Source organism: Paenibacillus sabinae T27, from assembly GCF_000612505.1.
Lineage (GTDB): Bacteria > Bacillota > Bacilli > Paenibacillales > Paenibacillaceae > Paenibacillus_AQ > Paenibacillus_AQ sabinae.
The window spans coordinates 779,616-894,958 of the sequence record NZ_CP004078.1 but is presented as its reverse complement, the minus strand read 5'-3'; the positions used below and the strand labels follow the sequence as shown (position 1 = coordinate 894,958).

The 115,343-nt window shown below is 52.3% G+C and carries 93 protein-coding genes and 1 pseudogene (1 of these 94 only partly in view); 25 read left to right on the top strand and 69 right to left on the bottom strand.

What is annotated here, in order from left to right; translation table 11 throughout:
• Nucleotides 1–13 precede the first annotated feature (13 nt).
• From PSAB_RS04000 to PSAB_RS03990, 3 genes are read right to left on the bottom strand one after another with little or no spacing between them, the layout of a single operon-like run.
• Nucleotides 14–883, bottom strand: coding sequence for a carbohydrate ABC transporter permease (locus tag PSAB_RS04000; protein ID WP_025333307.1), 870 nt, complete (start codon nucleotides 881–883; stop codon nucleotides 14–16).
• 10 nt (nucleotides 884–893) lie between these two features.
• The gene (locus PSAB_RS03995) at nucleotides 894–1,640 is read right to left on the bottom strand and encodes an ABC transporter permease (protein ID WP_025333306.1); all 747 of its coding nucleotides are present in this window, start codon (nucleotides 1,638–1,640) and stop codon (nucleotides 894–896) included.
• Between the two features lie 37 nt (nucleotides 1,641–1,677).
• Nucleotides 1,678–2,070 (bottom strand): YkvA family protein, encoded by a 393-nt coding sequence (locus PSAB_RS03990; RefSeq protein ID WP_025333305.1) that lies wholly within the window; start codon nucleotides 2,068–2,070, stop codon nucleotides 1,678–1,680.
• A gap of 152 nt (nucleotides 2,071–2,222) precedes the next feature.
• Between PSAB_RS03990 and PSAB_RS03985 the strand changes: the two genes are divergently transcribed.
• From PSAB_RS03985 to PSAB_RS03980, 3 genes are all read left to right on the top strand, one after another.
• Nucleotides 2,223–2,858 carry a cupin domain-containing protein gene (locus PSAB_RS03985; protein WP_025333304.1) on the top strand — a complete coding sequence of 212 codons (636 nt, stop codon included), beginning with the start codon at nucleotides 2,223–2,225 and terminating at the stop codon, nucleotides 2,856–2,858.
• A 651-nt stretch (nucleotides 2,859–3,509) separates the two neighbouring features.
• Nucleotides 3,510–4,118 (top strand): transglutaminase-like domain-containing protein, encoded by a 609-nt coding sequence (locus PSAB_RS24940; RefSeq protein WP_084266425.1) that lies wholly within the window; start codon nucleotides 3,510–3,512, stop codon nucleotides 4,116–4,118.
• A 458-nt stretch (nucleotides 4,119–4,576) separates the two neighbouring features.
• Nucleotides 4,577–6,001, top strand: a complete 1,425-nt coding sequence (locus tag PSAB_RS03980; RefSeq protein WP_025333303.1) for a PQQ-dependent sugar dehydrogenase — start codon at nucleotides 4,577–4,579, stop codon at nucleotides 5,999–6,001.
• Between the two features lie 200 nt (nucleotides 6,002–6,201).
• Here PSAB_RS03980 and PSAB_RS03975 read toward each other — a convergent pair whose 3' ends face one another.
• The 3 genes and pseudogenes from PSAB_RS03975 to PSAB_RS24930 all read right to left on the bottom strand — a co-directional run bounded on the left by PSAB_RS03975 (nucleotide 6,202) and on the right by PSAB_RS24930 (nucleotide 7,680).
• On the bottom strand, nucleotides 6,202–6,711 hold the full coding sequence (locus PSAB_RS03975) for a tetratricopeptide repeat protein (RefSeq protein WP_025333302.1): 510 nt from the start codon (nucleotides 6,709–6,711) through the stop codon (nucleotides 6,202–6,204).
• A gap of 170 nt (nucleotides 6,712–6,881) precedes the next feature.
• Nucleotides 6,882–7,239: pseudogene (locus PSAB_RS03970) on the bottom strand (YkvA family protein).
• Nucleotides 7,240–7,506: 267 nt separating this feature from the next.
• The gene (locus PSAB_RS24930) at nucleotides 7,507–7,680 is read right to left on the bottom strand and encodes an ATP-binding domain-containing protein (protein WP_338045069.1); all 174 of its coding nucleotides are present in this window, start codon (nucleotides 7,678–7,680) and stop codon (nucleotides 7,507–7,509) included.
• Between the two features lie 207 nt (nucleotides 7,681–7,887).
• On the opposite strand from PSAB_RS24930, the gene PSAB_RS03965 reads away from it, so the two are divergent.
• Entirely contained in the window at nucleotides 7,888–8,637 is a 750-nt protein-coding gene (locus PSAB_RS03965) for a WecB/TagA/CpsF family glycosyltransferase (protein WP_038595533.1), read from the top strand.
• 277 nt (nucleotides 8,638–8,914) lie between these two features.
• Here the strand turns inward: PSAB_RS03965 and PSAB_RS24430 are convergent, their stop codons facing one another.
• From PSAB_RS24430 to PSAB_RS03915, 10 genes are all read right to left on the bottom strand, one after another.
• Nucleotides 8,915–10,552: a M56 family metallopeptidase gene (locus PSAB_RS24430; RefSeq protein ID WP_025333301.1), complete on the bottom strand. Its 1,638-nt coding sequence runs from the start codon at nucleotides 10,550–10,552 to the stop codon at nucleotides 8,915–8,917.
• A gap of 9 nt (nucleotides 10,553–10,561) precedes the next feature.
• Nucleotides 10,562–10,915, bottom strand: coding sequence for a BlaI/MecI/CopY family transcriptional regulator (locus PSAB_RS03955; protein WP_226991804.1), 354 nt, complete (start codon nucleotides 10,913–10,915; stop codon nucleotides 10,562–10,564).
• Between the two features lie 184 nt (nucleotides 10,916–11,099).
• Entirely contained in the window at nucleotides 11,100–11,237 is a 138-nt protein-coding gene (locus tag PSAB_RS25675; protein ID WP_158442552.1) for a hypothetical protein, read from the bottom strand.
• A gap of 268 nt (nucleotides 11,238–11,505) precedes the next feature.
• Complete coding sequence (gene rlmD, locus PSAB_RS03945) at nucleotides 11,506–13,107, bottom strand: 23S rRNA (uracil(1939)-C(5))-methyltransferase RlmD (protein WP_025333298.1); 1,602 nt, start codon at nucleotides 13,105–13,107, stop codon at nucleotides 11,506–11,508.
• 155 nt (nucleotides 13,108–13,262) lie between these two features.
• Nucleotides 13,263–13,799 (bottom strand): YkvA family protein, encoded by a 537-nt coding sequence (locus tag PSAB_RS24925; RefSeq protein WP_025333297.1) that lies wholly within the window; start codon nucleotides 13,797–13,799, stop codon nucleotides 13,263–13,265.
• Nucleotides 13,800–13,915: 116 nt separating this feature from the next.
• The gene (locus PSAB_RS03935; protein WP_051529836.1) at nucleotides 13,916–14,932 is read right to left on the bottom strand and encodes an HD-GYP domain-containing protein; all 1,017 of its coding nucleotides are present in this window, start codon (nucleotides 14,930–14,932) and stop codon (nucleotides 13,916–13,918) included.
• 206 nt (nucleotides 14,933–15,138) lie between these two features.
• The gene (locus PSAB_RS03930) at nucleotides 15,139–15,738 is read right to left on the bottom strand and encodes a class I SAM-dependent methyltransferase (RefSeq protein WP_051529712.1); all 600 of its coding nucleotides are present in this window, start codon (nucleotides 15,736–15,738) and stop codon (nucleotides 15,139–15,141) included.
• A gap of 31 nt (nucleotides 15,739–15,769) precedes the next feature.
• Nucleotides 15,770–16,234, bottom strand: a complete 465-nt coding sequence (locus tag PSAB_RS24920) for a nuclease-related domain-containing protein (RefSeq protein WP_226991803.1) — start codon at nucleotides 16,232–16,234, stop codon at nucleotides 15,770–15,772.
• Between the two features lie 302 nt (nucleotides 16,235–16,536).
• The gene (locus PSAB_RS24420) at nucleotides 16,537–17,148 is read right to left on the bottom strand and encodes a class I SAM-dependent methyltransferase (protein ID WP_025333294.1); all 612 of its coding nucleotides are present in this window, start codon (nucleotides 17,146–17,148) and stop codon (nucleotides 16,537–16,539) included.
• 151 nt (nucleotides 17,149–17,299) lie between these two features.
• A complete protein-coding gene (locus PSAB_RS03915; RefSeq protein WP_025333293.1) occupies nucleotides 17,300–22,546 on the bottom strand; it encodes an S-layer homology domain-containing protein in 5,247 nt (1,748 codons plus the stop codon).
• A 285-nt stretch (nucleotides 22,547–22,831) separates the two neighbouring features.
• On the opposite strand from PSAB_RS03915, the gene PSAB_RS03910 reads away from it, so the two are divergent.
• The 3 genes from PSAB_RS03910 to PSAB_RS03900 are packed head-to-tail and all read left to right on the top strand — an operon-like array spanning nucleotide 22,832 to nucleotide 26,688.
• Complete coding sequence (locus tag PSAB_RS03910) at nucleotides 22,832–23,869, top strand: ABC transporter substrate-binding protein (RefSeq protein WP_025333292.1); 1,038 nt, start codon at nucleotides 22,832–22,834, stop codon at nucleotides 23,867–23,869.
• A 19-nt stretch (nucleotides 23,870–23,888) separates the two neighbouring features.
• The gene (locus PSAB_RS03905) at nucleotides 23,889–25,658 is read left to right on the top strand and encodes an ABC transporter permease (protein ID WP_025333291.1); all 1,770 of its coding nucleotides are present in this window, start codon (nucleotides 23,889–23,891) and stop codon (nucleotides 25,656–25,658) included.
• Nucleotides 25,648–26,688, top strand: coding sequence for an ABC transporter ATP-binding protein (locus PSAB_RS03900; RefSeq protein ID WP_038595528.1), 1,041 nt, complete (start codon nucleotides 25,648–25,650; stop codon nucleotides 26,686–26,688). Before PSAB_RS03905 ends, PSAB_RS03900 begins: the two co-directional genes overlap by 11 nt.
• A gap of 130 nt (nucleotides 26,689–26,818) precedes the next feature.
• Here the strand turns inward: PSAB_RS03900 and PSAB_RS03895 are convergent, their stop codons facing one another.
• From PSAB_RS03895 to PSAB_RS03870, 6 genes are all read right to left on the bottom strand, one after another.
• Nucleotides 26,819–28,060 (bottom strand): MFS transporter, encoded by a 1,242-nt coding sequence (locus PSAB_RS03895; RefSeq protein WP_025333290.1) that lies wholly within the window; start codon nucleotides 28,058–28,060, stop codon nucleotides 26,819–26,821.
• Nucleotides 28,061–28,373: 313 nt separating this feature from the next.
• Nucleotides 28,374–30,569 (bottom strand): alpha-galactosidase, encoded by a 2,196-nt coding sequence (locus PSAB_RS03890; protein WP_025333289.1) that lies wholly within the window; start codon nucleotides 30,567–30,569, stop codon nucleotides 28,374–28,376.
• A 31-nt stretch (nucleotides 30,570–30,600) separates the two neighbouring features.
• Entirely contained in the window at nucleotides 30,601–31,626 is a 1,026-nt protein-coding gene (locus PSAB_RS03885; RefSeq protein WP_025333288.1) for a LacI family DNA-binding transcriptional regulator, read from the bottom strand.
• A gap of 207 nt (nucleotides 31,627–31,833) precedes the next feature.
• Nucleotides 31,834–32,691: a shikimate dehydrogenase gene (gene aroE / locus PSAB_RS03880; protein ID WP_025333287.1), complete on the bottom strand. Its 858-nt coding sequence runs from the start codon at nucleotides 32,689–32,691 to the stop codon at nucleotides 31,834–31,836.
• A 21-nt stretch (nucleotides 32,692–32,712) separates the two neighbouring features.
• Nucleotides 32,713–33,399 carry a DUF2271 domain-containing protein gene (locus PSAB_RS24415; protein WP_025333286.1) on the bottom strand — a complete coding sequence of 229 codons (687 nt, stop codon included), beginning with the start codon at nucleotides 33,397–33,399 and terminating at the stop codon, nucleotides 32,713–32,715.
• 59 nt (nucleotides 33,400–33,458) lie between these two features.
• Entirely contained in the window at nucleotides 33,459–34,205 is a 747-nt protein-coding gene (locus tag PSAB_RS03870) for a FadR/GntR family transcriptional regulator (protein WP_025333285.1), read from the bottom strand.
• A gap of 291 nt (nucleotides 34,206–34,496) precedes the next feature.
• Between PSAB_RS03870 and PSAB_RS03865 the strand changes: the two genes are divergently transcribed.
• The 3 genes from PSAB_RS03865 (at nucleotide 34,497) to PSAB_RS03855 (ending at nucleotide 37,539) form a co-directional block, all read left to right on the top strand.
• Nucleotides 34,497–35,618 (top strand): ABC transporter substrate-binding protein, encoded by a 1,122-nt coding sequence (locus tag PSAB_RS03865; protein WP_025333284.1) that lies wholly within the window; start codon nucleotides 34,497–34,499, stop codon nucleotides 35,616–35,618.
• Nucleotides 35,619–35,720: 102 nt separating this feature from the next.
• Complete coding sequence (locus PSAB_RS03860) at nucleotides 35,721–36,458, top strand: class I SAM-dependent methyltransferase (RefSeq protein WP_025333283.1); 738 nt, start codon at nucleotides 35,721–35,723, stop codon at nucleotides 36,456–36,458.
• Nucleotides 36,459–36,702: 244 nt separating this feature from the next.
• Nucleotides 36,703–37,539, top strand: coding sequence for a nitroreductase family protein (locus tag PSAB_RS03855; protein WP_226991763.1), 837 nt, complete (start codon nucleotides 36,703–36,705; stop codon nucleotides 37,537–37,539).
• Nucleotides 37,540–37,763: 224 nt separating this feature from the next.
• Here the strand turns inward: PSAB_RS03855 and PSAB_RS03850 are convergent, their stop codons facing one another.
• Nucleotides 37,764–38,645: an AraC family transcriptional regulator gene (locus tag PSAB_RS03850; protein WP_025333281.1), complete on the bottom strand. Its 882-nt coding sequence runs from the start codon at nucleotides 38,643–38,645 to the stop codon at nucleotides 37,764–37,766.
• Between the two features lie 145 nt (nucleotides 38,646–38,790).
• Between PSAB_RS03850 and PSAB_RS03845 the strand changes: the two genes are divergently transcribed.
• Nucleotides 38,791–39,864: a Gfo/Idh/MocA family protein gene (locus PSAB_RS03845; protein WP_025333280.1), complete on the top strand. Its 1,074-nt coding sequence runs from the start codon at nucleotides 38,791–38,793 to the stop codon at nucleotides 39,862–39,864.
• On the top strand, nucleotides 39,851–40,597 hold the full coding sequence (locus PSAB_RS03840) for a ThuA domain-containing protein (RefSeq protein ID WP_025333279.1): 747 nt from the start codon (nucleotides 39,851–39,853) through the stop codon (nucleotides 40,595–40,597). The genes PSAB_RS03845 and PSAB_RS03840 overlap by 14 nt, the downstream gene beginning before the upstream one ends.
• 104 nt (nucleotides 40,598–40,701) lie before the next feature.
• Here the strand turns inward: PSAB_RS03840 and PSAB_RS03835 are convergent, their stop codons facing one another.
• From PSAB_RS03835 to PSAB_RS03730, 22 genes are all read right to left on the bottom strand, one after another.
• Nucleotides 40,702–42,063: an MATE family efflux transporter gene (locus PSAB_RS03835; RefSeq protein ID WP_025333278.1), complete on the bottom strand. Its 1,362-nt coding sequence runs from the start codon at nucleotides 42,061–42,063 to the stop codon at nucleotides 40,702–40,704.
• 17 nt (nucleotides 42,064–42,080) lie between these two features.
• Nucleotides 42,081–42,905, bottom strand: coding sequence for a sugar phosphate isomerase/epimerase family protein (locus PSAB_RS03830; RefSeq protein WP_025333277.1), 825 nt, complete (start codon nucleotides 42,903–42,905; stop codon nucleotides 42,081–42,083).
• A 252-nt stretch (nucleotides 42,906–43,157) separates the two neighbouring features.
• Nucleotides 43,158–44,735, bottom strand: a complete 1,578-nt coding sequence (locus PSAB_RS03825; protein ID WP_025333276.1) for an ABC transporter substrate-binding protein — start codon at nucleotides 44,733–44,735, stop codon at nucleotides 43,158–43,160.
• A 58-nt stretch (nucleotides 44,736–44,793) separates the two neighbouring features.
• Entirely contained in the window at nucleotides 44,794–45,675 is an 882-nt protein-coding gene (locus tag PSAB_RS03820) for a carbohydrate ABC transporter permease (RefSeq protein ID WP_025333275.1), read from the bottom strand.
• Between the two features lie 9 nt (nucleotides 45,676–45,684).
• Nucleotides 45,685–46,647, bottom strand: a complete 963-nt coding sequence (locus PSAB_RS03815; RefSeq protein ID WP_038595524.1) for an ABC transporter permease — start codon at nucleotides 46,645–46,647, stop codon at nucleotides 45,685–45,687.
• Between the two features lie 74 nt (nucleotides 46,648–46,721).
• The gene (locus tag PSAB_RS03810; protein ID WP_226991762.1) at nucleotides 46,722–48,353 is read right to left on the bottom strand and encodes a helix-turn-helix domain-containing protein; all 1,632 of its coding nucleotides are present in this window, start codon (nucleotides 48,351–48,353) and stop codon (nucleotides 46,722–46,724) included.
• A 15-nt stretch (nucleotides 48,354–48,368) separates the two neighbouring features.
• Nucleotides 48,369–50,108 carry a sensor histidine kinase gene (locus PSAB_RS03805; protein ID WP_025333272.1) on the bottom strand — a complete coding sequence of 580 codons (1,740 nt, stop codon included), beginning with the start codon at nucleotides 50,106–50,108 and terminating at the stop codon, nucleotides 48,369–48,371.
• Between the two features lie 316 nt (nucleotides 50,109–50,424).
• Entirely contained in the window at nucleotides 50,425–50,850 is a 426-nt protein-coding gene (locus tag PSAB_RS03800) for a DUF1284 domain-containing protein (protein WP_025333271.1), read from the bottom strand.
• Nucleotides 50,851–50,924: 74 nt separating this feature from the next.
• Complete coding sequence (locus tag PSAB_RS03795) at nucleotides 50,925–52,034, bottom strand: PepSY-associated TM helix domain-containing protein (protein WP_025333270.1); 1,110 nt, start codon at nucleotides 52,032–52,034, stop codon at nucleotides 50,925–50,927.
• A gap of 16 nt (nucleotides 52,035–52,050) precedes the next feature.
• Nucleotides 52,051–52,890 (bottom strand): alpha/beta hydrolase family protein, encoded by an 840-nt coding sequence (locus PSAB_RS03790; RefSeq protein ID WP_025333269.1) that lies wholly within the window; start codon nucleotides 52,888–52,890, stop codon nucleotides 52,051–52,053.
• A 77-nt stretch (nucleotides 52,891–52,967) separates the two neighbouring features.
• Nucleotides 52,968–53,933 carry an ABC transporter ATP-binding protein gene (locus tag PSAB_RS03785; protein WP_025333268.1) on the bottom strand — a complete coding sequence of 322 codons (966 nt, stop codon included), beginning with the start codon at nucleotides 53,931–53,933 and terminating at the stop codon, nucleotides 52,968–52,970.
• Nucleotides 53,930–54,913: an ABC transporter ATP-binding protein gene (locus tag PSAB_RS03780; RefSeq protein WP_025333267.1), complete on the bottom strand. Its 984-nt coding sequence runs from the start codon at nucleotides 54,911–54,913 to the stop codon at nucleotides 53,930–53,932. The genes PSAB_RS03785 and PSAB_RS03780 overlap by 4 nt, the downstream gene beginning before the upstream one ends.
• Before the next feature lie 28 nt (nucleotides 54,914–54,941).
• Nucleotides 54,942–55,841 carry a nickel transporter permease gene (gene nikC / locus PSAB_RS03775; protein WP_193373913.1) on the bottom strand — a complete coding sequence of 300 codons (900 nt, stop codon included), beginning with the start codon at nucleotides 55,839–55,841 and terminating at the stop codon, nucleotides 54,942–54,944.
• Between the two features lie 15 nt (nucleotides 55,842–55,856).
• Entirely contained in the window at nucleotides 55,857–56,777 is a 921-nt protein-coding gene (gene nikB / locus PSAB_RS03770; protein ID WP_025333265.1) for a nickel ABC transporter permease, read from the bottom strand.
• Nucleotides 56,778–56,805: 28 nt separating this feature from the next.
• Complete coding sequence (locus PSAB_RS03765) at nucleotides 56,806–58,374, bottom strand: ABC transporter substrate-binding protein (RefSeq protein WP_025333264.1); 1,569 nt, start codon at nucleotides 58,372–58,374, stop codon at nucleotides 56,806–56,808.
• Between the two features lie 51 nt (nucleotides 58,375–58,425).
• Nucleotides 58,426–59,208, bottom strand: coding sequence for an HpcH/HpaI aldolase family protein (locus PSAB_RS03760; RefSeq protein WP_051529710.1), 783 nt, complete (start codon nucleotides 59,206–59,208; stop codon nucleotides 58,426–58,428).
• A 22-nt stretch (nucleotides 59,209–59,230) separates the two neighbouring features.
• A complete protein-coding gene (locus PSAB_RS03755) occupies nucleotides 59,231–60,049 on the bottom strand; it encodes a carbon-nitrogen hydrolase family protein (RefSeq protein ID WP_025333262.1) in 819 nt (272 codons plus the stop codon).
• A gap of 29 nt (nucleotides 60,050–60,078) precedes the next feature.
• Nucleotides 60,079–60,705 carry a GntR family transcriptional regulator gene (locus tag PSAB_RS03750; RefSeq protein WP_025333261.1) on the bottom strand — a complete coding sequence of 209 codons (627 nt, stop codon included), beginning with the start codon at nucleotides 60,703–60,705 and terminating at the stop codon, nucleotides 60,079–60,081.
• A gap of 115 nt (nucleotides 60,706–60,820) precedes the next feature.
• Nucleotides 60,821–61,723, bottom strand: coding sequence for an acetamidase/formamidase family protein (locus PSAB_RS03745; protein WP_025333260.1), 903 nt, complete (start codon nucleotides 61,721–61,723; stop codon nucleotides 60,821–60,823).
• A gap of 19 nt (nucleotides 61,724–61,742) precedes the next feature.
• Nucleotides 61,743–62,444: an ethanolamine ammonia-lyase subunit EutC gene (gene eutC / locus PSAB_RS03740; protein ID WP_025333259.1), complete on the bottom strand. Its 702-nt coding sequence runs from the start codon at nucleotides 62,442–62,444 to the stop codon at nucleotides 61,743–61,745.
• A 22-nt stretch (nucleotides 62,445–62,466) separates the two neighbouring features.
• Nucleotides 62,467–63,831 (bottom strand): ethanolamine ammonia-lyase subunit EutB, encoded by a 1,365-nt coding sequence (locus PSAB_RS03735; RefSeq protein WP_025333258.1) that lies wholly within the window; start codon nucleotides 63,829–63,831, stop codon nucleotides 62,467–62,469.
• Nucleotides 63,832–63,862: 31 nt separating this feature from the next.
• The gene (locus PSAB_RS03730) at nucleotides 63,863–65,320 is read right to left on the bottom strand and encodes an ethanolamine ammonia-lyase reactivating factor EutA (protein ID WP_226991761.1); all 1,458 of its coding nucleotides are present in this window, start codon (nucleotides 65,318–65,320) and stop codon (nucleotides 63,863–63,865) included.
• Between the two features lie 243 nt (nucleotides 65,321–65,563).
• Here PSAB_RS03730 and PSAB_RS03725 point away from each other — a divergent pair, with 243 nt between their 5' ends.
• Entirely contained in the window at nucleotides 65,564–66,217 is a 654-nt protein-coding gene (locus PSAB_RS03725; protein WP_025333256.1) for an MtnX-like HAD-IB family phosphatase, read from the top strand.
• Nucleotides 66,214–67,278 (top strand): iron-containing alcohol dehydrogenase family protein, encoded by a 1,065-nt coding sequence (locus PSAB_RS03720; protein WP_025333255.1) that lies wholly within the window; start codon nucleotides 66,214–66,216, stop codon nucleotides 67,276–67,278. The genes PSAB_RS03725 and PSAB_RS03720 overlap by 4 nt, the downstream gene beginning before the upstream one ends.
• A gap of 175 nt (nucleotides 67,279–67,453) precedes the next feature.
• Here the strand turns inward: PSAB_RS03720 and PSAB_RS03715 are convergent, their stop codons facing one another.
• Complete coding sequence (locus tag PSAB_RS03715) at nucleotides 67,454–67,855, bottom strand: hypothetical protein (RefSeq protein WP_226991760.1); 402 nt, start codon at nucleotides 67,853–67,855, stop codon at nucleotides 67,454–67,456.
• Nucleotides 67,856–68,515: 660 nt separating this feature from the next.
• Here PSAB_RS03715 and PSAB_RS03710 point away from each other — a divergent pair.
• Nucleotides 68,516–70,060 carry a flavocytochrome c gene (locus tag PSAB_RS03710; RefSeq protein WP_025333253.1) on the top strand — a complete coding sequence of 515 codons (1,545 nt, stop codon included), beginning with the start codon at nucleotides 68,516–68,518 and terminating at the stop codon, nucleotides 70,058–70,060.
• A gap of 163 nt (nucleotides 70,061–70,223) precedes the next feature.
• On the opposite strand, the gene PSAB_RS03705 is transcribed toward PSAB_RS03710, so the two are convergent.
• Nucleotides 70,224–71,162 carry a ketopantoate reductase family protein gene (locus tag PSAB_RS03705; RefSeq protein ID WP_025333252.1) on the bottom strand — a complete coding sequence of 313 codons (939 nt, stop codon included), beginning with the start codon at nucleotides 71,160–71,162 and terminating at the stop codon, nucleotides 70,224–70,226.
• A gap of 371 nt (nucleotides 71,163–71,533) precedes the next feature.
• Between PSAB_RS03705 and PSAB_RS03700 the strand changes: the two genes are divergently transcribed.
• From PSAB_RS03700 to PSAB_RS03675, 6 genes are all read left to right on the top strand, one after another.
• Nucleotides 71,534–72,847, top strand: a complete 1,314-nt coding sequence (locus PSAB_RS03700) for a Rieske 2Fe-2S domain-containing protein (RefSeq protein WP_025333251.1) — start codon at nucleotides 71,534–71,536, stop codon at nucleotides 72,845–72,847.
• The gene (locus PSAB_RS03695) at nucleotides 72,834–74,027 is read left to right on the top strand and encodes a dipeptidase (RefSeq protein ID WP_038595518.1); all 1,194 of its coding nucleotides are present in this window, start codon (nucleotides 72,834–72,836) and stop codon (nucleotides 74,025–74,027) included. Before PSAB_RS03700 ends, PSAB_RS03695 begins: the two co-directional genes overlap by 14 nt.
• Nucleotides 74,028–74,060: 33 nt before the next feature.
• Nucleotides 74,061–74,807, top strand: a complete 747-nt coding sequence (locus PSAB_RS03690) for an SDR family NAD(P)-dependent oxidoreductase (RefSeq protein ID WP_025333249.1) — start codon at nucleotides 74,061–74,063, stop codon at nucleotides 74,805–74,807.
• 58 nt (nucleotides 74,808–74,865) lie between these two features.
• Nucleotides 74,866–75,225 (top strand): hypothetical protein, encoded by a 360-nt coding sequence (locus PSAB_RS03685; protein ID WP_025333248.1) that lies wholly within the window; start codon nucleotides 74,866–74,868, stop codon nucleotides 75,223–75,225.
• Between the two features lie 27 nt (nucleotides 75,226–75,252).
• Nucleotides 75,253–76,332, top strand: coding sequence for an LLM class flavin-dependent oxidoreductase (locus PSAB_RS03680; RefSeq protein ID WP_025333247.1), 1,080 nt, complete (start codon nucleotides 75,253–75,255; stop codon nucleotides 76,330–76,332).
• A gap of 138 nt (nucleotides 76,333–76,470) precedes the next feature.
• Nucleotides 76,471–77,883: an amidase gene (locus PSAB_RS03675; protein WP_025333246.1), complete on the top strand. Its 1,413-nt coding sequence runs from the start codon at nucleotides 76,471–76,473 to the stop codon at nucleotides 77,881–77,883.
• A gap of 62 nt (nucleotides 77,884–77,945) precedes the next feature.
• Here PSAB_RS03675 and PSAB_RS03670 read toward each other — a convergent pair whose 3' ends face one another.
• The 3 genes from PSAB_RS03670 to PSAB_RS03660 are packed head-to-tail and all read right to left on the bottom strand — an operon-like array spanning nucleotide 77,946 to nucleotide 80,320.
• The gene (locus PSAB_RS03670) at nucleotides 77,946–78,329 is read right to left on the bottom strand and encodes a PaaI family thioesterase (protein WP_025333245.1); all 384 of its coding nucleotides are present in this window, start codon (nucleotides 78,327–78,329) and stop codon (nucleotides 77,946–77,948) included.
• Nucleotides 78,319–79,122: an enoyl-CoA hydratase/isomerase family protein gene (locus tag PSAB_RS03665; protein ID WP_025333244.1), complete on the bottom strand. Its 804-nt coding sequence runs from the start codon at nucleotides 79,120–79,122 to the stop codon at nucleotides 78,319–78,321. The genes PSAB_RS03670 and PSAB_RS03665 overlap by 11 nt, the downstream gene beginning before the upstream one ends.
• Nucleotides 79,123–79,132: 10 nt before the next feature.
• Entirely contained in the window at nucleotides 79,133–80,320 is a 1,188-nt protein-coding gene (locus tag PSAB_RS03660) for a CaiB/BaiF CoA transferase family protein (protein ID WP_025333243.1), read from the bottom strand.
• 150 nt (nucleotides 80,321–80,470) lie between these two features.
• Between PSAB_RS03660 and PSAB_RS03655 the strand changes: the two genes are divergently transcribed.
• Nucleotides 80,471–81,451: a LysR family transcriptional regulator gene (locus PSAB_RS03655; protein WP_025333242.1), complete on the top strand. Its 981-nt coding sequence runs from the start codon at nucleotides 80,471–80,473 to the stop codon at nucleotides 81,449–81,451.
• Nucleotides 81,452–82,194: 743 nt separating this feature from the next.
• On the opposite strand, the gene PSAB_RS03650 is transcribed toward PSAB_RS03655, so the two are convergent.
• The 12 genes from PSAB_RS03650 to PSAB_RS03595 form a co-directional block, all read right to left on the bottom strand.
• Entirely contained in the window at nucleotides 82,195–84,117 is a 1,923-nt protein-coding gene (locus tag PSAB_RS03650) for a XylR N-terminal domain-containing protein (RefSeq protein ID WP_025333241.1), read from the bottom strand.
• A 196-nt stretch (nucleotides 84,118–84,313) separates the two neighbouring features.
• On the bottom strand, nucleotides 84,314–85,378 hold the full coding sequence (locus PSAB_RS03645; protein ID WP_025333240.1) for a TRAP transporter substrate-binding protein: 1,065 nt from the start codon (nucleotides 85,376–85,378) through the stop codon (nucleotides 84,314–84,316).
• Between the two features lie 21 nt (nucleotides 85,379–85,399).
• Nucleotides 85,400–86,422 carry a 3-hydroxybutyryl-CoA dehydrogenase gene (locus PSAB_RS03640; RefSeq protein WP_025333239.1) on the bottom strand — a complete coding sequence of 341 codons (1,023 nt, stop codon included), beginning with the start codon at nucleotides 86,420–86,422 and terminating at the stop codon, nucleotides 85,400–85,402.
• Entirely contained in the window at nucleotides 86,413–87,507 is a 1,095-nt protein-coding gene (locus tag PSAB_RS03635; RefSeq protein ID WP_025333238.1) for an NAD/NADP-dependent octopine/nopaline dehydrogenase family protein, read from the bottom strand. The genes PSAB_RS03640 and PSAB_RS03635 overlap by 10 nt, the downstream gene beginning before the upstream one ends.
• Nucleotides 87,508–87,539: 32 nt before the next feature.
• Complete coding sequence (locus PSAB_RS03630) at nucleotides 87,540–88,331, bottom strand: class II aldolase/adducin family protein (protein ID WP_025333237.1); 792 nt, start codon at nucleotides 88,329–88,331, stop codon at nucleotides 87,540–87,542.
• A gap of 34 nt (nucleotides 88,332–88,365) precedes the next feature.
• Nucleotides 88,366–89,349 carry a 2-hydroxyacid dehydrogenase gene (locus tag PSAB_RS03625; protein WP_025333236.1) on the bottom strand — a complete coding sequence of 328 codons (984 nt, stop codon included), beginning with the start codon at nucleotides 89,347–89,349 and terminating at the stop codon, nucleotides 88,366–88,368.
• A gap of 51 nt (nucleotides 89,350–89,400) precedes the next feature.
• Complete coding sequence (locus PSAB_RS03620; protein WP_025333235.1) at nucleotides 89,401–90,690, bottom strand: TRAP transporter large permease; 1,290 nt, start codon at nucleotides 90,688–90,690, stop codon at nucleotides 89,401–89,403.
• Nucleotides 90,687–91,241 (bottom strand): TRAP transporter small permease, encoded by a 555-nt coding sequence (locus tag PSAB_RS03615; protein ID WP_144240467.1) that lies wholly within the window; start codon nucleotides 91,239–91,241, stop codon nucleotides 90,687–90,689. The genes PSAB_RS03620 and PSAB_RS03615 overlap by 4 nt, the downstream gene beginning before the upstream one ends.
• 91 nt (nucleotides 91,242–91,332) lie before the next feature.
• Nucleotides 91,333–92,403, bottom strand: coding sequence for a TRAP transporter substrate-binding protein (locus PSAB_RS03610; RefSeq protein ID WP_025333233.1), 1,071 nt, complete (start codon nucleotides 92,401–92,403; stop codon nucleotides 91,333–91,335).
• Nucleotides 92,404–93,213: 810 nt separating this feature from the next.
• Nucleotides 93,214–94,440 (bottom strand): RtcB family protein, encoded by a 1,227-nt coding sequence (locus PSAB_RS03605; RefSeq protein ID WP_025333232.1) that lies wholly within the window; start codon nucleotides 94,438–94,440, stop codon nucleotides 93,214–93,216.
• A gap of 40 nt (nucleotides 94,441–94,480) precedes the next feature.
• Nucleotides 94,481–95,275: a nucleotidyltransferase domain-containing protein gene (locus PSAB_RS03600; protein ID WP_025333231.1), complete on the bottom strand. Its 795-nt coding sequence runs from the start codon at nucleotides 95,273–95,275 to the stop codon at nucleotides 94,481–94,483.
• A gap of 27 nt (nucleotides 95,276–95,302) precedes the next feature.
• A complete protein-coding gene (locus tag PSAB_RS03595) occupies nucleotides 95,303–96,418 on the bottom strand; it encodes a slipin family protein (protein ID WP_025333230.1) in 1,116 nt (371 codons plus the stop codon).
• Between the two features lie 594 nt (nucleotides 96,419–97,012).
• On the opposite strand from PSAB_RS03595, the gene PSAB_RS03590 reads away from it, so the two are divergent.
• Together PSAB_RS03590 and PSAB_RS03585 are read left to right on the top strand one after the other, a co-directional pair.
• Nucleotides 97,013–98,323 (top strand): helix-turn-helix transcriptional regulator, encoded by a 1,311-nt coding sequence (locus PSAB_RS03590; protein WP_025333229.1) that lies wholly within the window; start codon nucleotides 97,013–97,015, stop codon nucleotides 98,321–98,323.
• Nucleotides 98,310–99,137, top strand: a complete 828-nt coding sequence (locus tag PSAB_RS03585; RefSeq protein ID WP_025333228.1) for a WYL domain-containing protein — start codon at nucleotides 98,310–98,312, stop codon at nucleotides 99,135–99,137. Before PSAB_RS03590 ends, PSAB_RS03585 begins: the two co-directional genes overlap by 14 nt.
• Nucleotides 99,138–99,234: 97 nt before the next feature.
• Here the strand turns inward: PSAB_RS03585 and PSAB_RS03580 are convergent, their stop codons facing one another.
• Nucleotides 99,235–100,119, bottom strand: coding sequence for an ADP-ribosylglycohydrolase family protein (locus tag PSAB_RS03580; protein ID WP_025333227.1), 885 nt, complete (start codon nucleotides 100,117–100,119; stop codon nucleotides 99,235–99,237).
• Between the two features lie 314 nt (nucleotides 100,120–100,433).
• Between PSAB_RS03580 and PSAB_RS03575 the strand changes: the two genes are divergently transcribed.
• Nucleotides 100,434–100,721: a hypothetical protein gene (locus PSAB_RS03575; protein WP_226991759.1), complete on the top strand. Its 288-nt coding sequence runs from the start codon at nucleotides 100,434–100,436 to the stop codon at nucleotides 100,719–100,721.
• A gap of 299 nt (nucleotides 100,722–101,020) precedes the next feature.
• Here PSAB_RS03575 and PSAB_RS03570 read toward each other — a convergent pair whose 3' ends face one another.
• From PSAB_RS03570 to PSAB_RS03545, 6 genes are all read right to left on the bottom strand, one after another.
• Nucleotides 101,021–101,224: a hypothetical protein gene (locus tag PSAB_RS03570; protein ID WP_025333226.1), complete on the bottom strand. Its 204-nt coding sequence runs from the start codon at nucleotides 101,222–101,224 to the stop codon at nucleotides 101,021–101,023.
• 646 nt (nucleotides 101,225–101,870) lie between these two features.
• Nucleotides 101,871–103,340, bottom strand: coding sequence for a TIGR02710 family CRISPR-associated CARF protein (locus PSAB_RS03565; protein WP_025333225.1), 1,470 nt, complete (start codon nucleotides 103,338–103,340; stop codon nucleotides 101,871–101,873).
• Between the two features lie 8 nt (nucleotides 103,341–103,348).
• Nucleotides 103,349–107,368 carry a DUF2357 domain-containing protein gene (locus PSAB_RS03560; RefSeq protein ID WP_025333224.1) on the bottom strand — a complete coding sequence of 1,340 codons (4,020 nt, stop codon included), beginning with the start codon at nucleotides 107,366–107,368 and terminating at the stop codon, nucleotides 103,349–103,351.
• Between the two features lie 23 nt (nucleotides 107,369–107,391).
• Complete coding sequence (locus PSAB_RS03555) at nucleotides 107,392–110,019, bottom strand: hypothetical protein (protein WP_025333223.1); 2,628 nt, start codon at nucleotides 110,017–110,019, stop codon at nucleotides 107,392–107,394.
• A gap of 1 nt (nucleotide 110,020) precedes the next feature.
• Complete coding sequence (locus PSAB_RS03550) at nucleotides 110,021–112,189, bottom strand: hypothetical protein (RefSeq protein WP_025333222.1); 2,169 nt, start codon at nucleotides 112,187–112,189, stop codon at nucleotides 110,021–110,023.
• Nucleotides 112,186–115,343, bottom strand: the 3' portion of a protein-coding gene (locus tag PSAB_RS03545) for a DEAD/DEAH box helicase (RefSeq protein WP_025333221.1). 178 nt of this gene lie beyond the right edge of the window; only the last 3,158 of its 3,336 coding nucleotides appear in the window; its start codon lies off the right edge, out of view; the stop codon is at nucleotides 112,186–112,188. Before PSAB_RS03545 ends, PSAB_RS03550 begins: the two co-directional genes overlap by 4 nt.

The window sequence follows — 115,343 nt, the reverse complement described above, 5'->3', positions numbered from 1 at the left end:
TTCATGCGTTTCATTACCCTTTGATAGATCCGACCAGAGCACCTTTGACGAAAAAGCGTTGAAGGAACGGATACACGAACAGCACAGGCACGGTGGCGATGATGATCGTCGCGTATTTGATCGTTTCGCCGATTTTCAGCGCTTCCCCCACGCCGGTGCCGGAGGAGATCGTATCCGTCTGGTTGTTAATGAGAATTTCGCGGAGCATGAGCTGGAGCGGATACAGCGTGCGATCCTGGATGAACATCGACGGGAAAAACCACATGTTCCATTTGTCGACAGCTGTATATAGCAGGATGACCGCAATCACAGGCATGGAGAGTGGCACGACAATCCTCGTCAACATCGTAAGGTGGCCGGCACCGTCGATCTGGGCAGCTTCCTCCAAGCTGGGAGGCAGTGATAGAAAGGCCGTTCTCATAATGATGAGGTGGAACGTCTTCACTGCGAACGGAAGAAGAAGCGCCCATAACGTGTTCATCAGGCCAAGCTGCTTGACGACCAGATAGAACGGAATCATGCCTCCGCTGAAGAACATCGTCACGACCACGAAAATCATCAGAACCTTATTCCACAGCACGTTGCTCCTTGACAGGACGTAAGCCCCCAAAATGGTCAGTATCAAATTTAGGACGACCCCGCCGGCGACCAGCCGGATTGTGTTCCAGTAACCCGTCCAGACGGCCGGGTTGGATAAAGCGCGCTCGTACGCAAATGTGACGAATCCGAGAGGCTTCAAGAGAAGCCCCCGGTGGGCAAGCAGCCGATCCCCGTCGCTGAGTGAAGCGAAGAGCACATAGAGAAGCGGATATAACGTGACCGCGATAAGTACCGCCAGCAGCGTATAGACGACGACGTCCAACAAACGATCGGATAAGCGCATAGGTTCCTCCTTACCATAAACTGTTTCGGCTCAGTCTGCGGCTCAAGGCATTCGCAAACAGTAGTACGGCCAAATTAATCACGGAATTAAAGAGACCAACCGCGGAGCTGAAGCTCCAGTCGAAGTCGATCAGCCCTTTTCGATATACGAAGGTGGATATCACATCCGCCGTCTCGTAGGTAACGGGGTTGTAGAGCAGGATGATTTTCTCGTAACCGACCTCCAGCATATACCCGAGCCGCAGAATCAGCATGATAATAATCGTCGGTGCAAGACCGGGCAGCGTGATGCTCCACATCTGACGCAGCCGGCTTGCGCCGTCGATGCGGGCGGCCTCGTATTGCTTCGGATCAATCGCGGTCAGCGCCGCCATGTAAATAATCGATTCCCACCCTGCCCGCTGCCAAATTTCTGACAGTACATAGACGCCCCGGAAAAGGCCGGGCTGCTGAAGCATATCCTGGCCGTCTGTTCCGCTTATAAACGTGTAGACCAGATTCACTAGCCCGTCACTTCTGGTCAGATCCTTCACAATGCCGCAGACGACGATCAATGAAACAAAATAGGGCATGTACGAGACGGTCTGGACAACATTCCTGAAAAAGCGGCTGCGCACCTCATTGATGAGCAAGGCCAGTACGATCGGTGTCGTAAACTCGAACAACAGAGAGTAAGCGCTCAGCAGCAGCGTATTTCGCAGCAACCGCCAGAAATAATGACCATTGACGAACGCGTAAAAGTGGTCCAGGCCGACCAATTCGCTGTCCCATAACTTTAATTCATTGTGCCCACCTTTAAAAGAATCTCATATAGATAAACATTGAAACCCAAATGGCAAGAAGTACCCAAACAGCGATGAACAATGTTGCCGTAAACCAGTTCTTGGGCTTGCTTTTTATTTCCTGAGCCTTTGCTCTGTTTTCTTCAATTACATCTTTGGGAAGCATTTTAAGGGCAAGAAATATTCCTAAGGGGACGATGATTAAATCGTCTAAATATCCCAAAATTGGGATGAAGTCAGGAATTAGGTCGATGGGGCTAAACGCATAAGCTACAACGCACAATGTAAACAGTTTTGCATACCATTTGACCCTAGGGTCGCTGTAAGACAGATATAGAATGATTAAATTAGACTTTAATTGCCTTGCTCGAAATTTCATTTTGTCTAGAACGGATTGCTGTTCCATGTGTTTGTATACTTTCCTTTCAGATAGATTAAAACAATGTACGCACATTGATTCAATACCCGTTTTGGACGTGTTCGTGAGTTATAAACACCGAACAAACTGAAATTGCATATAAATGCCTATAAAGTTCCTAATGTAAAGAGGCGAATATTATGGCTTCAAATATTGATTACACCTCTCCATCAACTCAATACGCATTTGACGTAAATACCAGCCCTTTGTTTAAAAAAGATAACAACAATTACATTAACGTTTTAGGTATTCAACAATTAAACACTTTGGAAAATGTGTCTTTGTTGGATATTTTCCTAAGCGCCAATAATGTTGTAGAACCGCATTATCACCAAAATGCTGCCGAGTTAGTCTACTGTATTTCTGGTGCTGCAACGGTATCCATACTGAACCCCTTTACAAAGCAAATTCTGAATTACTCTATTACCCCCGGTCAAGTGGCAAATGTTCCACAAGGGTGGTGGCATTATGAAATAGCTAATGCTGATAACTCTCATCTATTGGCTATTTTTGATGCACCAACTCCAGAGGTGATTTTAGGTTCGGACATTTTGAAATTTACTCCCGCGAATATTATGGCATACACTTACTGTATGGATGAAAATAAATGGAGGGAAGCCATTGAACCCGTTCAACCAACAACTTATATAGGTCCTTATACAAACTGCAGCAGTTATCTTTCCCAGATGTGTTTACAGTATCAACAACAATTCAATCAACAATATTATCAAACGTACCAACAAACTCCGCATATGCCTCAGTACCGGCATGGCTAAACCATGCGAGCCATCCGCTTGAACTTCAATCTTTTCAACTAAACGATATGTAGGATAATGTCAGGGTGCATAGTATACATCGCTCAGACGTTCATATTTAGCTTCTGAGCAATGTATTGTGTACCCCTCCCATTGCCTAGCCATCGACAAATACAGGCTACAACAGAGTTTATGGCTGTTTGACACGCCTGAAATTTTTTGAATATTCGATAGATGTAAGATAAGCGCCTTGAAGAGGGCAAGAAATCCTAGATTTATGACACTTATGACCGTACGTTAAACCAAAATTTATATTGAATAAATATCCATTATGTTGCATAATTATTAATGCTGTTTCAAATAGTTTCCATTTTAGTAGAGGGGGTTTATAGATGCTGATAAGAAAGGCAGTACTGAGTGATTCAGAGGCGATATATGAATTAATAGAACAGTCCGAGTTCCGGGACAACTATTACAATGCTTCTATGTGGCAGTTGAACTAAAATAGTCGGAGTGACCAGTTTACATACATTAGATTTTGACTTAGCAGAAATACGTTTTTGTAGATAAAGACAAATTGCCACAAAAATATGGAAGGATTATATTAATTGTTCAAAATTCAAGTCATGTGATGAAATTGCAATGCAAATAAACGTTTGAGGGAGAGGAATAATGGAACTTACATGTGAATCCAGTAACCTGGATGATTATTTAGAAGAAACTGAAGAAGTTGATTATGGTCATTTCTCGATAAAAGATATAACAACAGAATTATATAGCCAATCGTTAAATGAAATTGAATTTGTTAAATCCGCGTTTGAATTTGTTCGTGATAACATATCTCATTCGTGGGATATTCAAAGTTCACGCATTACATGCAGAGCATCTGAAGTCCTTTTCTTCAAAGAAGGAATTTGTTATGCAAAATCGAATCTATTGTGTGCTTTATTAAGGTGCCAAGGAATACCAACTGGTTTCTGTTACCAACGTCTAACTTTAGGAGATACTCCTGATACAGGTTACGTTATCCATGCGTTAAATGCCGTTTATCTGAGGTCAATTGGAAAATGGATTCGTTTAGATGCACGTGGAAATAAATTGGGGGTGGATGCTCAGTTCTCACTAGAAGAAGAGAAATTGGCTTTTCCTATTCGTGAATTATACGATGAAATGGATTATCCTGTGATTTACACGACACCAAACATAAAAACAACCACCGTATTACTTCAAAATTCAGATTGTACTTCGATGTATCTTTATGGTTTGCCTTCAGATTTGTAATCTTAAATTTTTATTGAACTAATAAAATATTAGAGTAATAATCTCATGACCGCCTATACCTAAATGGCGGTCATATTTTTGTTCATGACTTGACATATTATGATAGCAGACCCAACAAAAAGAGGGGTTCAACGCCCCTCTTTACTATTTCCGCTAATACATCTCAACTATTAATCTTTCCTGACTAACAGTGAGCAACACTCAACATGTGTTGTGTGGCTATCACAGATGGAGTTATGAATCTATCATGCTGCCGTATGCCGCGGCTTGCGCAAAAAAGCTCCGCCATGAAAGCGGAAGACACAAAAATCTGCCTTATGCAATAGTTTTTGCCTTTATCCGTGAGGACGATATAGCCACCTCCTCGGGTCTGTTAGGCATGCAACTGATTTGGTACTAATAGAACAGTCCTAATCATATTTTTATAAAAGAAAACCATGAGAAGGAGGTTAAGTTAGTTGATAAAAGTTAAAGTTGGTTTACGACCCATTGTTAGTAAGATAAATTTACCCACTGTCTTGAAGACAGCCATACTTCCGGGCGACACAATCGAAAAATTATTTATTGCAACCCAGGTAGGAGAGATCTTTTGCATAGGAAACGGAATGATCGGGACTTTTTTGGATATTCGCCCGCGAATCCTAAAACTAGGTGTTTCTGGTGGTGGATATGATGAACGGGGACTATTAGGACTAGCGTTTCATCCCCAATTTTATTATAACGGCCTGTTTTATCTTCATTATTCAGTAGCTGGAACACAAGGACCAGGTGCTCTTCCAGGTGCTTTTGAGTCATTTAAGCCTAACCCGTGTGACCCCAATACCTTAAACCTAAAGTGGATAAATAGGGAAATTCAATATGATCATATTGATACAGTTGAAGAATGGATTTTACAATCGAATGGTCAGCCTCAAAAACGACGGACACTACTTCATTTAAGAAGACCATTTTTAAATCATAATGGTGTCAATAGCTTAAACTTTTCACCTGAAACAGGAAAGCTTGTTTTAACAACCGGTGATGGAGGATCAGGCTATGATCCATTTAATTTAAGCCCGGATGATATGGAAATCGCCGGCAAAATAATTGAAATTGATGTAGCTAAGAATACATATATCGATAATCCACCCGTAGTTACACGTTTTAATGAACTTCCCGTACCCATTCAGGAAACGCTTACGGTGATTGCTAAAGGGGTTCGCAATATACCAGGCATTTCATATCAAAGGTTTTATAATCAGTATATCAAATATGTGGGAAATGTCGGACAGGATCTGGTAGAGTCCATTTTTTCATTCATTCATTATAAACCAATACCGGTTACCCGGCTTGTTCAGGGTACTTTAATAAACTCTGAACCTGACCAGGAAGGATTTATTAACTTTGGCTGGCGAGGGTGGGAAGGTGCTTTTCCTACATCGATAATAAGAGGCTGCTCTGCAAATTCGACTTTGGATGAGAAAACCATTGCTTATTATGATGAAGCAGTAAAAACTTCAGTACAGCGTCTTCAGCCTCTAATTAGTTATTTTCATAACGATCCCAGGCCTGATAAGTTTGGAGCAACTGCACTTACAGGAGTCCAGCCATATATGGGGAATAGAATCCCCGAATTATCGGGAAGCGTCGTGTTTACCGATCTGGCTCGGAATGAAGAATCTCAACCTCCGGCTAGAGGAGTTTTAGCTTATACCAGGGTACGAACAGATGGTAAACTAAATGATTTTAGCGTTATAGAAACCGATTATAATTTTGGGTCTCAATCCGCTTATTATGTCAGTTTGGGAACGAATCTAGATCAAACCAGACTATATTTAGGGGTTTATGGATCTATGAAAGTGGCTGATTTTAACCAAGGTACTGTTTTTGAAATTGTTCCATGATTTATAGGCTCAAAACTGCTTGAAAGAGTCGGATAGATATGAAGCATATCGATGAACTGCTCGTCTTCGCTGGTGGTAAAGCTAAAAAGTCTCGAAACCATTGTAAATACTGCGATTTCGTGTATCACGGCGCTTGTAGTCTTACTACACACTCCACATGTGACGAGGTGACAGGGAGTACAAGTTGCAAACTTATCCGCTCAACTCGAGGTTTCATCAAGATGAGTCGCGTAGTACATAAGACCTCGTTTGAAATACTGAAGCTTCTCATCAGTAGTTGTCTCCAGCAAATGGGTCAAAACGATTTCCATCGCTTCCTTATAATACTGCGTGTTATACAGAGACATCGCATGCAAGACCTGGATAGCCCGGTTATGAGGAAACTCTTTCACACCTCGACGCAGTACTTCCTCCGCTTGCTGGTAATATCCCAAATAACGATAAGTGCTTCCCAGGCCTAGCAGGCATCTCTCAAGATCCGGTCCGGAGAGCCCCAATTCGAGGGAACGCACATAATATGGTATAGCCTCTGATCCTAATCCGGAATTGTCATGGGCCACTCCTGTCTGAAAGACAATCTCCGCGTCATCGGGGTAAACAGCGGCCAAGTCTAAAAGCAGCGTTCTGGCTTCCTTTAGGATCGCCTGGTCTTGCTTGGCCCGTCCCTCTTCTCGCAAACGAATAGCTTCTGCTAAACGATCTCTCGTCATCGCTTCCTACTCCCTTTCTAATTCTTTCCCGCTATCTATCCTCAAAAATAGAGGACTCTTTGAATCTCTTACTAACTAAATCATTGAAGCTTTACAATATCCTTCCGCACTAACAGTGAGCAACACTCCACTGTATTGAGTAGTAGTGAAAACAACTTTAATTCATTGTATCAAAAGAATCTCGTATAGATAAACATAGAAACCCAAATGGCAAGAAGCACCCAAACAGCGATGAACAATGTTGCCGTAAACCAGTTCTTGGGCTTGCTTTTTATTTCCTGCTCTGTTTTCTTCAATTACATCTTTGGGAAGCATTTTAAGGGCAAGAAATATTCCTAAGGGGACGATGATTAAATCGTCTAAATATCCCAAAATAGGGATGAAGTCAGGAATTAGGTCGATGGGGCTAAACGCATAAGCTACAACGCACAGTGTAAACAGTTTTGCATACCATTTGACCCTAGGGTCGCTGTAAGACAGATTCAGAATGATTAAATTAGACTTTAATTGCCTTGCTCGAAATTTCATTTTGTCTAAGACGGATTACTGTTCCATGTGTTTGCATACTTTCCTTTAAGATAGATTAAAACAATGTACGCACATTGATTCATTACCCGTTTTGGACGTGTTCGTGAGCTATGAATACCGACCATAAACTTCCCTCGTATTTCAGGAGGATAAATATCTCCAACAATCGCAAAGGTAATCGGCATTAAAGCTCCTGCGCCCAAGCCCTGTATACCTCGAAATAGAATCGAGATCAAGCCTATATTCGGTTTAGTCATTGACATTTCTTCACGCTCCGATATTCGAAATAAACGAGGATTGTTCTCCATGGAAGGTTAGCGTCAATGCGTGCATGGCTCTCGTGCACGCAATATACAGCAGGCTTCTGTCTATATCCGTCTTATAATTCGATACGTCAACAAACGGCACGATCACATGGTCGAACTCCAAGCCTTTTGCCATATGGCACGAAGTTCCATAATCCCCTTATGAAATTGGTCGCTGCTAAAACTGAGCAAACAGATAAAAGAGTTTATGGCTGTTTGACACGCCTAAAATTTTTTTGATTACTCGTTTGCTGTAAATTGACGCTGACAGTGGAATAAATTTCAAAAAGCCTCACCATGTGTGTTAAAATTGCTCTATATTCTGCATGCTGAAAGGGAGTATATGACAGCCTCAATAAATATATTAGGAGTTCCCTTTTCCAAATTAACGCTTAATGAAACGGTGCATCTACTGGGCGAACATATCCAAAAAGAACAGTCGAAGTTGTTTCATTTAATCACAGCGAACCCTGAGATTACAATAGCCCACCAAACAGATAAGATGCTTCAAACAATCATACAAGAGGCAGATTTGATTACACCGGATGGGGTAGGCATTGTAATTGCTTCTAAAAGAAAAGGTGAACCAATTTCAGAACGTGTCACAGGTTTTGACTTACTTCTTAGACTATTAGAAAGAGGAAACGAGCAAGGTTGGAGTTTCTATTTTCTTGGAACAGATGAAAAGACGAACCTTAAAGCTGTTGAAGAGGTACGCAGTCGCTATCCAAATGTAGTGGTCGCAGGTCGGCATAACGGTTTCTTCTCCGAAGACAAAGAAAAACATATACTTAATGAAATTCAGCAGTCCAAACCCAATGTACTAATAATTGCAATGGGAGCACCCTACACTGATAAGTGGATTTATAAGAACAAACATAAACTTGATGGTGTAAAGGTTGTTTTTGGCGTTGGGGGGAGCCTTGACGTAATCGCAGGCAAGGTAAAGCCTACACCACCTGTTTGGAAGACATTGAATTTAGAATGGCTTCATCGGTTACTTACTGTTCCTGTTGCTAAGGGACAAAAATCACGGTGGCGGCGCCAATCCGCACTACCTAAATTTTTTTATCGGGCAATCATTAAGAGGTAAGGGCTTGAAATGTTTATGTATTGAATCAAGATGACATGAAAAAAGAGGGGTTTATCGCCCAAAACGATAAGTTAAGTATAGCCAGGCATGTCACAATATGGAACACGACATTTCGAAAAATTGCGCGTAAATTAAGTACGCCTTTTGTGGCGCCGACATACACCCGTTCCCCCGATGTACCCCTTTGCGATTATGTTTGAATTTCAGTTTCAAAAACGAATAGACGTCGATCATTTAGACTGACGCCGATTAGTTCTTAAAAAACGGCAACCCACCTTTATTTCGTCACGATAAAGTTAGGGAGATTTTTTTCAAGATACTTAATTCTTTCCGAATAATCTTGTTTTGCATGAGTTTCCGAAAGTATATTGTTCGACACTAACAAGTCATAAAATGATTTCAGCATCTCGGCTGATATAGCGGAAGTGATCATCATTCTTTGACCGTCGATCAGAACAGAAGATATTTTTTCAGGCTGTACAAGTTCAATCTGTACGCCGTTCCTGTCGATTATGAAATACATCTCCTTCACATTTTCAAACACTAAATGTTTTACTTCTGCCCCGTTTGCCAAGCGACTCTGAACTTCTTTCATTGAATAGCCCGGAATCGGATCATTTATCAGCAGCCATTTTGCAAAATCTTTTGCATCGATTTCATCTGTATCATATTTTTTCCAAACCGCGCCATTATCTTTACTTATCTGTATTGTGTTATCCATCATGACACGAAGATATATTTCGTTGTCCATATAAACTGCACGATACTTTGAAGCCATAAGGCTGTCTATCAACTTCGGTACATCATATTTCTTGTTGAATGTTAAATCGTGCGGCATTAAATCTGTAGTGGTAGCACCTTGATATAATGCGGGCACAATTTCGGCTATAGGCTCGGAATTAGGATTGTCGACACCCGAAGCAGATTCCGTTTTGTCCAATGCAGAAGTCGCAAAGATGACAACAACACAGACTACAAGCCCAATAGCGAGCAGCGTCGTGGTAATAGTGATTCTCTTGGTTTTCATGATCGATATAATCCTTTCTTCGGTCGAGTTTTTGGAAAAGCTACTGATCATCGGCGACAAACCGATTTTCTTTTCTTCCAAACGTACAAGTGCCCTAGCATAAGTAGGTTTCATGTTTTCCCCAAATTTCCGTATGACCGTTTCATCACAGAATAACTCAATATCACGATTAGCAAAGATATACATAATCCATACAAAAGGGTTGAACCAATGGACGCATACGCTAGTGGCAAGAATCCATTTTTTTAGTGTGTCGAATCGCTTGATGTGCGTAAATTCGTGGGTCAGGATGAGCGCAAGTTGTTTCTCTTCGTCATAGTCTAAATTTTTCGGCAAGAGTACAACAGGCCGAAAAATACCGTATGTAAGCGGAGTTGAAATATTATCTAGTTGCCTGATTTGAACATCTCGCCATAACAAATTTGAATGCTGCCATTTTCTTATAAAATCGTTTCTAATAGGCACAGCCATTTTGTAGATTTTGCGATACCTTAAATGCGGAATGATTAAAAATAAAGCACATAACGTAAAACCAACTAACCACACCCATACAATAGGCGATATTTGTGAAGCCGTCTTCAATGGCATAATCGGCGCGGTCACATGTTCTGTAATTGGTGGCATGATTACCGTAGTTCCATTAATAAATGTTGAACTTTCTGGCGTGGGAATCAATTTTGCCACTGTAAACATTCTGCTTAAATGTTCCACTGCCGTAAAAATGCTAAATTGCGATTGAACTGAAACAGGTACAAGCAATTGAATTAGTGCAACACCCCAAAGAAACATAAAGGTCATTTTGGGCAGCTTGTGAATAAGCAAGGAACGTAAGAAAATAACTGTAAGAATAAAGACAGAAGCCGAGATACTTATTTGAAGTAACGACATTCCCCCACCTCATTCCAAACTATCGATTAGACGTTTTAAGCGGTTAATTTCTTCCGTCGATAGCCGTTTCTGCCCCAATAATGACGCAATCAGTCTATCGGGGGCGCCATCATACATTTTATTTATTAATTCTGTTGTTTCGTGTTCTTGCGCTTGCTCTCGTGTAACAAGCGCATGGCAAACGAAGTTAGGTTCCTGCCGCTCGATCGCCCCTTTATCAAGGCATCTCTTGATGATGGTATACGTTGTCGTTTTACTCCAACCTACTTTTTCTTTTGCAATTTCTGCAATTCTCTTTGCTGGGATATCGCCTTCTTTCCACAAGATTTCCATAATATTAAGCTCGCTATCGAATAACTTCATAACCAAATGAAAACACCTCGTCCATATATATTCTACTGCTGTAGAATCACATATTAACATTCTACTGTAGTAGAATCTTTTTGTCGATAGAGTCCTGGAATTTTCTTACACCAGTTCCCTCTTCCACATGCAGCCCTTCTTGATTGTCTTTGAATATTAATATTCAAACCAAAAAAGACGCCGATTATTCGACGTCAATCCATCGTTTCATATCGTTCATGCACGCCCATTCTTCGGCGTTGTCGTCCGTCCATACGATAAGGGCTTCGTCTATCCTTACGTCGATCTCGACGACGTAAAAGGCGGTTTTCTTGCAATTCAATACGGCGGAGTACGACCCAACAGCAAGAAGACCTTGCAAACAAAAAGGCAGAGCTAATATTGGCGTTGGAATCAAAACAGAATTTCGATCAACAGTTACATGCATTCAAAAAAGAAGTAGGACGTTTCATTACGCTTGACTTCGACGACGAGCAAGTAATGAAACAAGTCTTACAACGGTTAATCCACAAAATCGAAGTGTTTGAAGGCGAAAGAATTAAGATTCACTATAACCTTTCTAATCCTTACGCCATCAACTAAGGTACAGTCTATCGGGCTGTATCTTTTCTTTCAAGTCTTACTGTAACCTCCACATGACTCGTCTGCGGGAACATATCGACGGGCTGGACCCACTCGATGGCATAGCCGCCGTCCAGCAGCACCTTGCAGTCCTTCGCCAGGGTCGAAGGGTTGCAGGAGACATAGACGAACCGGTTCGGCTTGGTGCGGAGCACCGCCTCCAGGAACCGGGGGTCAAGCCCCGTCCGGGGCGGGTCGGCGACGATGACGTCCGGGGTCAGGCCAGCCTTGGCCCAGCGCGGCAGCAGCTCCTCTGCAGCTCCGGTGTGGAAGCTGACGTTGCTGCGGCCGTTACGCGCCGCGTTCTGCTTCGCATCCTCGACCGCCTCCGGGATCGTCTCGATGCCGCGCACTTCCTTGGCATACGGCGCCAGCCACAACCCAATCGTGCCTGTGCCGCAGTAGGCATCGACCACCGTCTCTCTGCCGGTCAAACCGGCAGCCGCGCGCACCGATTCATACAGTTTGACCGTCTGCTGCGGGTTGAGCTGAAAGAAGGCGCGCGGCGACAGCGAAAATTGCAAATCGCCCAGCGATTCCTCCATCGTGCCTTCGCCCCATAGCGTCATCGTCCGCTCCCCGAAGATGAGCGGGGTCTTCTTCGGATTGACGTTCAGGGCGATTCCGGTCACTTCCGGCAGCGTCAACCGGAGCATACGGACCAGGTCGTCCTGGCGGGGCAGTCTCGCGCTGGCCGCGACAAGCGTCACCTGCAGATGGCCGGACTGGAAGCCGTGCCGGACCACGATCGTCCGCACGCCGTCTTTGGCGCCATTCTCCTTGTGAAGCGGAATCCGCAGCTCTTCCAGCACGGATTTTACTTTTTCCACTGCGCTGTTGACCTTGGGATGCTGAATCGGACAGCCGCTGATGTCGACAATCTCGTGGCTGCCCGCCTCATACAGACCGGCCACAATCTCATTCCCCTTCCGCTTCAATTGAAGCTGAGCCTTGTTGCGGTAGTTCCAGGGATGCTCCATGCCGAGCATCGGCTTGATCTTGACTTGCTCCAGACCCGCATAACGGGAGAACGCCTCGCGCACCAGCTCCGTCTTGGCCCGAAGCTGGCCCTCATACGAGATATGCTGTATCTGGCAGCCGCCGCAAATGCCGAATACCGGGCAGGGAGGCTCGATCCGGTCGGGTGATCTCTTCTCCACCTCCAGCAGCTGCGCCTTGATGAACTTCGGCTGAAGCTCTGTTACCTCGGCTTTCACGACTTCTTCCGGCAGCGCCCCGTCAATAAACACGGCCTTGCGCCGGTAATATCCGATGCCCTCGCCATTAATGCCGATCCGTTTGACCGTTACCACAATACGGTCGCCGGTGCGAAGCTCTTCGGCGTGCTCCCGGCCTGCAGGATTAGAAGCCTTGCCGCCTCTTCCCGGCTTGCCGCCCGCCAAGGGCTTGTCCGGACGCGGACGACGGCTCCGCTCTCCCGGTACCTTCCCTGTTTCGGAAGTATGGCCCTTCGTATTTTTCAACCGGTCTTTACCAGCTCCGGCTCGCAAGGCCCCCGTTCGTTCCTTATATATTGATGTTCCCTTTGAGGAACGTTTGTGTTCGTTCATGAAGGTTCTCCATTCTCTTTGCTTTTTTCGTGTCCACTATACCATGATGCAGGAAGGAAAGCCATCGCCGGTCAGGCACCGTTTACAAAAAAGAAACGGCTGCGTCTCTTTCTAAAGAACGGCAGCCGTTTCCCTATCCATGATTCCATATTTTTTTACTGTTCAAACCATTCTCTTGCCTTCTCGCGGTGTTCGTCTTTCACATGCATGCTGATGCTCTTATATGCCGCCCAGAACGCGGCCGCGTCGTCCGTGAATCCAAGCAGGGGGATAAGGTCCGGAATCGCGTCAACCGGAAGAACAATGTAGGCCAGCGCTCCGATGGCCGTAAGCTTAGCTGTAATCGGCGTCTGCCGGTCCATCGCGCAATAATACATGGCCACCGCCTCGCTTGCAAAGGGGATTTTCGCCGCATTCTTCTTGATCTTCTGCAAAAAGCCTTGCTTCACATACTCCTCTTGCTTGTCCTCGCCGCCAATCCTGGAGATCCAGCCGCGAATGTCCGGCGCCTCCTTCCCGGAAGGCTCCGAAACGGTTTCCGCGCCGGAAGCAAGCTCCGCTATGGATGCTGCCTGCGGCAGAGCCGCGCTGCTGAAGCTTCGCTTGCACGAGCCGCACCGGGCTTCCCCGAACCGATCCGTCTCCACATGATTCAACTGCCCGCAGTAAGGGCATTCCAGTGTCTTGATCATGGCGCAACAGATGCTCCTTTCCCAAAAGGTTGAGCCGCGCGCTTGTCCGCAGCCTTAAGGCACCTGCGTATTTACGCGCTCATTATCTATCACCCATATATCGGCCCGCTGATTCCTTATCCCAGGATTTGCACGATTTGAATGTCCCGGTTCCGGCTTAGATCAAGCAGGGAATCTTCTATTTTAACCAAGGGGTGCAAGTCGTCAAAAGAGTTAATATGAATCACTTCCGCCACCCGGCCGTCCGACAGCAGCACTTGTCTTCCCAGCATGGCATAGATGAATTTATCCAGTAGAAGGGATACAATTTCCGGATTCAGCTCTCCAAACGAGCCTTGGCGCATCAAGGTGACAACCTTGTAAAAAGGCATTGGATCATGATACGGCCGCCTGGACGAAATCGCGTGGAACACATCCGCAACCGCGACGATCTGGCTGAAAAAATCGATCTCCCCTTTTTTCAGATGCAAAGGATACCCGGAACCGTCGAGCCGTTCATGATGCTGCAGAGCGACAAGCATTACCCGCGGACTTAACCCGATCGTGCCTTTGAGTATTTCGTATCCGTAGATCGTATGCCGCTTCATTTCCTCGAATTCTTCTTTGGTCAGCTTTCCCGGCCGTAGCAGAAGCTCTTGCGGAATCCTGACCTTGCCAATATCGTGAAGGGTGGCCGCCAGCGACAGCAGCGCCAGTTCCGATTCCTCCAGATTCAGCCACTGCCCGATCATAGTAGATAGCACGCCTACGCCGATGTTATGCTGATGCGTGTATTCATCCTTGGCTTTGACGGACTCGAACAGTTCGAATAGATCGGGGTGCCTGGAGATTTGGCGCACCACGGGGATAAACTGGTTCTTGATTTCGATCAGGGGCACCTTCCGGTCGTAATTCAGCCGGTCAAACAAATGTTTGGAATATTGAGCAGCCTCTTGGATCAACTTCGAAGGAGATTCATGGGCAGGAGCCTCTTTTTCAGCATGTACAACAACGTCGAAAGGGTTGACCTCATGCTGCTGAAGCAAACGGAGCGTATCCGAGTTAAGGACCGAATCTGCGGGCACCAGCACCGCGCCATTTTTGTTCACAATGTCGAATTTCACTTTTTTACCCGATAAATGTTCGAAAGACATCTTCATTCACTCCGTTTTCTGCCAAACGCGCACCTGTAACTTGATACCAAAGGCCTGCAAATTGCTGGGCAGTAGATTCTTGGAACGATTGATACATTCACATATTAAATCCAAGTTCAGGAAAAAGGCCTCTTCCTTTACCATACAGGTAATTCTTGCGTCTGCCAATACTTTATAGCAAAAGTGAGACGTTCGGCCTGCCTCATCTACCTGCGGGGGCTTTTTCGAAAAACAATCGAATAGTACGTATCCGCCCAAATGTCCTCATGGACCACCTCAGCCTCGCATGCCTCTAGATAAAGCTTCATTGTCTCCAAAGGAACGCGGTGGCCCGGCTTGCCGTCCTCCCGGGGATGCAGCCACTCTACAACCAGTCCTCTGCCTTCAGGCTTTAAGATCCGGCACATTTCCTTCAAGCCCTCTTCGGGAGAGGGCAAAATATGCAGAAGCAGCGACGCAATAGCCACATCTACCGAGCCATCCTCCAACGGGAGCCGCTCCGCCGAGCCTTTGGCCGGTATAACATTGGCTTTGCCCAGATCAAGCGCCCGGCCGCGCAGCACTTCAAGCATCACAGGCGAAGCCTCCACCGCATACACGCGTCCCTTCGTCCGCTCCGCCGCGGGAAATGTAAAATAGCCTCCACCCGCGCCGATATCCAGCACAACGTCCTCGTTCCCTACCCCGGCAAGGTCAAGCAGCCGCTCGGGAGCCATTGCGCTCAACCGTTCCTGCGATTCGAGCCGCTCAAGGCCCGCAAGCTCCTTATTGTGATCGTTCATGGCGCTCCTTTCCTTGCTGCCCATTATTTTTCCTCCATTGAAGCTTCCGGACATGCTATGCTCTGGTGTGGGGATCAGTGATGTTCAAGACATTTACTTTTGAGTGGATGGCGTTCATTTGTTCAGGTGTAAAGATCGGAGCGGGAAGCTCCGCCTTTAATCGGGTTGTTTTTCGCTGAATGAACTCGGATAACTCCACATCATAGACGATCAGCTCATCCGAACCGATCTTACGGAGCGCTGGATCAATGCTGAAGCGGCATCTCATTGTAAAAGAAATCATCGAAATATACTTGGCCGCTTTAGACTCACCTAAATAAGAGGCAAGCGCCTTGATGTGTCCTTCATTTTGCAAAAGAGGATTATACATTTTATAACGGCTGTTGACGCTCCAGTATTTATCTTTTCTTCCACCTTTGATCTCGCCGTTATAATTTTTGGTTTCGATGACAAATAGTCCGTACGGCGAAATGACAAAGTGATCGATTTGGGAGTAACCTGTCCGGGATTTGGGGTTCAGTATCAGGAGATGTCTATGACTCTCCTTTAATGAAAAACCTCCAATATTCTAGTGCGGGGTACCTTTCCGCCGTTTTTGATTATCTGGGGAATTTTATCTCTATATAAGCTGAACTTAAGATTTTCCTATCAGATACCATTCGCAACTACGAGGAACGTTTGGACTTCCGGCCGCTGCCCGTCTCCAGATTTCTCGATTAACCGCTCTTCGCGGTAGAAATCCGGAGACAAAGGCGATCGCTATCGCTCCTACAGTTCCAAACTTCCCCTTCGTTACTCCTTAACTGATTACATTTTTCAAGTTCATCTTATATAACAAACTAGCTCGAACATTCCTTCAATTATTACTTTCGGTCTTCCATGGTAATCTTCGGTAACTTCGTGCAGACTCCTTTCATTCCAATCCGTAAACAATTCTCTACAGGATTCCAGACTGTAATAATAACGTTCAATCGGTTGCTGCTTCGTCGCTTCGGCATCGTTTACCGAATTCAGGCGAACGAAAAACAAACCTCCAGGCTTCAGCATGCGTCCGATTTCTCCGATGATCCGGGTCATGGCATCCTTTTCAAAATAGTGCAAGGACAGACTCGATATAACCGCATCAAAGGACTTGTCCGCAAAAGGAAACGGATACCGTGTGTCATGCAAGACAAGGTTCGCTTCCGGCAGCCTATCCCTGACAAGGGCAAATGCCGCTTCCGAGAAGTCGGTGGCGGTCACTTGATAACCATGTTCCACAAGAACCCGCGTATCGCTACCGCCTCCGCAGCCGATTTCGAGAATTAGCTTACCATGCATCTTATTAAGATACGGTTCGTACCTCCGCAGCCAGGATGAAGCATTCTCAAATCCTTCTCCTTGTATCCGATTAAACACTTGATTCCAGTAAGCTTGCGGAGTTAAAGATTGCAATTCGGACGTCCTCCCCTGTTCTGTATATAAATAACATTACTGAAAGACAGTGATATTTTCAATGAGCATGAATGAAAACAGCCGTTCCCCAAAGCGGGAAACGGCTGCGAATTATTGCTTTCTTGTGCTATTTGCCGAAAAGCTCAATATGTTAATTCACCTTATTGTATACCCGGTAGAGGATCTGAGCGGTTTCCGCTCTTGTTGCCGTACCGGTCGGGTTCAAGCCCGAACCGCTCCCTTGTACAATACCGGCGTTAACCATGGCCGCTACGGCCTCCTTCGCATATGAGGCGATCTTGGATTGATCCCGGAACCCGTTAAGATCGGCTGCTGTACCCGAAAGTTTCAGGCTGCCCGTTGCCTCCAAGGCACGCATTAACAGCACCATCATATCCTGTCTGGATAAAGTCTCTTTCGGATTGAACTTCCCTTCCCCCGCTCCATTTGCGATGCCTAGCTGCTTGACAATGCCTAAAGCCTCATAGTAATAATCGGTGGCGCGGACATCGCTGAAGTTGGAATTGAAATCGGCTTTCAGATCGAGCATCCGAACCAGCAGCACCATGAAATCGGCTCTCGTCACAGGCTTCGCCGGTTCAAACGAGATGTCCGAGGAACCCTGGATGATTCCTTTTTCGGTAAGAACTCCGATGGCCTCCTTCGCCCAATCGTACTTCACGCCCACATCTTTGAACGGAACCTCAGCCGAAGCAGCTGGTGACGGTGCAGCAGGCTTCGCTGTTAGCGTTGGTGTCGGCGTAGGCGTTGGTGTTGGCGTTGCTGTTGGTGTCGGTGCTTCACTCGGTGTCGGTGCTTCGCTCGGCGTCGGTTCCGGTGATACGCTCGGCGTTGGTGTCGGCGTCGGTGTTGGTGTCTCACTCGGCGTCGGTGTCGGCGTCGGCGTCGGTGTCGGTACCTCCGCGACTCCCCCCGCTGTGAAGCCCCAAATGTCGGAACGGGCCGAGCCGCTGTACGCGTCTTGGGCCACGGCGTACCATTGATAGTAGCCGCCCGTCTTCAAGCCGTCCCAATGAATGCTCGCATTGCTTCCGCTGGCGATATCACTCTGTTCGCCAAGCTTCTCCCCAGTGTACACCTTTACTCCGAAATAGTCGGTGGCTACCCGTTTCTTCATCGGCTGAAGGTCGATATCGAGATCAAATTCATCCTTGCCCGGATACGAAGCTGGATCATAGTAGTTATAATCGTCCAGATATGGCGAGTAGGTCTTCACATGTATCTTGTTATTCTTGAGATCGAACTGCAGGAGACGAATGTAGCCGAGGCCGCCTTTTTCAGCTCCTTGATAGTCGGCCAGCATTTGGTATACCTGGCGGTCCGGCACTCCGTCGCCGTTATCGTCAATCGGGTCGATCAGTTCTTCGGCGTCGTGATAATGCCCACTCAGCACGGCAATGACATTCGGGTTAGGCACAACGACGCGTTCATAAATTTTGTCCGCAATCGGAGCGCGGTTCCCGGATACAAGCAAATACTCATGGAAATTGAGGATCGCCTTGCGGTCCGGGTACATTTTTACCACATCGTTCACCCACTGGATGTCTTCGTCGCGAATATCCCAGCCCATATAGACAACGACAAAATCATTGCCGCCTGCGGAAATCAGATCGTAATGCCCTCTGTTATTAAGATAGGAACCGCCAAACGTCGGCTGGCTCTTGAAGCGCTGTTCGCCAAAATATTGATAGAACTTGGTATAGTCGGAGCTCTGGTGCGACACGTCATGGTTGCCCGCAAGCACGCCATAAGGAATTTGGGCATCCTCCAACGCCTTCATGTCCTTGTCGGCTTCCTGCCATTGGTATTCCTTATCGGCCTCGTCCACGACATCGCCGGTATGAATGACATATTTGATGTTCATGTCATCCTTATGATCCACAATCCACTTCACGTTGCCTTCATATATTTCCGGATAGCTTTCCGAATAATACTGCGTATCCGACATCCAGACGAAGCTGAAATCGTAAGGGTCCTGGTTAACCGGAATCTGGTCCTGCACAATGACATGAATGGTTCCGTCAACGGCATAGTCCCCGGCCTGCACCTCAGCGGTCAAGGCAAAATCCTCTTTTCCCGCAACCCGGCCGTCCAGCTTCTTCCACGCATCCAATGACGGGCTCCAGGCGTACATGCTGACCTGCCGTCCCTCCAGCGATTTACCCTGCCAATCGATCTCCACCGAATCCGCCTGTTTGACCGAAGGATCAAGCTTGACTTCAAACCGGTGATACGGGAATTTCTCGTCCGAATCATTGTTCAGATATTGCCCGTCGGCGGTGCCGATCAGGCTGTACTCTTCCTGCGTAAAGGCCTGCTCGCCTTCCGGCTTCAGCTGTCCCGGAGGCTCCACGTCCGATGCGTTCTTGTAAGCGGCGAATCCCTTACGATGCGCGCCATCGAAGAGATAGCCTTTATAGAAGCTCACCTTCAGCGAATCGTTCGTCGGGTCCTGCACCTTCACCGTCAGGTCGCCTGTGGCGCCAGACTGCTCACTCACGGGAGATACAAGCTCCGGCTTCAGCGGATTTTCATTCGGCACATTGAAGGTGATGGTCTTGTCCGCAGCATTGCCGATTTTGTCTGCCGCCTTGATGGTCAAGGTGTGATTGCCCGGCTTCAGCTTAGACGAAGAGGTGGCATAGGGCAGTTCGATCTTCTCACCGTCCAGAACCGCTTCCGTGGATTCGACGCCCGCAAGGGCATCCGTGATTTCTGCGTTCAGCGCTAACTCGCCGCGATACGTTTTGCCGTCCTCGACGCTCGGAACAATGGCTGGAGCGGTGTTGTCTACCGTAAAATGGACCGTCTTATGCCCATATACCGCGCTCTGCACGGTGACTTGGTGCGGGCCATCCGCTAGCTTGGTCGTATCCAGGTCATACGCCTTGGATTTCAGCTGCCCGTCCGGCAGATTGAAATGAAAATCAACCGCCGGGAATCTGCCCGCGCTGTCTCCCATTTTGATCTCTTTAGCCGGATTCGCGTAGACCGGATCATAAACAAAGGTGCCGTCCGCAAACACAAGCCGGATATTTTTCACCGTAAAATCGTCTTTATTCTCTTCCGGACGATCGTCGAACGGCGAGGATTTCGTTCCCGCGCGGACCGAGATCACGTTGTCGCCCGCCTTCAGACGGGTGGCGGCAATCGGCACGGAGAGTGTCATATAGGTGTTGATCGGGTCCATAAACGTATATAAAATTTCATCGCCGATCGTTACGCCGTTCTTGAAATAATAGTTGACCGAATTGGCGTCAAAGGCGAAGAACGCGTCCTGCTCAACTGCGTGATACGTTCCGCTGGTCAGCGGTTTGCCGTCGATGTTAAGCTGCAGGGTATCCGGCCCGGCCTGCTCCGCCGTTCCTTTGACCGTCCTTGTTCCGCGAATCAAATCGCCGTCCTTGATATTGAGGCGAAGCTCGCTGCGATCCGGGCCGCCGGTAATCTGGACGGTGTAAATATCCGAAGTGACCTCATGCGTTCCGTCCGATACTACGTAGTAGTATTGCACGGAGGATTTGCCGATCAGATCCGGTGAATAGAGAGTAAAATGATACATTGTGTCATTGTAATCCACGTACAAATAGCGGTTGAAATACTCGCTCTGCTGATCGGTCTTATAATACAGCTTCACCGATTTGACGCTTTGATCGTCCTGTGCGTCGCCCACGATCGCCAGGTTCTGCGATTGGTCGATGCTGCTCTTGCCCGTCATATCCGCAATCGTTGGCGGCTCGGCGTCATCCGCTGCCGATACGGGCACTTCAGGCACCTGAGCCGGACTGACGCTACCCGGCGACGCGTTCTCAACACCGGAACTCAGCTTAATCATCGTGTTGCTGCCGTTGGCCGGGTACTTATATTGAATGCCCTTATTTTCGGCCGTTTCATTGGTCAAAGCTCCGTCGTAGTACGCGGCGGAAATGTCCGCATGCGTGTTGGTGCCAATCGCTACGCCGCGCTTGGAGCCATTGGCCATACCGTCGGAATAGATTTTGAAGATATCCTGATTTTCCACCAGATTGGTATGGAAATTCGCGTTGAAGTCGGCAACCGCCTTGCTGCCATTGCCGTTATTAATGACCCAGAAGACAAGCGTCTTGCCGGGGCCAATCATCATGTCCTCCCGGTCGGTCGGCCAGACTAGATCCGCATCCGGTCCGGAGTCCGTGTACCGGTAATAGATTTTATAATCCTTCAGATTAATGATCTTGTCCGTATTGTTGTAAATTTCAATAAATTCGTATCCATCCGCTCCATTGACATTGGTTGTATTGGGAGCAAGCTCGGTTACCAGCAGCGGCGGAACCTTGGACGGATCGAAATCGGGCAGGTTCACCTGGACTGTGTAGACATCCGTATCCTTCGTGGCCCATCCGTCATTAGCCTCTATGTAATACTGCAGCTTGTCCTCCGTCAGCCGTTCCTTCGGAATTGCAGACTCAAAAGCAACATTGTCGTCTGCCGATCTCCCTGCGTTGATGCTCATCGGCAGCCGGGTAAACGCAGCTTCGGAGTCCAGCTTGTAGTATACGGCTGCGGTTACGTTCCCCGAGTCGCCGTAAACATTCGCCGTAACGTCAGCCGCCAGCTGCAAATCGCTGTCGTCGGTCGCATCCGTAACGGGGACGTGCTGAATGGCCAGCGTTGTGCCGGTTTCGTCGGATGCTTGTCCAGGTATAAATTGGCTTTCAACCGTTCCCGGCGTTGCCGCGTGCAGACCGGCCGCATAATCGCCTGTCGTCACCATCTGCATGGCCGTGCTTCCGTCCGCCGGATAGGCATAAAAGATGCCTTTGTCTTTCTGGGTCTGGTCATCGTTCTGGTAGGAAGCCGATACGACAACATTTCCGCCGCCGTCTTTAAAGATCAAATCCCGCGGAGCGCTGTTGCTCATGCCTCCTCCGCCCGAAACACGGAACAGGTTCACGCCTTCGGTTAGCGAGGTGAGGTAATTGCCGTTGAAATCGGCGGCCGTCAATGTCGTATTGTCGTTATTCATAATCCATAGCACAACCGATTGTTGGGGTCCGATTATCGGATTATCCGCCGAAGAAGCCAACGGCCAGACCGTATCCGAATCTCCGCCGGAGTTAACATAGTGGTAATGCAGACTGAAATCTTTTAACGAAACCGATTGGCTTGAATTGTTATAGACCTCAATGAATTCATAGGCGTCTACGGATTTCCCAGATACATTCGAACTGTCCGGCACTAGTTCCGTGATCAACAGCTTGGGAATGTTCGTGGAATCGATTCCGTCAACAATCGCGTTGGCACTCGCCATGCCCGCACCGTATGGCGCCAGCAAGCCGGACAGCAAGCCGGCAATTGAAGCATGTAACGCCAGCTTTTTAAGCATTCTTCTTTTCAATGGCTCTGCATCTCCGTTCCCAGTAATAGTTTCTTAATTTCCTTAAATATCTAAATATTAAATTAGCAATAAAATGTAAGAAGTCTGTTATCCCCGCATCATCCCGCTGTTAATTATTTTTTACATAATCTTCCGTTTCTTTATTTCATATGCTTTTAACATTATCCCAACACCCAAATAACATAGCCTGTTCAGAATAGTAACTGTTCGGATTCATGATCAGCAGCCCCTGCAATCTCCAGACCTCATAAGCTGAACATCATTACACTAAGGGAGAGATGAGTTTTGAGAACGGTAAAAAGTGGTTTGATCTTATCCGCTCTGGCGGCCATGCTCGTATTCAGCGGATGCTCCGATAAAGGACAGGCTTCGCAGGCGCAAAGCGGCAGCGGGAACGGGGCCAGCATTTCCGGTAAACTTTCCTTCTATACTTCACAGCCTGAGGAAGATGCAACCAAGCTCGCGGCAGCCTTCAATCAAAAATATCCGGGTGTCGACGTCGCGATCTTTCGTTCGGGAACCGAGGAAGTAACGGCCAAGCTTCAAGCGGAGAAGCAGGCCGGCCAGATTCAGGCGGATGTGCTGCTGCTCGCCGATTCAGTAACCTTTGAGAGCTTGAAAAAACAGGATCTCCTGCAGGCCTACAAATCCCCGGAGCTTGGGGAAATTCCTGCCGAACTGGCCGACCCGGACGGGATGTACACTGGAACGAAGGTCATGGCGACCGTGCTTGCGACCAACACCCAGAAGGTAAAGACCGCTCCGACGTCTTGGAAAGTACTGACGGAGGCGGCTGCCAAGGATACCGGCATTATGCCCAGTCCGCTGTATTCGGGAGCGGCGGCCTACAACATCGGCGTATTGAGCCGTACGGACGGCTTCGGATGGGAATTCCTGCAGGCTGTGAAGGATAACGGGATGGCGGTTATCAAGGGGAACGGAGCCGTGATGAAGGCGGTGGCCAGCGGGGAAAAATCCTACGGCATGGTCGTCGACTTCATGGTTGCCCGCGAAAAAGCGAAAGGCTCACCTGTGGAACTGACCTATCCTGAGGAGGGCGTGCCGATTATTACCGAGCCGATTGGCATCATGAAGGATGCGAAAAATACGGCGGCAGCACAGGCGTTTGTCGATTTCGTCCTCTCCGAGGACGGACAGAAGCTTGCCGCAGAGATTGGCTATTCGCCGATCCGCAAGGGGATTTCGGCGCCTCAAGGGCTGAAAAGCATCTCGGAAATGAAGATACTTTCCGGAGATCTTGCCAAGCTGACCGATGAGCGCGAAAGTGATAAACAGAAATTTATTGACATGTTCGGCCAATAGAGGAATGGAGTCTGCTGATATGAGCGAAATACACCCACATTCCGTATCCGTACAGTACAAAGGGAAGGATCATTCGATCCTTCCCCAGTTTGTTCGCAGGTTCCGGGGCGGCTGGGCAGCCAGACTTCTGGGGGTACCTGCCGTTCTGCTGCTTTTTGTATTCCCTGTCGCCAAATTAGTATGGCTAAGCTTTCAGAGCGATGCGGGCATTACGCTTGCGCATTACCGCGAACTGATCCACCAGGAGCGGTTTTGGATCACGCTGCAGAGTACCGTTACCGTCGTTCTCGGCTCCACCGCGCTTTCTCTGCTGCTCGGAACCGTGTTCGCGTGGTTCGTCGCCTATACCGATATCGGTCGAAAAAGGATGCTGCATCCGGCCATTCTACTTTGTTTTATTTTGCCTTCATATGTACTAACCCTCTCGTGGTCCTCTTTCATAGGGCCGCAGGGCTGGGTTTCCCAGCTTCTGCAGTGGATTAACCCCGGACTTACTCCTTGGAGCATGTACAGTATGGGCGGGATTATTTTCGTGATGGGAATTCATCATTTCCCGCTGGTCTATATGTTAACGCTGGACGTGTTCCGAAAAATCCCGCGTGATCTCGAATGGGCCGCCCGAGCGGGAGGCTTGGGTAAATTCAAAACATTCTGCCGGATTACGCTGCCTTTGGCGCTTCCGGGTTTAACCGCCGGGGGGCTTCTGGTGTTTCTGGCATCGCTGGACAATTTCGGCATTCCGGCCTTTCTGGGAACTCCGGTGAATATCTCCGTCCTCAGTACGCTGATTTATGAAGAAATCGTCGGGTTTGGACCATCGGCCTTCGCCAGAGGCGCTTCCCTGTCCGTTCTGCTCGGGACTGCCGCCGTGCTGGGAAGCTTGCTTCAATGGATGCTGCTCCGCAAAAGCCATGCGCCGGATGCGGTTCAGCCGGACTCCGTTCCGCGCTATTCCTTGGGAAAGTTCAGGAAGCCGGTGTCAGCCGCGTTATGGGCGTTTTTGCTGCTGATTACGGCAGTTCCTGTGTCCTCCATGATATCCCTGTCGTTAAAGAGAGCCTACGGCCTCGGCCTGACGGCTTCGAATCTGACTTTCGATAACTACCGTTACATTCTGTTTGAGAATCCGCGGGTGTGGACATCCATCCAAAATAGTCTCATACTCTCGCTTGTTACCATGCTGGTCTGTCTCGCGGCCGGTTCCCTGTTCGCCTATCTTCGCGTCCGCAAGCCGTCTCCCTGGACAAAAGCCGCCGAAATTGCCGCATCCGTTCCCTACACGCTGCCGGGCATCGTGTTCGCCCTGTCAATGATTCTCGTCTGGATGGAGCCCATCCCCGGTTGGAATCCCGGCATCTACGGAACGATGTCGATCTTGTTCATCGCTTATATCTGCAGATTCCTCATTCTTCAAATTCGTACGGGCGTGACCGCGTTTATGCAGATTGATGCTTCCATAGAGGAGGCGGCGCGGGTATCCGGTGCAGGCATCCGGCGAAGATGGACAGCGGTTCTGCTGCCGCTCGTCCTGCCGGGACTACTGACCGGAGGAATTCTGGTCTTTCTCATGTCGCTAACGGAGCTGACGGTATCGGCGCTGCTGTACGCGTCCGGTTCCCAAACGATCGGCGTCACGATTTTCAGCTTCGAGCAGGCAGGGGATACCCTCTATTCTACCGCGCTGTCCAGTCTGATCGTCGCCCTCATCGGGGCGGGAGGAGCGGTGCTGCTGCTCATCCGCAAATGGAATTCACGCCAAGGAGAAGGAGGTCACAGTCATGAGTATTGAAATGCATGCCGTCTGCAAATCGTTTGGCCGCTTCGACGCGCTCCGTTCCATCGATCTGATGATTGGCGGCGGCGAGTTCGTGGCGATTCTCGGACCCTCCGGCTGCGGAAAAACAACCCTTCTGCGCATGCTGGCCGGATTTGAGCAGCCCACGTCCGGGCGAATCCTCATCGACGGCCGGGTTGTCGCCGGCAGCGGCGTTCTGGTGCCCCCGGAGAAAAGAAGAATCGGCATGGTGTTCCAATCCTTCGCCTTATGGCCTCATATGAACGTAGCGGAGCATATCCGCTTTCCGATTCGCGCGCATAAAGAAACGCCCGCGCATATCAAGCGGAAGGAGCGGGAGCGCATAGAGCAGGTGCTTGACCTTGTCGGTCTGGCCCCGTTCGCTTCCCGCATGCCGCATGAGCTGTCGGGCGGACAGAAGCAGCGGGTATCCATCGCACGCGCCATCGCTTCGGAGCCTTCACTTCTGCTCATGGACGAACCGCTCAGCAGCCTGGATGCCATGCTCCGCATGGACTTGCGCCGCGAAATCCAGAAGGTTCACCGGGAGACCTCCTCATCGGTCGTGTATGTCACCCATGATCAGGGCGAGGCCTTGGCGATGGCGGACCGTATCGTTGTCATGAAGGACGGCAAGATCGAGCAGGTTGGCACCCCGTCTGAGGTGTATTTGCATCCGCAGACTATTTTTGTCGCCCAATTCGTATCGAAAGCCAATCTCGTCAAAGGCCGCTGGATCAACAACCGGTTTATTCCGGAGAACAGCATCGATACCTCCTGGCCTTGTGAGAGTACGAGCAGCAGCTTTAAGCTGAACCGGATTTATCCGGTACGGCCCGATCAATTTCAGATATCATCGGAAGGTCAAGCCGGAATAAGCGGAGAAATCGTCAACGTCCAGTTCCAGGGCCGTGAGTACCACTATCATATCCGCAGCGGCTCCGATCATCTGGAGGCCGTCTCCTCCCGGCCGTTCCGGCTGCACGATAAGGTGACGTTAAGCCTCAAACCGCACGCCCTGTAAGGCGGAAAAGCAGCATTGCCCCTAGCCGGGGATCTAAGGATATCCTCGCCCGCCGAAGCCATCCCCGGTCAATTACGGCAAAGAACCCGGACACGATCTGTCCGGGTTCTTCTATTTTTCACAGCTTCCTTCAACTCGCCTTTTGAGCGCTTACATTCTTCACAAGAAGCAGCTTGCTGCCGGACAAGGTAAAGATTGAAATCAGGGTGAAGATCAGCGCAATGGAACCAAGCAGCAAGTATGCGCTTTTAAATCCAACCGTATCGTACATATTGCCCGCGATGGTCGACAGGAAGATCGCTCCGACCTGCTTTGAAAACTGGAAGCCGATCAGATAGATCGTCGCGGACAATCTCATATCGAAGTTCGCCGAGATGTACTTGAAGATGGCCACCAGCAGAATCGGAACTTCAATGGCATGCATTAATTTCACCAGGCTGATAGCGACCGCTCCGTCCGCCAGACTTGATCCCACCATCCGTAAGGACATAATGAAGCCGGCGTAGAGCAGCGCGTTCTTCGCTCCGATTTTGTTGATAATAAACGGTGCCAGTACCATTACAATCGCTTCCAAGAAGATTTGGAAGGTGACGAGATTGCCAAAGACCTGCGTTCCCTTCTCCGGCGTGGAGAAGAAATGGGTAAAGTAAACGGCAAACTGCTGATCGTAAACATCGTAAATGCACCCAACTCCAAGAACATACAGCATGAGCATCCAGAACTTTCGATTCTTAAAAAGGGCTATCGTTGAGCCTTTAGGAAGAGCCTCCGCTTTCTCCGTATGAACGGCTTGGGTGTCGGCTGTCCCCGTCTTGGCGAAGGAGAACACAACAGCCAGCAGCAGCGCCATGCCAGTGCCGATCCAGAAGACGAGATCCGGGTTGGTATTGAACAAATGCCCTGTTACAAAGGTGCTTGCCGCGGCGCCAATGTTCCCGAATACCCGGACCCGGCCGTATTCAAATCCGTTCAGATGACTGATTCTTTCGATATAAGCTTCGATTGCGCCGACGCCACCATTGAAAATAGCTCCCAGGTAAGCGCCGCCAATTACAGCCGCCAGAATGATATTCGTCTTCAGCAAAGCCGGAAACAAGTAAACAAAGAACGGTCCGATGAACACCAGCAGTCCAATAAACAGCCAGAGCAAGCTCTTCTTGAGTCCCAGTTTGTCCGATATAACTCCGAAAAAAGGCTGAAAGCACATCGCCGCGATCGATATGACGGAAAAGATAATTCCCGTCTTGGTGGAATTAAGTCCGCCCTCCTGGGTCAGCCATAAAGACAAGAACATGGTGCAAGCAGCCCAAATGAAGAAGTAAAGCATAAAGAAAACTCCAAAAATCCAATAATTTCTGTTAAGCGTTCTCAATTCATTCTCCTCCTTAAATTCTTTCTTTTAAGCACCGAGTAAACCGCTTTCTAAAAGTTAACTAGTTAATTAGAAGATTAATTTACTAAACCGAGTATAACAAAGATAACGCATACATTCAATAGAGTAATTGTATTTTTCCCATTTTCTATAAAATAACAATGGTATTATTGACAATAAAGCGAATAATCACGAAAACAAGCAGTTAAACCATAATGTTTACTAGTTTATTAACTAAATAACCCGGTTCGATGGCAGTGAAACAGCCTCTCCCGGAAAAAGGAAAGGCTGCAGAATGATTGCGTTATGCGATTTAAGCTTCAGTAAAATGCCAAACGTAACTGTGGAAATCCCGCTCCGCCTCCGCCGGAACACTCAACCCGACATACGCAAGCTCGTCCCCGCCGTATACCTCATCCGTACCGGACAGCCGATACTTCTTGGTCACGTCAATTCCGTGCAGCTTCAGGTGTTTTAACGGGGCCGCCGGTTCAGCCACCACATTGAAGAAGAAGGCCATGACTTCTTTCTTCTCCTTGTCCGCGAACAGCCATGCGGTTTCGTTGCCCTCAAACGGGCTGAGCAGGCGGTAGAAATCGCCGAATTGAATGAGGCTTCGGATCTCCTTGTACTTGGCTACCTGCTGTTTGACCGTCTCTTTTTCCTCATTCGTCAGCTTGGTCAAATCGAGCTCATAGCCCAGATTACCGGACATGGCCACATCGCCCCGCATCTCCATTGAAGTAATCCGGTGAACCTGGTGATTCGGAACCGCGGATACATGGGAGCCCATCGTAATAATCGGGTAGACGAGGCTTGTGCCGTACTGGATTTTTAATCGGGACACGGCGTCTGTGTTATCGCTTGTCCACGTCTGCGGCATGTAATACAGGATACCCGGATCGAATCTTCCCCCGCCGCCCGAGCAGCTCTCGAACAGCACTTCCGGAAAAGAAGAGGTGATCGCATCCATCACTTTATACAGGCCAAGCATGTAACGGTGCGCCGTTTCCCGCTGTCTGTCCGCCGGCAGGATTGCTGAGCCGATCTCGGTCATATGGCGGTTCATATCCCACTTCACGTAAGATACCGGAACCGTCTCCAGAATCGCGCTGACCCTCTTGGTAATTTCTTCACATACGTCTTCCCTCGAAAAATCAAGGACGAGCTGATTGCGGCTCTCCGACCTTGAACGATTCGGCACATGCAGGCACCAGTCCGGATGCTCGCGGTACAAATCGCTGTCCACCGAGATCATTTCCGGCTCGAACCAGAGTCCGAACTGCAGCCCCATTTCATTGACCCGTTCGGCCAAATGGTCCAGCCCGTCCGGCAGCTTCTCGCGGTCCACGAACCAGTCGCCGAGTGAGGACTTGTCGCCGTTTCTTTTCTCAAACCAGCCGTCGTCAAGGACAAACAGCTCAATCCCGAGCTCCTTCCCGACGCTTGCAATATCGAGTATTTTCTCCGCGTTGAAATCGAAATAGGTCGCTTCCCAGTTGTTGACCAATATCGGCCGCTCCTTGTCGCGGTAGCTTCCTCTTGTCAGCCGGGTGCGGTATAAATCATGGAAGGTTCTCGACATCTCCCCAAGGCCCTCCGAAGAGTAGACCATAACCGCCTCGGGCGCCTGGAATTCTTCGCCGGGATCAAGCTTCCAGCTAAAGTCGAAGGGATTGATCCCCATCGTCACTCTGGTATTGCGGAATTGATCCACCTCAGCCTGAGCCAGGAAATTTCCGCTGTATACAAAGTTAAAAGCATAGACCTCGCCGTACGCTTCAGTTGTTCCGGGTCTCAGCAGGGCGATGAACGGGTTGTGCTGGTGGCTGCTGGCGCCTCGTGCGCTTTCGACGGACTGGATTCCGTGTCTGAGCGGCTGTCTGGCGATATGTCTTTCTTTGACATGGGCTCCGTACAAATGAAGGAAATCGAAGTCAGCATCCTGAAAATCGACGCTCAGGCTCAAGGCTCTCAGCAGCTTCAGGGACTCGGACCCTTTATTCGCGAACCGGACCGACCGGGTAATGACATTGAACTGTTCAAACACGGTATAGCTTAGCAGCACCTCTAGTCCGGTGACTTGATCTTCCATGACGATCTCAAGCGTTTCCGCTTCCCGTTCATCCTCTACATAAACCGCCGGAAGGCCTGTTAGGCCCGGTTTGCCTTTCACAATGGTATGCGACCGGTAGCGCAAATCAGAGACCGTCGATCCGTTCTCCAGCTGAACCTGATAGGCGGGCTTGTGGTAATCGGTATTTCCGTACTGGGGGTATTCCTGCGGAAGCGTATCGAGCGAGAAAGCGCGGTCCTCTTTGTGGTTGTAGGGATTTCCGGAAAATCCCCGGTCCAGCAGCTGAATCTTGTTGGTATGATGGTATGCGGCGATTCGTCTTCCCCAATACAGGTGCAGCAGGTATTCATCCCGGACAATGCCGATGACATAGCTCGTATCTTTGGCTTGCAAATGAAAGAGTCGGTTCACTGCATCAAAATGTACTCCCATTGAGAAAAGATCACTCCTACTTTGATTTTTATTATAATAAAGGCCCGCTGCTTTCTCTCACGACGAGTTCCGTCGGCAAAATGACTTTGAGCGGCAGTTCCCTGCCGTTCTTCATCCGGTCAACCAGCAGCTTGACTGCGGTCCTCCCCATCTCTTCCGTGTGGACTTTCACTGTAGACAGTGTCGGATTCAAAAAGGCGGAAGCTTCAATATCGTCAAAGCTAAAAATGGAAATATCGCCGGGAACCTTCAGGCCCGCCTCATGCAGCGCCTTCATCGCTCCGATTGCCATCGGGTCGCTGGCCACCACAACCGCGCTCGGAAAGGACGGCTTGCCAATCAGCTGTTTCATCAGCATATATCCGCTCAGCGGGCCGAATTCCCCTACCAGAACGTTGTCCGCTTCAAAAAGCCCTTTCTCCTTCATCCTTCTCTCAAAGGTGCTCAGCCGGACATCTTCTTTCTCAATCTCTCTTTCGTTATGAATGCTCCGGATTAAGCCTTTGCCACCGATGTACGCAATCCGGCTGTGGCCTTTACTGAACAGGTGATCCAAAATCTTGAGAGTAGCGGTTTCAAAATCGGAAATCACCACATCCACATTGACTTCCTCGGGCACAAAATCCACAAATACAATATTGGGGTTGTGGCTATACACCCCCTTCAGTTCCTCGCTGTTGACATCCCCCAGAACGATAAGGCCGTCAAGCTCATTCATGCTGCCCGATGAAAACTGGCTTTTACCGATATGGAAGACGGTAGCGATCTTAACCGAATACTGATCGCATAAGCTCTCCACACCCTGTCTGATGGACATGAAGTAAGGATCGATGGCTTCATCATTCGTCAACACGAGGCCGATGCTGAAGGAGCCTTGTTCCTGAAACGCTTTGGTCTTCTTTCTTCTTCCGGGCTTGTAGTTCAATTCATTGACCACTTCCAGAACCCTTCTCCTCGTTTCGCCCGAAACCGAAAGGGAGGGATCATTGTTCAATATCCGGGATACCGTGGCCGTTGAGACATTGGCTGACTCGGCAACGTCCTTAATTCTTACCATCTGCTCATCACTCCCACTGATTTAACTAATATTTTTACTTAACAACTAGTAAACTTTATGGTAACAATATACCAAAGAAATCGTTTTCAATCAATATATTTATCGCAGAAAAAAAACCGAGTCCGCCCGGTTAAGGCTTACTCGGATTGTCGTGCCGTTCCCCTTATCCCATTCACGAATAGGCAGGAAGGATATCTATGAATGATTTCATTTGAGTCCAAATTCATTTTTCAGTGTCTGCGTCATGACATCAACAGGAGCCTCGACGCCGGTCCACAAGGTAAAATTAAGCGCCCCCTGATTAACCAGCATGCCCAGTCCGTTAATCGTCTTCGCCCCGCGCCGCGCCGCCTCCCACAAGAACAAGGTGTGGGGGTCGTTAAAGATCACGTCACTGACCGTCATTTCAGGTTTGATCGTATCGTAGTCCACATCGGGCTTATAATTGACGTTCGGATACAGCCCCACCGAAGTGGCGTTGATCAAGATATCGGTGTCCGCCGGCACTTTAAGCTTCGTATCCCATGGGAGAAACGAAGCGTCCGCGTCGGTGCGCTCATTGATGAGCCCCGCCAGCTCTGTTCCGCGCTCGGCGTCGCGATTGGCGATGTTCACCTTGGCCGCGCCGGCCAGCGCACATTCCACGCTGATCGCCCGCGCCGCGCCTCCCGCCCCGAGCACCGTGGCCGCCTTCCCCTCAACCGTAATTCCTTCTTCCCGAAGAGAGGTCAGGAAGCCCTTGCCGTCGGTATTCTCTCCCCACAGCTTGCCGTCCTGGTTCACAACCATATTGACGGCGCCAATCAATTCCGCCGCTTCCGACAGCTCATCCAGATAGCGAAGCACCTCGACCTTGTGGGGAATGGTCAGGTTGATTCCGCGCATGTTAAAGGCGCGCACCGCCTTCATGGCATCCTCCAGGTCGCCCTCGTTTACCTTGATCGTCAAATACCGGTAGTCAAGACCTTTCGCCTGAAAAGCCGCTTCCTCCATGACTCCGGTAGGATTCTCGTCAATCGGGCAGCCGAAGGCCCCGACAAGCTCCGAACGGTAACTCTTTCCCATCTGTACATCTTCCTCCTTCATTTAAGGCGTAAATACGGCGGTCACCTTTCCAATCATGCCGCTCTGCGTCGCTTCATCGGTCGTATACTTCACAGCGGCTTTCGCCGTTGCCCGTTTTTTGCCGACCGCAATCGTTCCTTCGTACAAGATCCGGTTCTCCCAGCGCGTCGTTCCCTCCACGTAGAACCGGTAATTCCCTGCGGGAACAGGATTTCCTTTCCGGTCCTTACAGTCCCAGGCGAACTTCAGCTGGCCGCTGGAAAGCGTCGCTCCCGAGAATGCGTCCACCTCTTCCGGCGAAGCCTTCGAAAGCCCCGAATGCTTCACCCAGGTCAGAATGGCCTCCGGCCGCAGCTTGTACCCGCCGGTAGAGATAAACCGGGTGGCGTATAGCGTCGTGACATATCGGCCTTTGCCGTCCTCAATCCATACGGCGAACTGATTGGTCGCGATTCCGTCCTGACGGACGAAAGGAAAGAAGATTTCCAGCTTCCGTGCCGATCCTCCTGCCTTAGCTGACCCGGCAGCCTGCTGCCCGGCAGCCGAGCGGCTGCCCGTGGATGCAGCCAGCGATGAGCCAGCCGCCGTCCCCGTCTGTGCATTTGCCTCCCGGCTGCCTGATGCCAGACCGCTCCCGCCGCAAGCCGTCTCCAGCAGCACAAGAAGAAGCGCCGGCACAAGCAGCCCGGCACCCTGTATTCTTTTCATGACCAAGAGACTCCTTTCCGCATAAGATAGCCCCACAAAGGGAGGCTGATGCTCGATGCTTATTCCCTTTTGCCGTCGAAATCCTCTTTCAGCTTGTCCACGTCGAGGGCTTCCCGAATGTGCAGAATATGCTCTCTCATCGCCCGGTAGGCGGCCTCGCTGTCCCGCTGCTCGATGGCACGGACAATGCTGTCGTGATAAGCGACCGATTCCTCGAAGTGGAGCGGGTTCACCGTATATTTCCCGTCAAAAATACGGCGGCTCTGCCCCGCATGGCGAACGGTATCGATGATCTGCAGAAAGAAATTGTTATGAGCGGCGGCGGCGATCCCCAAATGAACCCCGTTGTCGCATTCCAGAACGGCTGCGATATCGGCCTTGTCCTCCGCGTACAGGCGGACCGTATCTTCGTGCCTGCGAATGGCCTCTTTGATTGTGCTTAAATCCTCATCGGTGCGGTTTATGGCGGCCAGGCTGGCCGCGTCGGCCTCCAGCAGTACCCTCGCTTCGAAAATCTCCTCGATCAGCGAACGATCGAACAAACGGTACGTCCGGATGATTTTGCCAATCACTCCGGGGTTATACTCGCTAACGAACGTGCCTCCGCCCTGACGGGCTTCCAGAATTCCCAGCGTCGACAACGCGGAAATCGCTTCGCGCAGCGGCACCCGGCTGACGCCCAGCCGTTCCGACAGCTCGCGCTCATTGGTCAGCTTATCGCCGGATTTCAATTCGTCGTTCTCAATTCTTTCCAGAATATGCTGAATCACGTATTCTCTGATGTTCTGTTTCTCCGCCGGCGGCATAGGGTCTGCTCCTCTGCATACAAAATGGTTATACCAATACTGGTAGAACCATTTTAACGCCGCTTTATGGGAGAGGTCAAGGAAGGAGTGGATCTTCCGGCATACCTGAATAATCATCGGAAGCTTGTATATATCTTTAAATTATATTTAGTATATATAAGATTTAATTGATATATTTTAGACATAATTAATTCATTGATTTATAGATATTGCTCTTATATAATGATCGCTAATATTAACTAAAACAAATCAAACAATGTTTCAAACACATTTGGAATCAGGGGGAACTGAATGAAAAACAGGCGAGTCTTATTCACACTGATGCTGTGTATGCTTCTGCTGGCGCTGCCGCTCTACGGCTGCGGGAAGGCAGCGGACACGGCGGCGAGCAATACCCAGGCCACGGAACAGCCGTCCGCTCTACCCGCCGAACCGGCGACCTATACCATTGTCGACCAATTGGGACGCACGGTGGAAATACCCAAGAAAGTGGAACGAATCGTTGCCCTTCAGCATCACACGCTCGATATTATGCTTGAGCTTCATGCCCAGGACAAGCTTGTTGGCGTATTAAGCGATTGGGAGAGTCTGCTCGGAGGCTATGTGGCCGATGTGTATCCGGGAATCAAAGATCTGCCGACTCCGGGAAAAATCTCCGAATTGAACGTGGAGGCTGTCGCGAGCCTCAAGCCGGATGTTGTGTTCGTATCCAACCAGGTTCCGAAGCAGTCGCTGACGCAGCTTGAACAGCTTGGTATCCCTGTTGTGGGAATTACTTTGTACGTGGCGGATAAAGAGCAGGCATCAACCATTCACCCCGATCTTGTCAATCCGGACGAGGCTTATACCGAGGGGCTCAAGCAGGCGATCCAACTGATCGGCCAAATTACGGGAACTGAGGATAAAGCCGCGGAATTATGGGATTATGTCGTCAGCAACCGGGCCATCGTATCCAAGCATCTAAGCGAAGTGCCGGAGCAGGACCGGATCAAGGTCTATATGGCCAACGAAAACATGTACACTTACGGCACAGGCAAATATGTCGGTGTAGCCATGGCCAAGGCGGGCGCCCGCAACGTCGCGGAGACGATTAAAGGGTACAAGCAGGTCAACTTGGAACAGGTAGCGAAGTGGAATCCGGAAGTCATCTTTGTGCAGAGCCGCTACGCATCGGTACTGGATGAAATACGCGGCGACAAAGCCTGGTCCGAAATCGATGCCGTCAAGAATAATAAGCTGATCATCGCACCGGATTATACGAAGCCCTGGGGCAATCCTACGCCGGAATCCATGGCTCTTGGCGAAATTTGGCTGGCCAAAACCTTATACCCCGATGCGTTTAAAGATGTGGATCTGAATGCAATGGTTCAGCATTTCTACCAAACCTTCTACGGCATTGATTTTAAAGAATAGTCATTTAAGGTCACTGTACCCGAAATGTTAGCGCATCTCGCGGCAGTGATTTTATTTTTCGCAAGGTTAATTAGAGTGGACTAATAATAGGAGTTGAGTATAGTGCGGGAACGAATTAACAACTATTGGACGAATCGGGCCGAGGATTTTAGCGAGCTGCGTCTGCATGACTTTCACAGCGGTCTGCGCGCGAGATATACCGAGATCATCAAGGATCATCTGCCGAAACTGGATTCGCCGAGAGTATTGGATCTGGGGACGGGGGCCGGGTTCTTCTCCTTTATCATGAAGGATCTGGGTTGTACAGTGACCGGTATTGATTATTCAAGCGCGATGCTGGCCAAGGCCGAGGCCAACGCCGCCGATCTGGGGTATTCCGGGATTGTATACCGGCAAATGGACGCCCAGGAACTGCTCTTCCCGGATGAGAGCTTTGATTTCATCATCACCCGCAATGTCACCTGGACGCTCCCCGATCCTTATAAAGCGTACAGCGAGATGTGCCGCGTGCTTGCTCCCGGTGGCGGGATATTAAATTTTGACGCCAACTATGGTCAATCTTTTAAGGAGGCCGATGAAAAAGGAGAGCAGCTATGCCATCCCACCCAAACCGCCGAACAGCTCAGGGAACGCAATGCCATTGCCAAGTCCTTATACATCTGTGATAAGGCACGCCCGCAGTGGGACGCGGAAGTGCTGATCTCGCTCGGCATGAAATATATCGAGATGGATCTGGATATCATCCGGCGGATCAGAGACGAGGCCAACACCGATGCGAGATACTCCACCATTTCCCGGAGTGTGACCTCCTCGCTGTTCATGGTATATGCGCGAAAATAGCATGTAACTTCACGGTTCTGTTGATCGGCCGCCAGCGGCTCGACGAGCTGTCTGCTTACCTTTTTCTCATCTGCCAAAGTCTCCAGATAAGCATTTAACATACCGATTTTGATATGAAACATATAACAAATATTCATTTTATTTATGTCATGTTTTATTGTATCATCGGAACCAGACATCAAACGACAATGCTTACTCCACCCGGATAGGGTGACTCGGAATGCGATTTCCTGAAGGAGGAAGAATGATGAGTTTGATCATGGTAGATGAAGACAAATGTGCGAAGTGCGGAATTTGCGTAAACGAGTGTCCGGAACAGGCATTGAAGCTTGGAGCGAATGGTCCGGAAGAAGTTTATCCGCAGAACTGTATTGCCTGCGGCCATTGTGTGGCCGTCTGTCCCAGAGAAGCTATCGATAACGAGAAAACACCGCTTGCCAATCAAGAAAGTTCAAAAAAGCTGCCTAAATTAAGCCCCGAGGAAGCGGAAAACTTCCTTCGCTCCAGACGGTCCATCCGGTCCTATAAAGCCGCTCCCGTTCCAAGAGAAAAGCTGATACAGCTTGTTAATATCGCTCACTATGCCCCTTCGGGAAGCAATCTGCAGGGCGTCTCCTACATAATAATTGACAATAAGGATGTCATTAACCGTGCTGTCGCTATGACCGTCGAAGAATTGGAAAAAGATACCCAGCTCAGTAAGGGACGGGATAACTTTTTCAAGCCTTATCATGAGCAAGGGATCGACACGATTTTACGGGGAGCCCCCGCTCTTGTTCTGGCCATTGCTGATGAGAATTTCCCAAGAGGCAGAGAAAACTCGATTCTTTCCCTGACCTATTTGGAGCTGTATGCGCCAACGCTCGGATTAGGTTCATGCTGGGCCGGAATATTTGAGAGGATTGCGCTCAAGGATCATTCCCCCATGCTGAAATTATTCAATATTCCTGTAGGAAAGAAAATAACAGGCGCCGTTATGGTAGGCAGCCCGAAGTATCGCTATCCAAGATTTGTGGATAGAAACCCGTTGGAATTCAGTTTTTATGAATCCGAAGCGGAGACCATCCACTATATAAGATGAACTTAAGATTTTTCATCAGATATTAGTCGTAACTACGAGGAATGTTTGGACTTCCGGCCGCTGTTGTCTCCAGATTTCTTGATTATACCGCTCTTCACGGATGAAATCCGGAGACAAAGGCGATCGCTATCGCTCCTACAGTTCCAAACTTCCCCTTCGTTCCTTCTTTCGCTGATATCATTTTTTCAAGTTCATCTTATATAGATCAGCTGCCGGGAGATAAGCTACTCCTCTTCCCGTATCTTCTTGTAGTAAGCGGCGGGCGATAGCCCTGCATATTTTTTGAATACTTTACTGAAATAATAGATGTCCCCGAAGCCGACAAGGTAGGCGATTTCACCGATGCTTAGGTGCGTCGCCTGCAGCAGCTCCTGAGCCTGGTCGATTCTTACCTTGTTGATATAATGGGTGATCGAGTGGCCGGTCAGTTTGTTGAAGGTCCGGTTCAGGTAGTCGAAATTGCATTCGAACAGGGCTTCGATATCCCGGCTCGTGATTTTGCTCTGATAGTGCGTATGAATGTAGTCCAGCAGTCCGTGAGCCTTGACAATTGCTTTTGTCGTCCTTTTCCGGCTGTTCTGAAGCTCCTCCAGAAGACTCTCTCGCGAGAGCAGGATGAACAGCTCGGACAGCTTCAGCGCGGTCAGGCTCCGGTTGTAATTTTTGCGCCGGTACAGCTGCAGCATTTCATTCAGGCTGTTGTAAATCTGGGACAGAACCGATTTGTCGGTAATGGTGAAGTGCTTCGGAAAGCAGCATTTGACGTCCTCTTCGGCGCCCTGATCCTCAAAAATAAACCTTTTGGCAAAGGACTCCGGGTCCTCCACATTAACAGGGGCCATATCCGGGTGCTTAAAATGAATGTAATAGTAGTCGCACGTATGCTTCTCCAGCCCCTCATGATCCAAATTGGGTTCAAGTAACAGCACATCCCCTTTTTTCAAAATATATTCCTTCCCGTCCTCCACCATATGGAGCTCGCCGCTCTTGATCAGATACATAATGTACTCGTTCACATTGCGCTTGAAATGAACCCACGGACTCTTATAGGAAACGAACCCCATCCATGTAATACGGGGAACGAGATCGATATTTACAGCCAGCAAGCGAAAGCACCCCCATCAGCTTAAATCATTCCAAAAGTCGCTATTGTACAAAAAGAGTCTAGATTCGCCATCCTCATTCATTCTATCACAGACTATACTGACAAAGGAGTCTCCACCAATCTTAACCGTTAGGATGATGATGACAATGGGGAAATTAAAAATCGGTATGATCGGACTAGGTGGAATCGCAGATTTCCACGGAAAAGGGATTCTGGAGAGCGAAGACGCGGAAATCTGGTCCATTTGCGACTGCAATGAAGAACGGCTGGCGGCCCGAAGCAAGGAGTGGAATATTCCGGATTCACGCACCTATTTGAACTACACCGATCTGCTGAAGGACCCGGAAATTGATGCCGTAACGATCGGCACGCCGAACTACAATCATTTTGCCATTGCACTAGCTGCAATCGAGCACCGCAAGCCCTTCGCCCTCGAAAAACCAGTCACCCTCACGGCCAAAGAGGCGGCGGTTCTCAAGGAAACGCTGGAGCGCGATCCGCTCCCGCATATGATCTGTTTCTCTTATCGCTACAAAACGGCCGCGCGGTACGCCAAATGGCTGATCGAAGAAGGAAAGCTTGGAACCATCCATCATGTATACAGCCAGTATCTTCAGAGCTGGGGCATTAACGAGGACGTACCGCTGGTGTGGAGATTCCAGAAGGAGCTGACGGGCTCCGGGGCCATGGGCGATCTCGGCTGCCACATTCTCGATCTGACCCGCTTTCTGGTCGGCGATACGGAGCGCGTCCTGGCCGATGCTGGAACGATCATTCATGAGCGGAAGCTTCTGGAGGGACCCGGCACAGGAGAAGTTGACGTCGATGATTACTGCCACGTCCTCTCCCGAATGGAAGGCGGAATCTCCTCCACCATGACCATCTCGAGATTTGCTTATGGCCGCGGGAATTACCAGCGGATTGAGATTTACGGCACCAAGGGCGCTCTTGTGTACAGTCTGGATGAAGAAGATACGCTCCAGGTCAAATTCGCCGATGAAGGCGATACAGAGTTCCGTGAGGTGCAGACTCCCGATTCGTTCAAGCTGGGCCAAATGCAGGCCTTTTTCAATCTGCTGAACGGACGAGGTGACGGCAAGAACGCCACAATGGCGGACGGATATATCAACCAGCTCGCTGTAGACGCTATCGTCGAATCTTTTACCGAACAAAAATGGGTATCCATCAAACAGGAGGTTCTCACAAATGAGTACGCTTAAAGTAACCGTATGGAATGAATATCGTCACGAAAAAAGCAACCCGCAGGTGGCGGCCATCTACCCTGAAGGTATCCATAACGCTATTGCAGGCTATCTGAAAACCGATGACGTATTGGAAGTAACGACCGCAACACTCGATGAACCGGAGCACGGGCTGACGGAGGAAGTACTGGACAATACCGACGTGCTCATCTGGTGGGGCCACATGGCGCATCATGAAGTGCGGGATGATATCGCGGATAAGGTAAGAGACCGCGTACTTCAAGGCATGGGCCTCATCGTTCTTCATTCGGGACACGGCTCCAAGGTGTTCGAGCGGCTGCTGGGTACCAAGACGGGCGCACTCAAATGGCGGGACGACGGCGAAAAGGAGCGGCTGTGGGTCATCGAGCACGGCCACCCCATCACCGACGGACTGGGAGAGTATATCGAAATTCCGAAGGAGGAAATGTACGGGGAGCGTTTTGAAATTCCGGCGCCGGACGAATTGATTTTCATCTCCTGGTTCGAGGGCGGCGAAGTATTCCGCAGCGGCTGCTGCTACCGCAGGGGCAAAGGCAAGCTCTTCTATTTCCGGCCGGGGCATGAGACCTTCCCGATCTATCATCAGCCGGAGGTGCTGCGAGTGATCAAGAATGCCGTACACTGGGCCGCTCCGACGCAAGGAGCGAAGGTAGCGTACGGCCGCGTAGCCCCCATTGAACCTTTGCGGGAGAACATCGTCCTCAGCTAACCGCGATTATATATATTGAAAAAGGGTGCCCGGACAGCCATTGTCCCGGCACCCTATTTTTAAGCCCATTTACCGAAAGAAATGCTTCCGCGAATGTCATTTCGTCAGACCGAAACCTCCTCCGCGCAGGGCATCAGCGCCTTGCGTTCCCACGCTCTGCTTCTCCAGCGCGTATAGAGAACCAGCCCCCGCACCCACTCGTCAATAATAAATCCGGCCCATATGCCGTACAGGCCATAGCCCAAATGAATCCCGAGCAAATACATCAGCGGCATGCTGAACAGCCACATAATGAGGATGGCCGATTTCATCGCGAACCGTGCATCGCCCGCCGCCTGCAGGGAGCGCTCGAAGATGATGTTGAAGTTCCTCCCCGGCTCGAGCAGGAAGCCCAGCAGCAGTAGAGCCGACCCCATCCGGATAATCTCCTTCGACTCGGTGAACATTTCAAGCATCGGAGTGCGGAAGAAGATGATGACGGTGACGGCCGTAAGCGTAATCAGCATACTGCGGAACACATTGCGGAGCACCTGCTTGAAGGCTTCCTCCCGCTCTCCCGCCCCTATCAGATGCCCTACGATGATTTGGATGCCCCTTCCGATCGATATGGCGATGATCATGACGATGAACGAGATGTTCTGTGTGTAAATCTTGGTGGTCAGCATCATGGGGCCAAGCGATGTAATAAAGGAGGTGATCACGATCTGGCTTACGTTGTACGACAAATTGACCGCTGAAGAGGGGATGCCGACCTGCAGCACCTTGGACACAAGCTCGCGGTCCCAGTGAATCAGATTGAACCACCGAACGGGTACCCGGACCACCCGCACGAGAATAAACAGATTGATGGCTAAGCCGATCAGTTGGCTGACATTCGTCGAGATCGCGACACCCGTCACGCCAAGCTTGGGAAACCCCATCGGACCGAAAATGAACAGGTAGTTGCCGAAGACGTGCAGCAGATTCATCCCGACAGCTACCATCATCGTGTGCCGGGTTAGCCCGTGGGATTGAATAATCGCGACCGTCACCGTGTTTAAAGCCTGGATCACCAGCGCTCCGCCGGTTATCAGCAAGTACGTGCGGGCCATGTCGAACAGACCCGGCCCCAGATTGAATATATGCAGAAGCTTTCCGCCAAGCAGCACGACAACCACACTCATCAAGAGGCCAAATATAAAATTGACTCCAAGCGATGAGGCGACGATCTTCTCGATTTCTCCCGTCCGGCGGGAGCCGAGATACTGGGTGACGACGACGGTTGAGCCCAGCGCGATAAAATTGAAGGTCAGCAGGGCGAACATGATAATCTGGTTCGACACGCCGACAGAGGCAACCGCTTCGTCCGAAACCTTGCTCAGCATCAGCGTATCCGTCGTCCGAAGGAGCACCTGTAAGGCGGATTCGATAAATATCGGCCAGGAAATGGCCCACAGGGACAAGCTCCCTGCCTGGTTCCTGTTCATGTCACACGCCTTCTTCCTTATACCCCGTAGGCCTTCTTGATTTTCTTGATTCCGTGTGAAGCCACCTCCACGGCAGACATATCGCCATAATCTTGGGTAAAAAGCTCCAGCGACAAATAGCCGGTATACCCGATTTGCCGCAGCAATTCGCTGAGCCGGGAGGATGGTGCGGCACCGTCACCCGGGAACAAACGCTCCTCATCGGTAACGAGCAGCGGATCGGACGACGCCGGATAGTCGTTCACATGGACAATGCCGATTCGGTTTCCGTTCAGGCAGGACAGACCCTCCAGCCGGCTTCCTCCGGTGTGCATATGGAACGGGTCGAGCAAAATCCGGGTGTCCGCCCGCCCGCTTTCCGCTGCGACATAGATCGCTTCGCTGAGCCTCGCCAGCTTCTTCGCCCTTCCCCAAAACTCCAGGTAAGGCACGACCCCGGTTTGATCGCCGAGTTCTGCCAGCCGTGCATAGTTCACGGCCATTTCATCCAGCGTGACCTGCCCCACCTCGCCGAAAGGCGGCGCCGCAACGGCAGGACAACCCAGCTCGGCAAGCATGCTCATCTCGCGCTCGGCCTGCCTTAATCCTTCTTCCCTGACCTCCGGCGATTGATCGGACCATTTAAAGAAAGCGATTGCATTCACAACCACGATTCCGGTGTCGGCGATATACCGCTTCAGCTCCCGAATGGAACCGCCGTTCGTCACATGGGCTTCCAGGTCGCGAATCCAGATTTCGAAGCCTTCATATCCCGCTTCGGCAGCAATGCGAAGCTGTTCCTTAATGCCTAACCCGAATGGAAACAGGGTCGATGCGTTTAAAGATAGTTTAAACGGAAACATAGATCAACTGCCCTTCTTTTAGCGTTAATTCTTTAACCAGTATAGGGTCTGAAAGGATGAATGAGAATGTCGGATACAGACTCTATTTGTACAATAACGACTTTTATAACAGGGCGAAAACCCTTCAGGCCGTATCCGACCGGCAGCTTTTAAACAGCCCCGACCCTCCCTATTTGTCCATTTCGCAATACACGAAAAAAGAGCATAATCCCTAGAGATTATGCCCTTTCCGATCCTCATATGTTTCTCTTCTTACTTGCCGTTTGCCGCGCGCCATGCGTCAAGCTGCTTTTGCGCTTCGGCGATGACTTTATCCGCGCCCGCCGCTTTTTGCTTCTCAAGCAGCTTCGGAAGATTTTCTTCCGGATCGAGCTGGCCGGACTTGATACCGTCTACGAATGCTTTGTTGGCATTGTCGATGGTGATCATTTCATTCTTTACCGGTTCCGGGTCAAAGACGAATCCGAAGATCCGGGAAGGATTCTTGGTGATCATTTCGTTAAACTTCTCGTAGTTCTTATATTTGTTCGGATCTTCGCCCACACGGGTATAGTTCAGCATTTGGTTCCCGATTTGCCACATATTATCGTGGTAGTATCCGACATCGTTATTCGTTTTGCCATCAGGCAGGGCAACTTGTCCGTCTTTCAGCACATAGTGTGTTCCTTCAATACCGAAGTTGAACAGGGTCAGCAGATTTTTATCCTTGAAGAACAGGTTCAACAGCATCATCGCGCGTTCCGGGTCCTTCGATGTTTTGGAAATAGCCTGCATTGTTGCCGTCATTTTACCTGTTTGCAGTCTGTCCACATTAAGCGGAATCTGCAGCATATCTCTTCCGGCCTTGAGGGAGCCGTTCGGCGATTTCGATACCGAGCCGATCTCCATGTTCGCCAGGATATCCATATCTCCTACCAGAGCGAAGGCTTGACCCGCCTGAATCTTCTTCCAGGCATCCAGACCCGGAGTCAGCGCATCCTTGTTGGTGTATCCCGCCTTGTACCATTTGTTGGTCATCTTGGCCAGTTCCAGAAAGCGTGGAGTGTTGTACATGTTAATGACAGTGAAATCATCGGCCGCCGTACCCTTCACATTGATAGCGGCCAGGTTGCCGATTTGATCAAGCGTGCCGGAGGAGTAGTAAGCGTCCAGCGGGAAGCTTGGCATAACGAGCGGAGTGATTCCGGGCTCGTTCTCTTTGATCGTCTTCAGCATAGGCTCAAGCGCTTCTACATTGCCTGATTTAAATCCGCTGAGGTCAAATTTGTATTTGTCGACCAGCGCTTTATCAAGGTACACGCCCTGCGCGCCGCCCAGCTCTTGATGGGTATGAATGCCGTACAGCTTTCCTCCGCGCTTCGCCGGATCATGATAATTTTTTTCGACCGCTTCGATGTCCGGGCCGTATTTGGCAAGCAGGTCATCCAGAGGAAGCAGCGCACCCTTGGTTACCTGCTGCTGGAATCCGAGCCAGTCCGCGGTAAACAGCAGGTCGAACTTGTCCCCGGAAGCCATCATCAGATTCGTCTTGTCGCTCCAGGCGCCCCAATCGATCGGATTCAGCTTGACCGTCACGTTCATGTCCGGATAGGTCTTTTTCAGATAATCGTTCATTGCGTTCTGAACCAGCTCATTATCCTTCTGCGGCGCGTCGGGGAAGACCATAACCACTTCATACGGCTTGAGCCCGCCAGCTGCACTGTCTCCGCCGCTGGATGCCTGAGGTGAATTGTTACTGCCGTTATTGCTGCTGGAACACCCTGTTGCCGTCATAGCAACCGTCAGCATAAGTGAAGAGAGAATGACCGAACCTTTCTTTAACCATTTCATATTGCAGCCTCCCTAGTTCGTCTCATGTTTCTATATACTAATCCGGGTTGTCCCGGTATTAGCCTTTCACTGCCCCTACCGTAAGCCCTTTCACAAAATACTTTTGCAAGAACGGGAATACGAGCACCAAAGGTCCGATCGCAATCATAGCCATAGCCATGCGGATCGATTCCAGAGGCTGGGTAACCTGCGCCGTCGTGCTGTAAGCCTTATTGGCGATACTCTGGAGAAACGAAGCATTCATCAGCGTTTTGTTCAGCAAATACTGCAGAGAGAACAGCTTCTCATTCTGGATAAAGACCAGGCTTGTGAACCAGTCGTTCCAGTACGATACGGTAATAAAGAGGCCGATCGTTGCAAGCACCGGCAGCGAAAGCGGAAGAATAATGCTGAAATAGGTTCTGTATTCGCTCGCTCCATCAATCTGGGCGGAGTCAATCAGCGACGGCGGAATACTGTTCGTAAAGAAGGTCCGCATGATGATGACATTAAAGCCGCCGATCAGGCCGGGGATAATCAGGGCAAGCAGCGTATCCTGCACATGAAGGAATCGCGTGTACACCAGATACCAGGGAAGCAGGCCGCCCGAGAACAGCATCGTGATCAGAATGTAAATGCTGAGTGCGCCTCTTAGCGGAAAGTCCTTGCGGGACATGGAGAACGCCATCGCCGAAGTGACGAACAAGCTGACGACGACGCCCACCACCGTAACGAAGATGGATACCCCGTACGCTCTCAGAATCTTCTCGGCGTCCTGCGCCAGAAATTGATAAGCGACAAAGCTGAATTTCTGGGGCCAGAAGCTGTATCCGTGCTTCAATACTTCTTTCTCATCGGCAATCGATATCATCAGCACGAGCCAGAACGGAATCAGGCAGGCCAGGCTGAAGAGTGACAGAACCGCAATGATCAGCGGGTGAGTCCTTTTTTGTGTCGACATATTTTCCTCCTAAAATAAGGCGTTATCTTTGCTGAATTTACGTACGATCAGATTCACCGACACGACCAGGATGAAGCCGACCACCGACTGAAGCAAGCCTGCCGACGAGGCCAGTCCGGTATCGCCCGTAACCATCAGCGCGTTGTACACATAAGTGTCGATAACATCCGTTGTCGACTTCAGCATGCCCGACGCCATCGTTGCCTGATAGAACAAACCGAAGTCCGCATTGAAGATTCTGCCGATCGCCAGCACCGTCAGGATGATAATGACCGGAGCGATAAGCGGAATCGTAATATTCGTCATCTGCTTCCATCTGCTCGCGCCGTCAATGACAGCGGCTTCATAATATTCCTGATCGATGCCGATAATCGCCGCCAGATAAACAACGGCCGCATAGCCGACATTTTTCCAGGTGTTGACAATCGTTAAAATATAAGGCCAATGCTCCGGCGTTGCGTACCAGTTAACCGGCTCCCACCCCATCGGCTCCATAATGAACTTGTTAACGAAACCGAGATCCGGATTGAGGAAACCGTATACAAGATAACCGACAATAACCATGGAGATGAAATTCGGCAGAATAACTGTGCTTTGAAAGAACTTGGACATCACCTTGTTCTTGACTTCGTTCAGCAAGATCGCCAGCAATATCGCAAGTACGGTGTTGATGATCAGAAAGGCCAGATTGTAAAAAATCGTATGCCGGATAATCACCCAGGCATCGTTGGAAGCGAACAGAAACTTGAAGTTGTCCAGCCCTACCCACTTGCTGGCCCAGATGCCTTCGGTGTAGTTCAGATCCTTGAATGCCAGGAAAATACCGAACATCGGCAAATAGTTGTTGATTAACATCAGCAGGATTCCGGGCAAGGCCAGAATAATCAGGGACCGGTACTTCCACAGCTTTCCTTTTCTTGTCTTACTTCGCGTAATGGAAGCCTTTGCTTCCAGGACCTCTACCGAAGCCATAACTCCACCCTCTTTGATTTGTTATGGCTTCATTATACGTTCGGCAGAGACAAGGCCCCACCGTTTTTGTAACCTCAGTCCATTCGTTTTGTGACATTCCGGTATTCGTGCGGGTTAACGTCAAACTGCTTGCGGAACATCTTCGTAAAATGAGAAAAATTGCTATATCCCACCTGCTGCGCAATGGCGCTGACCGTCATGCCGGTTGTATCGAGCAGCTCCTTCGCCCGATTCATCTTGGCTTCAATCAGGAAGTCGATGAGGTTCTGGCCGGTCTCCTTCTTGAACAGCCGGGACAGGTAAGCGGGATTCAGGCCGACGTGCGCAGCCACATCCTCCCGCGAGAGGTCCTCCTCCACGTTATGGTGGATATAGCGGATGGATTTCTGGATGACGCCGTCCCGTTCAACCGGCTCGAATGCCGCCTCCATCACGGCGGAGACCAGACTCTCCGCCCAATGCATATAATGGCGCAGGCTGCGGATTTGGGCCGATGCCCACATGGAGAACTGCGGAACATGATTGGCGCTGATCCCTTTAACCTGAAGAAAATGATAGATAATCTGCAGCGTATCCTGATGGAGGGTCAACAAATGCTTGCCCTGAACATTCGGCATCGCTTCCAGCCGGCTGACAATCCGGTGAATCAGCCGGATCATCGTATCTTTGTCTCCATTCAGCATATAGTTCGCCCATTCCGAGATATGAATCTCCCCCGGACCGGCGGATGGCAGGGCCTGAAGCGACTGGGGAGCATACAGCAGAACGGATTGCGTGCGGGTGATATTATCACGCTCCATATTTTTCAGACTCTCGCATAGACCGGGCAATTCCTGAAGGAGGGCATATTTGCCCACATAGCAGGTTACGGAGCAATAAAAATACTCCCGGCACACGTTAATGAACCGGCTGCCTGTCTGAACCCACCGGTCCAGGCCGGAATCCGGCCCGCTTGCCGCGGCGGATTCTCCTCCAGCGGAATCATAGACGATGGCAAACATCACGCCCGTTTTGTCTGTAATGACTTCTCCGGGCTGACCGCCGAGCCATATCTCCTCCGCGGCCTTCTTGACCGCATACTCCATGATTTCCTGGTTCCGGGAATCCATCGGCTTGTTCCATTCCTCGATGCTGATCAGAATCGGCAGCACCCTGTCGTCAGGATGCAGGTCGATCTGCGCATCCTGAAGCGCGCGTTCCAGAAAATCGCCGAAGGAAAGCAGCCTTCTGGACAGCAAATCCTGCCAGAAGCGTTCGACCAGGCGCGGCTTCTGCTTTTTCCACAACGAATAATATTTACGGTACATCTCGGTGTAGCGCTCGTTCTCCTCTTTTTCCCTGATCGCTTGCAGCATACGGGTGACCGCTCCGGCCAATTCCTCCCCGTCCACCGGCTTGAGCAGATAATCGGAGCTTCCGAGATTGATCGCTTGCTTCGCATAATCAAACTCCGAATGGCAGGTCAGGAACAAAGACTCCGTGTGCGGCGAGTACTCTTTCACCCACCGGACCAGAGACAATCCGTCTTCGTCGGGCATTTCAATATCGCATACGAGAATGTCGATCCGGCGGTCATGCATAATCTCCCTTGCCTCATCGGCGTGATTGGCGGTATGCACCTCGTCGATTCCAAGCGCCTGCCAGTCGTTGCAGCGGTAGATTCCTTCCACCGCAAATTTCTCATCGTCCACAATCAGCATCTCCATGATGTTCTCACTCCTTCAGAAATATTCGGCCGGCAGAATCATCGTCACCCGGAGGCCCTTCGGCTCGTTATGGCTGAGATCGATCCTGGCCTGTTCTCCATAACGCATCGCGATCCGCCTTTTTACATTCCAAATCCCGATATGCTTGTCCTCGGATGCCGGGGCATATTCGGGGGCGTTCAGCTCCTCCAGCTTCTCATCCGGCATGCCTTTGCCGTTGTCCCGCACATCAATGCGCATCAGCCCTTCCTTGTCCTCATGCGGACTCACCGTAATCTGAAGCATAAAGGTCTCTCCTCTCAGACTCATGCCGTGAATCATGGCATTCTCCACAAAAGGCTGTATGAGCAGGGGCGGAATGCAGGCGCCAAGCCACTCATCCGGAATCCGGATCTCAAAATCAAAGGAATCCTGATAGCGCATCTTCTGAATTTCCAGATAGTTGCGGATATGCTCCAGCTCCTGGTTGAGCGTGATCGTGTCTCTCTGCGACTGCAGCATAAACCGGAAATACTGCACCAAATGGCGGACGGTCTTCTTCACGAGCTCATACCGCTGCAAATCCGCCAGTTGATAGATGATGTTCAGCGTGTTGAGGAAAAAATGGGGATTGATCTGTGACTGCAAATGCTTGAGCTCGGCGTTCTGGGCATTCAGCCTCTCCTCGTACACATCGATCTTCAGGTATTGAATTTCCTCCACCATACTGTTAAAAGCGTGATTGATGCTTTGAAATTCGACCAATTTGGAATCCGGCAGCTTCGTCTCCATCGCTCCGCCCCGAATCCGGTGAATGGCGCTGAGCAGCTTCAGAATGGGCCGGATCACCATCCGGCGGAAAATATACAGACACAGAAGCAGAATCAGCAAGACAAACAGCGGCAGCAGATTCACCAGCGTCTGAAAATCATTCAGCCCCTGAAGCAGCTCGGAATTGGGGAGGACAATCGCCATATTGATTCCAATATCAGGAGATTGGCTTGAAATGACAAAGAGCCGCTTATGTCCCGCCGTTAACGAGAAGGAAGAGTTCTTGCTCATCTTATCCGCCGGCAGCCGAAAGCCCTCCCCGAGAGATGCGGAAGGAGAGGACAGCACGACTCCGTCGTTGCCGACAAAGAGGATGTCTCCCCCTGCCTGCAGATTGAGACTCCCGAGAGCAGACTTTAACGAATTGACATTAATCAAGGCCCCGATATAGGCGTTGTTGGTGAGATCGTCACTGAGGATGCGGTTCAGAAAATACTCGTCTCCGATCCGGACGATCGACCATTTATACAGCAGCTTCTCCAACGATTCGGGATGTTGAATGGAGCCGGTAATCCAGTTTTTGATATTGTCCATATAGCTTTCCGTAGAGCCGAGGATGTTGGAGGTGACCAGCACATCATTCGGTTTGGAGTAGGCATAGAACATATCGACGGTATGGTAATAGGCCTGATAAGCCTGGTTTCGCTGTATCAGCCCCATCTGGGCAAAATAATAATCGGAGTCCGAAAGGCCCGGCCGCCCGAACTTCTGGAAGTTCTCGTCATGATCGACCATGTCAATCATATTTGTCGTGATGTCATCCAGACTCTTTTCGATCATTTGAAGATTGGAGTTGACCAGATTCTGATACGATTTGGACACCTGCGCGAGCACGACATCCTTGGCATAGTAGCCCGCCGCAAAAAGCACGGCCAGAAGAGGAATCGTTATGGCGGCAAAAAGAAGTATGAGCCGAAAGCCTAATGTATTCGTTTTAATCCTCACGTCTATCCCTCACCCTCTAATAAAAACGAACCGTGCAGCTTCCAGAGTAAGCGTTTACGTTCTTCTCTATATGCTAAACCAAATCCAGAAAAATTACATCAACAAATCTCAGGCGGACACAAAAAAGGAAGGCCCCGTAAATGTTTTACGATGTGCCTTCCTGTTGGAGCAAAGCTCTGAAAGCCTTTGACGCGGGCTTTCAATGATTGTGACTGTGGCTTGATGGGAATAAGCCTCCTGAAACGCTCTGATATCCGCCCCAGCCCTGCTCATGCTTTCCGGTCATTTAGCATCCTTAGGCCGATATTACTGGTAGTTACGCCTGCGCTTTAACCTCCGGCAGCGGCCGGCCTTCCCTGACCAGCTGCACGCCCTCCTGGCATACCCCATAGGATTTCCACGGACAGGTTACGCATAAATTCTCGATGTCGGACGGCTCCACCTGCCGGGCTACGTACCCGCACACCTCCCGCCACTCTCCAAGGTAGCCGGGCGCAAGTCCGAGCTTGGTTAATACCGCCTGGTCCAGTTCATGCACAGTTCCATCACAATGATTATCTTGGTCCGGCGGATACGCACGGCAAATGTCGTCTACTCCTGTGACAATTTCGATCCGGGTATCCGGCTTCGTTCGAAGGGTCTCATAAATCCCCGTCATGTTCACGCAAAAATCCGCGGAATATCCCATCCCGCGGTATCCCAGCAGGCAGAGCAGATGGTGCCCGCGCAGTCGTATCGTCATTTCAGTCTTCCCCCTTATATATTCAGCTTACTGAAAGGAAGAGGGTTCTACAACCGTTAAGGAAGATGATTTATTTACGACGCGTTCAGCTGAACCTCGGCCTGCTGTTTTTTCCTCCGTCTTTTTTTATACTGCCAGATATAGATACCGGTAAACATCAATATGGAAGGCATCAAACCGACGATGGAATACAAGACTTTGGTGATGATCCCTCCATAAGCGCCGGTGTGCAGAGGAAATACCCACGTTTGGTAAAAGACGTTATTGATTTTGGGGTCCCATTTCTCCAGCACCTGCCCGTTGTACGGGTCCATCCACACCTTCACATTTCCGGTATGTCCGGCTCCGGGGTCATAGGAACGGGTTAGACGAATGTCAATGTTCTTCTCCGGTTTGGCAGGCAGAATAATCAGGGTTGCTTTGCTGCTTGGCGTGGTCTGTTCGGCAAGCCGGACCAGCTCGTCCACAGGCAGCCTGCCTTCAGGCTTAACTTGAACTGCAAGCTTCTGGGCCGGCGGCGTCCAGCCTGTGCCGAACCAGCCTAATATCTTCTCGCTAAACGGATAGACGGCGCCGGTGAATGCGATGATCAAGAGGACAGGGATGGAATATATTCCAATCAGCCGGTGAAGGTCATTCTTTTTAATATACGGATTCGTGGCCTTTCTTCGTCTGAAGCCCTGCGCCATACTTTTGATTCCCGGCCACCACAGGTAAAGACCCGATATGAGAATGAACGTGAACATGAAACCGACGATCCCGACAATTTCAAACCCGTGATATTTTTCCAGCAGTAAATTGCGATGAAACACGCTTAGCTTATTGGGAAAGGCGCTCTCATCCAGCGTTCCGAGTATGTTCCCGGTGGCAGGGTCCATGTATACATACACCCTTTCGCCGTCATTATTGATCCAGAACAGGAACGAGCCATTTGTAACCGGTTCATCAGGAGTGTAAATTCTCAGAAACTGCGCTTCGGGATATTGGGACAAAATGGACTTTTGAGCATCTTGATAAGAAATCCGCTCCCCTTGGGTCACTTTAAACAGCTCCGGATACAGGGCTTGGGTAAGCTCATTTTTAAATACGAGAACGGTGCCCGTCAAGGAGAGAACGACAATGAACAGCCCGGCCAACAAGCTTAGAGTCAGATGAATGTTGAGGATTACTTTTCTAACCTGCATATAATCCCTTCCTTTTTCATTTGAGATGGTTGTCATTCGCCTTCAATGTTTCCGCCAGAAAATCTTTCACAGGAGACAGCAGCTTGATGCCTTCATGGGCAGCGCCTGAAACTTCATCATACCGGACGCGAATCCCATTTGATGTCCAATTATCCCTCAGCGACCGGATTCGTTCCAGCCTCGTATTACCGGCAATCTCAACGCCCGGTAGCCAAAACGGATTATCCTTGCCGCTTGGCAGAATGTTGTTATCTTCGCTTCCAATGACCAATTGGGCCGGAACACGGCGCATCTCCTCCATCCGGAGATCTGTGCCGAATTGTTCCTTAAAATCGCGGGTTCCTGTAAACCAATCCATAGAGGGATCAAGCAGCGTAACGTTGCCCGGTGCGGCAACCGATACCCCCAGCAGCCGGTCAGGATGAAGGTAAAAGAAACGGTGAACAAATTGTCCGCCGCCGGAAAAGCCGAACAGCAGGAATTGCCGCTGCGAAATTCCATATCGGGCCGTAAACTCTTCAATAATCGCCAACAATACGCGGTCGAAACGAATATCACGGTACTTCATCATCTTGTATGAATTCAGCTCTCCCGGTTCTCCGATGCCTGCCGGAAAGAGCGGAGCGAGGACAACGGTGCCGGTGCTGTCGGCAAAATCCTGGAATGCGTCCCTGTACCGCTGCGCGGAACGGTCCGTCCCGTGAATCACGACGAGCAGCGGGCGCCGCTCCGGGCCGGTTTCGGCAGATGGGCCTGGAATATAGGCGCAGTAAGAAAACCTTTGATCGTATTGGCAGGCATATAACGAAGTTGCGCCGCTTGCTGGCGTTATCGATGGCTTCCCGTTCAATCTCATGGCCTGCTCTCCTCCGCTTACGTTGATTTCGTCCGGCGATATACTCCGGCCCAGGCTAGTCCGCCTCACTTTCGCATTTAAGAGTACAAATGACAGGCGACGTAGCGCCCCTCCACTTTCATAAGCTCCGGCTTGTCCGTCTTGCATATCTCCATGCATTCGCTGCATCTCGGATGGAACGTGCAGCCCGAGGGAGGATTGGCCGGGCTTGGAACATCCCCTTGCAGCACAATCCGCTCCTTTTTGATCAACGGACTCGGCGACGGGACGGCTGACAGTAAAGCCCGGGTATACGGATGCTTGGGGGAATCGAACAGGTCCTGCTTGTCCGCCAGCTCCACCAGCCTTCCCAAGTACATCACGCCGATCCGGGTGCTGATATGCTTCACCACACTTAAATCATGGGCGATAAATAAATACGTCAGATCAAATTGCTCCTGCAGATCCTGCATCAGATTGATGACCTGGGACTGAATGGATACGTCCAGGGCGGATACCGGCTCGTCGGCGACAATCAGCATGGGGTTTAGTGCAAGCGCCCGGGCAATCCCGATCCGCTGCCGCTGTCCACCGCTGAACTCATGCACATACCGCTTGGCATGGTAGCCGCTTAAGCCGACGGTGTTCAGCAGTTCCTCGACCCGCCGTATTTTTTCCTTTCCTTGGGCAGCGTTGTGGATCTCCAGCGGCTCAGCGATAATATCGAAGACCGTGAGGCGGGGATCGAGGGAAGCGTACGGGTCCTGAAATACCATCTGCATATCCTTGCGGACCTTCCTTAGTTCGGCCGGAGACAGGCCCACCAGATTTCTTCCCTGATAATAGACCTGGCCTTCCGTCGGATGGAGCAGCTGGAGAAGCGTTCTTCCCGTCGTCGACTTGCCGCAGCCGCTTTCCCCTACAAGACCGAGAGTTTCCCCCTTATAAATCGTGAAATCCAGTCCGTCCACCGCTCTTACATGGCCTGCGGTCCGTCCAAAGATCCCTTTTTTAATCGGAAAATACTTCTTTAAGTTTCTGACCTCAACCAAAGACTGCCTCATGGCGATTCCTCTCCTTCCCCGGGTGCATGGAGCCAGCATCTTGTGAAGTGTCCCTGCCCGATTTCCGTAAGCTGCGGCGCTTGTCTGCGGCAGACCTCCATCGCGAATTCGCAGCGGGGCGCAAAATAACACCCTTCCCGCAAGCTGCCGGGAGCCGGCACGCTTCCCTTGATCGAGTAGAGCCGTTTCTCCTCCGAGTCTAACGTCGGCATCGACTTCATCAGCCCTTGCGTATACGGATGCTTCGGCTCGGTAAAGAGCGTAATCACGTCGCTCTCTTCTACAACCTTGCCTCCGTACATGACCACCACACGGTCGCACATTTCCGCTACGACGCCAAGATCATGCGTAATGAGCAGAATCGCCGTACCGTGCGCCGATTTCAGCTCTTTCATCAAGTCCAGAATTTGCGCCTGAATCGTTACATCGAGCGCGGTTGTCGGCTCATCGGCGATCAGCAGCTTAGGATTGCACGCCATGGCCATCGCAATCATCACCCTCTGCCTCATCCCTCCCGATAAACGATGGGGATACTCGTCTACAATCTGTTCCGGTCTGGGAATCCCGACAAGCTTCAGCATCTCGATGGAACGGGCTCTCGCCTGCTTCTTGCCGTACTTTAAATGAATCCGCACCGCTTCCCCGATCTGCTGTCCGACCGTAAACACCGGATTCAGCGAAGTCATCGGCTCTTGAAAGATCATCGCCATCTCATTGCCCCGGATATCCTGCATTTGCTGCTCGGACAGAGTGAGCAGATCTTTGCCGTCAAACTGAATGGAGCCCTCCATCACTTTCCCCGGGGTTAAGCGCATCGCCGTTAAGGAGGTAACGCTTTTTCCGGAGCCGGACTCTCCGACAACTCCAACGGTCTGACCTTCCCGGATGGTGATGTCCACACCGTCAACAGCCGGGACCACCCCTTCATCCGTATAAAAATAAGTCTTGAGCCCTTTTATCGCCAGCAGTTCACGTTCCAATGCTTCCCCTCCTCCTTGTGTACGGCATTTACAGCTTCATTTTCGGATCGAGCGCGTCCCGGATCCCGTCTCCCAGCATATTGAAGGCCAGCACCATAAACATGATAGCCAGGCCGGGGATCGTGCTGACATAAGGATCGGATCTTAAATAGTCCCTGCCCGAGCTCAGCATCGCCCCGAGCTCCGGCGTCGGCGGCTGGGCACCCATTCCGAGGAAGCTTAGTCCGGAGGCTGTTAGAATGGCCGTCGCTATACGCATCGTGGACAAGACGATAATCGGCGCAATGCTGTTCGGAATGACATGCTTGAATATGATGCGCATATGACTGGAGCCCATCGATTTTGCCGCCTCGATATATTCCTTGCTGTTTACGGACATGACCGAACTGCGGGAAATTCTCGCAAAGGCGGGAATCGAGAAGATGCCGATCGCGATCATCACATTCACCATACCCGGGCCGAGTACGCTGACAATAGCGAGCGCAAGCAGGAAGCTTGGAAACGCCATAAACACATCCATAATCCGCATAATCAAAATGTCGGCTTTTCCGCCGAAATAACCGGAGACTGTGCCGAGAGCGACGCCGAATACGATGGAAATCAGCACCCCGACAACTCCAACCATCAAAGAGATTTGCGCTCCGTAAATCACCCGCGATAAAATGTCCCGGCCGTATTCATCCGTCCCGAACGGATGGCTCAGCGAAGGAGCGTTCAATATGATCTGCATATTTTGCGCAATCGGATCATACGGCGCCAGCCACCTCGCGAAAATTGCGACAAAGACAAAAATCAAAACCATCCATAAGCCTACATTGGCGCGTTTATTTTTTTTGAACCTCTGAATCATCAGCATCCATGGCGAGCGCCGCTCATATGCCGGTTCCCCTGCTTCCTGGGACATCAGAAGGATCGAAGTCTTGCTCATTGCTTACGCTCCCTCCTATTCATATCGGATTCTCGGATCCACAGCGCTGTAACACAGATCAACGACAAGATTGACAACGACGAACATCGTAGCCACGAACAGAATGCAGCCCTGAACCGCCGGATAATCCCGGAACTGGATGGATTGAATAATAAACCGGCCAAGTCCGTTCATCGAGAACACCGTCTCCGTCAGAACGGCTCCGCCGAGTAAAGTGCCAAACTCCAGGCCGATGATCGTAATGATCGGAATGAGCGCATTTTTCAAGGTGTGCTTGTAGACGACCAGTCTTTCCTTAACCCCTTTGGCGCGCGCGGTACGGATAAAATCCTGATGAATCACCTCCAGAATGCTGGAGCGGGTTAACCTGGCCAGCACACCGGAGGAGGACAGCCCCAGGACGATAGACGGAAGAATGAAATGCCGGAACCCGCTGCTTCCTCCGGAAGGAAGCAGGGGCCAGTAGTAAGAGAATAACAGAATGAGCATCGTGCCGAACCAGAACACCGGCATCGATATGCCGAACAGCGAGAACATCATCGTTACATTATCCCTGATGCTGTTCGGCTTCGTCGCGGAGAGGATGCCCGCAAACAGACCGACGATCACCATAATGAAAACGGAGAACACCGTCAGCAGGATCGTGTTGGGGAACCGTGTCATTATTTCCTCCAGAACCGGACGCTCGGATTGCATCGACTCGCCCAGATCGCCCTTGGCCAGATTGGACACGTAGCTGAAATACTGCTCCATTAACGGCCTGTCCAGACCCAGTTGCTCCCTGACGCTCTGCACCTGCTCGTCCGTCGCATCGACTCCCGCGATCAAATGCGCCGGATCCCCCGGAACCGAGTGGATGATGATGAAGCAGAGGAGGGATACGCCCAGCAAGGTCGGAATCATTTGCAGCACCCGTTTGACGACATAGCTTAACAAAAGGATTCCTCCTTCAATTCAATATTCGTTAATTCTTGACCGCCTTGCGCAAATCATAGACATACGTAGGGAGGAAGGTGATTCCTTCAACCTTCTTGGACATACCGTAGCGAGCCATATCCTCATGTAGGAAAATCCACGGCGCGTCGGTCTTGACCAGCTCCAGCACCTTCGCGTAGCTTTCCAGACGCTGCTTCGGGTCGAATTGCGCTTGCCCCGCGAGTATCAATTTGTCGACCTCCGGATTGTTGTAATGGGCATAATTCGTAGCGCTGGTCGATAACAGGGCATCCCGGAACAAGGGGTCCGCATCGCCGGTGGTCGCAAGCGCGCCTCTGACGAACAAATCGTATTTGCCGGGGTCTTTAAGCGTCTCCAAGTAAGTACCAAGCTCCAGCGTTTGCAGTTCAATGTTGAATCCCAACTGCTGTAGACTGTTCTGGACAAATTCGGCGGCCGGCTTGTCCTGGACGACATTGGCGGCCAGAATTAACCGGAACGTGTAATTCCCCGGTACGACCCCCGCATCTTTCAGCATTTGCTTCGCTTTGTCCATATCAAAAGGGTAGGAGCCTACATTGCTGTACCCGATCGTTCTCGACGCGATGGCGGAGGTGGCCACGGTAACCCGGCCGTCATACAGCTTGTTCACCAGTGTTTCTTTGTCAATCGCATAGTTCAGCGCCTGGCGTACCGCCGGTTGATCAAAAGGCTTGACCGTCGTATTGAACCCGATGTACGCGATCCGGTTAGCCTTGATCGGATTGATGACCAGCTCGCTGTTCTGCTTCAGCCGTTCGATTTCCGTAATCGGAACGCCTTCCATCAGGTCGGATTCCCCATTTTCGAGCATGATGACCCGGGAGGCGGTTTCGGGAACATTTTTAAAGGTGACGGTGCTGAGCTTTGGCGCTCCGCCCCAATAATCCTTATTGGCTTCAAGCACCACCGCATCCCCGGTCGTAAACTTTTTCAATTTGAACGGGCCGGTTCCCACCGGGCTTTTGGCGATGCCTTCCTCGTTCTCTTTAATGGACTTGGGACTGAGGATACTGCTGGAAACGGAAGCCAGGTTCCCCAAAAAGGCTCCCTGCGGGGCTTTCAAGTGGAAGACAACCTCGGTCTCGCCGTTCGTGGTAATGTTATCGATAAAGGAACCCACCAGCGAATGCTGACTTAAATTTTTGCCTTCGTCGGCTACCCGCTCGAAGCTCGTCTTTACCGCTTCCGCATTAAACGGAGTGCCATCGGTGAAGGTGATGCCCTTGTTAAGCTCGAAGGCCCAGGTTTTGCCGTCCTCGGAGGTTGTCCAGCTTTTGGCCAATTGGGGGACAATCTCCATATTCTCGTTGAAGGTAACCAGCCTGTCGTAGATTTGATAATTGATAAGGCTGGAAATGGTGTCGGTCGTATTTTGGGGATCGAAGCCGACAGGGTCACCTTTCAAGGTGATAACCATGCCCTTGGCTTCTGTTTTCGTTTCTGTCTCCGCCTTCGTCCCATTCGCCGCCCCTTGATTCGAACCGCACGCAGACAAGAGCATAGACAACACAATCAACATAAGTCCCACTGCTTTACCAGCCTGATTCCATCGCATACTTATTTTCCTCCTTAGATTTGGTCATATGAACGACAAGCATCCTTCGGCCTACATCATGGACAACCTTTCATTCTGCTTCACGCCGCTTAGATGGGCAGTCATTGCCCGGCTGAAGAGGAGCGTATCAATCGGAGGAATTGTGAAAAAATTGGCTCCCCACCTGGAGTACTTGTCCACCTCCTCCGCCGTAAAAGCCGGAATGCCGACGCCAAGCCCGGCCTCGCGCGCCGTTCGGACAATTGCTTCGATAGCCTCCATAACGATGGGATGATCGAATTGCTCCTGGCAGCCAAAGGAAGCGGCCAAATCCGCAGGACCGACAAAGAGCAAATCCAGTCCGGCGACACTGACAATATCGTCCAGATTGGTTAAAGCCGATTCGTCTTCAATCATGCCGATCACGGTGACCCGTTCATTTTGGCGTTTAAGATGCTGCTGGAAAGGAGTAGTGCCATACTGCGCGATTCTTGAGGAGCCGTCGAGTCCCCGGGAGCCGATTGGACGGTATTTGGCGGTGCCGACGATTCGTTCGGCCTGTTCCCGCGTTGTGAGATGAGGAACCATGATGGCATCGGCTCCCGCTTCGAGCACACGCAGCATGGCGCCATAGTCATTCTGAGGGGTTCGAACCACAGAGGACACCTTCACGCATTCCGCTGCCCGGATCATATGCTCCACCAGCCCGAAGTCCATCGTCGTATGCTCCATATCAATGATGGCAAAATCATACCCGGTATGTCCCAGCATCTCGACGACGGCAGGGTCCTTCAGCGTTACGATCATCCCGTAGGCGGACTGTTGATTATGCAGCAGCTTGCTCAATTTATTCATTACAATCAGCTCCTTCCGGGATTCAAATCAGTGATGAATACAGCTCGGGTCTTCGCTGTTCATACGATGGCAGCTTGGAACGTACGCTTCCGATTCGGGAAAGATCGAGTTCACAAGCGATCAGCGCTTCGTTCTCCGGTCCGGCGGCCATCAGGACGCCCATCGGATCGGCGACAAGGCTTTGTCCGCTGTAGAAATCGCTCACCTGGTTACAGGCAACCATGAACACCGTATTTTCCAATGCCCGAACCGTGATCAAGTGGCTCCAATGCTGCTCCTTCATCGGCCCGCGGACCCAGCCGGAAGGGACAATAATGATTTCCGCTCCCCGGGCCGCCTGATAGCGGGCAATCTCGGGGAAGCGAAGCTCATAACAGACGAACAATCCGAGCTTGCCAAATGGGGTCTGAATCGGCTCGAAGAGACGGTCGCCGGGCATGATCGTGTCGGATTCCTTCAGCCCGAAAGCGTCATACAGATGAGTCTTCCGGTACGATCCGGCGATCGAGCCGCCGCTATCAACAATGACTACCGTGTTGTACACCCGGTCCGCCTTATGCTCATCCGTCAATTCCTTCATTCCGAATATCAGCCATACGCCATACTCGGCCGCCAGCTTCCTCATGCCGGTGACAAACGGACCCTCCAGTGTCTCGGCGTCATCCACGATGATATACTTTGGAGTGTGTGCGGGGAAAAAGCTCATAAATATTTCGGGAAAAACAACCATTTGGGCGAAGTGGCTGCAAGCGGCTTCCCGGACTGCCTTTGCCGCTTTTTCATAGTTCACTTGCTTGTCCGATGTCGATTCCAGCTGCGCCATGACTACTCGAAATTTCAAAGCAATGCCGCCTCCTGTCGTTTCAAGCGTTACAGCTTCCCTTTTTCCAAATGCTCCACCAGATGTTGAACCGCAGCGGGGAAATCCTTCCGGATGATCGCGTTCAAAATGGTTCTGTGCTCTTCTATAAAGGTCTGCAGTACATCCGGCTGATGCTTGAGCCATTTTCCGGCCCGTACCGTGAACTGCCGCTCCCTCGCGTGACGGTACATCTTGATGAATTGCGAGTTCCCGACGATCTCCAGCAGGTAATGATGGAACAGCGCGTCCTTCTCAACCAGTTCGGCAAAATCCCCGGCGTGATATGCTTCTTCCTGCATGCCGATGATGCGGGTAAGCTCCTGAATGTCGTTGTCAGTAATCCGGTCAGCGGCTTGCCTCAGCGAATACGTCTCAATGGCGATCCTCATATCGATCAGCTCGTTGCGTTCCTCGGCGGACAGCTCGGTGAAGACGATGCCCCGATTGGGTAATATTTTCAGGAATCCTTCGTATTGAAGACGGTTTAATGCTTCGCGGATGGGGGTGCGGCTCATGCTTAACTCCTGAACCAGCGTATTTTCCGAGGTATATTCCTCATCTCCCCGGATCATTTTTTCTTTGATCTTCTCGTATGCGGTGTCTTTTAAAAGAACCTTATCGTTTTTCTCTATCAACAGAATTCACCCTTTGCGGCATGCGATTGGCACGCGATACTTGTATACCAAGTTGTATACAGGTTTAATATAAAATAACCGCCCCTCCTTTTCAATGGGGTATTTAAAATTTTATCTATCCGGCCAATCCAGGCATTCCATCCAGCCTGGGCATACGTACGCGAACGACCGTCTCTACCGGACAAGGCTTACAGCATTGGCTCATTTGCACGTCGCTAACCGCCCCCATCAGCAGGTAGGCATCCGTCGGCGTCAGCTCCCAGCGCTGGACAATCATGCTCTGCATGTCTTCACTCGCTTGCCTTATTGCCGCCAGAACATCGTGATCGCTTGCGATCGAATGCCAGGAATCCTTTGTTTCGACTACAGGAGCGGCAAGCGGTATACCCTTCAGTACGGTCAGGCGAACCTCGACTTCTCCGGCGATTTCCACTCCGGTTCCGCACATTTCCCCGTCGCCCATGCGGGCGTGAAGATCGCCAAGACCAAACAGGGCGCCAGGAACGAACACCGGCAGATACACGCTTGCGCCTTCCGCGATACAGCTCGAGTCCAGATTCCCGCCGTGCCGGCCGGGATGTCCGCAGGCGACTTCGCCTTCTGATGGGGCCACGCCTATAACCCCAACCATCGGGTTACACTCGAACTGGATCTTTTCGGAGAACTGCACGCGCCTTCCTTCTCTGATCTGAACCAATTTCGACCGGATCTCCGAATGGTGAATTAACGTCCCGATGTCCGGAAGCGTCGTGATCACGCCTTGATCGTCAAGTGAGATGCGGATAATCTCCGCCCTCAGTACGTCCCCCGGCTGCGCGTCCTCCACGAAGACCGGGCCGGTCGCCGGATTGATTTTTCCATAGTCGATGGAAGTAACGAGATCCTGATCCCCCCGGATTTGCCCCGAGAAGCAGTCGTTCGTCCGTAAAACAATCCGCTCTCCGCTCTGCACAGTCAATACCGGCGAGTGATTCCCGGAGAAACTGAATACGAATTGGTCACGCTCCACCACATGCATGCGGCTTCCTCCTCTCTTTTTAGAAAAAATTCGTGCCGCTCGTCTGACGCTCCAGCATCCCTTTAAGCATCGTGCCGATATGCGCCGCCGCCTCCAAAGGAGGCGTCCCGCCCCTGTGAATGTTCGAGATGACGTTCCGGTCCGATTCGATCATGCCTTTGCGGGGCTTGTAGCACATATAAGCGCTCATCGATTGGGCGGATACCAGCCCGGGCCGTTCGCCGATCAGGAGCACCAGCGCATCCGGCTGCAGCACCTCCCCGATGTGGTCCATGCAGGCGACCCTCCCCCCTTTCACATAAAATGAGGTTCCCCAGTTCAGATCATTGACGCTCAAGGAATCAAGCAGGGCCGGATACACATCGGGGAGGTTCGCGTTAATCGCGTCGGCGCTCAAACCGTCGGATACGACAATCTGGATTTGCGGCTGCTTGACGCATTTCTCCCGTATGACAGCCACGCCCTCGTCTGTAAGAATGCGTCCAAGATCCGGGCGTTTCAAATAGGTCTCCTTGTTCCCGTAACAGGTCTCTACAGTGAATAATCCAAGCTGCCGGAGGATCGTCTCGTCCACTTCACCGTACACGGCATCCACGGCGGCGGCATGGTCCCTCCGGAATTGCAGCATCGTATACGTCAGCGGCCGGGTTCCCGCGCGCCCCACCCCGATCCGTGCCGGAGTGCTCTTCTTTAACGCCTCAAATTTCTCGTGGTCTTCCATGGCGCACCTCCGCAAATGTAGTTTATCCCATAAAAAGGGTCGGATCGCCGGCCGCTTCCGTCAGCCGCCCGCCCGTCATAATCCCCATCTTGACGAGCCATTCTTCGAACGCCGGTGCCGGTCGCAAACCAAAGGTTTCCCGCAGGGAGGCGAGATCGTGAAAGCTGAGCGACTGGTAGTTGAGCATACAATCGTCCGCCATCGCCACGCCGATGAGAAAGTTGACGCCTGCTGATGTCAGCAGCACGCCCAGGTTCTCCATATCGTTCTGCTCCGCCTTCATGTGGTTCGTATAGCATACGTCCACACCCATCGGAAGCCCATGCATTTTGCCCATAAAATGGTCTTCTAATCCGGCCCGAATGACCTGCTTGCTGTCATACAGGTATTCCGGTCCGATAAAACCGACAACAGTGTTGACGAGGAACGGGTTGTACTGCCGGGCCAGCCCGTAGCATCTGGACTCCAGCGTCACTTGGTCAATCCCGAAATGAGCGTATGAAGACAGCTCCGAGCCCTGCCCGGTTTCAAAATACCAGTGATTCGGCCCCTGTGAAGCGCCCTTCAAGCGCATCAGCTCATCCGCTTCGTCCAGCAGCCGGATATTCACGCCGAAGCCCTTATTGCCCTGCTCGGTTCCGGCCAGGCTTTGAAACAGCAAATCCATCGGAGCTCCTTGCTCGATCGCTCTCATTTGGGTCGTCACATGCGCCAAGACGCAATTCTGGGTCGGGATGCTCCACCGGTCCATCGCCTCTTTGGTTGCGGACAATATCGCCCGAACGCTCTCCGCCGAATCAATCACCGGATTGATCCCGATGACCGCGTCCCCGATGCCATAGCTGAGCGCTTCGTACATCGCGGCCAAAATGCCGGGAATGCTGTCCGAGGGATGATTCGGCTGCGCCCTTGTCGCCAGCACGCCCCGCTGCCCGATTTCGGTGCTGCACCGGGTAACCGTGCGGATTTTGGAAGCCGCCGCAATCAAATCGAGATTGGACATCAACTTGGCGACCGCGGCAATCATTTCACTGGTCATCCCGGTACCGATCCGCTTCAGATCATCCGGACCGGCCTTATGGGACAAAATGTACTCGCGAAGCTCGGCAATGCTCCAGTTCCGAATCCCGTCATACACCGTCTCGTCGACTGACTCCTCGATCACCCTTGACACTTCATCTTCTTCGGGCGGCAGCAGCGGATCATTCCTGATTTCACTCAGCGTCAGGTCAGCCAGCACAAACTTGGCGGCGATCCGTTCGCGGGCATCGGCTGCTCCGATTCCGGCCAGCTGGTCTCCCGACTTCTCCTCGTTCGCTTTGGCCAGTATTTCTTTGAGACTGTCAAAACGGTAGGTCTGCCCGAGCATGTTCATGCTCTTAATCATCCATTCGCCTCCTTTCCGCATTGATGATGGGTTATGAAAAGGCCAAGGTCTTGATCACAACAGGGACGAGAAAGCCGGGCAGCGGTTCCCCGATGTCGATATAATCACCGCGCTCCACCCGGATTTGATCGATGCATACGATGCCCAGACACTTCCCGCAGCGGATCGATAAAGCCTGGCCCAGCGCCTTGGCCATGTCATGCTCACAGACAACCGCCATTATTTTCGCATCAGGAAAATGTATGGTGAATGTATCAAGCAGTGTTTGAGCCACCGTCTGCAGTGCAGAGTACGAGTGGATAACGGCTCCGCTTAGAGCGATGGCGCAGGGAGCCTCGGCTTCCGGCAGAGCGTACCTTGCCGCCTCATGCATGGCTTCACCGGCCTCCCGGGTCCAATCCTCGGGCTGTACTTCCGTGTACTCCAGATGGAGGACCGGAAGATTGCGGAGCGGCAGCAAAGACGGATCGATATGTACGGTCGAGCCGCTGATTTCGACGCTTTGCATACCGGCGCCGATGACGGTCGCCCGTACGGTTTGTGCGGAGGTTACGATCCGGAACGGCCACCGGTCTTCTTGCTGCCGTAGCGAGCTGGCCAGAAGCGGTCCGATGTCTCCGTACCTGGCAATGGCGGCCATGGATTCCGGAACTTCCCGGTCCGCCATTAAGGTGCTGATCCCGCCGGAAATCATAAGTTCGTCTATCTCCGGTAACGGTCCGGCGGGCGGCGATCCGGCGATTAAATGCCGAAAGGATGAGTCAACCGCTCCCTTGGCCAAATAAGCCAGCATTTCGCCGCACATCGCGGAGGCTATCCCTCGGAGCTGATCCGGGGTCGTCTTGCTTCCAGCCGCCAGCGGAGTCCCGCGTTCCTGCAGCCATTTCAGCATATGCGGAGAAACCGAATGAACATTACCCTGATCATCCAGTCGGATCAACCGCCCCCCGACATGGAAGGTGACCGTACCAATCGCTCTCCCTTTCCGGAAATAAGCGACATTCGCCGTCCCGCCCCCGATATCGACATTGGCCACAACTCCCGGAATCTCCCTGGATCGTTGTTCGGCGCCGGACCCCTTACCTGCGAGCAGGCCTTCCAGGTCCGCTCCAGCGGCAGCTACAACAAAATCCCCGGAACGCTCCGCCAGGTAATGCACGACCCGCCGAGCATTCGTCTTCGTTGCCGTTTCTCCGGTGATGATGACGGCTCCCGATTTGACCTCGGATAGGCTCAAACCGATATGATCGTATTCATCCTGCAGAATCCGGGCAACTTCATCCATGTCGACTTCATCTTGGGACAGCAGCGGCGTAGAGTAGATTGGACTGGCATACTGCAGCTCCCGTTCGGCGATTTCATAGCGGGGCAAATGGAATGCGCCCGATACCCTCTCCAAACGAAGCCTGCTGACAATCAGCTTGGTCGTGCTGGTTCCGATGTCGATGCCGACACTAGTAAACGACAGCTCATCCATCCATTGTCCCATCCCTCCCTATAACGTGCAGCCAGCTCCAGCGAGTATAGCATTTGACTTGAATACCAACTTGTATACCAGTTTCATGTCGTCATTATAAGTCAGGGCGGCGCATTATTCAATAAAATTTTAAATATTTTTCTGAAAATTTTCAGCGCGCGAGTTCGGAAATGAAGTGCTGCATAAATAATAAAGAAAAGTATGGTAATCTTAAGGGGAGATACCATTTGTTCTTATTCTGGGAGGTCCATACCAATGAAGCCATTTGCTTTTCTCTCTGACTTTGACGGCACGCTTTCACAGCGGGATTTCTACCATCTGATGATCGACCGGTTCTTCCCGGAATGGGGGAACCAATTCTATCAGGATTGGAAAAAAACGAAAAAGATCAACGTGGAGTTTCTGAACATCATTTTTGGCAAGCTGAATCTTACGGAGGAGCAGCTGCTTGACGAGATCCGCAAAATTCCGCTCACGCCAGGAGCCATTGAGTTTGTTAACGAGGTTCAGGCCCGGGGCGGCGACTTCTATATCGTAAGCGCGGGTACGTCCTGGTATATCGAGCGGCTGCTGCAGGTGCTGGAAATCCCGAATGTAACGGTTATCTCCATGCCGGCTGTACACGAAAACGGCGCGCTGCGGATTGCTCCCGACACTGCCAACCCTTTCTTCTCGGAAGTATTCGGGCTGGACAAACGCAAGGTGCTCGAGGATATCCGGGGGCGCTACCGCACCGTTTTATTTGCCGGGGACAGCGAGCCGGACCTGGAAGCGGCCAAAGCAGCCGACATCGCTTTTGCCCGCGGGGAGCTCCGCGAGCTGCTAAAGCGGGACGGCGTAAGTCATGTACCAGTTGATGATTATCACGCCATTTCCGGCTATTTGAACAACAACGGGTGGCCCGAATGAAGCGCCACGCCCATGAAGTATCCATCCCCGCGCTTCTAGAGGTTGGCGACCAGGTGCTCTCCCATTTTGGAGAGCTGCTTGGCAAGGCCGGGTTCTCGCGCATCGTGCTCTGCTTCGGTGAGGGCATCCGCCCGCTATGCGAGCCGCAAATCGTGCAATCGCTGACGGAGCAAACGCAGCTGGAGATTCTGGACAACCGGGATGTTCTCGACAACAGCCTGGAGGTGATTGCGAGCACCGCGTTCACGCTTCCGGCCCGCACCGAGGCCATCGTCGGCATCGGGGGAGGTAAGGGGCTGGATATTGCAAAATATATGGCGTTCTTAAACGGACTCCCGTTTATCAGCGTGCCGACTTCAGTCGCCCATGACGGATTCGCCAGCTCCGGCTGTTCCCTTTATGTTGACGGGCGCCGTACTTCGGTTCCGGCCCGGATGCCTTACGGCATTTTGGTCGACCTTGGCCTTGTCCGGAGTTCGCCGATTCAGTTCCTGTACAGCGGACTGGGCGATATCCTCTCCAAAATCCCGGCGGTCTTCGACTGGCGGTTTGAGGAATCCCGCGGCGCTACCCGCGTGAACGACTTCGCGGTGATGATGGCCAAGAAATCGGTGAACAGCATTGTGCGCATGCCCTACACCGATATTCGCGAGTTCTTTTTTATTAAAGAGATTGTGGATTCCCTTACGCTTTCCGGGATTGCCATGGAGATTGCCGGAAGCAGCGCGCCCGCTAGCGGCAGCGAGCACCTGATCTCCCACGCGCTGGACCAGCTTGTGGAGCGGCCGCAGCTGCATGGCATTCAGGTGGGCGTAGCCTCTTACCTGATGTGTCTCGTGCAGGAGCACCGGGTGGAGCGGGTCCGCAAATTCCTGGGCGAAACCGGATTCTTCGATTTCGTCGCGACGCTCGGCATGAAGCGCAAGGATTTCGAACGGGCGATTGACCTGGCCCCGTCCATCAAGCCGTCCCGCCGGACGTATCTGCACCTGCCGGAGATGCGCGAGAAGGCGAAGCAGCTGCTGCATAGCGACGAGACGCTGGGGCGGATTTTGAGTTGAGGCTCAGTTACCTCAAAAAGAAATAGACCGCCCTGGTCAAGGAAGCGGTCTATTTCATGAGGCCTATCCTGTTAAGCCGCCGCCCTTAAAAGCGGCTATTGCTCGGGGAGTCGTGTTGGCAGCACGGCTCTCTTTGCATTGTACGCAGTTTTTTGCCTGTTACCCGTATTGATGATCATTTTTTCACGATATACTTAACTGCAGCTAAATAACTTTTAACTCTCTTCACTGTAAAATACTTCATGAACTCTTTTGTCCACATATCCATCTCGTCTTCAATTTCGGTAACTTCATTCATGATGAACACAACATGTTCGCAATCTGTATTGGCCATAGCCGGAAGCAGCACGGAAAATCCCCATTCCACATCCTCTTGTTCATCCTCAAATCCGTTTCTCGCATCTACGACAAAATTACTGCCCGGATATCTCTTCAGCAGTTCCAAAACATATAATGTAGGGGTTCTATAGTCGTCATAGCTGCAAAACTTTTTCCATGTTAGAAATACGATATTATCTTCAGGCATGTATTCCACATGACAAAACTCCGAATCAAATTCATTTTTCTCCACATTCATATTCATAGATTCCCCCTGCTATATAAGCTGAACTAAAGATTTTCCCATCAGAACCCAGTCGTAACTACGAGGAACGTTTGGACTTCCGGCCGCTGCCCATCTCCAGATTTCTTGATTTAATCCACTCTTCGAGTTGAAATCCGGAGACAGCCTATGCTTTCGAAGCGAGCTTTCCTCCGGAAAGCTTTCGGGCGATCGCTATCGCTCCTACAGTTCCAAACTTCCCCCTTCGTTACTCCTTACCCTGATGTCATATTTAAAAGTTCATCTTATATTGTTTGGATTTATGTCTATCACATCTTTGCCCGTATCCATCAAGTATATCATTGTTACCTGAAGTCAAGCATGAAGTATCCCCCATTCTGCAATCCCCAAGTGTACATCACTTTGAAAAGTGCACTGAAAAATTATCAAAAAGTTCTTTCAAAATATTTGTGAAATACTTCACAACTAAACAAGGGTAATGGTATACTTAATATCATGAAGTAAAGAGGAACATTTTGGAGACTGGGGACGTAACTCGAAACAAGATTTGAAGTCCGAGATTAAGCCTAAGCTCGCGCTCCTTCACTTCCCAATTCGTCCGTTACGCCTTTGTTTTTTCACTTCCTTCTTTCTTTCATCTTAAACAAAAGAGATTCAAATCTGGGGGGTTAACCAATGCAAAAGAAAGTATTACCGGCTCTTATTCTCATTCTCTCGGTCCTGCTTGTTATCGCGGGATGCGGCAGCGGGAATGCGGGCAACAACACGGAAAACAAAGAAGCTGCTGGAGCAACTGCGGGACCAACCGCCACAGCAACAGCTGAAGCCACTTCGGGAGCGTCTACAGTCGAGTATACGCCGATCGATCAACTGAAAGATAAATACGATATCATCATTGTGGGCGCGGGCGGTGCCGGTATGACTGCCGCACTTGAAGCCAAAGCGAACGGCAAGAACCCGGTTATTTTTGAAAAAATGCCGGTAGCCGGCGGCAACACAACCAAATCCTCTTCGGGGATGAACGCTTCGCAGACGAAATTCCAACAAGAGCAAGGCATTAAGGACAGCAATGATTTATTTTATGAAGAGACCTTAAAAGGCGGCCATGGCACCAACAACAAAGAAATGCTTCGTTTCTTCGTTGACAATTCCGCAAGTGCTATCGATTGGCTGGATTCCATCGGCATCCGGTTGAACAACCTCACGATTACCGGCGGAATGAACGAAAAGCGCACACACCGTCCAGAAGACGGCTCCGCAATCGGAGGATACCTGGTCAAAGGTTTGGTGAAGAACGTAAGAGAGCAAGGGATTCCTCTCTTTGTTAACGCCGACGTGAAGGAACTTACGCAAGCAGACGGCAAAGTTAACGGCGTGAAAGTCCTCTTCAACCAAGCCGACGAAAAAACCATTACTTCCGACGCTGTCATTGTGACAACCGGCGGATTCGGGGCCAACAAGGAAATGATTGAAGAAGTCAGACCGGATCTCAAAGGATATGTGACCACGAACCAAGCAGGCAGCACCGGCGACGGCATTAAGATGATTCTCAGCGTTGGCGGTACAACCGTGGATATGGATCAAATTCAGGTTCACCCGACCGTACAGCAGGAAAAATCCTATCTCATCGGGGAAGCGGTTCGCGGCGAAGGCGCCATCCTCGTTGCCCAAGACGGCAAACGTTTCGTGAACGAGCTGGATACTCGCGACAATGTTACGGCAGCCATCAATGCACTTACCGAAAAATCCGCTTATCTGGTATTCGATTCCGGCGTGAAATCCCGCGCTAAAGCAATTCAGCAGTATGAAAAAATGGGCTTTGTGAAAACAGCCGACACCATCGAAGCGCTGGCTAAGGAAATCAACGTTCCGGCGGATCAGCTGAAAGCGACACTCGACACCTGGAACAGCAGTGTGAAAAATAAAAAAGATGCCGAATTCGGCAGAACGACAGGAATGGACAACGACCTGTCCGCAGCGCCTTACTACGCCATCAAGATCGGCCCCGGAGTCCACTACACCATGGGCGGCGTGAAGATCAACACGAACACCGAAGTGCTGAACAAAGAAGGCAAACCGATCCCGGGCCTCTTCGCCGCAGGCGAAGTCACCGGCGGCCTGCACGGCCAAAACCGCATCGGCGGCAACTCCGTAGCCGAAATCATTATTTTCGGCCGACAGGCGGGTATTAAGGCTGCTGAGTTTTTAAAGGGACAGTAAGATATTAGCTTTCTCTTTTCACTGAGTAAAATACAAACGCTTGGGCCATCATGGTCAAGCGTTTGTTTGTTTTGTTATTCGGTTGGGAGACGCCTCCGAAGGCGGGAGCTTCCACTTGTGAAGTTCCTCCGGTGCAGTCGTTTATGACCGAAAAAAGCTCTCGCTAAGTCCCTTTGATCTCATCCAGCATTTTGACCATTTGATATACGGCTCTGCTGTAGGGAAGGTCCATCCCGAAGTCACCGGCTAACCGGATGACGGCTCCGTTCAATGCCTCGATCTCTGTCTTTCTCCCTTTCAGTACATCCTGCAGCATACTGGGCAAATGATCGCCGCATGCCTCAGGTTCGCAGGCCCGCCTCAATTGACTCATGACCTCATCGGTTCTCACATTGATACCCAGCCGGTGCCCCACTGCCGCTACTTCCCCCACAATCGAACTCATCAGTTCTATGCCAAGCGGGTGGGTTCCCGCCTCTCCCGCGTTTAGCCGGGTCAAGGCCGTAACCGGATTGATCGAGGCATTAAACGCCAGCTTTTCCCAAATCACCTGCATCGCATCCTCTGAGACCACTGTCTGAAATCCCGCCGCGTTGAAAATAGCTCCTAGCGCATCAACAGCAGGCGAACTCCCGCCGGACAACCGGGAGAGATATGTGATGCCTGAACCGCCGATTTGTACGGCGCCCGGACCGAGCAGATCGGAGCTGTACGTAGTGACGCCGACAAGAATACGTTCCTTCGGAATATAGCGGGGAAGAATTTCGATGCCGGCGATACCGTTCTGAAGGGAAACCACATAGGTGTCCGGCCCGATAATGTCCCTGAAGCCGGCGAGGGCCTCTTCCGTCTGGCCGCTTTTGGTCAGGAGGAGGACATAATCATACACTTCGCCGGGCAGCGGCCGGCTGGCCGCCATAATGCTAAGTGTTTGGGCTGTATGTTCGTGTACAATGCGCAGTCCATTTCGCTGTATTTCAGCAACGTGGTCTTTCCAGGAATCGTAAAGAACAACCGCATACCCCGCTTCAAACAAGTGGGCGCCGATCCGGCTTCCCATCGCGCCCGCTCCCAGAACGGCGATTCTTGGAGAAGATTTCATAGTCCCAGCTCCTCTTTGCTCTTTTACGTAAGTTTATCTTACACAATAACAACATATCGGAAACAAACCGGTACGAAAACGACTGAATCGTACGCTTTTCAAGTTCTAACTTATTCGATTCGCCTAGTATGGATTGTTTTTTTGTGAAGTAATTGTGAAATCAACTGTACGGTTCGCCCAGTAAACTTAAAAAACACCGTCCGTTTCGAATGTATTCAACCTTTTTTAATTCCGTTATGGTAGACACATGGAATATAAGATGACATAAATTATTAACTTTTTTTGAACGATACGGGGGCCGGCAGGATAATCCGACGTTCAAAAGTCCGCTTCTATTCCATCCGGATACTGAAACAAGGAGGAACGAAGGCATGTTAAAGACGGAAGACAATGAATTGCTGACGCGTACCGGTCCGGGAACCCCAATGGGCGAAATGTTCCGGCGTTACTGGATTCCCGTTCTGAAATCGGATGAACTGCTTTCGGATGGGGAGCCGAAGAGAATCAAAATCCTCGGCGAAGATTTACTGGCTTTCCGGGATACGGATGGGAAGGTCGGCTTAGTCGACGAGAAATGTCCGCACCGCGGCACCTCCCTGAGTCTTGGCAATAACAGCGGCTGCGGATTGACCTGTATTTACCACGGCTGGAAGTTCAACACTCAAGGGGAATGCATCGATCTGCCATCCGAGCCAAAGGACAGCAAGCTCAAGAAAGGCATTCACCTTAAAGCCTACGAGACGACGGAGAAGAACGGCATCGTGTGGGGGTATCTGGGGCCTAAGGAGCATCAGCCTCCTTTTCCGGACTTTTACTGGATGAATTTGGCCGATTCCCGGCTCGTATCCGAACGAGTATGGCAGGAATGCAACTATTTGCAGGTTATGGAGAATGACCTGGATTACGTCCACGCCGCTTTTCTGCACAAGGCGCTTCAGAAGCAGAACATCAAGGACGGGCTGCTAAGCAGCAAGCTCGGCATTAATCCCGATCATCCCCTGGTTAAGAATCCACCGGTCAAACAGGCCGTCGAAACGACCAGCTACGGCAAACGCTGCATCGCCGTAGGCAGCGAGGACGAGACGACCGATGTGTTTATGGAAATCCACTACATTTTCCCTTTTTATACGTACCCTCCTAGAATGAAAGGCGAGGACGGCATGTGGCACGCCTTTATCCCGAGGGACGATCACAGTACATGGAGCTGGGACGTACAATTCGCCCATTACAGCGAGATCGATGCGGAAGCCCAGCGCGAACGGCGCGGCATCCTGGTCGACGAGCAGTTCCGCAAGCTGAACAATATGATGAACAACTACAAGCAAAACCGCGAATTGATGACCTACGCCAACTATTCCGGGATCGAAGGGATCGCAAATCAGGATCATGCCGTCACCGAAACGATGGGACCGATTGTGGACCGTTCCAGGGAGCATCTGGGGACGAGCGACCTCCCGATTATCCAGATGCGGCGCATGCTGCTCGATAATGTGAAGGCGCATATGCGGGAAGAGCCCACCATACGGCTGCAGGATAGCCCCCTCGGTAAACTGTACAGCTGCGGACTTACAGGACCCAAAGGCCGGAAATGGAGTGAAGTAATTCCGCTGGACGGCGAGTTTGTCTACAAGGACGGAAGCTTTACGGAAGAAACCGAAGGCCCTCATTCCTATGAAAAGGTTTGACGGGTACCGGTCATTTCAGTACCTTCGCCAAGAAGCCGATTACCGGTTCTATCCGCTCGCGGAGCGGTCCGATCCGGGGAAAGCGTGTGAAGAAACGCTGACCAAACCGGAGCGGAGACGATATGAAGCCTTAATAAGCGGCCACCCCATTCTCTCCCTGCGCGATCACGGCTTCACCATGCCTAAGCACAGTGAAGATATTCTCGCATACTGCCGTCAGGGGTATACCGCATTCGACTATGAAGGCCTTGCATTGTCCAGACTTGACGGCCTGTTCGAAAACTTCATGGACGGCGTCATGAATGTGACGTCCAAAGCCGGACTGAAATGGGACGATGTCCTGTGGAACCTCGGGATACGGTACTGTGATATGGCTCATCAGGATACGGTGCGCATCGCTTCAAGTGTGAACGATATCCTCTCTGCCAAAGCAACCGGTCAAATCGCCATTATCCCTTCACTTGAGGCGGCTACCGCCCTTGAGAACGAAATCGAACGCGTGGATATCCTCTATGGCTTCGGAATCCGCTGTATGGGCATCACCTATAACGATGCGAATACACTCGGTTCGGGACTATCAGAGACGCATGACGGCGGACTGACCCGATTCGGCAGGCGGGTAGTGGAGCGCATGAACCGCCTCCGCATGGCGATTGACATTTCCCACTGCGGCGACCGCACGAGCATGGAGGTGATCGAGGCGAGCGAACAGCCCGTGCTGATTACCCACGCGGGAGCCAGAGCGCTGTGGAATACTCCCCGGATGAAGCCAGACGAGATTCTGCTCGCCTGCAAGGAACGGGGCGGCCTCATCGGAATCCTGGCCGCTCCGAACACGACCATGACGCGAAACCACCCGCACCACTGCCTGGAATCGGTCATGGAGCATTTCGAATATGTCGCAAATCTCGTCGGAATCGACCATGTTGCCTTTGGACCCGATACGTTCTTCGGCGATCACACGGCGCTGCAGCGTGCGGTAGACAATCAGCTCTCGATCGGAGCGTCGCACAGCGGAGAGCATTTTACCGAAGCGGACTATGTAAGGGGAGCCGAGAATCCGGTGGAGGCAGTGCCCAATATGATCCGGTGGCTGATCCGGCACGGATACACCGACAGCGATATCGCCAAGGCAGCCGGCGGCAACATCTTGCGCGTCCTTCGTCAGCTGTGGGACTGAGGTGGAACTACACTTCCAGAAAGGAGACTACATATGGATGTCTCGGAACACCGGACCGTTATCGTTACCGGCTCCTCGCAGGGAATCGGGCTCGCCATCGCTGGCTATTTCCTTGATAACGGCTGGCGTGTGGCATTTGTCAGCTTGGACCTGGAGCAAATCCGTTCCCGGTTTCAGGCGAAGCTGGACAGCGGGGAGGCTTTGTTTTTTGAAATGGATGTTACCGATAACGCCAAGATCGCCGAATGCGTGAGCGTTGTGATGGAGCGCTGGGGACGAGTCGACGCGCTGGTGAACAATGCCGGCATCCGGACAGGAACCTCCATTGCCGATACGACGCCGGAAGAGTGGAACCGTATCATGTCCGTTAATTTGGGAAGCACCTTCTTCTTCTCCCAGGCTATTGCTCCCGTTATGAAACAGCAGAGCCAAGGCCGGATCATCAATATGTCCTCCTTCGGCGGACAGTTCGGACCCATGACTTCGAGCGCGGCCTATTCCGCTTCCAAGGCCGGGCAGCTCGCGTTAACCAAGGTATTCGCACGCGAGCTCGCTCCTTACAGCGTAACCGTGAACGCCGTCGCTCCGGCTTCCGTAAGGACACCGGAAATGGACAAGATGGACCCCGCCTTTATTGAAAAAATGGTTGAGACGATCCCCGTGGGGCGTGTCGGAGAATCGGAAGAGGTAGCGGAGCTCGTCTACTATTTGGCGGCCGGTTCCACCGGCTTCATCACCGGAGCGACCTTCGACATTAACGGCGGAAGGCTGATGCGGTAGTCCGCGTGCGCTAAACAGTAAGTTGCGTGAACCAAATTTTATGAATGAGGTGATAGCTATGGCCATGGAGCACGGAGCCCCGAAAATCCCCGAGAAGCTTCGCGTCCTGATCATGTTCGAATCGACAGGCTGGTTCGATACGACACCAGAGGAGAAGAAGGAGCATGTACTGCCTGCCCTGAATGAGGTCATCACCGCCTGGAAGCAATACGCAATTACGCTTCTTGGCACGATCGACCGGGACATTCTAACCGCCGGACATGCCGGAGAAAAAGGCTTTCACGCCCTTTTTCTGTACGACGTTCCGGATCTGCAGACCGTAACAAACATGACCCACGCTTTTCGCGCGACCGGACTGGACCGTTATTTCCGTCTTGAAGCGATTATCGGACGCCCCTTTTTCTTGCTGGAAGCCTGATTATTTCATACCCGGGAGGTAATGACGATGAAGTTTGGTATTTATGTGGAAATGCAAAATCCGAAGTCGAACCCGAAGCCCCACGCGCAGTTATATCGCGAAGTTCTGGAGCAGATTGAGCATGCCGACAAGAACGGCTTCAATTCCTTCTCTACGCTTGAGCATCACTGGTTTGAAGAGTTCTCCATCTCCGCGAATCCGCTGGCGCTTTATTCGGCGGCGGCGCAGCGGACGAACCATATCCGCTTCCGCACCTGCTCCCACGTCCTTCCGCTTCACAATCCGATGGTCTTCGCCGGTCAGCTGGCGGCCGCGGATATCCTAACGGGCGGCCGGATCGAAGTTGCCTTCGGTCGAGGCCATTCGTGGGTATTCCCGAAAGCGTCCATTCCGCTGGAGCAGAGCCGCGGCCGGTTTATGGAATCGCTGGAAATTCTGAAGCTGGCCTGGTCGCAGGAATCCTTCTCCTATGACGGCGAGTATTACAAGGTAAAGAACGTTTCGATCGTTCCGAAGCCGGTGCAGCTGCCGCATCCGAAAATTTATACCGGCGGCGCAAGCAACCACAACTACGAGCTGGCCGGCAAGGAAGGCTGGGGCGTCCTGATTACTCCAATGCTGCCGTTCAGCAAAGTGAGGCAGCACCTGGATATTTACCGCGAAACCTGCGAGAAGTACGGCAACAAGCCGGATATCGTATACGTCCAGGCAGTCTACCTGGATGAAGACGAGCAGCGGGCAATCAGCGAGGCTGAACCTTACATCAAGCAGTTTATGGCAGGCAACGTCTCTCCGACCAAGGAGATGCCTTCCCGGGAAGAAATGCTGGCCAAGGATTTCGCATTCTACGCGTCCGGCGCGTTGGAAGAGCTTGTGAAAATCCCCTATAAGACGCTTGTGGAAGAGGAATACGTATGGGTGGGCACTCCGGAGACGATTAAGGAAAAGGTCCAGCAGATCGTCGATGAATGCCCGGGACTAACGGAAATCAGCCTCCTCTGTACCTATGGCGGGATGGAGCACTGGCGCACAATTCGCACCCAGCAGCTGTTCAGTGAGCGTATTATGCCGCACATTCATGAGAAAGCACCGGTTATACCCGGTTAATATTCCTTCACCCGGGAGGTTGATCGACGCCATGAGTTTAAGCGAATATATCGCAAGCCTGTTCGGCGAGGAAGCAGTCGCGCTGCTTGAGGAGGAACCGGCCTTTATCGGCCCGCTCTTTGAAGAAGGTGATGCCGAATGAACGAGTCGGTTCACAGCCTTACGCTTTCTGCGCTGTTCCCGTTAATCAAGGACAAGCAGATTTCGCCCGCCTGGCTGACGGAGCAGACGCTCCGGCGCATCGAATCACTGGAGCCCGGGCTTCGCGCCTTTATCCGGGTACTGCCCGAGGAAGCGATGGAGCAGTCCAGGACGCTTGAGGCCGAGGCCGTGCAGGGATACATTCGCGGTCCCCTGCACGGCATTCCCGTCGCCGTCAAGGACGTGCTGCAGACTGGTGGAATCCCAACAACGGCCGGCTCCAAAGTACTGGAGCACTGGATCCCCGATCAGGACGCAACCGCCGTCGCCAGACTCAAGCAGGCTGGGGCGATTGTGATCGGGAAAGCGAATCTGCACGAATTCGCCATGGGAGCTACGACGGAGAACCCCCATTACGGCACGACCCGGAATCCCTGGGACCGGGACAAAATCGCTGGCGGCTCCAGCGGCGGCAGCGCAGCGGCTTTGGCTGCCGGCATGTGCTTTGGGGCGCTCGGCACCGATACGGCGGGCTCCATCCGGCTGCCCTCTGCCTTGTGCGGAACAGTCGGCCTGAAGCCGACTTACGGGGCGGTCAGCCGCTTCGGCTGCGTCCCCTTCAGTTGGTCGCTGGACCATGTCGGCCCGATGGCGCGCACCGTTGAAGATACCGCGATCCTGTTCGAATCCATAAGCGGATTCGACCCGAAGGATGCCGCCTCGTCCCGGCGGCCGCTTGCGCCAGACCCAATCGGGAAGCGGGAAGATTTAAAGGGTTTTAGGCTTGGACTCTGCAGGGAGTATTTCTTTGAAGGCATGCATCCGGAGATCGCCGGGATCGTGGACCGGGCAATGGAACGCTTACAGAGCCTCGGGGCGGAGATACGGGAAATCAGCATCCCCGGTCTAAGCGAGGCTCAGGGGGCGGCGAGAATTATCGCCCAGTCGGAGGGCTATTCCTTTCATAAACCGATGCTTCAGCATGCGTCCGGGCAATACAGCGAAGATGTGCGCTTCCGGCTCGAGTTCGGGCGGCAGGTGTCCGCGGACGATTATTTGCAGGCGCAAAAATTCCGCCGGAAATTTATCGCGTCAACGGCTGCGGCCATGGCAACCGTTGACGCGCTGATCTCTCCGATGAATCACAATCCGCCGTTTCCTATTGGCTCGGTCTCTCCGGAGCAGGCCATCCACAACATGTTTCGCCTGGCCAAAGCGCCGCTGGCGAATTTTCTCGGCTTTCCGGCGCTATCCGTTCCCTGCGGTTTCGTGGAAGACCGGCTGCCGGTAGGGCTGCAGCTCATTGGGAAGCCGTTCGACGACCGCAAGCTCCTGCTTATCGGAGACGTGTACGAACGTTCTGAATCGTGGTCGGAGCGGCTCGCCCGGCATATTTCCGAACTGCTGTAACACCTTAAAAGGCCTGTGACCTTCAGATCCCCAATGGATGACCGGTCACAGGCCTTTATATGCTACAAAACGGATGAAACCCGAAGGAACGTTCCGGTTGTGACACTTAACACTTCCCGCTGCTCATTCTCCACCCTGCACTCCAGAAACAGAGCTTTATATCCATCCTTTACAAAGCGGGCATCGGCGATCAACCGGCCGCCGGCGGCCGACTTCATGTACGAGGTTTTCGTTTCCAGCGATACATAAGGGACATCCTTAAATTGTATCGTCAGAAAACCGAAAGCCGTATCGGCCAGATAAGCATGAATACCTCCATGAACAATGCCTAGCGGATTCAGCATGAGCGTTTGGACCGGGCATTCGATCCGGCATACTTTGTTGTCCTCGTCATAGGAAACGGCAAATCCCAGGAGAGCGAATAAAGGCGTTTGCTCAGTGTCCACGTTCTTTTCCCCTTTCGCCCTCCGGTACTTTTTTATTCAAAAAGGCTTCAATCCCCGCGATATAATCGGGGCCGTCGAAGGATGAGAGGACAAGCGCGGAGATTTCTTCATTTTCCTCAGTCATTCCGTCCATAATCTCGTGAATGATTCTCTTTGTTCCTTTAATGGAAAGCTGCGAATTTTGCGACAGCATGCGGGCATAGGCATAGACCTCATCCTCCAGCCGATCCGGTTCAAACAGACGGTCGATCAGGCGCATCCGTAACGCCTCCTCGGCCGCCACCCTCCGGGCTGAATATAAAATATCCTTGGCATTCGACGGTCCGACCTGCCGGACCAGATATTTCATGCCGAACAAATTATAGACCATCCCCAGCTTGGCGGGCGTAATGGCGAACGCCGCCGAGGTATCGGCAAACCGGAAATCACAGACCAGGGACAGCTCGCAGCCCGCCCCGATGCAGTACCCGCGAATCATCGCGATCGTCGGCTTGTTCAGCCGCGCCAGGACGTCCTCTGCCCGATGGGCCGCTGCGTTGTACAGCTTGGCGGACGCGGAGCTTGCCCGGACGGAAGTGAATTCACCGATGTCCGCTCCCGCCGAAAACGCCTTGTCGTCATCGCTCCGGATAATAACAGCTTTGACCGCCTCGTCCCTCTCCACTTCGATCAGCCGCTCATACAGGGTGTGCCACATGTCCAGTGAAATGGCGTTTCGCCGCTCGGGCCGGTTGAGCACGATTGTGGCGATATCCCCATCTTTTCTAACATATATCTGTTGATCCTCCCGCATCCAATCCCCCCTAAATCACATCTTGCCGGCGAAGCATTTCAATCTCTTCCTTGGACATTCCCAAATAGCTGCCCAGGACCTCTTCCGTATGTTCACCCAAAAGAGGGGCGGCAGACCGGATCTTTCCCGGCGTTCTGGACATTTTGGCCGGAATGCCAAGCATCCGGGTCTTTCCCGCGACGGGATGCTCCGCCTCAAGCACCATTTCGCGCTCAAGGACATGCGGATCGTTCATCGCCTGATCGAATGTATTGATGGGCCCGCCGGGCACCCCTGCCTGCTCAAGCTTGCTGACCCAGTAATCCTTTGTTTCACAGACAAAGATGTCTTCAATGCATCGCTCCAGAATGTCGACATTGTGAATGCGGTCCTTCGGCCGGGCGAATCGTTCGTCCTCTATCCATTCGGGCTTATCGATCACATCCGTGCAGAATCGTTCCCAGGTCCTCTGATTGGCCCCGCCGACCAGAACATAGCCGTCTTTCGCCCTGAACGCCTGGTATGGAGCCATGACCCGGTGCCGGGAACCGTTCGGCTTCGGAACCGTGCCGTCCGCAAAAAAAGCCGCCGCTTCCCAAAAGGTCCATGCCAGTCCCGATTCCATGATGGACACATCGATATACTGCCCTTCGCCGGTTTTGAGTTTATGCACATAAGCCGCCAGGATTGAATACAGCGCCGTAACGCCCCCCGTTAGATCATTGATGGCTATGCCCAGCTTAACCGGACGCCCGCCGGGTTCGCCGGTCATGCTCATCAGACCCGTCATCCCCTGGGCGACGATATCAAAGCCCCTTTTGTCCCGGTAAGGCCCCGTTTGTCCGTATCCCGAAATCGAGCAGTAAATAATGCCGGGATTGATTCGGCAGACCGCTTCATAATCCAGACCCAGTTTACTCATTACACCGGGTTTGAAGTTCTCGACAATGACATCCGACTCCGCCGCCAGCTGGAAAAAGATTTCCTTGCCCCTTGCAGACTTAACGTTCAGAGTCACGCTTTTCTTATTGCGGTTGATCTGCATGAAATTGGCGCTTTCCCCGTGAATAAATGGCGGCGTAGACCGGGTATCGTCTCCGCTCTGAATCTTTTCAATTTTGATCACCTCCGCGCCCAGATCTCCAAGCACCATCGTACAATAAGGCCCGGCCATAACCCGGGTTAAATCCAGAACCTTCAATCCTTCAAGCGGCTGCATCTTGGTTGCCTCCCGTCAATTTTTAGCAGGTCCGGAGCGCTTAAACCAGAACCATTATGATATAATTGTAGGAACAATTGGCGGTGTGAAGTGATAGCAAAAAGGAATCACGCCTGTCCGGCTGACGGCCCTTAAGGGAGGTTTCACGGAATGAACTTGTCCGATATGGAGCTCATCATGACGGTGTCCAGAACGAAAAGCATGCGGAAAGCGGCCAAGCTCGTCCATTTGTCGCAGTCCGCCATCAGCAAGAAGATTCAACTGATCGAAGATGAGTACGGGATTACGCTGTTTCATCGCACAGCCGCGGGAGTGGAGCTTACAGCCGACGGACAGCTGTTTATTCAGTATGCGGGCAGCGCGCTGCACACCTTGAGAACCGGGATCGAGCAGACCCGGATGAAGAACGCCGAACGCAAAGTGACGAGACTTGGAGTCGCCTCGCCTTTGATATCGGAGCTGCACCGGTTCTCCGGGTATTTCCAGTCCCACGGCGGGCCTCTGGAAATCGTCACGTCAAGCTCGCCTGAAATCGTGAGAAAGCTGCAGGAAGGAACGCTGGATTTTGGCCTGTTCGGGTATGAATCCATACCCGGGGACATCAGCGCCATCCCCCTGTACCGGCAGGATTTTCATCTTTACGCCTCCGACAGATATCTTCCGGCTTTCCTTCCGTTTGCGGACAGAACCGTCTCTTATGTCCGCGCCTCTTTTATTCAGGCCTTGCGCGAGCTGCCGCTGATCCTGCCTAAACAGGGAATTCATGTCCGGCAAATGATTGACCGAATCATGGAGAAGGAGTTCGGCGGCGAGCCGTGTATCGCCGTTGAGACCGATACACTTGAGCTGATGGAACAATTGGCGGAGAGGGAGTTCGGCTGCACGTTTATCACTCAATCCGTGTACGAATCGTCCACGGGGCGTTCGCCCGCCGATTTCTCCGGGGAGACGTTCCGGATAGAAGCGCTCGGCAGAGGCATGTTCCGGATTCCGCTCCCCTTCCTGTTTCCTTCCCGGCAGGTCTTCTTCGCCCAGTCGCCCCATCGACCGGACGGGCTGGACGGTATCGCTGTCCGGACGTTCGGATGGACGGAACCTTCCCCTGGTCCAGGCAGTCCAGAGGCAGAATAACCGTTCTTTGTGTAAAAGAGCGAAACAAAAAGGGTTATTACATCCGGGCAGGGGTTCCTCCGCAGCAGGGCACTTGCCTCATGTAAAGGACTGGACCAAAAGCGGTGGTTGTCACACAGAACTTCATCCTAGTGCGCTTTGGCATTTATAAAATTTCCTGCTGCGCGCTTCAATAGTTATCTAAATTCCTGCGAATGTACATCAATTAGTGGCAGATGGCTTACTCTCATAAGAATTCCTCCAAATATGCAGGAATTTCGGCCACGATCAGTGTGGTGAGTCTCCATACGTTAAAAATACTGCATAATCGCAGGAGTTCTCTCAAAGCGACCGATAATCCCTATAAATTCCTGCACATCCGCAAGCTTTTCTTCAACGACAACGCCGCTGCTGCTGCTAATTATTCCATTCTTCATTCTCTCAACGCAGGGTCTGCTGCACACAAAACAGCAAGGAAGGCAATCCGCTCTCTGCCTGGAGGTAGAGCGCGATGGCCGAGGTAGGCCGCGTTCGAAAGGGTCTGTAGGTAATGAAGGACAACCGGGGATTCCGGCGGTCCTGCCGCGAGTCCTGCGAGGCCTTGGAACAGTGAGCATGAGGCCGTTGCCAGGTGGCTTTTCTTTCCACAATCCGATCAAAAAGCATGCTGCGGAGCACAAAACTCGGTTACCTCTTTATTTAGCCGCCTTGTTAAGCAGCAGTATTCTACTTTTGGACCCTAGCGTTTCCCCGAGATCCTGCTATTAATAATCGATCTTCCCGAGCACGAGGAATATCTCCAAGGCCAATTGCACCTCGAACCGGGTTAGCGAATTGGATAAATCGAAATCGGACAGCTGTTTAATCCGGTCCAGGCGATAGCGCATACCGCTGATGGAGATATTCATCGTTCTGGCGGTTTTATGCAGATTGCATTCATTGTCGAAATAGTAGTAAATCGTTTTCAGCAGCTCCGTTGCGTACTTTTGGTCGTATTCCTGCAGCGCTCCGAGCAAATTAGAGGCGTACTGCTCCAGCTCTTCCGGGCGTCTCGCGTCCAGCAAAATCGACAGATGTTTGATATCCGTGGACAGGACAACCCGCTCGGTCTTCCCTTTGATCCTTCCGATATCAATCGCTTTGACCGCTTCATTGAACGCCTTGGAAAAAGAGGTGCGGTTGTGGCATACGCCGCTGATTCCCAGCACCGTTGTAACGGCTTCGTCGCCCAGTCCTTCGATCAGGGATTCGCCGTAATCCCGCACCTTCATATTCAGCTTTTCGATATAGGCCTGCGGAATCAGGGCATGAACGCGCTCCAGCTTGGTGGACAGCAGGATATGGAATCCGTTTTGCTCGGCCCGCCTTTTTAAACAGTCCATGATTTTTTCACGCAGGGCGGTGGAACGGGCATCCTGAATCGACCCTTTTTTACCAGACGTTTCGAATTGAAAAACAAAAACATAGTGAGGCTGGCTGAGGTCATGGTCCAGATAGGCCAGCCGCCTGGATACGGCGGAGATATCGGCGGAAGGATTAAACAGCTCGTCCAGCAGTTCGCCCTTCAGGCGCTGTTCCGTCTCGACAACCGTCCGTTCGTTCAGCAGCTGGATGGCGCAAATATTGGCTGACCGCTCAAGCAGAACCGATTCAAGCTCGCCGAACTGGCCCTCCGGCTTGAGGATGGAAATATAGCCGAGCACTTGATTGCGAAGCATAATGGGGGTAACGAGCCGAACGTGGGGAAAGAAAAATGGCTCGGGGATTTCAAATTGCACCGTGCAGTGTTCTTTGAGCATAGTGTTAATTTTGCTGTATTGCTGATTTCCTTTATCGTGAGCAAGATGCTCCATTACTTTATTTAGCGAGCTGTCCAAGACCTGGCCGTAGCCTGTGATCATATCCAGGTGCTGATTTTCGATAATAACGTTGCAGTTCAGACTTTTCCCGAGAATCTCGGCCATATCGTCCAGCCCTTTACCCTGCAGGATCATACGGGTGAGTTCCTGGCTGACCGTCGTTACCCGGTTCAATATTTCTTTCTGTTTCTCAATCCGCTTATAAGCCCGGTCGAGCTCATCTTCCAGCTTCTCCTGGCCATCATCGATAAGATCCTCAGGAAGGCCGTCCCCCCACTGTTCCAGGGTCTTGCCGACATACTTGCATCTTGGATCTCCTTTGGCAACGCATTCTACTTCTTTAAAAATAATTTTGGTGCCTACCGTTTCCGTGCAATACCCGCTGGCATAACCTACCAAAAAATGGCATACGGGCTCATGGTGTTTATTAAAATGCATCAAAAATTGCTTCGCTTCATTGGAATCGATCCAATACCCTTCCACATCGAACAAGCCTTCACTCTTGTTGATGTTCATCCGGATGGGGGTCGAGAACACGCGCCCCGCAATATTGTGCATTTTGGACCCGGCCAAAATCCATTCCAGATCGTCATCCCAGCTGAACATATCGTTCAGATAGCGCGCTTCGCTTACGCCGAATTGCCATCCGTAGCGCTGCAAAAAGCGTTTCGCCCTTTCCAATCCGAGAGCGACGATCAAATCCCTGCACAGCATACCAAAGGCATCTGAGCTGATCAGCATCATTCTCCGGTCCCTCAGGAAAAAATCGCCTTCCTCCTTGCTGAAATGAACCAAATCTTTCAGTGACATCGTACTCGCTTTTGTCATCTGACCGTCCCTCCTTTGACTGCGTTCTAAAGGATTTTTCAGAATGGAAATATGACTACTTTGAAACAATTTTAAATTTTAACATGTTAGCCAGTCAACCATAAGTTGAATGATAAAAGCCCCGTGAACAAGGAACATTTTCGGCTCCTCGTGTTCATCAGGGCAATATAGGTACACTTTATATCGAAGTTTTGATTTATTTCGAATAGGAGGCCTTCAATTCATCCAGCCGCTTCTTGAATTGTTCGGCAGGCAAGCCCTGTGCTTCGAGATCGGCGACCGCTTGATCCTGAAGCGGCTTCAGCTTCGCATCCCACGCCTGTTTCTCCTCCGGCGTCAGCGTAATGACCTTCAGCCCTTCTTCCTTCATGGACCAGTCCATGGCTTCCTTCACATGATTATCGAGATATTCCCCGGCCCAGGCGGCCATCTCCGGCCCTAACTCCTCGATCACCTGCTGAACGTCCGGGGGAATCGAATTCCAGGTATCCATGTTCATTACTGCGGCGAAGGTCGAAACGCTCAGCGGGTAGTCCGTCACAAATTTGGCCATTTCTGCAAGCTTCAAATCCATCAGCACTTCGCGCGATGACACGTAGCCTTCGATAACGCCGGTTTGCATCGCTTCGACGGATTCCGCCTGCGACATCCCGACGGGTGAGGCGCCCAACTCCTTTAGCAGCGGCGCAAGCGCGCCGGAAATCCGGATCTGTTTGCCTTTGATGTCGTTTAAGGACGCGACAGCGGCTTTGGTCTGGATATAAGCCGGTTCGGTTGCAAAGGCGGTGATGACCTTCAGGTCTTTAAAAGAATCCTGCGGGTATTCCTTCAGCAGATCAAATATGACCTGGCTGGCTACCTTGCCGCTTGGAAATCCCGAAGGCAGCTCGGCGATCGTAAGCAGGGGGAATTTTCCCGGCTCGTATGTCATAACCGACAGGCCGATGTCCGCGACCTTGCTTTTGACCCCGTCATACATATTGTTGGCGGCCAGCAGGGTGCCGCCCGGGAATAGGTTCACCACAACCTTTCCGTTCGTCCGTTTCTCCACTTCTTCCTTCCATTTCTCCATCTGCTTCGCCGGAAATGTGCTGGCCGGGGCAAAGAACGCGTAGTTCAGCTCGATCGGTTTATCACTGGATGCCGCCGCATTGGCCGCGCCCGTCTCTTCCGGCGCGTTGGCGGTGTTCGCATTGCCTCCGCATGCAGCCAGCACGACAACCATGAGCACAGACATGACGCCAATCCAAAATCTTCTCATGAGCTTCTCTCCATCCGTTATTTATTTATGTAGGCTTGGGCTGATTCCCCGCAAAGACGGCTCGCCCGGAGGCGACCAATACCCCAGGTGCTGCAGCAGATCAACGAATTTCCGCATCGTTTCCCGTTGGTAGGCGGTGACGTCCCTGCCACTGAAATCGTAAAAGCCCTTCCCGGATTTCATGCCGGTCCGGCCGTTCGTCATATTCTCCGAGATAATGTCCGGGGGAGCGTAGCGATCCGTAGACAGCTCCTGCTCCAAATAGCGGTCGGCGTAATAGAGGATGTCGCCGCCTCCCCAATCGATAAATTCCAGCAGCCCCAGAACGGCAAACCGAAGACCGAAGCCCACCCGGGAGGCAGTGTCGATCGCCTCGGGTGTAGCCACCCCTTCCTGAACGAGCCGGGCTGCCTCGTTCATCGCCAGCGCCTGAATTCTCGGCACAATGAATCCGGGCGAAGCGGCGCACTGGACCGGCACTTTTCCAACGCCGGACAGCAGCTCCATCATACCGGCCAGCACTCCGGAAGCGGTCTGTGCGCCGGGACTTACTTCAACCAGCGGGATAAGATAGGCAGGGTTAAGCCAATGCGTGTTCACGAACCGCTTAGGCTTGTCCAGAAAGGAAGCCAGCGTATCCACCATAAACGTCGAGGTTGTGGAGGCGATCCAGGCATCGTCCCGGGCCGAAGCGCCGATCCGGTCAAATGTGTCCTTTTTGACCTCCAAAATTTCGGGAGCCGCTTCAAACACAACATCCGCCCTGGGCAGCACCGCTTCCATCTCATCCAGGGAATGGTAATCGATTTGCCCGAGAATCTTCTCCGCGAGCGATGGATCGAACAGTTCGAGAGACGCCAAAAAATAGAGATTGTTCTCCATTTGTCCGGCCGCTTCCTTCAGGACCCGTTCCGTCTCCGTCTTGCTTCTTTCTTTGCTGTCGATCAGTTCGACCTTGTGGCCCGCATAAGCAAACACATGGGCAATCCCAATTCCCATACGACCCGCGCCGACAACAGCGATTACGGGCTTGTTCATACCCATTGCCGCACACCCTGCTGCAGCATCATTCGCATGCCATTAACGGACAGGCCGCTCAGCTGAAGGTTTTCCAGCGTCCTGCCCGTCTCGCGCAAATCCTCGCCGGTCACGGCCGAGGCGATCGCGAGCAGCCCCTTGGCGACAGGAGCGGGCATACCCGCCCAATCCGCCAGAGAGACGAGGAAGGCTAAACCGCAGGCGACATCTTCGCGCATGTACCGGTGCGTCATCAGATCCAGATGCTCACGCCAATCCGAGCTGTCCACCAGCTTCTCATGGGCGGCATTTCCGTACATCCATTCATCGCCGTCCTTGCTGTAATGGTCCGCGAGCGGAAAATGCGGCGCCCGGTAGCCCAATGCTTCCCGGACGGCAATTCTTTCAGCATCCAGCGCATTATGCACCCTCCGTACAGACGGCTGCGTTCCTTCATTATGAATATCCCAGTGTTCAAAATGCTCGATCGGACCGGCGTTCATGAGAATAAGGGGCGGATGGATAATCGGTCCCGCGTTCATCAACGCGCCGTCCAGCGCGTCCTGCAGCCGTTCGACTGCCGGAAAGGCTTCCTCCAGGACGGCAAAAGCTTGCTCCGCCAGCTCGCCCGGAAATACGCCGGTCGGGAGGCGGGTCGCCCGTCCGCTGACGGCTACCGTGTCAGCTCCGTGTTTGCGGGCCAGATAGGGAAGCGTGCCCGTTTCGGCAAACGCAACCTTGGCCCGGCTGCCCGCTTCGGCCAGCGCCTTCGCCATCACATAGCTGCCGAAGGTTCCGGGGGGCAGGAAGATCACCTGCCCGTCCTGCAGGTGAGGCGCAAGCTCTGAGGCTACGGAAGCCTGGGCAAAAGCGGGCAGGGGGAGCACAATCAGCGCGGCGCCCTTCACGACCGCGGACAGATCCGTGCTCGCGAGCGACAAGCTTACCTTGCGGACGCCGCCGGCGTCCTTCAATATTAGGGACTGGCTTTCCAGTACAGGCTGAAAAGCTTCTTTACCCCGCCTCCACAGCCGTACATGGTGGCCCTTGTCGGAAAGGTCCGCCGCTGCCGCATAACAACCGTGTCCTCCGCCTATCACTGCAATTTCCATGCTGTGTCCTCCACTCGTTGTTTTGGAAATGCCTAATCCAGAAAATCGGGCTGCAGCCGGACAATTTTATCCCACAGCGGCTGGAAGCAGCACCAGCCGGCCGTTTCGGACCCGACATGCTGCATGGTCGCCAGGGCGGCTTCGTGAGCAACCGGTATCGGGGAAGTTGACGCGCCTTCAGCAAGCAATTGGGCGTGGCAGGAACGCTCCATCGTAATGTACCACCAAGCCGCCGATTCCACGGAATGCCCGACAGTCAACAGACCGTGATTTTGCAGGATAACCGCCTTCTTGCTGCCCAGGCACTCCGCGATCCGTTCCCCTTCTTCCGTTTCGTACACTACGCCGGAATAGTCGTTGTACAGGCCGTGATCGTTGTAAAAAATGCAGGCGTCCTGGGTAAGCGGGTCGAGCAGTCGGCCGAGGCTGGAGAACGTCTTTCCGTAAAAGGAATGGGCATGTGCGGCGGCAACGGCGTCGGGACGGGCTTTATGGACACTTGAGTGAATGGCGAAAGCCGCACGGTTGAGCATATTGCTGTTGCCCTCGACTACCTTCCCTTCATCGTTCACCAGAAGCAAATCGGAAACGCGAACCTGGCTGAAATGCATGCCGAACGGGTTCACCCAGAAATGATCCGGATATTCCGGGTCCCGGGCGGTAATATGACCGGCAACGCCTTCATCGAAGCCAAACAGGGAAAACAAACGGAAAGAGGCGGCGAGCCGCTGCTTGCGGTGCAGCCGTTCTTCCTCAAAGCTGCCGAATTTCATCGGATACTTATCCTGCATCAATTCCAGGTTTGTGCTCAATTCTGTGCTCATATCCCATACCTCCAGATATTTATGGTTTGTGCTTTTAGTTCTGTACACTTTCCTTAAATTCGCGGATTAAGAACGGAGGGGTTTCCCCTTTTAGAGCCGCCACCAGGTTTCGGGCTGCTGACATGACCATGTTGAAGCGGGTTTTTGCCGTTGCCGAACCAACATGCGGAAGTGTGATCACATTGTCCATGTTCAAAAGGGGGTGATCGGGGTTAACCGGTTCGAACTCGTAGACGTCCAGGGCGGCTGCGCTTATTTTGCGCGCCCGAAGCGCTTCGACCAGCGCCCGCTCGTTCACAATGCTGCCGCGCGAAGCGTTGATCAGGACTGCGGAGGGCTTCATAAGGTCGAAATGCCGGTCGCCAATCAAATGTTCCGTTTGTGCAGTGAGCGGCAGCATCACGACGATAAAATCCGACTGTGTCAGCAGTTCCTCCAGGGAACAATACTCCGCGCCCAGCCGGTGCTCGACCTCAGGCCTTCGGCTGCGGTTGTAGTACAGCACCTTCATGTCGAAGCCGGCTTTGGCGCGTTTGGCAACCTCCTGCCCGATGCCGCCCATGCCGATGATTCCGATCGTGGAATGATGGACATCAAGTCCGTACCAAGACGAGTCGATTCCCCGGGTCCAGCACCCTTCCTTTACATAGCGGTCCAGCTTGACGATTTTTCTGGCGGCTGCAAGCGCTAATCCAAGTACCAGATCTGCGACTGATTCGTTCGAAATACCGGGATTATTCGTCCCGATTACGCCGCGGTGCTTCATCGCTTCGATATCCAGGTTGTTGTATCCGTTGCTAATCGTGCTGACGACCCGTAAATGGGGAGCCTGCTCTAATAATTCGGCGTCGATTCTGCCCTCTCCGAGAAGCAGCCCTTCGGCATCCTTCAGTTCATCTTTCAGCTCCTCGTACCGGATCGGAGTTTCCCCCTTCCACTTTCGAAGGCTGCAATGCTCAGCCAGGTAAGCCTCGATTTCATCCGGGATGCGCCAGGCAATATATACTTTGGGCCGCATTTCGATATCACCTCCACTATAGGGCCAGCCGTTGTCCGCCCTCTCTGCTGCTTACAGAATAAAAGTCATAAGAGCCGGAAATGCCGTCAACAGGATGATGCATATCAGATAGGCATACACATAATACATGGAGCCTTTGAATATTTTGGTAATTGGCACATCAGGGGCAAGGCCTTTGACAACGAACACGTTGATCCCGACAGGGGGCGTAATGGCTCCCAAGCTGGTAATAATGCACATCATAAGCGCAAACCATACCGGATCATAGCCGAGCTGAAGAGCCGTCGGAAAAAAGATCGGGATGGAAATGATCAGGAAGCCGAAGGCGTCCATAATCGCGCCGCCAATTGCAAATACAATGAAGATCCCGGCCATAATCCAGACAGGCTCCAAAGGCAAGGACGTCACCCAATCCGCCACTTCATACGGAAGCCTGGTAATCGTCAGGAAGCGGCCGAATATCAACGCGCCAACGACCAGCATGATGACCATGGCGGAGGACCGCAGCGAATCGGAGACGGCCAGTTTGAAGTTCGCCCAGCTTAGACTTCGTGTCGCCAAGGCATACACCAAAGCTCCGATTACGCCGACGGCCCCCGATTCGGTAGGAGTGAACCATCCGAGAAACAGACCGCCGATAACAAACACCAGAAGCAGAAGCGTTGGCATAACGCCGCTAATGGCCTTCAGCTTCTCCACCAAGGCAGCATTCTCACTCGCGGGGCCGATATTCGGGTTTCGCTGGCAGATGTACCATACGATGAGCAGGAACAGCACCACCAATAAAATACTGGGAATTATACTGGCAACGAACAAATCTTTTATGGAGAGCTGTGCCTGAATGGCAATGACCAGGAGCACGGTGCTCGGCGGAATGATAATCCCGAGCGATCCGCCTCCGGCAACGCTGCCGGTGCTTAATTCATCGTCGTAGCGGTATTTCTTCAGCTCCGGCAGCGCCATGGAGCCGATCGTTGCCGAAGTAGCCGAATTGGAACCGCAGATCGATCCGAAGCCGGCGCTTGCCAATATCACCGTCCAGATCATGCCGCCTTTATAGTGACCGACCCATTTGTAGGCCGCCTGGAACAGCTTTCCGGTAATTCCGGAGCGGTAGACGATCTCTCCCATTAAGACATACATCGGAATGACGCTAAGGGAAAAGCTGGAGAACTGCGACCACAAATCGCCGCTGATGACGGCATAAGCCGCATTGGGAGAGGCGACGACAAGCAAGCCGAGGAAACCGACAATAAACATGCTGAAGCTGATGGGCATTCGCAAAAACATGAGCACGAACATGACGCCGATGCCGATCAGCGCGTAGGCTGTTAAGCTCACCGGCGATCCCTCCTTATGAGGTATTTGAGGGAATCGGTTAACAGGGATAGCGCTAAGCCGAAGAACCCGATAGCGAGGAGGTAAATATACGGATAATAAATGACGGCCAGCGTTTCCGAAAGCCCGCCGCTTTTCATCGTCTCGTAGGCATAGATGGCGAGCCGGTAAGAGATCAGACCGAAAAACAGCATGCTGATGAACAGCATCAGCCCCTGAATAGGGCCTCTTATCCGGGCTGGAAACTTCTCCAAAATAACGTCGATATCGACATGACCCCGATGAATTTGGGTATAGCCCAGCGCGAATGCAGCCGTGATCGCGGACAGCCATCCGGAGATTTCCCCGACACCGGGAATCGGCACGTAAAAGACCCGGATAATAACATTGGCGACGATCAGGAGCGCGATCAACAACATGGCCAAACCTGCGATAACGGCCAGAAACTGATTGACACGGAGACTGATTTTCTCCAGGGCATTCAAAATGGAGGCTGCACCTACTTTCCAATCGCTGCGTATACTTTCCTTCCGAACCGCCTTAAGCTCATTCACCCTCTCCAATCGTCTCACCTTCCCTTTCGGCAGTTCCGCCGTGATGGCCGCCGATTCGAAACGCCGGCGATCACGGACGGGTCCGCGGATATTATTTCGAGTATTCCGCCTTCAGCTCATCAAGTCGTTTCTTGAATTGTTCGGCGGGAAGACCCTTTGCTTTCAGATCGGCAATTGTTTTATCCTGAAGCGGATGCATTTTTGAATCCCAAACCGCTTTTTCTTCAGGCGAAAGAGTTACGACCTCCAACCCCTGCTCTTTTACCGACCAATCCATCGATTCCTTCACATGATTGTCCAGATAGTCTCCAGTCCAGGCCGACATCTCAGGGCCTAATTCGTCGATAACCTTCTGCACATCGGGAGGCAGCGAGTTCCACGTATCCATATTCATGACCGCGGCATGAATGGATACCGTCAGCGGGTAATCGGTCACGTACTTGACCATCTCGGCAAATTTCAAATCCATCAGTACTTCGCGTGAGGAGACGTACCCCTCGACCACTCCGGTCTGCAGCGCTTCAACCGCCTCGCTCTGTGACATCCCGACCGGAGAAGCGCCAAGTTCTGTTAATACCGGGGCCAGGCCGCCCGGAATACGCACTTGCTTGCCTCTCAAATCCTTCAGGCTGGCCACCGGCTCTTTCATTTGAATAAAGGAGGGTTCGGAAGCGAATGCGGTGATCAGCTTAACGTCCTTAAACGTATCCGGCGGAAATTCTTTGATCAGATTATAGATAACCTGACTCGCAACCTTGGAGTTCTGAAATACAGTGGGCGCTTCGGCAATCGTCAGCAAGGGGAATTTACCGGGTTCGTAGGTCGTTACCGATGAGCCGATGTCGGCCACCCCGCTCTTGACGCCATCGTACATGTTCTTGTCGGTCAGGAGCGTCCCCCCGAAAAACAGCTTGACGGATACCTTGCCATTCGTCCGCTTCTCCAGTTCTTCCTTCCACTTCTCCATCTGTTTGGCCGGAAACGTACTGGCCGGGGCAAAAAAAGCGTAGTTGAGTTCAATTGGTTTATCGGTTGATGCCTTTGTTTCCCCCGTCCCGCTCCCTTCCGCAGGTTCAGCCTTTGAAGTACCGGAATTATTGCCGCAAGCGATCAGCATGAGCAGCATGCTTACGGATAAGAAGCTCATCCACATTCTTCTCATAGAACCACCTCCATCCTTAATCGTTGGCTGATTATATGGCAAACGCTGCTGCTTCTCTCCTCAACTCTCGATTCCTGTCCTAACGAATCCTTTCCGGGCCGGTTAAATGAGGGTGACGGCTAATAGAGATTGAATTATGTAAATGCCGCACGGCGTCCTGTAACGTAAAGCCCGTTTCGGGGTAGCAAAGACCTTCTTGTGGAATCACGGAATTCTCCAAATGCCCGGCATGCGTATTGCCGTCGGCTAAACATCTCCTTCCCGCTCACTGCACCCCCTTAGATGTTATTATAATGTAATGTAATCTACCGTCTCATCTTAACTTTTCTTTTTGTATGTGATATTTCGTACCACAAACTAAACACTATATGAATTTTGTGTGAAATAAAACAACCGATTCGTATGGTATTATACCTCGAATTTAATATGATTCATCTACGATTGCAGAAAGTTGCAGAAAAAACCTGCCAGAGCATGGAAAAAACCATGAAATTCGTGTTTTTTCACATCCTAAGCGTATGGTAGATCAGCGGAACTTCACTGGGGATATTGGGGATTGGAGAATATTGGTTTTGTATAGAAACAGGGGGCAAAGCATCAAATTCGAAAACGGTGATAAGCTTGTTCGAAGTTTTGGAATCGGTGCGTGTTCCATGAGGATGTTAATTACATTAAACGGCTTAAGCGGATGGGATAATTTGAAAAGCGGCAACATGATCATCAATCATTGGACGCAAAGGTGGAGTCCTTAATTCATTTTTCGATCTATCCAGTTCCTTGGCCCTTTGAACAGTTTTAAGCAACAATTGCTCAATCCTTATACGGATCAAACTCATCCGCTCCCGCCATACAAACACCAATCGGTTTAAGCACATGCATAACCTCAATCGTTTCGGCATGCGCATCCAGCACATCTTGAAGCTTCCGGTAAACAAACGGACTCTCATCCGTTCCTGCGCCGCGCAACTCTACACCGAAGGCCCGAACGGCGTCCAGCATTTGCTCCGTAGTGATTTGACCACCGCTTCTTGTGCGAGTCTTCCAGTTCATTTTTCCTGCCGCTTGCGTCCGGCTCATGATCCGTCCGGCTCCATGTACGGTGCTGTAGTAAGCCTCCCGGTTCTCTATGCTGCCCTTGCCTTTTACGATAACGGATATGTCCCCCATACTCCCGCCGATAAATCCGGTCTGGCCCGGCGCGGACGGAGTCGCTCCTTTACGGACGACAACGACTTCCTTCCCGCTGTGCGTCTCTTTCCAGGCGTAGTTATGATGATTATGCACTTCAAGGTCTGCTTCCGTTCCGAGAATCGCCAAGACCTGCCTCATCACATAATCCCGTCCCGCATATGCGTAACGTCCAGCCAGCTTCATCACCCGATAATACATATCGCCAAGCTCGCTGCTCAGATCAAGCAGTACAGGCGGCTGGTCCATCTTCTCACCGGGAGCTTTCGCTAGAAACTCCCTACCTCCCGCCAGATTAATAAAGCCGCTCGCCGTTTTGTGCCCAAACCCTCTACTCCCAAAATGATTTGCTATCCACACACGGCCTGTTCCGGCTTCCTCAAACAAGTCAACAAAATGGTTGCCGCTGCCGACCGTACCCAGCTGATCACGCGCCAATGTCTTCAGCTTGTCGTGTTCCTGCCTGCCTACTGTCTTGTAAACGTCCCAATCGGGATCGTCAAAAAGGTCATGATCGACTTTTTCCTGGTTGACACGGCCCACCCCGAAGGAAATCCTCCGGGCGATCTCATCCATAATCTTTGCCAATCTGGGCTTTATGTCCCCGGCGGCCAAGTTTGTTCGTACCGCTTTATTCCCGCATGCAATATCATATCCAACGCCGGAAGGGGAGATTTGCCGGTCATAAACAACAACTCCGCCGATCGGTTGACTGTACCCTTTATGATGATCCGCCATTAGCAGCGTTTGGACCACATTACCGGTTTCCGAACAAGTCCTCGCTTGAGCAAGCGCACCCTCGTCGGGGTTGCCCCAGACAAGTACGCCGTTTATATTCTGATAAGCCATAACATTATTTCACTCCTGTTATAAGAATGCCTTTCCAATCTTACTCATCCCCTTTTTCCCATACTTCTTTCAGCACCGACCGGAACAAATCGTCAAGCCGCTGATCCTGGTTACCGTCACCGGGCCGCATTCCCGAAGCCGTCCGCTCGTAATACGCTATTTTCTCTTCCAAATAATCATTGATCGGGTTGATTCTTGGTTCAAAATCTATCTCGTCTCCCGCTCTTTTACGGGCCAGCAAATCGAGAATCACAGCCTTAAGCTCGCTTTCCCCAGGTACTAAACCGTCAACAAGCCGATCAAACTCTATAGGCGGCATGGTGCTGTACCTCTCGATCCATTCACATGCCAATATCGGGCGGAGAACATAGAAGTACTTTTTGATCTTGACCTGATCCCCCTGGAGGTAGTCGCGGTAATTTCCCTTGGCCATATGCAGATAGTGATGGATACATGATTTTGGAGAAAAGGTTAAGGATGCGATCCCCCGGATTTGCTCGGTTATCCCGTGGTTCTCCCTGTATACAATCGGAGATTGGAGCCACTCCAGCAGAGGCGGATTCGACTTCCGGAACAGGTTTAAGGCTTTACGCAGATCCCAGCCATTGATGTCCAGCATGTCACTTATCGGCCGTTCGATGACATCCCGCTTCTCAAAGATTGATAAGTACCAATCTACCGGCCGCACATAGATAAATCTTACGTCGTAGTCGCTGTCCTTTGAAGGGAACCCCCACGCGCGGCTACCTGATTCGCAAGCATACAGGATCCGAACGTTCTCTTCACGCTCGATGCGCTCAAGCACAGTCAAGATATGTTGATGGTAACTGCTCATATGAAAACCTCCTTAGGGCACGGTTCGTTATTTGCCTGCCGCCTTTTTCTCACCAATAAGTGAACTCAACCGTTCCAACAGGTCTCCGCCGCCCGTTAAAGAGATGGACCCGATTTTCTCGCAAATTTTCTCCAGGAACTCTAGCTCTTTCAGCCGGAATAACGTCTGATTCTCGTCCATCAGCTTCGCGGTGTTAAGCAGACTTCGGGTCGATGCCGTTTCTTCGCGACGAGTGATTAGATTCGCCTGTGCCTTCTTCTCCGCCAGCAGGACGGTGTTTAGGATATCTTTCATTTCACCCGGTAAAATAACATCCTTAACCCCCGCACCAAGGAATTGTACTCCGAACTCTTCACCCTTCTCACGTAAACGGGACAGGATAAACGACGCAACGTCCTCTTTCCGTTTCAAAAGATCGTCTAATTTAAGAGTTCCGACATATTCCCGAAGCATCAGTTGAAGCTGGATATGAATTTGCTCATCGAACGATTTCATTTCCAAAGCACGTAATGGCTGTACGATCTTGTATTGGCAAACGAAATTCAACCGCAGCGTAACTTTGTCTTCCGTCATGATTTCCTGGCCGATGAGATCCATTTGTTGTTGTCTTAGATCAATCGTCTTGACCATAACCGAAACGGGACCTCGCCAGAAGTAGTACTTGCCAGGAGAAAGCTCTCGTTGTAAGACGTGATCATAAAACAAAAATCCGGATTCATAACTCGCGATTTCGTACGGCTGCACATGGGCTGTAAGCTTCGGTAAGATCGACCGGTCTACCTCGGCAGGCAATTCAGGTTGTCTGATATCCGTATGTAAAAAAGTATGTTTCTTGAGTATGCTCCAATAGGCGTAGACACCAGGCTTAAGCAGTTGTACGAATTGACTGTCCTCGTAATGCAGGACGTATTCGTGGTCTTGTACTCGTACAATATCGAGCTCTCGCACGAGGTCTTCATCCTGAAGGAACAACTGCAAATCTTTCCCCTCTATAACGAACGGTTTCGCGATATTCATCACCACAACTGTGGTTTGTGCCCACAATAAATAGTGATAGGTCCCCGGATTGAGCTTTTTCACATAACTTCCTTTATGAAAGAGCAAACCGCGCTGGTCAGCTTGTATCGTTACTTTTTTAAACATATTCGTTACCCCCTTAATGGTTCAACCATTGGATTTAGAATCCCACTGCGGTTCCGGCGGAATCTCGTTTTAGATAAGCGATCGGCCAGGGATTTTTAAGGACATTTGATTCAGGAGGGTGACCCTGCTTCAGCCATCCTTCTTCCTCTTCCATCCTAAAAAGCCTCCCGGAAATTCGCTCCATCGGTATCCACGGATTACAAGGCCTTACTGCAGTGCGCTCAAACTAGCCGCCAGGGATTCTATCCTTTGGTCTTAGTACAATTTCTCGCTCGATTGAAAGTCGAGTATTCTGCCAGAATCGCGTCACAGGCGATTGGGGAATCGAACCCCAAATAGTGGTTTCTTGCCGATCCGATCGTCCAGGATACCGCAACATACCATGCACGGTACTGCGGGATAATTGGATATCCCCGCCTCGTTACGACCGTCCGAATAAGAACCGATGTATGATGAATACGGTTCTATAATCGCTCATTTTAACCAGAACGAACATGGTAAAAGTATTACGACCGAACATAAACTTTTCCATTTGACCCAAATCCCGCCCCTGCTACAATGAATGAAGAGGTCTCATTTGAACGGGGGATTATTTTGGCTAAAGAGAGCTTTGATAAAGAGATCCAATTCTTACGCATGCTTGTGCTGACAAGCGGCGCATTTAGCAGACAGCAATTCGCAGAACGACTGGGCATTTCCGTACATACCTTTGATAAAACAATCCGGCGGCTCAAGGACGTGATTAGCTCCATGCACCAGCATTTACCGCAGGAACAGAGCGCCGAATTATCCGAGACGATTCGCTTCAGCTATTACGACTCTACCGATCCACTGCTGCTGTTTCTGTTTCGTGCCAAATCCGTAAAAGAATCCGAAAGTCAAAGAATCTCGCTGCTTTTGGCCGCGATGAATGAGCAGGCTTTGACTACGATGGAACTCTTGGATATGTGCTGTGACAGTCTGCCATCAGGCCTTCCGCTGCCTGACGAGAAGACCATTCGGTCGGATCTCAAATACCTGGAAGAGGTTGGCGTCATCCTTAAAGAGCCGGGGCCTCGCCCCTACCGGTATCGCATTCAAGATGACCTGGTCCGGAGCTTGTCGGAAGAGGAGCTTATCGATTTGTATGATTTTGTGGATGTGATGGCGAACACGCAGGTGCCTTCCGTTCAGGGCTATCTGCTGCGCGATGGGCTGAAGAAACATCTTCTGCGGGGGGAATTTGAGCAGCACGCGATCGAGCCATTTTTATATAAGTATCACTATTACTCCCGGATTTTGGATGAAGCGCATCTGTTCACACTCCTTCATGCCATCCGTCACCGCCGCAGAGTCCGGTTTCTCTATTTCTCGCCAAAGTCTGAAAAAAGCTACGCCTCCAAAAACACCAATCCCTTATTTGAACGGGATACGGCAGGTAAAGCCCAGAAGACGCTTCCGCTAAAGATTGTGTACGATCATCAATATGGAAGATGGTATCTGCTGTCCCACGGCAGAGAGGGAATCCGGAAATACCGGATGGAAGGAATCACTCAAATTGAAGAGGATGAATCTGTGGACGAGGCTTGGTATGAGGAGAAGAAGAACGAGCTGGAAGAAAAGCTGCGGTACAGCTGGCTGATCGATACAGGCAAGCCGGTGACGGTTAGGGTGAGATTTTACAATCCCGGCGATTCTGAGCCTAACTTCGTAAAAGAAAGGGTTCTGCTGCAGGGGCAGTGGGGCCAGATTGTGCTTGAGGACGAATATTCTTTTATTTATGAAATTACGGTAAACGGGACGACCGAGATCAAACCGTGGCTGCGAAGCTTCGGGTCCAGCTGCGAGGTTCTAGAGCCCATTCGATTCCGCAGGGAAATGATCGCCGAATGGAAGGAGATTAAGTCTTACTATGAATCTGTTTGAGAAAATCTTTAATCACCAGATCATCTCCCGGCTGGAGGATTCCGGTACCTTTATGGTCACCTCACACGAGCGGACATGGCTGAAGACCATGCTGGAGCATCATCCGGCCGCGGCCGAGGCTTTCACCTTGGACACCTTGAACAAGCTGCGTACGATTCTCGAACCTGACCCTTTGATGGACACCTCCAGCCACCTGATTGAAAAAGCCCGCAGCATGGAGAAACAGGTCTATCACCCGCTCCTGCGTACGCTGCGCCAGCACATTTTAAATAAGTCCGGGGTCCGTTTAACCTACGCAATTAAGAGCGGGCGTGTGAACAGCGAACAATCGGGTGTTCCTTACAAACTTGAATATTCCATGGTCAAAAGAGAATGGTACCTGCTCTGGTATCATTTCCGGCATCGCACCTTCATGATCACCAGGCTAAAGAAAATCCATTCTGTCAGGGCCGAGCCTATTGAGCCCTCGATGGCCGACGGTATCTTCCGAAAGATCGGAAGGATGCTGGATTCCCGCAAATCCGAAGCGGTTATCGAAATCGTCCGCGATTATAACGAAGAGCTGTCCCGAATCCTGTATGCCTTCTCCAGCTTCGAAAAAGATGTGGAGTATGATTCGGATAATGATACTTACACAGTCAGAGTCTGCTTGCTTGGGGATGAATTCGAGTATCTGCTCTCCAAAATCCGTTTCCTGGGGAAGCGGGTTCGGGTAGTCGAAGGCGATTATTTAAAAAGACGCATGCTGGAAGCTTCGACGAAGGCTTTGGAGCGATACGGGGTGATTTCGGAGGGTGAGGAGTTATCCTCGTAATTCGGGTTGACTGCATTACCGTCACCGCCGCAATTAAGGTTCACGAAGTGGCGGTGACTTTTTTTTAAATCGGAGAGTGCCGCCGCCACAGCTTGCGTTACTCGCCGAGCCGCAGACGATACAGCCGCATCGAGACATCATCCAGGTGGTCTTTGATCAAAAGAACCTCCGAATAGGCCGAGGGAATCGCCTGATAACCGGAATAAATACCCGCAAGGCCTCCGGCAATCGCGCCTATGGTGTCGGAATCTCCGCCTAAATTGGCGGCCTGCTGCACGACCTCGTTAAAATCCGAAGAGTCGAGGAGAAGGTGCAGTGCCCACCTGAAGGTATGTACGACATAGCCGCTCGGTTCGCAATCCGGCTTCTCCTCGATGTAAGCTTCATATTCCGTCCCCGAGACCTCACTTCGGATTGCGCTCCGGATTTCCTCACCCCGAAGAAGCCGGGCGGCAATTCGATTATAGATCAGGCAAGCTTCACTGCATCTCTTGTCGTAATGGGTCATATCAGACTGCATCTTGGTCACCCGCTCCATCTCGGACAGATTGGAGTAAGCTAATGCGGCGGGAAGACATCTCATTAAGGACCCGTTCCCCCCGCTCCGGCCCAGCTCTTGATCCGTTCGGGCAGCCGCTTCAAACCAGTCCCCCTTGTAATGCTCAAATACGCGGCGAATAATATTGCCGATGTCTTTGGGCTTCGTCTCATACCACTCCATAAACTTCCGTCCGATCAGCTCCATCGGAGCAGCCGGGTTCTCCAGAATGCCTTCCGCTACACCAAGGGTCATCATCGTATCATCCGTTACTTCCCCAGGCTCTAGTTGCCATACTCCGCCGCCGATGATTTCTTTCAGGTAGCCATATTTCGCCCGGATTTCCTGAGGTGTCATAAATTCCGTCGTCCCGCCCAAAGCGTCTCCAATGGCACCCCCATACAATCCGCCTTTGATTCGATCGTATAATCGGTCATCTTTCATTTGGTCCCTCTTCTCTTATCCATGCTGCAGGAGGAGTAAAATAATAAGCATTGTACTCTCGGAACGCTTGTTAGCTCAACCTTTCCCATACTCCTCACCTATTCCAGTCGGCCTCTGATGCCAATACCGTTACTAAATCGTACCATATCTTGGTGTTTACATGACGAAAAAAATCCTCCTGATTACCTCCTAATTAAAGGATCCTATTTATAATCCACAGCGTCTATATATACAGATAGCAGAAAACTTTTGATGAGGTGAAATATGAAACGATTAGACGGTCCCTAGCTTCCCCAAGGGGGTTAGAAAGCCCAATGAGCAAAAGTGTAAAAAAATCACCGGTATGGACAGACCACCACACCCAGGTACAGGCTGGTGTAAACGACAGGCTAGCAGAGCCGTACACCGCTACACAGATGATATTCAAAAACGGTAAATGGTACCGGAAGTTATTCTGTTCCTGGATTATTTGTGATTACCGCTCTTACAAAACAAAGCAGCAAGTGATACATGAATGGGAAAAATCCCGATGGCTGAGGGACCGATTATTGACTCAGGCAGAAGTCATTAAAGATTGGGAAAAGTTCTATAGAAGAAAATAAGCTCAAGCGCGGGTCAGGGAAGCCCGGCGCTTGAGCTTTAAAGTGATGATATCACGAATGACTGGATTACAATCATATAGACAACCCTGCTACAGTCGTGGATACCCACATGCACTGTATGCGGGAACATACAATAGTGGGATGTGATCTGTTACATTTCGAAGAAACCTTGATTTGACGGGCTTTTTGACGATTGGCTTCCGGTCTGTTAGGCCGCAATCCGACCGTCTCTGTTGATGTTTTACATCAATTTTACATCAACATCGATCCCTGACCTAAAAAATATTCGTTAATTCACTCTACCTCTTTTTTATTCGAATGACTGCGCTTTGCGGAATGGTCACCTTCTCCAGCAAGTCGTTCTGGTCTTTGCCAGAGGAAGGGGCGACTTGTGCCGACGAAGAACTCGGCGCTCCGGCATATCCTGACGGCTTCACCGCTTCTTTTTGCCGCGAGCTCTCTTGCGAGATATTCTGCTGTCGTTGCTCTTCATGCAAACGCATCGGTTCCCTCTCTCCTTTCGGTTCGGCTCATTAGGTTTCCGGCGTCCCTTAATCCGTAATATGGCCTCTGCTAACTCTTGCAGATTCAACGCGGCCTCTCAGCCGCGGTTACGAAGTGACTTCGCCTATTCCACAGGCCTCCTCAGATAAGAACGTCATCTGTCTGACCGCGATCACCCAAGTTTACAACGTCAGCCCTTGGCGGCTTCGGACTTCGTTGTGTGTAGGCAGCTCATCCGGCTGGCACTGCCTCAAATTGGGTTCGTGTACCTTGGACCGTGCATTTTCCTCCAGCTTCCTTCAGATTCTGCCTCACATCAGACCCCCTTACCATTGGCTAACGGTAGAAGCTCGCCAGCCCTTTCGGGACTCACACCCTAGAGATGACGCCTATGCTGGGCGTACTACAAAAAGGCCATGGATGCAAATGTCCATGGCCTTGGGTGTGCGAAACAGCGAATAGCAGACATGTCGACTCCCCGCGAGCGAAGCCGGCATGCGCCACTTAACTAACTATCCCTACAGTTCGGAATGTCCGATGCAGATACTCAGGTTATACGTATGCAGTTGCAGATTAGGCGGTCGTTCATCCTGCTTCTCGAGTAGACTTAAACTGCTTCGCATACCCGTTCGTCATATTATCTTTTTAATCGGCTGACAGTGTAATGAAGTTCATCGGTCCAAAAGCTTCGTCCCGATCTAGCTCCTCCAAATGGAAAAATCGGTCGACGTATTCATCTACAGCCGCTTTGAACTGACTGTATTTGTCCGCATCGATGAACGTAAAGCCATGTGCGAATATACTCTTGTTCCGCAGGTCCACCTTGTTCTTCAAGCTTTCGATTCTTCCGATGACCGCATCCGGTTTTTTGGTTCGAATAATGTCGTCTTCCAAGGCAGCGAGCAGGATGAAGCCCGCGATCAGGCTGATCTGCTTATCCAACTTCTCGATCGGATGAAAGCCTTTGACTCTCGTGCGCAGCGCGTTGACCCGGTCCAGCAAGGCTTGCGGTTCGAATCCGGTCTCGGCATATTCGGCATCCTCCGTATCAATCTTCAGGTTCCACAGCCGCTTCTGCGCGACCATCTCCAGCAGCCGATAGAGCAGCAGCGAAGACATCTCGTATTTGTGCTGCTTCTCCTTCCGCATCGCGTTGCAGTAGATATTCGCCATCACGATGCTGATGTCGTGAAATATCCCGTCTTTTTGTCGATGGCCTTGTCCCTCGTGAATATCCTTCAGCTTGCCGATCAGCCGGAGCTGCTGTTCGAGGCGGGATTTGTGCGGGGCCAGGAGCGTCGCGCTCCCGGTCAGACTCAAGAGCGACAAGATTTCGCAGCATTTGCTCATATAATCGTATGCGCCTGCCAGATTCAACGAATCCCAGTTGTCGTACGCCTTGGACAACAGGCCGAGCGCTTCGAACTCGTGCAGCCCCGGCACCTTCCGGCGGAGTTCGTCGAAGATCTCCGCAGCCGAGGCGTAGTCCATGCCGTTGAACAAGGTGACGGCCCGATCGCGTTCGATATCGCCGAACACCTCGTACGGATTCTCGATGTAGGAGAGCGTCTCGCTGCCCGGCTCCGGCTTCCGCAGGTCGGCCAAATAATGGCTGGCGATATAGACGAACTTCGCGTTGATGACGGACCCGGCCATGGCGCAGCCTGCGGTCATCGATTTGGTGCCACTGGTGAAATCCACGTAAATTTTGCCGGGACGGTCCCATTCCTCGTAGACTTCCTTTACGACCTGATAGAGTTTGAGCGGATTCTCCGAGTTGACCATGCGGGAGATGTACCGGCTCGGCTTTAACCCGGTCAGCTCGATCACGTCGTCAAGCAGCGGTCGCGTCCTCGTCGAATGCATGATCAGCACGCGTTCGGGCCTCAGCGCCAGAATGGATAATACAAGCGGTTCGTAAGAGGTGCCCAGCGTCAGGATAAGATTCTCGCAGCTTTCGGAATGTGCGTATTTCTCCCTGAAATGCATCATCACCTCGGGCAGAATATGGTCTTTGTAAAAGGCGTCGGCCTGCCGGCGCTCTTCTTCCGTCCCCCGATTAAGCAACTTCCACTGCGCCGTCGCCTGCACGAATGATTCTTTGAATGTTTTCATATCGGCTGTCACTCTTCTTCCGTGTTGGACGAAATTTCAATGTTGGTCGCTTCCGCGTTTCCTGTCAAATATAGTCGCAGCGCGTATAGAATATCCGGCGTATTGTAATGGGATTCCGGCTTTGCTACTTGCGTTCGGATATTCGATCTCAGAATACCGCGAATGTCGTCGTCAGCAATCTTCTTCCCGTCTACAAGCTTGATGTCGTAGATCCGCTGCGTGATGTCGTCCACAATGCCCCAGAACCGCCGGCAATGCGCAGATTCGGGCGTAAGCAGCGCCTTAACGGAAGTCACGGCCGATTCCCTCGTCCGAAGCAGGGCCAGCAAGAGTTCCAATTCGAGCGAGAGCAGTGCCATATCGTATCCGATGACCGACTCGCCGATCGCCCTCCTCTCCAGCTTTTCAGCGAGGGCTTGGATCACGCGCTCGAGATCGGGCATGTCGAGCCGATGGACAAGCTGTTGGTCCCGCCATAGGATCAGAGAGAGGATATGGATCGATTCCTCATCCAACTCCCCGAGCGTATGCGCCAGCAGCTGCTGCTGCCAATCCAGCTGCGCATCTCCAATGGCATACGCGATGTATCTCCAGAGCCGCTTCCGCTCTCTTCGATTCGCCGAAATCTCTTGCAAGCGCTGCTGAACGATTCTCGGCGCATCCTTGTGCATCGCGCATAGGACGAAGAAGAATTCGTCCGCGAGTCTGCTTCTGACATCGTTCCTTGCCGGTCCGGCGTGTTCCAGGAACGCGACGATACGGTCCACGCCCTGCTTGACGACCACGCGAAACGTATCGGGAGCGTCCGGTTCCATCAAGGATCGGCCGTGATCCCACAAGCTCAGTACGAGGAAGCGCATGCCCCGCTTCGTGCGAGTAACCGTGTCATCCGTCAGGCTGAGGCCCGGCGTGATCCGCTTCGCATTATAGCCGCTGCCCTTGCGGCTCGGGACCAGGTCGAACGATAGCTCCGTCGCATACGGATCGAACCGCTGCTCATACTCTCCCTCGTGAAGATAGATTGACCCGTACGCTTCCGTGAACAATCTGGCATAATACTTGTCGAACTTGTCGACTCTCCATTCGAGGGGCGCAGCGATGCGACAATGGATACGCGTTCGATTCCCGCTGTCCATCCGGCCCGAACAATAGAACTCGCAATGGCTGCCGATATGTTCGAATTGCTTGGCAATGCGGTCATAGAGATCGACCGGCCCGAACTTACCGGGGTAACTCGCCAATTCATCCCAAGCCAATCGGCGCGGGAAGCGGGGCGCCACGGACTCCGTCTTCACCGCGATAGACGACTTCTCCCGCCATTCCGCCTTCACGGCGCCGAACGGCGCATCGTCGCACCGAAGCGGAATGAACGACAACTGATAAGGATCATCGTCGCCATAGGTATACTGCATGCGCAATTCGCATTCGACGCTTCCGGCCAAGGGGAATGCAGGGGAGCGCAGAAACGCCACATACTCGATCATCCGATTCCCGTCGCCCATGACCAGGTCGAAGTAGTAATAATGATGTCCCTCCGGCAATGTGAACGTTTCTTGTATAGGTATCTGAATCTTCATCCCCCTGGCAGGGATGATCGCGCTGTCCTTTACGAGCGCGAAGGCCGCTTCGCGCCCATCCCGCATGACGCGGATGGACAACGGCGGCAGATGGTCCTTCCACAACGGCAAGTCGTCGCCAGCTTCCTGCTGCCAAGCGGTCAGCGCGCCTACGCCGTTCAGCAGCGAATCCGGCAGGCGGATCCAATGGAACTCGCCCGGCACGCCGGCCGGCATCGATTCGAACAAGCCTCCGACCGCCAGCAGATACGTCCTGCCGCCGGGCTGCTGTTTCCCCCGAAGCTCCTGCCATTCCGGCCATGGCCAAGCGACGCCGCTTCGCGCCTTGGCGATTCTGTCTTTCTTATCGTACGGCGCCGTATACCATTCCGTGTTGTCGTTCACGAAGGTGCCGACGCTCGGTTCATCGACGAGGATGTCCATGCCCGTCAGTGATCCGACGTCTTCGGCGAACGTGCACCCTGTCTGCCGCAGGAGCGTCACGGCCAGATTGCGGGAGGACAACGGATGTGCCGATTCCGAAGACGGATGCCGTTCCCACGTTAAGCCGCCGTTCTCCGGCCGGACCGCTTCCCACCGAGGATCATAGACCGCCTCAATTGGCGTAACGGTCACGGTCTCTCCGGTTCCGTCCAACACGAACACGAAGTCGCCTTCGCGGAGCCGCACGTTTCGGAATGACTCCGAGGCCTGCCACGCGAATACGGAGGCGATGCTCCGCGGCAGCGGCTGCGCCTGTTTGAAGTAGAAGTTCATGCCTTTGCGAATGTGTTCCAGTTCGAAATCGTCCCGCGAGTCCGGTACCAAATAGGTCAGCGCGTCCGTTCCCAGGCTGTTCTTCAGCTCATCGGCGAATGCCATGGCGGAACGGCTCAATACAGCCGCCGGCAGCTCTCTCCGAGTGGAAAGCAGCGTATGGATGGATACCGTATGAACGCCGGGTTGCAGCAGAGCTACGGCGTTGCCGGCCCCTGCGCTTAGTTCGACGACACCTTCGCCGGCCGTCTCCCAGAATTGTCGAATGAGTGCTGCCGGAACGGTTCCCCTCCGATCACCGATCCGGTATTCGGGTTGAATCGAACACAGATCGAGGCTCGCGGCTGCCGATTCGGAGACGCTCGCCGGCGTATGTTCGCTGGTCGGCCTCCCTCCCATGGGCAGCTGCAACAGCTGCAGCAGCGTGTTCGCGAAGACTTCGGCCGACCGGCTGGATTCACAGACACGCGTCTTCCCATTGACGCTAACCTCGATCGCCGACGGCGTTAGGCTAATCGTGATGATGTGTCGTTTCTCGTCTATGCAGGCCACGATCTGCGCGCTGCCTTCCATGAACAGCTCGATGGAGGATTCGCTCTCGAACTGAACCTGCTTCGCCGATTTCCCCTTCGCCGATTCCTCCAGTTGGTAGTTCAGCCGGGTCCCGGCCTGGATCTCGTCGAATCGGTGCCGTTCGATCATATAATTCGTATGGATGAACAACGCGTCCCCCGTACTCATCAGAAACAGGCCGTATCGGGATTGACCTTCCCCCTTGACCCAAGCGACGCGCTGCACTGAAGCGGTCGCCTCCCGGACGACACGCCCTCGGATCCCCCACCCGGCCTCCACCCTATATTCGTCATAATCGAAGGTACAAGGCTGCTGCGGAATTCGGACCTGAGGGGATGACTGCAGCTTGGCTGCGATCGTCCAGAACAGGAGCGTCGCATAATCTTGCTCGAGCGCCTGCTCGTCCCTGCCGATCCCCGCATCGAGACTCTGCAGCCATAACCAGGCATCCCAGATCGGGCGGTAATGCTTATGCTGTAGAAGCGTGTTGTTCGGCGGCGTATTGTACCAGTCTCCGATTTCCTTGCATTCGGGACTGCGAAGCCACCGCTGGATGCGGGCCAGCAGGTCGCCGGACTTCTCGTCAAGCCCTCTCAAGGCCTTCTGCTTCGTATATAACAGTTCCTCAAGCCGATAACAGAACGCCTTGAACAGCCGGTTCTCCGACTGGTCGAAGCTCATCTCCCGCTTAACGGCCATGACATACGGATGACTCGCCAGCTTCTCGCGAATGTTGCGGCCCGGCTTCCGGCTGAGCCAGGCGATGCCGGCCTGGTCAACTTCCTTGGCCGCATGAATCGGCAGCATCGCGTGGTCTCGCCGAATATGGGAACCGAGCTGCCGGAACAGCTCGACCGCCGCGTCGTAGGCGTGTTCGACTATACGGGACAAGCGGTCGTAATAGAGACCGTCCCCGCCGCCGTATTTCATCACTTGGATGCGGCCGCACACCTCGCGCAGACCCGCCGGCAAGGGCAGGCCTGTTCGCTTATCGAATTCCGCAATACGGAAATACCAGTCTCTTACGTCGATCAGAAGCGCCGCAAGCGGATCGGAACGTTCGTGTATCGCCCGGTACAGTTCGTCGGCGGAAGCATAACCCGTCTTCCTAGTAGTATCCATCTTATCGATCTCGCGACGTGAGCTTAAATCGACTCCGCCGCGACGTCCTCCCTGTCGTATTCCTTGATGTAGTTGGCGCTCTGCCACATGAATTGGCCATACCCGAACTCGCAGGCGATGTCGTAGTCTTCGACGATGCCGTAATTCTCGTTGCTGAGCAGCGCCCGGATCTTATCGAGGCATTCTGTCTTGCTTCTTCCCCGAGTTTCGATACCGCGAAGCTTCGGCATCACTTTCTGGACCAGCTGATCTTCGAAAGCGACGCGCATCGCCTTCTCCAGATTGCGCTCGCTACGGTTCAGATTGCCCGGATCGAGCTGCGTGCGTACGGTCGGATAATTGGCCATGTAATATTCCACCGACTGCCATACCCGGTGCCCCAACGCCCTGCCGACCATCGCCAAGCTCTGATTAATCTCCTCCACGAACTGCTTGTACGGCCGGATCTGCTCTTCCTGGAAGACGCTCTCCTTGCTCCACCAGCTCTCCCACGTTCTTCTCGTCAGCAGAGGGGACGGATTCGTCAGTTGCTTCAGCGCGCTGCGCCGTTCAAACGTCGTCGGACGCGGGAAGTTGATGACGATGCCGCGGTCCAGCACCTTGTCGGACAACGACTTGGTCGTCTCATCCTGGTTCATCGTGCCCGCCCACAGCACATTGCGGCCGAGCTTAAGCGGATAAGGGGCACAGCCGGAGCCTAGCTTCACGTCGATATGTGGAACTTCCGCCCCTTTCCGTCCCCTGCGCAGCTCCAGCTTGCTGAGGAACTCCGCGAAGTAGAGCTCGATATGCGCGAGGTTCATCTCGTCTAGCAGAATCAAGTTCATGACGTCTTCGAACCCAGGATAATCGGGCGCGTTCTTGCGCTGCGTCTGGGACAGGAACCGGAGCACCGGCTGGGCATCAAACTTGTTGTCTATCGAGTTGAAGAAGCCCAGCATCGACTCCTGGCTGTCCCAGTTCGGCTGCACGGCGAGCGGCAAATAATTGAAGCCGCCGAAGTGCGAATACAGCCGCGGCAGCTCGGATTTGCCCGTTCCGCTGACGCCAGCGAGCACCGTGAGCGGCGACCACTCCGACGTCTTCAAGCCTGTATGAAAGGCGTGCAGAATGCGCTTCGGAAACTTTAAGCCGTAATCCCTGCAGGCGGCGTCGATCCCGGCCAGCCAATCGAGCTCGCTCGCCGGCGGCTGAGGCAGTCGTTCGAGATGCTGCTCGAAATACGGTAATTCGATATCCTTGATGCGATCTTCCCGCTCTTGCTCGCGTTCATAGGATGCCTGCAGGCGCTTCCGCTCGGCTTCCAGCCGCTTGTTCTCCGCTTCGGTCGCTTCGTAGCGGCGAAGCAGCGATTTGTTGTTGTCCTCCAGCTCCTTGATCCGCAAAGCCTGCTGATTCGCATCGTTGAATTGCGCTTGCAGCCTGGCCCGTTCCTCCGTCAGCCTGCTGTTGCTCTCTTGAAGTTCCTTGAGCCTGCGGTCATTCTCGTCATATCGCGCGCGCATATCCTGAGTCGGGCGTTCCAGCAGTTCCTCGCGAAGCTTCTTCAGCTCTTCATGCTGTTGGTTGAGCCGCAGCAGCACGCGTTCGGGCTCGTCGCCGTTCAGCTTCGCTTTCAGCTCTTCATAGCGGCCGAGACGCTCGATAGCGTACTGCAGTTCGTCCCGAAGCCGATCGTTCTCTTCCTGCAAGGCCGCTTCTTTGGCATCGAACGAGCGCGCGCGAGCGCTCGTCCGCTCCAGGATTTCATCTTCCAGCGCGTCTTCCCGTCTGCGCAGCTCCTTCTCGCGGGAAGCCGTTAGCCGGAGCTTGAGCTCCAGCTCATCCGATTTCTGGTCGGCATCCACCAGCTTGCTCAGCAGCAGCTCCCTGTCCCGTTCCATCGCTTCGCGTTCGGCCTGCTTCGACTGTTCCCAGTCTCTCTTCTGCTGTTCGAGCTCCTTGCGGAGGCCGGCACGCTCGATGCCGATCTCCTTGTTCAGGCTTTCAAGCCGCTGCTCCAGCTCCCGCGCGTACTGCTTGTCGATGTCTGCCATACGCTTCAGCCGCAGCTGGGCAAGCTCCTCTTCGCCTGCGGAACGCTTCTTGGCCAGCTCCTCGTCAAGCGCCCTGCGCTTCTCGGTATAGCCTTCGTCCCGCACGATCTCCGCCGCTCGGATCCGCTCTTCACGCTTCCGAAGATCCTCTGCCCGCCGTTCCAGTTCCGTATGCCGCTGACTGAGTTCATGCTCCCTGGCGTCGTAGCCCTTCTTCGCCTCTTTGAACTTCTGCTCGAACAGCTTCGGGAACCCGATCTGCGCTTCGAGTTCGCGAGCGACAAGATCCGCTTCCCGTTCCGCGAGCGCCTTCTCCTTGGCCGCAACTTCCCGCACCAGCCGTTGAAGCTCCACGAATCGTGTCTTCAACTCCTGCTCCCGATCGGCTGAGGCCGCGTTCGAACCCACATTCGACTCCTTTTGTTCGGCAATCGGATTCGCCTGCTGTACGCTGTCCTCAACGGCGCTGCGGTTCGCTTGTTGTTTGGCATTCGCAGCAGCGCTGCGGTTCGCTTGTTGTTCGGCGTTCGCAGCGGCACTGCGGTTCGCTTGTTGTTCGGCGTTCGCAGCGGCACTGCGGTGCGCTTGCTGCCCCCGTTGTTTGTTCTTGGCCATGCTACACCTCGGTTAGTAGTTTGATGGATTGAAACACTTGCTGCTTGAGCTTCTCGATCCGTTCCGGCGAGAGATAGACGGCCGTATTGCCGTGTCCCCGCAGTTTGGCGACTTGGCCCGCCGCTTCGATGAGATCCGGCGCTCCCTCGGCAATTTCGCTTAGATTTTCCGGCGGCATCAGAAGGAGGAACGCGAGCAGATTCGCGCCCAGCGTGGCGTTGGTTCCCCGGATTGCCCGTTCCAATCGGTGCGGATTAACTCTCCGAATGCCGTACGGAAGCGCACCGTTCTCCAGCAGAAAACCGGCTTCCACCGCCCGACGGGCGGCCTGTTCTATCCGGTCCGCTTTCTGCGACCTGCTGCGTTCCCGATGCGCTCGAGCGAGGCGGAATAACGCGCCTTGAAGCGCGTTGGCGAGGTCGTTCACCGCCTGGCTGCAATCGAATGCCTGCTGCTCCGACCGGGACTCCTCAAGGAACATCTCCACGTTCATCAACTGCTCGCGGAGATTGTCCGGCAGCCCGACAACCTTATCGATCCCCAGAACGTCATCAAGCCTTATCCGGGCTCTGATGCGCAGTTGGGCATACGAATCGTCGCGCGCCGCCGGTTCCGCTCCCCATGCCGGTCCGTCCGTGCCGTCCATACCGGCCATACTGCCCATCCCTTCCATGCCGGCCCCGGCCGGAATGGCTGGAAACAGGAGGCAGACGGACCTGTAGCAGGTCCTCCAATAATCGTATAGCTTCGAAGGCGTCACGTCTTCGCCGTGAAGCACCGCGTCACGCAGACTCTTCAAGCGGTTAATGTACGCGAGCCAATCCGGATAATGCCTCACGACCGCATGCAGCGGATGACCCGCGAATTGGGAAGCTCCGGCCAGCGCAAGGGCAAGCAGCGGCTGCATCTCGACCTCGCCGCCGGCATAGGCCTTCATCTTGCCCGGGCTGACTTGCAGCAGTGCGGCATGCTCCGGCACCTGCAAACGGCATTTTTCCGCGAATGTCCGGAGCGTCTTCTCATTCTCTTGCACGGTCTGCGACCCGTACACGAACACCCACTCTTCCACCGGGTACTCGAATACGACTTGGCGCAGCCCCCATTCCAAGCAGGCATACAGATTGCCCATCAGATCGTTGACTTTGCGCTGAACCCATTTCTCCTCCGCATCCGAAGTGACGAGCTCCTTCGCATCCTGCAAGTCCCGCCAACTTCGCTGAAGCCGGTACTTGACTTCCGGGTAGACCCTGAAGTTCTCGAAGATATCGCGCTCTTCCTGCCGTTCCTCGTCTCCCCCGACCCTGTCCCGCTGCGCTCTCCGGAGCAAGCGCTCAACGACATACTCCGCCTGTCTCTGCTTCTTGAGCAGTTCCTTCAGCTTGCCGGTCAGGTGGGAGGATACACCGAATCCGAACGGATCGGTGACCACGAAATCTTCGCTTCCCTGCTGCACCAGCGATTCGCAATACAGAAAGATCGTCTCGCCGGAATCGGCCACCGTCACCGTATCCTCCAAGCGGCCGAATTCCGACCGCATGGCGCCGCTCCGCTCGAGCGAAGCGTACCTCTTGATCAGCCGCTGATGGGCCGAGGCGGCCTGCGTAACGTCGGCGGGAGACGGCCGCTTCCGGATCCACCCCCCGAGCGGATCCATCATGACCGCGCTGACAACGGACCTCTTCCCAGTCGTGCCCCGGTAGAACGAGACGGTATCGCGGTCCGTCCCCGCGATCCCCAGAAATTCCAGCGGCGATTCAAGCAGGATCGGGAACACCTTCCCGCCGATCAAATCGACGAACACCGTTGCCGCGACATATTCGTCCGGATCGGCGTCCATCCCTTGCGCCAGCTTGCGGGCGGCATCCGTCGCTTCGTTCCGGTCCGTCAGAAACCCCAGATTGCGCAGCTTGTTCTGAATAAATTCCACGATCTCGACTTTCATGCACGTGATCTCCGACAGCTCCCCGGGCGTGTACAGGCCGATGACGGACAGCCGCAGAATCGTGTCTTCGAAGATATTGAGGGCTCTGCCGCGCCGCGAAGGAATCGACACCTTGAAAGCCTGGAACGGCCATAGCACCCCTTCGCGGGAGGCGATCTGAAGACCCGCGAGGCGGGGCGGATACGATACGATCTTCGGCGGATGCTGCCGAACATAACCATTTTTCATAGGATGACTCCGCTCTTGGTGCACAATTGATAGAACGCGGCCAGCGAAGGAACGGCTTGTCCGGCCAGCTCGTGCATGACGAGTCCCGAGTCGCCGGCCGCGATCAACAGCCGTTTCTGCCGGCTCATGCTGACGCACAGCAGATTCTCCGACAGCAAGCGGCCGAATATGGCGCTGAGATTGCGGCCCGTCCCTTGCTGCCGGTTCTGCCGGTTCGTTCGAACCATCGAGAGGAAGACCACGTCGAACTCCATGCCCTGGAACGCGTCGACCGTTCCGATTCGGAGCCGCTCGTGGGCGGTATCCTGCCCCTGCTCATCCTTCAGGAAGCGATAGGGAGCGGCAATCTGCCACTTTCGGTCGACCCGTTCGGCAAGCCCGTATTTGTGAAGCTCCTCGAAAAGGCAATCCACTTGTGCCTTGTAAAACGTAATGACGCCGAAGCTGAGGTTCTTGCCCTGCTCGGAATGGATCCATTCGTTCAGCTTCTCCGCGATGCGATGCGCCTCGATCGTCCTCCGCCAGCTCGTCCCGGCATTGACTTCGGCCTCTTCCCTGGACTGGATATCGATCCAGCCGAGCGGCCGCCCGTTCATGCCGGCAAGCTCGTGCTGGAAGTACTTCTCCTCCAGCGGCGAACGAAACGCCTCGTTATAAGGCTTATAGAACATGTCGCTGACGAACTCGCCGAGCATAGGATGCATCCGGTACTGCGCGTCAAGCGTCACCGTCCGGCTGATGCCGTCCATCTGTTCCAGCTTCTTGAGCCGATTGAACAAATACTCGAACATGCTGACGCGCAGCAGTTCGTTGTCCGAAGCGATCGATTCGTCGGGCAATTCGGCGTCCAGCTTCGAAACGATATCGTCGTTGATGATGTGCGGAAGCTGCCGGTGGTCCCCCACCAGAATGATGCGTTTCTCGGCTTGCGTCATCGGGATTAGCAGATCGGGCGGACTCGTCCGGGCCGCTTCGTCGATGATCACGGAATCGAAGACGACATTCTCCTCGCCCGCGCCCAGCTTGACCCGCTTGATCGCCTTTCCTTCGGCCCCCTGCACCGTCGACGCGTAGACGAAGTTGTAATCCTCGATCGCGCGCCGGACGCCGACGGGGTTATTCTCCAGCTCGTGCAGGAAGTTCACGAGAATACCGTCCTTCGTGTCCTTGGCGTTTCTGGACTGCGCCAGCTGTTCGGCCACTTTCCCGAATAGCTCCAGCACATCCGCGCGGGGCTTCTCGATCTTGTAAGAAGGCCTCGGCGCATAGCGCTCCACCAGCCGCTGCTTCAGCCGCTTGAGCGGATCGAGGAACGCAAGCTCCCTTCCCGGCTTCCATGTCACGGCCAACTTCAGCGCATGCCGCTCGTCCTCGTCCAATTCCTCTTCGACGCGCATATAGAGGTCGGAGGCACGCCACGGACCGTCGTCCCGGAAGCCGGCATCCGTCACGCGCAGCGATCGAACGAGCGGCAAGATGTCTGAGTCGGCGCCCTGCAGCCTGTTCTCGTCTTCCAACTGGTCGAACAACTCGCTCGCCTGATCGAGAAGTTCCGTCGGCATGAGGGAACGAGGTAATGCGAGCATCTGCTTCAGCAAGTCCATCGCGTTCCGGTCGGACGGCGAGTGGGTGTACAGCCGGAAGGAGGCGTTCAGCCGGCGCTGTTCCTCAAGCTCGGCGATCTGCGGATTCTTCTCGCGGATCTTCGAGGTGATCTCGCTGCACCAGATCGCGATCCGATCGGACACCAGATCCGAAGACGATTCTTCCTCCCCGCTGCGCCTGCCGTATTTGACCGGGGGCAAGGAATTGACGCTAAGCCGCGAGGTCATATTCTCTACCGCATCGTGCTGAAACGCGGATACGAGAATCTGGCCCCGCACCGATCGGCTCTTGTCGTGGATCTCGTTCAGCCGCTCGATGATGGCCGTGATGACGGTCGTCTTCCCCGTGCCCGGCGGTCCTTGAATGAGCGCGATATCCGGCGTGTTGAGGGCGATATCGATCGCTTCGCTCTGTCTGGGCGTCGGCGGGTGTTTGAATATCTTGTCCTTCACGAACGGCGTCAGCGGCTTATGCTTCGTGACGCGCTGGGTATCCGGCAGTTCTCCGTCTTCCTCGATCAGCAGACCGAGCAGCGGGTTCGCGCTTCGCCCTTCCAGAATCAGCTTTCTCGCTTTCAACTTGCGCTTGATCTGCGCCTTGTCGCCTTGGATCGACAGCAGCAGGAACCCGGTCGGTTTCTCCGGAATGGCATCCGTCGCCAGCGTAATGCTCTTCGCGCCGATCTCGATAATATCCGCCGTGACGACCTCTTCCTTCTCGGACGGCTGGCTTTCCCCCTTGAATTCCTGCTCGAGGTGCATGCTGTATTCCTGCCATTCCATGTCCGGGTCTTTCAGATAGACGGGGATCTCGTCGGTCACTTCCAGCTTGTCGTCCATGGACAGCTTATTCGGCACCTCGTCGACGAAAAACTTGATCCCGCGGTCCACGGAATTGAAGCCGGCATAGGCGATTTTACCGACCGCCCTCGCCTTGGCGAGCAGAATCTCGCCCTCGTAAGCGGCGTACTCGTCCCACTTCTTGAGATAGCTGCCCTTCTGTTGAATAATGCGCGACATCTCGCCTGCCGCAAGCGCGGTGATCCGTTCGGCCTTGTCCGAGAAGCGGATTTCTCCCCTGACGAGCCGAAGGGCGCGGTCCGCGTCGAGCTTCGCGCCGACGAACCGGTTGGCGAAGAAGACCTCTTCCCCTTTGCGGATAGCCCGCTTCTCCGTCGGGATGCGGAAGCCGTCCGCGCAGATCGAGAACCACCGTTCGGCGTGGACTTGGTCTTCCGTCGACTGAAAGTCGTCATCCGCCGCCGCTCCGGCCAGCAGCAAGAAGTACCGGTCCCGTTCGGATTCCCCCGTACGAATGACGATCCGTTCTTGCAGCGTCTTCGCCAGATCAACCACGCTGGAACAGCGGAAGCCGTGCCTGCTCGCCGCGGCGAGAATCCGATCGTCAAGCGCGATATCGATTGCACCCATCTCGATGACCGGCCCCTGGAAGAAATGGATGCGCAACAGCGCCGAACCGTCTCTGCCGGTATTGACGATATGGGCGATCCGAGCCGATCCGCGCTTAATATGGTGGTCCAGCTCGGCTT

Excerpts from the sequence above, each read along its gene's own strand:
- nikC (WP_193373913.1), bottom strand. The coding sequence starts at position 55,841 with ATGAGCAAGACTTCGATCCTTCTGATGTCCCAGGAAGCAGGGGAACCG.
- PSAB_RS03555 (WP_025333223.1), bottom strand. The coding sequence starts at position 110,019 with ATGGCCAAGAACAAACAACGGGGGCAGCAAGCGCACCGCAGTGCCGCT.
- PSAB_RS03645 (WP_025333240.1), bottom strand. The coding sequence starts at position 85,378 with ATGAGAAGATTTTGGATTGGCGTCATGTCTGTGCTCATGGTTGTCGTG.
- PSAB_RS03735 (WP_025333258.1), bottom strand. The coding sequence starts at position 63,831 with ATGATTAAGAGCATGAACATGCTCGGGCAGACCTACCGTTTTGACAGT.
- PSAB_RS03660 (WP_025333243.1), bottom strand. The coding sequence starts at position 80,320 with ATGCAGCCGCTTGAAGGATTGAAGGTTCTGGATTTAACCCGGGTTATG.
- PSAB_RS03630 (WP_025333237.1), bottom strand. The coding sequence starts at position 88,331 with ATGAGCACAGAATTGAGCACAAACCTGGAATTGATGCAGGATAAGTAT.
- PSAB_RS03745 (WP_025333260.1), bottom strand. The coding sequence starts at position 61,723 with ATGCATGTGGTGGAGCGTGACCAATTCGTATTCAGTTTCTCCGGGAAT.
- PSAB_RS03560 (WP_025333224.1), bottom strand. The coding sequence starts at position 107,368 with ATGGATACTACTAGGAAGACGGGTTATGCTTCCGCCGACGAACTGTAC.
- PSAB_RS03550 (WP_025333222.1), bottom strand. The coding sequence starts at position 112,189 with ATGAAAAATGGTTATGTTCGGCAGCATCCGCCGAAGATCGTATCGTAT.
- rlmD (WP_025333298.1), bottom strand. The coding sequence starts at position 13,107 with ATGAACGAACACAAACGTTCCTCAAAGGGAACATCAATATATAAGGAA.
- PSAB_RS03890 (WP_025333289.1), bottom strand. The coding sequence starts at position 30,569 with ATGGGAGTACATTTTGATGCAGTGAACCGACTCTTTCATTTGCAAGCC.
- PSAB_RS03985 (WP_025333304.1), top strand. The coding sequence starts at position 2,223 with ATGGCTTCAAATATTGATTACACCTCTCCATCAACTCAATACGCATTT.
- PSAB_RS03695 (WP_038595518.1), top strand. The coding sequence starts at position 72,834 with ATGAAAAGGTTTGACGGGTACCGGTCATTTCAGTACCTTCGCCAAGAA.
- PSAB_RS03635 (WP_025333238.1), bottom strand. The coding sequence starts at position 87,507 with ATGGAAATTGCAGTGATAGGCGGAGGACACGGTTGTTATGCGGCAGCG.
- PSAB_RS03715 (WP_226991760.1), bottom strand. The coding sequence starts at position 67,855 with ATGAATGTGGAGAAAAATGAATTTGATTCGGAGTTTTGTCATGTGGAA.
- PSAB_RS03705 (WP_025333252.1), bottom strand. The coding sequence starts at position 71,162 with ATGAAATCTTCTCCAAGAATCGCCGTTCTGGGAGCGGGCGCGATGGGA.
- PSAB_RS03865 (WP_025333284.1), top strand. The coding sequence starts at position 34,497 with ATGAAAAACAGGCGAGTCTTATTCACACTGATGCTGTGTATGCTTCTG.
- PSAB_RS03690 (WP_025333249.1), top strand. The coding sequence starts at position 74,061 with ATGGATGTCTCGGAACACCGGACCGTTATCGTTACCGGCTCCTCGCAG.
- eutC (WP_025333259.1), bottom strand. The coding sequence starts at position 62,444 with ATGGAAGACCACGAGAAATTTGAGGCGTTAAAGAAGAGCACTCCGGCA.
- PSAB_RS03680 (WP_025333247.1), top strand. The coding sequence starts at position 75,253 with ATGAAGTTTGGTATTTATGTGGAAATGCAAAATCCGAAGTCGAACCCG.
- PSAB_RS03765 (WP_025333264.1), bottom strand. The coding sequence starts at position 58,374 with ATGCGATGGAATCAGGCTGGTAAAGCAGTGGGACTTATGTTGATTGTG.
- PSAB_RS03640 (WP_025333239.1), bottom strand. The coding sequence starts at position 86,422 with ATGGGTATGAACAAGCCCGTAATCGCTGTTGTCGGCGCGGGTCGTATG.
- PSAB_RS03655 (WP_025333242.1), top strand. The coding sequence starts at position 80,471 with ATGAACTTGTCCGATATGGAGCTCATCATGACGGTGTCCAGAACGAAA.
- PSAB_RS03625 (WP_025333236.1), bottom strand. The coding sequence starts at position 89,349 with ATGCGGCCCAAAGTATATATTGCCTGGCGCATCCCGGATGAAATCGAG.
- PSAB_RS03820 (WP_025333275.1), bottom strand. The coding sequence starts at position 45,675 with ATGTCGACACAAAAAAGGACTCACCCGCTGATCATTGCGGTTCTGTCA.
- PSAB_RS03725 (WP_025333256.1), top strand. The coding sequence starts at position 65,564 with ATGAAGCCATTTGCTTTTCTCTCTGACTTTGACGGCACGCTTTCACAG.
- PSAB_RS03785 (WP_025333268.1), bottom strand. The coding sequence starts at position 53,933 with ATGAGGCAGTCTTTGGTTGAGGTCAGAAACTTAAAGAAGTATTTTCCG.
- PSAB_RS03565 (WP_025333225.1), bottom strand. The coding sequence starts at position 103,340 with ATGAAAACATTCAAAGAATCATTCGTGCAGGCGACGGCGCAGTGGAAG.
- PSAB_RS03700 (WP_025333251.1), top strand. The coding sequence starts at position 71,534 with ATGTTAAAGACGGAAGACAATGAATTGCTGACGCGTACCGGTCCGGGA.
- PSAB_RS03575 (WP_226991759.1), top strand. The coding sequence starts at position 100,434 with ATGAGCAAAAGTGTAAAAAAATCACCGGTATGGACAGACCACCACACC.
- PSAB_RS24925 (WP_025333297.1), bottom strand. The coding sequence starts at position 13,799 with ATGATCAAGACACTGGAATGCCCTTACTGCGGGCAGTTGAATCATGTG.
- PSAB_RS03760 (WP_051529710.1), bottom strand. The coding sequence starts at position 59,208 with ATGAATAAATTGAGCAAGCTGCTGCATAATCAACAGTCCGCCTACGGG.
- PSAB_RS03825 (WP_025333276.1), bottom strand. The coding sequence starts at position 44,735 with ATGAAATGGTTAAAGAAAGGTTCGGTCATTCTCTCTTCACTTATGCTG.
- PSAB_RS03800 (WP_025333271.1), bottom strand. The coding sequence starts at position 50,850 with ATGACGATACGACTGCGCGGGCACCATCTGCTCTGCCTGCTGGGATAC.
- PSAB_RS03905 (WP_025333291.1), top strand. The coding sequence starts at position 23,889 with ATGAGCGAAATACACCCACATTCCGTATCCGTACAGTACAAAGGGAAG.
- PSAB_RS03730 (WP_226991761.1), bottom strand. The coding sequence starts at position 65,320 with ATGGGACAATGGATGGATGAGCTGTCGTTTACTAGTGTCGGCATCGAC.
- PSAB_RS03570 (WP_025333226.1), bottom strand. The coding sequence starts at position 101,224 with ATGCGTTTGCATGAAGAGCAACGACAGCAGAATATCTCGCAAGAGAGC.
- PSAB_RS03830 (WP_025333277.1), bottom strand. The coding sequence starts at position 42,905 with ATGTTTCCGTTTAAACTATCTTTAAACGCATCGACCCTGTTTCCATTC.
- PSAB_RS03580 (WP_025333227.1), bottom strand. The coding sequence starts at position 100,119 with ATGAAAGATGACCGATTATACGATCGAATCAAAGGCGGATTGTATGGG.
- PSAB_RS03675 (WP_025333246.1), top strand. The coding sequence starts at position 76,471 with ATGAACGAGTCGGTTCACAGCCTTACGCTTTCTGCGCTGTTCCCGTTA.
- PSAB_RS03965 (WP_038595533.1), top strand. The coding sequence starts at position 7,888 with ATGACAGCCTCAATAAATATATTAGGAGTTCCCTTTTCCAAATTAACG.
- PSAB_RS03710 (WP_025333253.1), top strand. The coding sequence starts at position 68,516 with ATGCAAAAGAAAGTATTACCGGCTCTTATTCTCATTCTCTCGGTCCTG.
- PSAB_RS03795 (WP_025333270.1), bottom strand. The coding sequence starts at position 52,034 with ATGCAGGTTAGAAAAGTAATCCTCAACATTCATCTGACTCTAAGCTTG.
- PSAB_RS03900 (WP_038595528.1), top strand. The coding sequence starts at position 25,648 with ATGAGTATTGAAATGCATGCCGTCTGCAAATCGTTTGGCCGCTTCGAC.
- PSAB_RS03840 (WP_025333279.1), top strand. The coding sequence starts at position 39,851 with ATGAGTACGCTTAAAGTAACCGTATGGAATGAATATCGTCACGAAAAA.
- PSAB_RS03935 (WP_051529836.1), bottom strand. The coding sequence starts at position 14,932 with ATGTCTTTCGAACATTTATCGGGTAAAAAAGTGAAATTCGACATTGTG.
- PSAB_RS03855 (WP_226991763.1), top strand. The coding sequence starts at position 36,703 with ATGATGAGTTTGATCATGGTAGATGAAGACAAATGTGCGAAGTGCGGA.
- PSAB_RS03595 (WP_025333230.1), bottom strand. The coding sequence starts at position 96,418 with ATGTTTAAAAAAGTAACGATACAAGCTGACCAGCGCGGTTTGCTCTTT.
- PSAB_RS03720 (WP_025333255.1), top strand. The coding sequence starts at position 66,214 with ATGAAGCGCCACGCCCATGAAGTATCCATCCCCGCGCTTCTAGAGGTT.
- PSAB_RS24940 (WP_084266425.1), top strand. The coding sequence starts at position 3,510 with ATGGAACTTACATGTGAATCCAGTAACCTGGATGATTATTTAGAAGAA.
- PSAB_RS03845 (WP_025333280.1), top strand. The coding sequence starts at position 38,791 with ATGGGGAAATTAAAAATCGGTATGATCGGACTAGGTGGAATCGCAGAT.
- PSAB_RS03990 (WP_025333305.1), bottom strand. The coding sequence starts at position 2,070 with ATGGAACAGCAATCCGTTCTAGACAAAATGAAATTTCGAGCAAGGCAA.
- PSAB_RS03650 (WP_025333241.1), bottom strand. The coding sequence starts at position 84,117 with ATGACAAAAGCGAGTACGATGTCACTGAAAGATTTGGTTCATTTCAGC.
- PSAB_RS03585 (WP_025333228.1), top strand. The coding sequence starts at position 98,310 with ATGAATCTGTTTGAGAAAATCTTTAATCACCAGATCATCTCCCGGCTG.
- PSAB_RS03810 (WP_226991762.1), bottom strand. The coding sequence starts at position 48,353 with ATGGAGATGCTGATTGTGGACGATGAGAAATTTGCGGTGGAAGGAATC.
- PSAB_RS03605 (WP_025333232.1), bottom strand. The coding sequence starts at position 94,440 with ATGGCTTATCAGAATATAAACGGCGTACTTGTCTGGGGCAACCCCGAC.
- PSAB_RS03665 (WP_025333244.1), bottom strand. The coding sequence starts at position 79,122 with ATGCGGGAGGATCAACAGATATATGTTAGAAAAGATGGGGATATCGCC.
- PSAB_RS03835 (WP_025333278.1), bottom strand. The coding sequence starts at position 42,063 with ATGAACAGGAACCAGGCAGGGAGCTTGTCCCTGTGGGCCATTTCCTGG.
- PSAB_RS03975 (WP_025333302.1), bottom strand. The coding sequence starts at position 6,711 with ATGACGAGAGATCGTTTAGCAGAAGCTATTCGTTTGCGAGAAGAGGGA.
- PSAB_RS03685 (WP_025333248.1), top strand. The coding sequence starts at position 74,866 with ATGGCCATGGAGCACGGAGCCCCGAAAATCCCCGAGAAGCTTCGCGTC.
- PSAB_RS03930 (WP_051529712.1), bottom strand. The coding sequence starts at position 15,738 with ATGGGCAGCAAGGAAAGGAGCGCCATGAACGATCACAATAAGGAGCTT.
- PSAB_RS24430 (WP_025333301.1), bottom strand. The coding sequence starts at position 10,552 with ATGTCGTTACTTCAAATAAGTATCTCGGCTTCTGTCTTTATTCTTACA.
- PSAB_RS24415 (WP_025333286.1), bottom strand. The coding sequence starts at position 33,399 with ATGAAAAGAATACAGGGTGCCGGGCTGCTTGTGCCGGCGCTTCTTCTT.
- PSAB_RS03815 (WP_038595524.1), bottom strand. The coding sequence starts at position 46,647 with ATGGCTTCGGTAGAGGTCCTGGAAGCAAAGGCTTCCATTACGCGAAGT.
- aroE (WP_025333287.1), bottom strand. The coding sequence starts at position 32,691 with ATGGGAAAGAGTTACCGTTCGGAGCTTGTCGGGGCCTTCGGCTGCCCG.
- PSAB_RS03955 (WP_226991804.1), bottom strand. The coding sequence starts at position 10,915 with ATGAAGTTATTCGATAGCGAGCTTAATATTATGGAAATCTTGTGGAAA.
- PSAB_RS04000 (WP_025333307.1), bottom strand. The coding sequence starts at position 883 with ATGCGCTTATCCGATCGTTTGTTGGACGTCGTCGTCTATACGCTGCTG.
- PSAB_RS03790 (WP_025333269.1), bottom strand. The coding sequence starts at position 52,890 with ATGAGATTGAACGGGAAGCCATCGATAACGCCAGCAAGCGGCGCAACT.
- PSAB_RS24930 (WP_338045069.1), bottom strand. The coding sequence starts at position 7,680 with ATGGCAAAAGGCTTGGAGTTCGACCATGTGATCGTGCCGTTTGTTGAC.
- PSAB_RS03870 (WP_025333285.1), bottom strand. The coding sequence starts at position 34,205 with ATGCCGCCGGCGGAGAAACAGAACATCAGAGAATACGTGATTCAGCAT.
- PSAB_RS03885 (WP_025333288.1), bottom strand. The coding sequence starts at position 31,626 with ATGGTAAGAATTAAGGACGTTGCCGAGTCAGCCAATGTCTCAACGGCC.
- PSAB_RS03600 (WP_025333231.1), bottom strand. The coding sequence starts at position 95,275 with ATGAGCAGTTACCATCAACATATCTTGACTGTGCTTGAGCGCATCGAG.
- PSAB_RS03610 (WP_025333233.1), bottom strand. The coding sequence starts at position 92,403 with ATGAGAAGAATGTGGATGAGCTTCTTATCCGTAAGCATGCTGCTCATG.